Source organism: Thalassotalea psychrophila (assembly GCF_031583595.1).
Classification (GTDB): Bacteria; Pseudomonadota; Gammaproteobacteria; order Enterobacterales; family Alteromonadaceae; genus Thalassotalea_A; species Thalassotalea_A psychrophila.
Genome location: NZ_CP134145.1, coordinates 1,960,826 through 2,076,168 on the forward strand (window position 1 = coordinate 1,960,826; position 115,343 = coordinate 2,076,168).

The following is a 115,343-nucleotide window of genomic DNA, read 5'->3' on the forward strand; positions in this document are numbered from 1 at the left end:
AAAAGCAACATCGCCCGTTCCACATTGTCAAACCATACATCTTCACGCCAGCCTTTTTGTTTTGCTAAACGAATTGCATCATTTACGTGCCCATAGCCAGCATTATATGAGGCGAGTGAAAACCAAATCAGTTGATCTTCGCGTACATCCATCTCTTTCATACGCTCTTGTACCCAATGCATATACTTTACACCCGCATGAATGCCATTTTCTGGGTTAGTCATATCAGATATTTTTAATTCTTTAGCGGTGCGCGGCATCACTTGAAATAAGCCTAAAGCTCCGGCATAAGATCTGGCATTAGGGTTGAAGCGACTTTCTTGATGCATTTGCGCGATAAGTAAATTGCTATCAAAGCCGTACTGTTTGGCATATTTTTTTACTACATCATCATAAGGTGATAATGCACCGCCAGTTTTTTGTTGGGTAAAATCTTGGTGATGTTTATCAATGAGTTTTTGATTTTCAAAGTACTTGTTATGAATTACGTTATAAAACAGACCGCGATAAGTACGTTTAATATAGGTATCAATTTTAGCTAATAATGCATTACTGCCAGTTTGTACCACCCAGCTTTGGGCTTTTTCTTTACCAATATTAATACCCGCATTGATATCGGTACGTAAACTTAGTTCTAAATCAACCAAATGATTATCGGCAATGGTAAGGTCAAATTCACCAGTAGCAACAGCTTCTATGATCCGCTCGGTGTCGTAGGTTTCTGGTGCTGCTGTTAGTACAATTTCAGGCATTAAGGTTTGTAAATCTTTTACAGTGTTCCAGTAAGAGCTAGATTTTCTGACGGTAATGTTACGGTACTTTAAATCTTCAATACGGCTGATTAATGGATCATTTTCTCCACTGACTAGTTGTTCTGTTGCGTAATGATACGGACGAGAGAAGCCCAAACCTTGTTTTATACGCTGCTGATTTGGCGTATAAAAGCCTAAAGCGATATCGGCTTTACCGTCTTTAATGTATTCAAACATCGCTTCATTATCTGGCGCCACTAAAATTTCATAACGTAGGCGGTGTGCTCGGGCAAAATCCTTGGCAAGTTCATAGTGAAACCCCATTAACTCACCTTTCCATAAATAATAGGAAGAGATGTTATTGCGCATAACAAATTTGATCGTACGTCGTTCAGTTATTATGTCCCATTCATCTTTAATCGGGATGGTTTTATTAATGGTAATTTCTTGTTGAACGAGAAAATTATTTAGAGCAGTTTTCAGTAAGTTAGATTGTTTATTTACTGCCCAGGCGATTTCTTTAGCGCTATTAGCTTGCAAACTTATCTTCAGATCTTTTCGATACTCGAGAGTTGAATCAATAATATTTGAATCAACAATTGTTAAGTCATACTCTCCGCTGGCAACTTTATCAAAAATTTTATCGTGGCTCAGGTGTTTTGGTATTTCAATAATTTCAAGGTTTTTATAAACTTTGGCTAATCCAATTGCTGTTAGAGCGTAAGAAGTACCAGGCTGTACAGCAACTTTACGACTGTCTAAATCTTTTGCATTAACCAAGTCTTTTGCGCCGTTTGCCATAATTAAATGTTCAGTGGTTTCAATAAGAGGCAGGGTGAAATCAATTTGTCTTTTTCGTAAAGGGTTAACGGTTAGGTTTGAGGCGATAATATCGCCTTCGCCTTTAACTAGGGCAGGGATTAATTCGGCAAAATCATCTTTAAAAATATACTCAATGCTTAGATTATTTTCTTTGGCAAAATTTTCTAAATAGTCTTTATCTAAATTTGGTGGTGAGCCAGCCCTTGGAAGATAGTTATCTTGTCCTGACCAAGTTAGAACTTTAAGTGTTTTGCTTGCTTCAATTTCACTAAGGTCTCTGCTGTTTGCTTTAGCAAGCTCTGCGAAACATAAGACAAATATTAATGAAAAAATTAAATAAAGCTGCTGCTTAGTCAAAGGCTTGTCCAAATAAAATATTCTTGTTAATAAAACTTTAGCATAAAATGACGAAAACCATATTGTTAACAGGTAGGATTTTTATATTTTTAAAAGATCAGCTACACATTTCTTTATAACTGGTTTACAGCTGCTTAATAGGCAAGCGATAATCAATAAAAATTCACATTCTTACATTTGCTTGTAATAATACCCTTAGCATTTATTTTGAGACGAAATTTTGGCAGAAAAAAAACTCCAGCATTTTTATATTGCTGAAGATCAATCTATTTATCTACTTAGCCATAAAGATGCAGCTAAATTAAAGCAATGGATTGAACTAAGTAAAAGCCAGCTAAAAGACCTTGGCTACAATAATGTTGAAATGATCGGCAAAGGCGCTTATGGCTTTGTTTTTTCAGGTAAAAATGAAAGCGGTGAAGAACAAGTTTTTAAATTCTCGCGTATTAATTTACCTCAGCACGTACAAGATAGATTAGCCGATGAAGCTGAAATGCAGGATATGCTTGAGCATCAACGCATACCTAAACTGTTTGAGTATTTAAAAATAAAACGTCAATCAATCGTTCATATGAGCCGTGCTCCTGGCGATGATCTAGATGTTATTTCTCATAGACTCGGCCCATTGCCGGCAGAGCAAGTTGTTAATATTACCATTCAGTTAATCGAACTTCTACAATTCATCAGGGAGCCAACTAATAATACTCGTACGCTGCCTGTCGTGCATGGCGATATAAAACCTTCAAATATTGTCTTAGATGAAGACACTGATCAAATTCAACTTATTGATTGGGGCTCATCAGTTTGGGCACAATGTGATAAAGACGGGCACAGCACCGCAACTAACATCATGGACTTAATGAGTGGCGATTTACAACAAACCAACTCTCGCATGGGCGATATTTATTTTATTGGTGATGATCAATTGAATGGTGGTTTATCATCGCCTCGTTTTGACGAACAAGGTATGGCTGCAACCATTTACGCTCTGGCTTCAGGCCAGTCATGTCGTTATGGCTATAAAGTAATACCAGCATCATCATTGGGCTTGCCATTAATGTTAGCGAAAGCATTAGATGGTATGTTAGGTGAAGATCCAAAGTTACGACAACAAGCAGGTGATTATTTAATTAATAATTTAAATTTATTAAAAAATACAGTGTTAGCGAGTGTCCCTACAAAATTAAACATTGATGCGATGATCCCTGTTTGGCAAAGAATACATCATGATGAAATAGATACCGTAGTTTATGGCTCACGTAAATCGTTTTTAAGGGCGCAAGCTGATAAAGAAAGTTTGGTTGATATAGACGATGTACAACTAGAAAAATATTATAAAAATTTTCTCGTCGGTATGGGCGATACTGAAAAAGCATTCGTTGCCGCGGTTAGTCGTTTGGCAAAATTTCCTGTAGTTGGCGGCTTGGCAATAAGATGGGAAAAGGATGGTGTTTATGTTGACTCTAACTTAAGTTTATTTGATCCAAAGTTAGAATACTCTTTCAAGTCAGCGGTGAATAACATGGTGACCCTTGCCAGGGGAATTTTTCGAATAGGTATTTTTAAATCCTGTTTATTTAATGCCAGAGATACACTGCATGTAGAACGCAAAAATAATAGCACACCATTTATTGCTAAAGCGCAGCAGAGTATTCCATTTGAAGTAAGTAAACTTGCTGAAGTTGATCATACCAGTAAACTGCACTCATACTTTGAAGATGGTAAAGATCCCGATGAATATTTACGCCTTCCTGATGGAATTATGGCGGTGTTAGCGCGTTTGAATCTAATACATCATACTGGTTGTATTATTTTTGAGGTATTAGAGAAGCATTTAAAAATACACAGCTATTTAATGCTGTTAAATCATGATCAAAAACAAGAATTTAAGCAGTGTTTACAAGACATTTTGGATTTATTGCCAACTATTAAAGGTGTTGGTATTTCCGGCTTTATGAAGCTACCTTATAAAGACACACGGTTTTTTGAACACATTAATCAATTACCTGATAAATTTTACCCAAAAAATCCGAAAGTATTAGATACAAATCATTAAGGTAACTACTATGGCAAATGATAAAATAGGCGATGTAGCCTGGCTTGACTTAACCGTTAAAAATGCAAGCACAGTGAAAGATTTTTACCAAGATGTAGTCGGTTGGAAAAGTGAAGGCTGTGACATGGGCGATTATGAAGACTATGTAATGACTAGCCCTATTGACGGTGAAGCAAAGTCAGGTGTCTGTCACTCAACAGGAGTTAATGCCGATTTACCGCCCGTTTGGATGCCTTATTTTATTGTTGCAGACATCAAGAAGTCAGCTGTAGCCGTACAAGCCAATGGTGGAACCTTGTTGACAGAAATAAAATCGATGGGTGGTGAAGATAAGTATGTTGTAATTAAAGATCCTGCCGGCGCCATTTGTGCGCTTTATTATAAAGCTTAAGGAATAATTAGTGAGTAAAGCGTTAGCTGTATATGCAGGTAAGTCTGCATTAGCGCAAATAAAACAACAGGGTATTACACAAGAGCAATTTAAGTTATTGGTGGGCGCCAGTGGTGGACCTAAGTGGTTTGTATTAGCTGGCTTAGATAGATACTTTTGTGGTGAGTTTTTTAAAAAACGACAAACTCCACTTTATACCCTTGGTTCATCGGCAGGAGCATGGCGCTTTAGTTGTTATGCGCAACAAGACCCACTTGCAGCAATAAATCGTTTAATCGATGGCTATTCAAATTTATCTTATCCAAGTGATGCAAATATTAGTGAGGTAACTCTGCAAAGTGAACAGTTATTAGCTCATATTGTTGGCGGTAATGCTAGAGAAATTGCGAGTAATCCAATAATTAAAAACACCTTAATAGTGGCTAAATCAAAAGGCTTAACACGTTATGAAAATAAGAGTGTTCTGCTATTTGGTTTGCTAGTTTCTGCGCTTGCAAACAGGGTTAATAGAAAATTTTTAGGCAAGTATTATCAACGCATAATACTTAGTAGTGACATTAACCAAATTCCGTTTGATTTTAATGATGGTATTGATTCTAAAGTTGTCCCTTTAACAGAGCATAATGTACTACAAGCTTTGCAGGCGACAGGATCAATCCCTATGGTAATAAATGGTATTAAGAATATCGTTGGCGCTGACAGTGGCATGTTTAGAGATGGTGGCATTATTGATTACCATTTCGATCAGCCATTTTTGCCAAAATCATCTGCAGGACAAGATGGTTTAGTATTGTACCCACATTTTTATAATGAGTTTAAGCCTGGCTGGTTTGATAAGTATATTAAAAATCGATTTGCCAATACTCAGCATTTCGATAAAACCTTGGTATTAGCGCCAACAGATGAATTTGTGGCTAAATTACCTTACGGCAAAATACCGGATAGAAAAGACTTTACCGAAATGTCTGAACAGCAGCGTATTAAGTACTGGCAAACTGTTATCAATGAATCTGAGCGCTTAGCTGATGAGTTTTCTGAGCTTTGTCAAAGTGATGAACCGACTAAAAACATCCTGCTTCTTTAACGTGAATGAGTTGTTCAATAATTATCTTCATTGACACTATTGCCGTTAGCTAGAAACATGCTGTTATAAATTTTAGTGGCAAATTCATCGGTCATACCTGACAAATAATCTGCAATCACCCGTTGTGGGTTATGGCTGTTTTCACAAGCATTTAACCAACGTAGGCAAGTGGCATCAGGAAGTAGTCGTTGTGGATCGCTGGCAAAAGCTTCAAACAACTCCATAACGATTTGTTGTCCCTTATATTCCATACGCTGAATGTTGGTTTGTTTGATCACAAACTTATACACATAATCTTTAAATACATCTAATGCTGCTGCCTGAGTTTCTGGTAGGGCGGCATTATATCTTAATAACGGCTCGGCAAAGCTTGCACCTTTAACCTTATTTAAATCGATGAGCTCAATGGCGGTTATTAAATAATTAACTAAAGAGCCAATGCCATCTTTTTGCTTATGATGTTGTTTAGAAAATAGCTTGTCAGCCAAATCATTGGCGATTTCATTTAGCCAAGACTCACCTAAAGCTTTTAATGGTTTAATGACATGTTCAACAAAACTGTCTTTATTTACTACTCCTGTAACTATGGCATCTTCCATGTCATGTATACCGTAAGCAATATCATCAGCAAGCTCCATCATTGAGCAATCAAATGATTTGAACTGAGTTTTATGATGTTTATTGGTATTAACGCTTATTTTTTGAAATTGCGCTATATCATCATCAGATAGTGGCTCCAAGACCCAGTTGAGAAGCTCAATATCATCAATGTATAAACCTTTTGGCGGATGCCAGTCACTGGCTTTTAACTGTCTAAAATTAACTGGTGCAGCAGGAACTTGATGGTTGGCTAGTTTATCGATGATTTGTGGGTACTTTAATAAACCTAATAACGTTCTTCTGCTCAGATTCATGCCAAAATGTTCGGTATATGGTTCAAGTTTGGTGACAATACGAAACGTTTGGCCATTACCTTCAAATCCGCCAAAGTTATGCATCATGTAATTTAATGCCACTTCTCCACCATGACCAAATGGTGGATGACCAATATCATGGGCCAAGCAAATTGCTTCAATTAATGAATCTTCATTGGGTAACAAAAGGTTGCATTGCTCGGAATATTTAGAACGAAGTTGTGCGGTTATACCTGAGCCAATTTGTGCCGCTTCTAATGAATGGGTGAGGCGAGTACGGTAAAAGTCACTTTGGCCAATGCCCATAACCTGGGTTTTTGCCTGTAAGCGTCTGAATGCGGCAGAGTGTAAAATCCTTGCTCTATCGCGTTGAAACGGAGAACGATGGTCTTGTTGTCGTGAAGAGCCGTTTGATAATCGTCTTTGCAGCCAGTTCTCGTTCATTAAACATCCAGTTTGATAAAGCTATAGCTTTAACATACTGAATTCAAAATAAATATCAACAAAATTAAAGGAATTAAAGGGGGCAGAAGATAAAAGTAGTAAAAGGGGTCAGTACCCTTTACTAAACAAATTATATAGAGACCTCCAGAATAAAGGGTACTGACCCCTTTAACCTAACCGTTTATTCTCGATCCGATTTGTGTTCATCTAAAATGATTTTTTCAAGGAGTAATACGCCCGGGCCAGCGTTATCTCTATCTGGAATAACTAAGGTTACTGGTACTTGAATTTGGGCTGAGCCTTCAAGGTTTATTGCTTTCAAACTACCATCATTCATTTCACTTTCAATTAAGTGACAAGGTAGCCAACAAAAGCCAATGCCTTGTTTCAATATGGTACTTGCTTCATAGAAACTGGACACGGTCCATCGTTTTTCGGCTTTAAGCCAGCCTTTATCGGGTTTTTCTTTACCGGTATCGCTGATCACTATTTGTAAATGTCTGGCGAGCTCTTCACTACTGATAGATTCTTGCTGAAGAATTTCATGACTATTATGGCAAACAGGAATGAGTGTTGTACTACACAGGTGATTACCGCGAAATCCTTCTGCGGTGCTTGGGCTTAAAACAATATCTGCAGTTTTATTTTTAATAGCTTCTGTAGATCCTGAAATCACTTCATCGGTAATTTTTAACCGACTACCATGACTTTGTGGCCAATATTCTTGTAACGCTTTTAACAATCGATGTTTAGGATACAAGACCTCACAAGCGATGGTGATTTCAGCCTCCCAACCGCCATTTAAGGTGTCGGCAAAATCTTCAATTGATTGAATATCTTCTAGTAATTTTTTAGAGCGACGAAGCATTGCTGAACCAGCTTCAGTAAGCTTTGTTTGTCTACCTTCAACTTCTAATAATGCTAAACCCAACTGTGTTTGTAATTTGGCTACCGCATGGTTTAATGACGATTGGCTTTTGTTAAGTGCTTCACTAGCTTTAGCATAGCTACCATATTCAACTACAGCATGAAAAATTCGCCATTGTTCTATGGTAGTTTTGGCACGAAAGATTTTATCCATAGTGAACTCTACTAAATATTTGCAACAATGATTGCTCGAAGAGGAGCAGGGTGGCCTTCGATTGTTTTTGATGAATCGTTAGGATCTAAGAAGTCTTCTAACGATTCTGTATCCATCCAAGGCGTTTGGCGTTGTTCTTCAAAGGCTGTTTGATCAGTATTTACCACACGAACATTTTTGAAACCTAGGCGCTGCATCCAAAACACTAAGGCCTCACAACTTGGTAAAAACCAAACATTACGCATTTTAGCATATCGATCGCCCGGTACTAGTACCGTATGTTTATCGCCTTCAATAACCAGGGTTTCTAAGACTAATTCACCGCCAGGGGCTAATTGTGCTTTAAGTTGTTGTAAGAAATCGATTGGTGATTTGCGATGATATAACACGCCCATGGCAAACACAGTATCAAATGACTTTAGTTCAGGTAAGTGCTCAACACCTATGGGTAACAGGTTAACGTTATCGTCTTTAATGAAGTGCTGCATTGCTCTAAATTGCATCATAAATAACTGAGTGGGATCAACACCGACAACAAATTTTGCCCCTTCACCGCGCATACGCCATAAGTGATAGCCACTACCACAACCAATATCTAACACGTAACGGTCTTTTAAATCGCTGATATGGGGCTTAAGACGGTCCCATTTAAAATCACTACGCCATTCTGTATCTATATGTACGCCATGGATATGATATGGGCCTTTACGCCAAGGTTTAAAGTTCATTAATAAATTGCTAATGCGCTTCTGTTCACCGTCACTGATATCACTGGCTGAGCCAATAGTCACACTGTCTTTTAATTCAACGTGGCTGGGGCTAGTGTCTGGTAGGGCATCAATGGTTTTTTGCCATTTTGAAAATTCACCATGCAAGTCATTTTTTTGCCAATAGCTAAGTTGTTCGGGTAAACATGTTAGCCAATGAGCTAAGCGGTTACCTGCGATTTGTTGATAAAATTTATTAAATAATTTCATAAAAGTATTGAGATCACTATTTGATGGCGATTAAAGAGAAAAAGTTGAAACATTGAAACCATGGCGTGGCATGACTAAAGCCAGCATCGTTTAAATGTTGTAAATGGGTATTTAGCTGATCGGGCTTCATTACATTTTCAATAGCGGCACGCTTTTGCGCAATTTCTAAATCACTGTAGCCGTTTGCTCGTTTAAAGTTGTGATGTAAATCATTGAGCAAATCCATACACACAGGATCTTCATCATAAATTTTTTCTGATAACACTAATATACCACCGGGTACTAAGGCCTTGGCAATGTTGTTTAACAGTGTTTGACGATTTTCTGGAGCAATAAACTGCAAGGTGAAGTTTAAAACAATAACTGACGCGTTATGCATGTCTTCAGCTAAAATGTCGCCTTGTTTAACCATGCATGGCGTTTTTGCTTTAAAAGCGTTTACATGAATTTGACAGCGTTCGACCATTTCTTTCGAGTTATCAATAGAAATAATATTACAACTATCGGCAATAATATTTTGTCGCATAGCTAAACTTGCTGCGCCCAAGGAACAGCCTAAATCATAAATGTTGGTGTTATCTTGTGCATAACGTGCGCTAAGTTCACCAATAGTTTCAATGATAGTGTTGTAACCTGGAACCGAACGCTTGATCATGTCAGGAAACACTTCTACAACTTGCGCATCGAAGCGAAAATCAGCAATTGTTTGCTTTGGGGATGAATATATAAGATCTTTTTCGTGCTTGCTCATCAAAAAAACTACTAAACTTGAATAATTTCATTATTTTAGCTTAAAACTTGGCTTTACAAAACCATTGCAATTTAATATCCCTAAATTTTACGATAATTAAGATAGGTTTTTTACCAATTAAAACTGGAAAACTACTAAAAAATCAGATCGTTGCTATATTTAAATTGTGCTATTTCTATAAAGGTCGAACACGTTGTTAATATGAGTTTATTAAAGGTCAAACCCCTGCTCAAGACTACAATTTTTTTACTGTTATATTGTTTAATGGCTAATGCAAACGGGTTTGCTAACAATAACAATAACAATGAAAATAAAACCAGTTATTCTATAGCAATATCAGACTTTTCCTACCCATTTCATTTTATTGAGAATGAGCAACCTGCCGGCGCCATGGTGGATGTTTGGCGGCTTTGGGCCAAAAAACAAAATGTAAATGTTGAATTTAAAGTGACCGACTTCGAACAGGGCTTAAACTCAGTAGCCAATGGCCACATTGATATTCATGCTGGCTTTACGCAAACCGTTGAGCGGGGCAAACAGTTAGCGTTTTCGCAACAAATAATGCTCAGTGAAAATTATTTGTATTTATCAATGCGATTAAGTGATATCACCACTATGAAGCAAGTGGCCCCATATACTATTGGGGTGTTAAACGGTTCTCTCGAACAAAAGTTGCTCAGCAGTAATCACAATCACTTAAATTTAAAGTCTTTTTCTACCCGAAATGAAATGTATGAAGCTGCATTAAGTCATAAAATCCTTATTTATGCAGATGATAATGAAGGCAATAAAGGTTTTAAGGCATACAAAGACTTGCGTAAGGAATATCCGTTTTCAAAAAGGTTTAAAATTTTTGAAAATCCAGTTGTTGGTGGAGTAAATAAAACTAATACCGAATTACTCGGTTTTGTAAACGATGGATTATCGAAAATAAGCGAACATGAATATCAAAGTTTACTCTCGGTTTGGCGAAAATATGGCATAAATAAAAATGCAATTTCAGTCGCATATCCTCCAGAAAGACCACCTTATTCAGTCATGGATAGAACGGGTCAGGCACGAGGTATGTTTATTGATATCTGGAAATTATGGGCTAAAGAAACAGATAAAACACTGGAATTTATTCCGATTAACCGGGTGGATAGTTATGACATTATCGAAAGCGGCTTGGTTGATGTACATATAGGTATTCCTCTGGATAAGCAGAGCAGTCTTTATGATAAGAACAGTTGGTTGATACATTCAACTTATGCTCAGATATATTTATCTAGCGCAAAACGCAGGATAAATTCAATGAAAGAGCTGGGTGGAAAAGCAGTAGGTATTTTTAAAACTTCGCCATATTTAGGCGAAATTCAAAGTCAATATGAAGATGTGAATTTCGTTAAGTTCAACAGTGTAAAGGCTATGTTGGAGGCCGAGCGTTCGGGTAAAGTCACTGGCTTTATTGCAGCTCGAGAAAGTGTCGAAGCAGAAATTCAAAACATGAATTTAACGGGGGTTTACAAACGTTTAATCACGCCTAGGTATCAAGTTGACTTTAATGTGGTTACCAATCCAGATAATCAAATTTTACAACAGTTATTATTGAAAGGAGCAGCTCAGCTTGGCAATAATCAAACTGCTGCGATTAAAGCCACGTGGCTGAAGGCCGTCGAACAAGAGACTTCAGTAGTGAGTAATTACCTTGCTGATCTAACTCCAGAAGAAGCAATTTTTTTAAGTAGAAAAAATGAATTCACCGTTGGCGTTTTAAATAACTATAAACCGGTTGAATTTACTGGAGAAAATGGTGAGGTAAAAGGCATTAATAGAGATATTCTTGATGTTATATCTAAGCATACAGGTGTTAAGTTTACCTATGTGACCTATGACTATTGGTCTGATTTATTTCACGATTTTTTAAATCAAAAATATGACATCGCATTAGGCATAACGCCTAGTGAAGATCGACGCGACAAAATGCATTTCAGTAAACGTTATTACAGCATTCCATGGGGAGTAATTGGCCAACCTAAGTTTCAAGACAAAGTTTACAGTCTTAATTCACTCGAAGGGTTAACGGTAGCGATTATTCAAGATTATATATCGATAGAATTCATCAAAGATAAATACCCTCTGATAAAACTCAGATTGGTTGAAGATGTTGCCGAAGGTGCTGAATTAGTTAATAACGGTGAAGTAGATGCTTATATTGATTTTTTCCCAATATTAACAAACATGATCCTTGATTATGATATTGAAACATTCAAGATTGAGTATCTAAATGACCTGCCCCCTGAAGAAAACCACATGGCGATAAATTATGATTACCCCGAATTGGCAGGTATTTTAAATAAGGGGATTAATACCATTAGCGAAAGTGATTATGAAAATATTCGTGATTATTGGTTACGAACTATTATCGCAGAAGGGTATGACAAAAATATGGTAATTCGGACCAGTTTACAGGTAGGGATCATTATTTTGTTTGTTGTCGGTAGTGTGTTGTGGTGGAGTTATCGAATGCGCACTGAAATTACCAAACGACGTGAACTTGAAAAGGAATTAAGGTTTTTGGCCAGCCATGACGGCTTAACTTCATTAGCAAATAGACGATTGTTTGAAGAGCATTTACACAGTTCAATAAAACTGCATAAAAGACGCAAAGAAAACCTAGCGATATTATTTATTGATATTGATGGCTTTAAAGCGGTCAATGATAATTATGGTCATGCTATTGGTGATGAGTTATTAATTAAAATCAGTAAGTTGATGCTTGGTTCGGTACGCGATTCAGATATTGTCAGTCGCTTTGGTGGTGATGAGTTTATCGTTTTATTAAACCAAGTAAGCTCAGTAGATGCAGCCAATAAAGTTGCAAAAAAACTCATTGAAATTTTATCCACTCCCATTGATTTAACTGACTGTCAGGTAACTATTGGCGCCAGTGTTGGTATTTCCTTCTACCCAAATGATGAGTCTGATGTTGAAAAGCTTATTTCTTTGGCTGACACAAGGATGTATCAGGTGAAAACTCAAGGGAAAAATAACTACTTGTCGACCACTGCCGATGAGGTGCAATAGGATGAAATATTTACTTCTATTTAAACATAAATTAAAGAAACCGCTATTGTTTATTGGAATACTGTGTTTGAGTTTAATTGCGAGTAATTCTTTACTATTTGCCGCCACTCAATCGCAATCTAAACTTGTGCAGTTATTTGAAGATAAAACCATCCATGTCGCACTTTATAATGACGATATTGCTACTACCATGTTGTTTGATGCCTTATCAAAAGAGCGTAACTTTACTGTTAAATATCAAAAGTATATGTCTTATTCTTCAGCTGTACAGTCTGTAATCAGCGGTAAAAATCACTTTATGGGAAATGTTAGGTATCATCCGATGCTTAAAAATAAGCTTGCTTACTCAGCGCCAACTCACATCAATGAATTGTATTTGATCACTTCCAACCCACGATTAAAACAAGACTTTGATGAACATCGTATTGGTATTCATCAAGAATTAATGACAAAAGATGCTATCAGGCATGTTTTACAAGGTGCGAAATTGGTGGAGTATAAAGATACCAATGAAGCACTTTCCTTATTAGAAGCTGGCGAAGTTGATGGGGTGGTTGACTTTCTATCTAATAATGTTGAGATTTTTACCGAGCAATATTATAAAACTAATCTTGATTTACAATTGTCTTCACAAGTCGTTTCCCTTATTACTCAGCCAGGCGAAATGGAGCCGTTGTTGAAGGTCCTTACTGATTATTTAAACCAGGATGACTTTCAAAAATCAGTTAACGTTAAACGAAATGAGTTAAAAAGAAAAGCGCAGCAGGCGGTAATTAAATATTTGGTGAAACAATCCAATTTAAATTTAGATAAAGAATATATTTTTAACTTAGAGGTGAGAAGACCATTTATATACTTTGATGGCAACCATGAGTTAACAGGGGTTTTCGTTGAGGTGATTAAAAAATCCTGCAAGTTAATCTCAATATCCTGTGTGTTAAAAGCAAATGCACAGACTTCATGGGATAGCCTTTACAATGAATTTCTTGCTAATGAGGTGCAGGGGATTGCTCCCTTAACTATTCTTGATGAACGCAAGAAACAAGTTAATTTCACTAACGAAGCGCATTACAATCAGATGGTTATCTTGAAACGAACTAACTTTAAAGATGATGAATTTGATCATGTATCCGAGCTTTATGCCCAAAGAATGGGGGTAGTCAAAAATGACTTTTCTGAATGGTTATTAAGAAATTATATCCCACAAATGGCATTTGAATATTACGATACGATTGATGATGCATTTCAAGGGTTGATTGATAAAGAAGTTGACTATATTACCAGCTCAAAATCATATATTAATTCTCAGTTAGAAAACAATATTGTTAATGTCACTTTTGATCAACGAATAAATACTTATCATGATATTCCTTTAGGTGTTGGTTTTAACAAAACTGAAGAGGGAAGGAATCTGGCCGCCCTTTTTAATCAGGCTTTTAAAGTTATTAATTTGAAAAGAATTGTTCGAGAAGGGATACCTCAGTTTGATTTTGCAGAGCAAATTAGTAACCAACAAACAAAACAAAGAAGAACCGTAATTTTCGCCATAATTATATTAAGTATACTCATTTATTTAACCTTGAAATTTCGTCGTATATCTTTTCAGGATGATTTAACCGGTTTGATGAATCGTCGGGGCTTCAATCATAATTACCCACAACAGTTTGATGACAAACTAACGATGATATTTCTTGATGTCATTAACCTTAAAGAAAAAAATGATTTTTTTGGGTTAAATGAAGGTGATTTTATTTTGAAGACTTTATCTGCTCATTTTAAAAAGCTGATCCCTAATGGTGAAGTGATTCGTTTTGGTGGTAACGAGTTCATAATTTTGTCAGAGTTTAATAAAGCTCAATGTAGTGATTTTATACAATCCATTAAGAGTGTCGAAGTATATTCAACCAAACAACAAATTAATCATAATGTAAGTTTTAATACCATAGTTGTTGAAAAAGGCACTCATTATCAGCAACTAGAACAGTTATTTTCCATTATTTACATTGCATTGAGAAAACAAAAACAAGATCACGAAAACGACATTTGCTATATCAATAATGATTCTATTGTAATGTACCTAAAGATCAGCGAATTTCGAAAAAGTCTGACTAATGCACTGCAAAACAAAGAGCTAACAGCATTTTTTCAACCTATATTTGATTTATCTGAAGATAAAGTTATTGGAGTTGAAGGATTGTCTAGGTGGTATTGTAACGATAAATTATTAACCCCGTACTTTTACTTCGATGAACTTAAAGCCCTTAATAAAGAAGCCGAGCTTGATTTTTTAATGATTGAAATTATGGATGATTGTTTTATCAAGTTAAAACAAAAAGGGCTCATTGATGAGCAATTTAAAATGAACATCAATATCTCATTTGCTTCATTTCGTAAAGCCAACGAGCTCTATCAAATGTTGGAGAATATGCGTGCACCCAAATCACAGGTATGCCTGGAAATTCTTGAAGATACGGTGCTTGATGAAAATTTACTTGAAAAATTTTCGGTATTAACTCAAATGGGATTTAATGTAGCTATTGATGATTTTGGTGCCGGTTTTATGTCTATTGAACAAATAAAAAGCCATTACATTACTACGGTAAAACTGGACCGTTCGTTATTACCATTAAACATTACTACCTCATCAGCTGACCTAACAGCATTACAAAGCTTGTTCACGTTATTGAAGAATTTTGATAAACGAGTGGTAATGGAAGGTGTTGAAACTAAGGAGCAAGTTGAATTGCTCAAACAAAATAATATAAATATTGTACAGGGCTATTATTTATCTAAACCAATATCATTTGATGAACTATCTGATTTTCTAGAACATAAGAGAAAATAAAGTTAGTTAGACATTAACCGTTGCACAATTCGCAGGTTTATTAAAAGCCAAGGTATTTCATCTATTTTCAGGTGACTTTAGCGTTGTTTGCTTTATAATAACCGCTTTTAAATTTTAGCATCTTTGCAAAGGCAATTAATTCGCATTTGCTTGGCTGAATCGAATTTAGCCAATTGAATAAATTCAAGATGTATAGCAATATAATTTTCAGGATATAACGAAATGCGCAGTTTATTTTGTGGTGAGGTTAATGAATCTCACGTAGGACAAGAAGTAACTCTTTGTGGTTGGGTTAACCGTCGTCGTGACTTAGGTGCCGTGATCTTTGTTGATTTACGCGATCGCGAAGGCATTGTGCAAGTGGTATTTGATCCTGACTTGCAAGACGTATTAGCAACAGCGAACACTTTACGCAATGAATTTTGTGTACAAATTAAAGGTAAAGTTCGTGCCCGTCCTGAATCACAAGTCAATAAAACCATGGCAACTGGTGCTATTGAAGTTCTTGGCTTAGAGCTAAATATTTTAAATAAATCAGCGCCGTTACCACTTGATTCAAACCAAGAGAACAGTGAAGAAAATCGCTTAAAATATCGCTACTTAGATTTACGTCGTCCTGAAATGACTGAGCGTTTACGTTTTCGTGCAAAGGTAACCTCACAGGTTCGTGCTTCATTAGAAGCTCAAGCGTTCATGGATATTGAAACGCCAATCCTTACTGCGGCAACGCCTGAAGGGGCACGCGATTATTTAGTACCATCACGTACACAAAAAGGTAATTTTTTTGCATTGCCACAATCACCACAGTTATTTAAACAGTTACTGATGATGTCGGGCATGGAGCGTTACTACCAAATCGTTAAATGTTTCCGTGATGAAGATTTACGTGCTGATCGTCAACCTGAATTTACTCAAATTGATATTGAAACGTCTTTCATGTCAGCTGAGCAGGTGATGTCAGTTGCAGAGAAGATGATCCGTGAACTGTTCGAAAGTCTATTAAACGTAGATTTAGGCGAGTTCCCGCACATGACTTACGCGGAAGCTATGACTCGTTACGGCTCAGATAAGCCTGATTTACGTAACCCTCTTGAAATTGTAGATGTTGCAGACATTTTAAAAGACGTTGAATTTAAAGTATTCTCAGGTCCTGCTAACGATCCAAAAGGTCGTGTATCGGTAATTAAAGTACCAGGCGCTGCAGCAGAGCTATCACGCAAAAAACTTGATAATTACACTAAGTACGTAGGCATTTACGGTGCTAAAGGTATGCCGTGGTTAAAAGTGAACGACGTAGATGCAGGTCGTGACGGCTTACAATCTCCAATTTTGAAGTTCTTATCAGATGACGAAGTAACTCAATTATTAACACGAGTTAATGCCGCTTCTGGCGATATAATTTTCTTCGGCGCTGACACATACAATGTAGTTACTGAGTCATTAGGCGCACTTCGTCTTAAACTTGGTGAAGACTTGGGCATGGTTAGTGATGAATGGAAACCTCTTTGGGTTGTAGATTTCCCAATGTTTGAAGAAATCAATGGTGGTATGCACGCGTTGCATCACCCATTTACCGCGCCAACAGATATGACTGCTGAAGAATTAGAAGCTAATCCAATTGGCGCATTATCTAATGCTTATGACATGGTTCTAAATGGTTGTGAATTAGGCGGTGGCTCTGTTCGTATTCATAACGAAGATATGCAAGCTGCAGTGTTTAGAATTTTAGGTATCAGTGATGAAGAGGCACAAGAGAAATTTGGTTTCTTATTAGAAGCTCTACGTTACGGTACACCGCCACACGCTGGTTTAGCATTTGGTTTAGATCGCATTGTAATGCTGATGACAGGTGCTACTTCAATTCGTGACGTAATGGCATTCCCGAAAACAACTACCGCGGCTTGTCCGTTAACCAATGCTCCAGGTAAAGCAAACCCTGCACAACTTGTTGAGCTAGGTATTCAAGCTATACCAAAAGAGCCAGAAGAAACTGACGCTGAATAGTTTTAGCGAATTCACGTTAGTTAAGTAAATTATTAAATGGCTGATTATTAGAATCAGCCATTTTTTTTAATTAGAAAATGCCATAAGATAAGGATTAGCTAGAAAGCTTTCAGCTTGTAGCTTATTTCTAACATATGAGAATAATTATAAATCAATGAGCATCATCTTAGGCATTGACCCTGGTTCGCGTTTAACCGGTTACGGCGTTATCGAAAAGCAAGGTCGTAAAATAACCTACCTTGGTAGTGGTTGTATTAAAACCTTAGCTGCTGGCGATAATCATCCTGAACGATTGCAAATTATCTTTGCTGGTGTTTCTGAGCTTATTTTGCAATTTAAACCTGATATGGTTGCCGTTGAGCAAATATTTATGGGTTTAAACCCGGGCGGAGCACTTAAACTGGGACAAGCACGAGGTGCTGCAATAGTTGCGGCTACTAACAATGGCCTAGAAGTATCTGAATATTCAGCCCGACAAATTAAACAAGCCGTGGTTGGTACCGGTGCTGCAGATAAAGCTCAGGTACAACATATGGTTAAATCATTCTTAAACCTTCCTGCTACGCCACAAGAAGATGCCGCTGATGCATTAGCAGTAGCAATTTGTCATGGCCACAGTTACGAGTCGTTAATTAAAATGTCTGGCCGTGCAACCAAAACCGTACGCGGCCGCCTTAGATAAAAACTAGGGTCAGAGTCAGGTAAGATCCCGAATCGAGTTCGGGACGACGCTAGTGCGTCGACTGTAACTTGACTCTGACCCTAGTTATTTTTGTTTACTATATATTTATACAGTGGTATTGTTGGCGTATATAAACGTAAAAATAATAATAGGAAATAGCGGTGATAGGACGTTTACGCGGCATTTTAGTAGAGAAGCAAGCCCCTGAAATATTACTTGAGTGTAGTGGTGTTGGTTACGAAGTTACCTTACCCATGACCAGTTTTTATCATTTACCTAAACTTGAGCAAGAGGCGGTAATTTATACGCATTTTGTTGTACGTGAAGATGCACAGTTACTGTATGGCTTTGCCAATCAAACTGAACGTAAGTTGTTTCGATTATTGATTAAAGTAAATGGTGTAGGTCCGAAACTGGCCTTAGCAATATTATCTAACATGTCTGCTGGCCAGTTTGTTCATTGTGTAAACCTTGATGACGCTGGCACAATAGTTAAAATTCCAGGTGTAGGTAAGAAAACGGCAGAGCGATTACTCATTGAAATGCGTGATAAATTAAAAGATTGGGGTAGTGATCTTGCCACCCCGATAACTGATAATATGCCAATAGACTTGATTACTGCTGATAGCTCTTTGGTTGCTATGGCATCAAATAAAGATGATGCTATTACCGCACTTGTGTCACTAGGATATAAGCCTGTGCAAGCTGACAAAGCCGTTAAAGCTGTTTATGCTGACGATATGAGTTCAGAAGAACTTATCCGTGATGCCCTGAAGTCAATGTTATAAAACACACAAATACAATAAGTAAAATACTATGATTGAAGCAGATCGCCTCATACAACCTGAACGTATTATAGAGCCTAGCGCGACTCGCGAAGAAGAAACCATCGACCGTGCTATTCGTCCTAAAATGCTAGCTGATTACACCGGCCAAGATCACGTTAAAGAACAAATGGAAATCTTCATTCAAGCGGCGAAAAACCGTGGTGAACCGCTCGATCATTTACTTATATTTGGCCCTCCAGGTTTAGGTAAAACCACACTGGCGAACATTGTTGCTAATGAAATGGGTGTTAATATTCGTACTACTTCAGGACCTGTATTAGAAAAAGCGGGCGATTTAGCCGCGCTTTTGACAAACCTCGAAGAAAACGATGTGCTGTTTATTGATGAGATACATCGATTAAGCCCGGTAGTAGAAGAGATATTGTATCCGGCAATGGAAGACTATCAATTAGATATCATGATAGGAGAAGGGCCTGCTGCACGTTCAATTAAGCTGGATTTACCAGCTTTTACACTTATTGGCGCAACTACTCGTGCAGGATCTTTAACTTCACCACTGCGTGATCGGTTTGGCATTGTTCAGCGTTTAGAGTTTTATAAAGTTTCTGATTTAAAAGATATTGTCAGCCGCTCTGCACACTTTTTAAATGTGGATTTAAATGAAGAGGGCGCGTTTGAAGTAGCAAAACGCTCTCGTGGCACTCCACGTATTGCCAATCGCTTACTACGTCGTGTTAGAGATTATGCTGAAGTAAAAACAACAGGTGAAGTAGGCCAAGAAACCGCATCAAAAGCATTAAACATGCTAGAGGTTGATACTGAAGGTTTTGATTTAATGGATAGAAAGCTATTATTAGCCATTATTGATAAGTTTGGTGGTGGTCCTGTTGGTTTAGATAATGTTGCCGCAGCGATTGGTGAAGAACGTGAAACTATTGAAGATGTGATTGAGCCGTATTTGATTCAGCAAGGCTTTTTACAACGCACGCCTAGAGGTCGAATTGTTACTGACAACGCCTACCTGCATTTTGGTTTAGACAAACCAAGTTAACACTAACGGCTAACGTTATTTGTTATCCAGTCACTAGGTTTGTCTATATCAGTGATAATGCCACTGTCGTTTACATCAATTAAATGCAGTTTTTCAGCATTTGTTCGTATCACTTTAACCGCACCCATATCACCCGATAATTGACTCAGTTGCGTTAAAAAGTCAGAGCCAAAACATACAGGATGGCCAGCATCACTTTTATACACTGGCCGCACAATGTTATGACTTGTAGATGCATCCAAAACCATTCTTATGGTTGCAGAATTAATATAGGGCATATCGGCTAAAAAAATACTGACACTGTTAATGTTCTCGACTGTTTGAGTCTTCAAAATTTCTTTAACGCCTGTTGCCAAACTTGTACCTAAGCCAATTGAGTCAGCAGGTGCTGGAGTTAACCTAATCTGTCTATTTTTGATCACGTCCAATAAGCTGTCATCTTGATTACGATGCACAAGGTAGACAGTTGTAAACTGTTGGCATACATGGTCTAGAGTTTGTATAAGTAATGGCTTGTGTTCTCCTTCGAGCCTTTTATCCGCGCCGTAACGCGTTGAAAACCCTGCGGCTAACACTAATGCGATATGACTATTCATAGCAATTCTTTGTTAATCCCGTGTCGCACCCTGATGATGTCAGCCATCGTCGATATAGCTATTTCAAAAGGTGTTTTACTGCCAATATTTAACCCTATAGGGGCAATTAACCGAGTTAATTGAGCATCGCTTAATGAACAAATTCGTTTTAATCGTTCGTGTCTTTTATCCGTTGTACGAATTGAACCCATAGCGCCAATATAAAAGGCAGGGGTATCAAATACACTCATCATGGCAACGTCATCAACTCTGGGATCGTGCGCAAGCGCTAAAACCGCGCTGCGTTTGTTCGCATATCGCTCAATAAATTGATCTGGAGATTGCCAATGTATATCTACACCGCCATTAGCTTTGGTGAAATGCCAACTTGAGGCTAACTCTTTACGCATATCGCATACTTTCACGTCAAACCCAGCCTGTAAGCCCAATTGGGCAATATGTTCAGTAACTTGGCCTATACCAACCAGTAACAATGAATACACCTGGGCATAAGCCAACTGTACACTTTCTCTTGTTTCTACCACTTGCTGAACAGAGTCATCAATGAGTGGTTTGGTCGCACTGGTCTTGTTTGTAAAAAATATTTCTCTTAAAAACGCTTGTTGTGTTTGCGCTAATTCGAGCCAATGGGTAATCGCCGTATGATTAATCTTTGTTGGAGTAAAGTACTCGACTAATAAACGAATTGTGCCACCACAAGGCAATTCCCTGACGATATCCTGTTCAACGGCATGTTCGCCATAAGTGAATAATTCTGCAGGAGTTAAAAACTTATCTTGCTTGATCATATTTACGAATGCGTCTTCCAGGCAGCCACCTGAAATTGAGCCTACTCGTTCATCACCATCGGTTAAAAATATTGAGCCTATGGGGCGAGGAGCCGAACCATAGGTTTTCAATATAGTACAAAGCCAAATAGTTCTATTCTCAGATAACCACTGCTGTGCTTTGGTAATTACATTTATATCGGTAAGTTGCATTAGTTTTTATTAGTAATTTCCTGATGCTTTTAAGTTACTGATAATTTGTAGAAAGTGAAAGGAAAATTTTATTTTATAGCAGATGCAGGCATATGGTGTATCCAAGGTTGGTCTGAATTTATTCGGACGTTAAAAGTTTAGCTGTAAACGACTAGACGCCGACTTAAACTGCCATCCATGGCAATAAATAATAAATGGGGATGATTCTAGAAACACCCTCAATATACATCCATGTACACCGGGTATTAGTACATCCTGTACCCAAAAAAAAAGCCCGCTAAATTAGCGGGCCAACAAAATAAGTTGATAGGAGGAAGTTAAATAAATCCAGAAACATAAATAAAACAAGAGATGTCGCTTAGATGGATGTATTTTATGGGGGATATAAAAAGTTCACAAACTAAAAAAATTAAGTTTTCACATTAGAAAATATAATGGATTGCATTTTGCTTTTGTTGCTCGTGATTGTTTTGCGAGCCTAATGTTAAGGATTACCCTGAAGGAAATTTCTTTATGAGTTAATAAAAGTAATGTTTAAATGTAAAAAGTAACTTGGTTAATGTTATTTGAAATATTTAAATTTTCGTTTTTATAAAATAAATAAAAAAAAACTCTCAGTATTACCGTAATCTGCTTGAGTGTAAGGTTTATATTCGCGTAATATAAGAGGCTGCAACTTAATTGTGCAGCCGACTATTTAGAGCAAATGAATATCTAGAGCTAATGAATAATAACAATAATAATGCTTTTCACTATAACTTAAGAGTTTACTACGAAGACACCGACGCCGGTGGCATAGTTTATTACGCCAATTATTTAAAGTTTGCTGAACGTGCTCGAACTGAATGGCTTAGACACTTAGGAATAAATCAATCATTTTTTCTTGAACAAAATTTAGGTTTTGTGGTCAGAAAAATAGAAATGGATAACAGAGCCTCTGCCAAACTAGATGACTTGCTAACCATAACAACAACAATTTCAACTTTAAAAAAAGCCAGTTTGGTATTTGACCAGGTGATTCAAAATCAACATGGTAACGTTTTATGTAATGTTTCTGTGCTTGTCGCTAGCGTTAATTTACAACGCGCCAAACCTTGTGCAATTCCAGAACAAATATTAGGAGCTTTAACTAGTGCACGCTGAATTATCGTTTTTTGACTTATTTTTACAGGCTAGCCTTTTGGTAAAAGCCGTTATGCTTTGTCTTTTAGGTTTTTCTATTGCTTCATGGACTATGATTATTCAACGCTCTAAAGCGTTAAATAAAGCACAAGTTCAGTCATCAACCTTTGAAGACAAGTTTTGGTCCGGTGCTGATTTAAGTAAATTGTATAAAGAAATTAGTGTGCGTGGTTCAGTCGACGGCATTGAAAGTTTATTTGTAGCGGGTTTTAAAGAGTTTGCCCGTATTAGAAAAAGCCCCGATTCATCTCCACAGGCGGTTGTTGATGGTACTCATCGCGCCATGCGAGTTGCTTTATCAAGAGAAGTAGATGAGTTAGAAACACATTTATCATTTTTAGCAACTGTGGGTTCAATAAGCCCATACATCGGTTTATTTGGTACCGTTTGGGGGATCATGAATTCCTTTATTGCTTTAGGTGCGGTTCAACAAGCAACACTTTCGATGGTAGCACCAGGCATTGCCGAAGCCCTTATTGCAACAGCTATGGGGTTATTTGCCGCAATACCTGCGGTAATGGCGTTTAACCGTTTTTCTCATAGTGTTGAAAAACTTGAAAATAGTTATGGTAATTTTGTGGAAGAGTTTTCGAGTATTTTACAACGCCAATCTATTGCATCTAACAGCACTCAAGCTCAGTAGAGTAGAGGATTTAGTATGTACGTTCGAGTTAAACGTAAACGCGTAGCCGAAATCAATGTAGTTCCATACATTGATGTAATGTTAGTGTTATTGATAATTTTTATGGTAACCGCTCCTTTGGTCACCCAAGGGGTTAAAGTAGAGCTGCCCAAAGCTGACTCTGAAGCACTGTCACAAGATTCGAAAACACCTCTTGTTGCCAGTGTTGATATTGATGGTTTGTTTTATTTGAGTGTAGGCGACTCTAAATCTGAACCTCTTGAGCCTGATGAATTAGCTGTGTTAGTCAGTGCGCGTTTAGAAGTTGAACCTGACACTCCTGTAGTTGTTAATGGAGATGGTAACGTCCCTTATAACTCAATCATTCAATTAATGGTGTTATTACAACAGTCGGGTGTTCCTTCCGTTGGCTTAATGACCGAATCGCCGGAGCAATAATAAGTGTTTGCTGTATTTAAAAATGCTATTGGCAATTTAGTTAAAAAATGCATGTTGGTATTTACTTATTTACCTGATGGCAAAAATGCCAGACAGCAATATATCATTGCTATTTCGGCGGCTGTGGGTATCCATTTAATAATGGCCATTGTGTTAATGCTTAATACAGACTTTAGTCCCAAAGCTAAACCGACCCCTAAACCACAAATGCAGGTTATTGATGCTGTTGTAATTGATCAAAGTAAATTAAAGCAACAAGTTGATAAACTTAAAAAACAAAAACAAGCGATTAAAAAGCGTGAAGATGATCGTATTAAAGAGCTCGAACGTCGCGCTGATGATGCGGCTAAGAAACGCAAAAGAGAAGCTCAAAAAATAAAAGACTTAGAAAAGCAGCGTAAGAAAAAAGAAGCAGAAAAGAAAAAAGCAGATGATGCTGCAAAAACATCAAGAGCGAAAGCAGCAACTGAAGAGAAAAAACGTAAGAAAAAAGAGCAAGAGCGTAAGCAAGCAGAAAAAGCAGCAAGTGACGCAAAAGCTAAACGTTTAAAAGAAGAAAAAGCAGAAAAAGATGCTGCAGAAAAGCGTCGTCGAAAAAAACTAGCTGATGACAAACGCAAAAAAGAAGCCGCCGAACGCGCTGAACAAGAGCGTATGCTAGAACAACAAATGCTTGAAGAGATGGCATCTAGAGACTCAGCCCGTAGCCAACAAGTAATGGGTGAGGTACAAAAGTACAGTGCTCTAATTATAAGCACTGTAAACCGTAATTTGATAAAAGATGAGTCAATGCGTGGCAAAACTTGTACAGTTAAAGTAACTCTGGCTCAAAGTGGATATGTTATCAACGCAAAGGCTGGGAAAGGCGACAGAGGAGTTTGTGACGCTGCTATTAAAGCCGTTTATAAGGCAAGACAACTTCCGATGTCTAAAGACCCTGAAGTATTTAATCAGTTAAAAGATCTTAGTTTAATAATTGAACCTGAATTTAATTAATAGGTAATGAAGTAAATATGTTGAAAAAAATATTGGTTACATTAGCGCTTATATCGCTAATGATGTCAAAAGCAAATGCCGAGCTAGAGTTGGTTATCACAGGCGGTGTTAATACTGCTAGGCCTATAGCCGTATTACCTTTTACCTATGAAGGCACTAGTGCTTTACCGGAAAATATTGCTAAAGTGATCAGTGATGATTTGCTGCGCAGTGGTAAATTTAACCCCATTAGCACGATGAATATGCCACAAATGCCAACAACTGTCGCTGATGTTGATTATCAAGCTTGGGCAAATCTAGGTGTTGAAGCAATTGTGATGGGGAATGTTACTGAATCTTCTCCAAATAACTACCTCATATCTTTTAAACTTGTTGATATTATTCGCGGGCAAATGTCTGATGGAGAAGGGCGCTCATTAAAAAATGGTCAATTAGTACAAAGTAATGATCATGTATTAATTAATTCTAGCCCTAGTCAATATATTCCCGCTAAATTGTTTAGACCAAAAGCACATCAAATATCAGATAGCGTATTTGAAAAGCTTACCGGTGTTCGCGGGGCATTTTTAACAAAAATTGCTTATGTGATTGTGCGCGATAGTGGCGCTAAAAAATATCAATTAGTACTAGCCGATTACGATGGCTATAACGAACAAGTATTATTAAGCTCTTCTGAACCTTTAATGTCACCTACTTGGTCTCCTGACGGTACTAAATTAGCTTATGTCACTTTTGAACAACGCCAAGCACAAATATATATTCAAAATATTTATACTGCTCAGCGTGAGGTGATTTCAACATTTAAGGGAATAAATGGAGCTCCTCGTTGGTCTCCTGATGGTAAAAGTATGGCGATGGTATTATCTAAAGATGGTAATCCTGAAGTTTATGTAATGAATATTGCTACTAAAAAATTACGTCGAATTACCCGTCATCGAGCCATTGATACCGAGCCAAATTGGGCACCTGATGGAAATTCTTTAATATTTACTTCAGAACGGGGTGGTAAACCGCAGTTATATCGCGTAGATTTAGCTAATGGTAGAGTGAAAAGAGTTACCTTTGATGGTGAAATGAATCTTGGTGGTTCTTTTACCCCCGATGGGCGCCATTTGGTTATGGTTAATCGCACACAAGGACAATACCATCTTGCTAAGCAAGAGCTTGATTCGATGAATCCTGTACAAGTATTAACAAAGACAAGATTGGACGAATCACCAAGTATTGCCCCAAATGGTGGCATGATAATTTATAGTACTTTGCATAATAACCGCCAAGTATTAGGTTTGGTTTCTGTTGATGGTCGTTTTAAAGCTCGTTTGCCCGCAAAAAATGGGCAAGTGAAAGCACCAGCATGGTCACCATACTTATAATAAAAATAATTTAATTTTATATTCAAAAAAGGAAAGAAAATGCGTTTAAATAAACTTGTTAAAAGCATTGCTGTAGCACTGCCACTAATGGCAATGGCTGCATGTAGCTCAAATGACACAACTGAAGCTGAAGCAGAAGTTGCTGCTAACCAAGCTGCACAACAAGCACAAGCAGAGCAACAAGCTGCTGAAGCTGCCGCTGCTGCAGAAGTTGCTCGTTTAGAGCAAATTCAACAAGAAGAACAAGATAAGTTACAAGCTTCTAACACTATCTACTTCGACTTCGATACGTCTAAATTAGATTCTTCAGTAACAGACATTTTAAACATGCACGCTGCATTTTTAGTTAGCAACGCTAACGCTCGTGTAGTAATTGAAGGTCACGCTGATGAACGTGGTACTCCAGAGTACAACATCGCTCTTGGTGAACGTCGTGCTCAAGCTGTTCAAAAATATCTAGAAAACTCTGGTGTTTTATCGTCTCAAATTGAAACAGTTAGTTACGGTGAAGAAAAGCCTGCAATTAGTGACCGTACTGAAGGTGCTTTCGCTAAAAACCGTCGCGCTGTTTTAGTATACTAATAGACTGTTTATTTTTGATTAAACCAGAACACACACTGGTTTAAACATAAATATCTTAAAAAGCTTGTAACAGATTAAATTTATTAGAATATCAGTTAAATGAATTCTTAATATTTTAATGTGTTATCAGGCTTTTTTCTTTTTATATAAGTAAATATTTACTATCATAATTTTAGTAAATTAATAATTTTTGGTAATAGGATATTCAATGACATCGTATAAACTCATCTTCAGTTTAGCGGTAATGGCTAGTGCAAACACACTTGCGGCTGAGCCAGCCCCTGTTTTAGACATTAACGAACAATCTGTTCAAACTGCACAGCCAACAGATATGACAACGTTACAGCGTACATTACAGGTGCGTAACAATGCTTTAAACTCTATGCAGCAACAAATAGATGAGCTACAAACAGAATTAAGCGAGCTGAGAGGTGTTACCGAAGAGCAAGCCTATACCATTAGTCAAATTCTGCAACGACAACGTGAACTCTATCAAGAAATTGATAGAAGGCTAGCTGCTGCTGCTCAATCAGCACCGCAAGTGCCCGCTGCTGGAAATAACAACAATGTTAATTACTCATCTAACTTAACCGAAAATGAAGCTTATGATCATGCGGTGAATTTGGTGTTAAAACAGAAAAAATACGATCTGGCCATTACTGAATTTCAATCGTTTAACCAAAAGTTTCCTAATTCTAGTTATTCTGCCAATGCTCATTACTGGTTAGGGCAATTATTATTTAACAAAGGTAAGTTAAAAGAAGCGGGTACTGAGTTTTCAAATGTCATCAATAATTTTGAAAATTCATCCAAGCGCAGTGATGCAATGTTGAAATTAGGCATGGTTGAACAGAAACTAAATAACCCTCAAAAAGCGAAAACGATCTTTAATCAGTTGATAAAAGAGTATGAAGATTCATCTGCTGCGCAATTAGCCAAAGCTAGATTATCTAGTCTATAATTTTTTTAGTTTACTAAGAACAATGTAAGGTTATCGTTGGAGTACATTTTTTGAGCACAAATAATTACATACTTTGACGATAACTTGCTCTATCTGCTCTCTTTTTGCGCATACAAACTTATTTTTACAAAAAACTGAAATTTGTTGTTGCACTAATAATTATTATCAGTATCATATGCCCCGCATTGAGGCACCAACTTCAATGTTAAGAAACTATGGCGGCCGTTAGCTCAGCTGGTAGAGCAGTTGGCTTTTAACCAATTTGTCGAAGGTTCAAATCCTTCACGGCCGACCACTTCTTTTTTATTAAATTTTAATAGGAAAAGATAAATAGTTTTGAAAAGTTTATATCGGCCGTTAGCTCAGCTGGTAGAGCAGTTGGCTTTTAACCAATTTGTCGAAGGTTCAAATCCTTCACGGCCGACCACTTTCAACATAAGAATGTGGTTGCGATATAAACAATACAATATGAAATGAATTCGGCCGTTAGCTCAGCTGGTAGAGCAGTTGGCTTTTAACCAATTTGTCGAAGGTTCAAATCCTTCACGGCCGACCAATTCATTCAAATGTAAAATGAAACAAAATGATAGGTAGTTTGAGTATAAAAGAAAGTCGAGGCTTTTAACGTTTATACCCAAATGGGTCGAAGGTTCAAATCCTTCACGGCCGACCAATTCATTCAAATGTAAATGTAAACCCTTGTATCGGCCGTTAGCTCAGCTGGTAGAGCAGTTGGCTTTTAACCAATTTGTCGAAGGTTCAAATCCTTCACGGCCGACCACTTCTCTTATAGTGGTTATCCAGATACAAGAACTCATATCTCCCAGATTCGACAAACTTAAAGCCAGGGCTAAAAGTGACAGGTTTGTGACAGAGATGTTTAATTTCCAAATTTCAGAGCATACTCAGAAACAATTAACCACGTCATTGCGGCGAAGGCCGCAACCTCCTAAAACATGCTGTGGCTACATCTATATATAGCTAAATTATATCAGGGTATAAATCCCGCCAGTTTGGATTTGTTTTAGTTATCATTTTATTTTTCCACTCTCGATGCCATTGCTTTAATCTCTTCTCCCTTACAATCGCATTTTCCATATCATCAAATAGCTCAAAATGAACAAGTTTAGTTAAGTTGTATTTAGCGCTAAAGCCAGTAATAAGCTTTTCTTTATGTTGATATACTCGTTGAACCAAATTGCTCGTGACACCAATATACAAAACATTATTATACTTATTTGAAATGATATAAATTGCTGGCTGTTTCATTGTTGAATTCCTTTTCAATGATTGAAACTAAAGTGTAGATGAACATTTAATTGCTCGTATCAAAATTGAACAGAAGTGAATAAGGTTGTTTAAATCCACACTTTATCCTGAAGGAGGTTGCGGCCTGCGCCGCAATGACGGTGTGTTTTTTCTGATAATGAGCTCAAGTTCGAGTCAATAGAGCTATGGTTTCATAAAATACTGAAACAATACCCAACCTTAACCCTTAGTCCTTCATTCCTAGCTCCTCGTTTCTTTTTTAAATTTTATCAACTATAGTAATTTCAATGATTTAAATTACCAAACACTGGGGAACATAATGAAAAAAATACATTTAAGTTTATCTTTTATCTGGATTCTTTGTTTATTATCTTTTGGTTTAAAGGCTGCAGAAGAAAACACTACGCCTTTAACTGATGTATGGGTGATAACAATAGATAACGTTAATAAAAAAGCATTTGAACAAGCGTTAAAAGCGCATATGCAATATAGAGTTGATAAAGGAGAAAAACTTAATTGGGATGTATACACACAAGTGATTGGTGATCAATTAAATACCTATGCCTTGCGAGGTTGTTGTACCAACTGGGATAAAATAAGTGATCATAATGATTGGAGTAAAGCCGCGAAAACATCTAAACACTGGCATGAGAATGTCGTTAAATACATTAAACATCGTGAGCATTTTTATAGCAAAGCCGATATCGATAATAGCTCATGGGACACGACTAAAACATTTAAATATTTTTCAGTAGATACGCTTTACCCAAAACCTGGCGAAGGTTTTGAGATGCAAGCGTCTATTAAAGCTATAAGTGATGCTGCTAAACAAATGAAATGGCCTGAAAGTTGGTCTTGGAATAGTCGTATCGGTGGTAAACCCATGTTGCAGTTAGTTGTTGGCCATGAGAGTTATGCCGACATGATGCCGCAAGAGAAATCATTCTTCGTACGCTTGAGTGAGCAAATGGACTCAAAAGAGAAAGCACAAGAATTATTAGAAGAATATGGCGGAAGTTTTAGTGAAACAAACTATAGTGTTTGGGTGCATCGCAGAGGGTTATCGTCTCCGGAGACAATTTCGAAGAAGTAGTTATTCTATTTGGAGTTGAAAGGGGCTGTTGATCACAGCCTTTTATCGCTTTACCTTTTTGACCGCTTTTTAACAAATATTATGAACGGTAATATTAACCCGCCAACCGCGCCCCATAAATGTGCATCTATAGCAACAGAGGCATTAATTAACGCTTCTACATCAGCACTGGCGCCAAACACCTGTTCGTAAATGATTTTACCCCAAACACCAATTAATAAGAGGTAGCCCGATTTCCACCCTTTTTGAATATCACATATTGCGCCCCACACAAAAATACCATGTAGCACGCCGGATAAACCGACATAACGAGCCATATCAGGAACAAGGTAAAATATACCAAGGCTGCAAATAACTGCAGAAAGTAAAAATGACTCGCTATAGCTTTTATTGGTGTAATGATCGCCATGCAAGGCCCAAAGCATTGTTAAACCAGCCAGATTTAACAACAGATGGTTAAAATTTGTATGCAAAAAATGACCTGTTAGATAGCGCCAATATTCGCCATCGATAATCTTATTACGATCATAAATTAAGTACTCTGATATAGCGTCCGGTAGCAGGTAAACAACCACAGCGATAACGAAAATAGACAAAGGGATGGTAAATGCTTGCGAATTAAAAGGTAAAGACAACTTCAACATAGGAGGTATAATACGGTTAATTTTTTTTAGTAAACAAGCTTTTGCTCGCAGGTGTTATACCAGTTTCATTAAGTTTGTGATCTTGTTGTGCGTAGGTAAAATAAATCAGGGCAAGGCGCTCGATTGACCAATAGCTGGCTATTGGGATTGAGAGCAACGCCGACATGGAGTATTTTAACCAGCACAAGTGGGCAATAACTTAATGGAATTGGTATTATGAGCAGACAGTATTGCACAAGGTGTCAACGACCGCTAGTCACATGTATCTGTAAATTGTGCTCTCAGATTGAAAACGATGTGAGGGTGGTTTTTCTACAACACCCTAGTGAAGAGAAACAAGCCAAAGGTACCGCTATGCTAGCGCATTTGAGTTTGCAAAACTCTAGCATAATCATTGGCGAAAACTTTAATGAAGATGAAACATTAAATAACATCATTAATGATGACGAAAATAATGTATTGCTTCTTTATCCAGAAGCAAGCTCACTCGTTGCGAATAAACTAACTGATACTATGATAAGTAAAACTGTCATTCTTATACTTGATGGTACGTGGAAGAAAGCCTATCGCATGTATCAGTTGTCGACTAATTTGCATCGCTTAAACAAGATCACTCTGGCAAATGATATAAAAAGCCAGTATGTTATTCGCAAGCATCATAAAGACAGTGATGTATCTTCTTTAGAGGCCTGTGCTCATGCACTAGGTGCTTTAGAAGGTAACAATGTTAAATACACGGCATTACTAGAAAGTTTTACTAAATTTAATCAATTTCAATTATCACTTGCTAACAAAAATAAAACCTAAAGGAACTCACGTGCTCAATAAGCTTAAACTACTTACTCTTATCCCTTTGTTGCTGGCAACAACAGCTTGTACCTTTGAACAATCAAACAGTACAGAAATTCGTGAAGATAGAGAGCCTGAAGCTGCAACAGGAATTCAAAATTCGAAAGCTGTTGTCGGCAAAAAACACATGGTTGCTGCGGCAAACCCATATGCGAGCGAAGCTGGGTTTAATATTTTAGAACAGGGCGGTAATGCGATTGATGCAGCAATTGCCGTACAATTAGTACTAACCTTAGTTGAACCCCAATCGTCAGGCATTGGCGGTGGCGCATTTATTTTGCATTTTGATAATGCCAATAAACAATTAACCACCTTTGATGGCAGAGAGGTTGCACCTGAACATGCCAGCCAAGATCAATTTTTAAATGAACAGGGTAATCCTGTACGTTGGATTGATGCGGTTGTTGGCGGTCGTAGTGTTGGTGTTCCTGGAGTATTAAAAGCTTTAGAAGATGCCCATAAAAAACATGGAAAATTACCCTGGGAAGTGTTATTTGATGATGCAATTAAGTTAGCAGAGCAAGGGTTTGTAGTATCCCCTCGTATGGCAAAGCTTGTATCAATGGCGTTTAATCCAGGTATTAAAAAATTACCTTCGGCAAGTAGCTATTTTTATCCAAACGGGAAAGCGCTTACTGCCGGAACCTTACTTAAAAATCCAGCATTAGCAAAAGTATATAAAGCCATCGCAGAGCAGGGCACTACCGTATTTTATCAAGGGTGGATTGCACAAAGCATTGTGAATGCTGCTCAAAACTCTGCAATAGCTCCTGGTCGCCTTTCGTTACCAGATATGGCAAATTACCGTGCTACCGAAAGTAAAGCTGTTTGTGGGGCATACAAGGTTTATGACGTATGTGGTATGCCGCCACCAAGTTCCGGCGGAATTGCGGTAATTCAAATATTAAAACAACTTGAACAACATGATTTGGCGCAATACGCAGCTAATGAAATCAATGCCTTGCATTTGTTTACCCAAAGTTCACGCTTAGCTTTTGCTGATAGAGCAAAATACATTGCCGACCCTGATTTTGTAAAAGTACCTGTTGAGCAGTTAACTGATGCAAATTACCTAAACCAACGTGGGCAACTTATTTCACTAGAAACTGATATGGGCAGTGCAGTTGCTGGGGAGTTTGAAAATACGGCAAAACTTGCTAATGATAACGCTATTGAAATGCCATCAACTTCTCATGTATCAATTGTAGATGCTCAAGGTAATGCAATATCAATGACAACCAGTGTTGAAATGGCCTTTGGCTCAGCCGTATTCGTTGAAGGTTTCTTGTTAAATAATCAACTTACTGACTTTTCATTAGCACCTATGATAAACAGTGTTCCCGTTGCTAACCGCCTAGAGCCATTTAAACGCCCTAGAAGCTCAATGGCACCTACTATGGTGTTTAATCAAGATGGCAGTCTTCGATTGGTTGTTGGCTCGCCAGGTGGCAGCCGAATTATTAACTATGTAGCGCAAACTATGATTGGCGTACTAGATTGGCAGCTTGATATACAATCGGCTATCGATTTACCTAAAGTTACTAATCGTAATGATGCAACTACTTTAGAGAAAGGTACTGATATTGCTGCCTACAAATCAAAACTTGAAGCGATGGGGCATAAAGTATCTGTTAGAGACTTAAATAGTGGCATTCATGGTATTGAAGTATTTAACGATAAATTAGTAGGTGGTGCAGATCCGCGTCGTGAAGGTAAAGTTTTAAGTAACTAAAAATTAGAAACGAGAAACGAGAAACGAGAAACCAGAAGCTAAGAGCTAAAACTAGGGTCAGAGTCAGGTTATTATCAAATAACCTGACTCTGACCCTCATATTTTAATTACTGTGAAAGTTCAGCGTCAGTAAATGTATCTGAAAACAGTGGGCTTGTTAAATAACGCTCTGCCGAGCTTGCTAATATAACTACAATATTCTTATCAGCATTTTCCGGTTTTTCAGCTAAACGTTTAGCTGCTACAACTGCAGCGCCTGATGAAATACCGGCTAAAATACCTTCTTCTTTCATTAAACGATGCGCCATAGCCATTGAATCATCATTTGAAACGCGTTCAACTGAGTCGATAATTGAAAGATCTAGGTTACCAGGAATGAAACCTGCACCAATGCCTTGGATTTTATGTGGTCCAGGTGTGAGTTCTTCGCCTGCTAATTTTTGGCCTATTACAGGTGAATCTTCAGGCTCTACCGCAACTGATTGAATTGCTTTACCTTTAGTATTTTTAATATAACGACTAACACCGGTAATAGTGCCGCCTGTACCAACACCAGCAACAAAAATATCTACTTTACCTTCTAAGTCATTCCAAATTTCAGGACCTGTTGTTAGTTCGTGAATTTCAGGGTTTGCCGGGTTATCAAATTGGCCTAAAATTAAATATTTACTTGGATCTTGTGCTTTAATCTCTTCCGCTTTTTCAATTGCGCCCTTCATGCCTTTAGCGCCATCCGTTAATTCTAGCTTTGCGCCTAATGCGACAAGTAATTTGCGACGCTCTAAACTCATGGTATGCGGCATAGTTAATATTAAGTCATAACCTTTAGATGCGGCAACAAACGCTAACGCAATACCCGTATTACCACTTGTTGGCTCTACAATAGTAATACCTTTAGTAAGCGTGCCTTTTTTCTCGGCATCCCAAATCATATTCGCGCCAATACGACATTTCACACTGAAGCTAGGGTTTCTCGCTTCAATTTTGGCGAATACATTACCACCAGTTACATTGTTTAGTTTTACTAATGGTGTTTTACCAATAGTATCTGGATTATTTTGAAATAAGGTTGTCATGGTTAAGTCCTTTGAAATTCGGTTAAATCGCGTTAAGATTCGCTAAATAATTAGTTAATTGTAGTTAAGACTACACCGTTTTCATATTTTCGAAAGTAACAGAACGATATAACTAATAACTGTTTGTTTTATTGTAGTTATTACCATTTGGTATATCACAATTATTAAATTTTCAAGGATCCCATGAGTACATTTAAAGGCACCAAAAATTACATCGCTAGCCAAGACCTACAACTTGCTGTAAACGCAGCTATTGCGCTTGAAAAACCATTATTAATTAAAGGTGAACCAGGTACAGGTAAAACTATGCTTGCAGAAGAGTTGGCTGATGCATTAGGTACCGATTTGATCCAATGGCACATAAAGTCGACAACGCGCGCGCAACAAGGCTTGTATGAATACGATGCCGTTTCTCGTTTGCGCGACAGTCAATTAGGCAGTGAAGGTGTAAAAGACATCAGTAACTATATAGTTAAAGGCAAGCTTTGGCAGGCGTTTACTGCTGAAAAACGTCCTGTATTACTTATCGATGAAATTGACAAAGCCGATATAGAGTTTCCTAATGACTTATTATTAGAACTCGATAAAATGGAGTTTTATGTGTATGAAACTCAAAAGAAAGTTGTTGCTAAACAACGTCCAATTGTAATTATTACCTCTAACAATGAAAAAGAGCTACCAGATGCTTTTTTACGTCGTTGTTTTTTTCATTACATTAAGTTTCCAGAAAAAGCTGAAATGCAAAGTATTGTTGATGTTCATTTTGATGGGTTAAAACAAACTCTATTAGATGAAGCGCTGGCTGTATTTTTTAACCTTAGAGAAATCCCTGGTTTAAAGAAAAAACCATCAACGTCAGAGCTTATTGATTGGTTAAAGCTTTTAGTTGCTGAAGATATTCCTACTGAAGTGCTGCATGAAACCAGTCAGAAGAAATCTATCCCTCCATTACATGGCGCTTTATTAAAGAATGAGCAAGATGTACATTTATTTGAAAAACTCGCCTTTATGCACCGTGGTGAGCGTTAATGCTGTTAGATTTCTTTATCAAGCTGCGTGAGTATCGAGTGCCTTGCACCTTACGTGAGTTGCTTGATTTACTCGGTGCGATGAAAAAACATGTAATATTTTGCTCTATTGATGACTTTTATACTCTCTCACGGGTGATATTAGTTAAAGATGAAAGTCATTTTGATAAATTTGATCGGGCTTTTGCCAACTATTTTGAAGGCGTAGCAAATGTTGAGTTAGATCTATCTGGCATTCCAAAAGATTGGTTAGAAAAACGCTTTGTTAAGCATTTAAGCGAAGAAGATAAAGCCAAAGTAAAAAAACTTGGTGGCTTAGAAGAGCTAATGAAAACGTTGAAAGAGCGTTTAGCTGAACAAGAAAAGCGCCATCAAGGCGGGAATAAGTGGATAGGTACAGGCGGTACCTCACCGTTTGGCGCTGAAGGCTATCATCCCGGAGGTGCTCGTATTGGTCAAGATGGCAATAGAAATTTCAGCGCGGCAAAAGTGTGGGATAAACGAGAATTTAAAAACTTAGATTCAAGTGTCGAATTGGGCACTCGTAATATTAAAATTGCCTTAAGAAAGCTGCGTCAATTTGCTCGAACGGGGGCAGTGGAAGAACTTGACTTAGACCATACCATTCGAGCTACAGCTAAAAATGCTGGCTACCTTGATATTAAAATGCAGTCTGAGCGACATAACGCAATAAAAGTGCTGATGTTTTTTGATGTTGGTGGTTCAATGGATGACTATATTAAAGTGTGTGAAGAGTTGTTTTCAGCGGTTCATACAGAATTTAAGCATCTGGAATACTTCTATTTTCACAACTGTGTGTATGAACACGTCTGGCATGACAATGGCCGCCGTTATCAAGAGACACTCGATGTATGGGATATCATTCATCGTTTCTCAAAAGATTATAAAATTATCTTTGTCGGAGACGCTACTATGGGGCCATATGAAATCGCCTACCCTGGTGGCAGTGTAGAACATTGGAACGCAGAGCCGGGTAGTGTGTGGCTAGAGCGTATGACCACACATTTTGACAATTGTATTTGGTTAAACCCACAACCATTAAAATATTGGAATTACTACCAGTCAATTGGTTTAATGAAACAATTAATGGCTAATCGAATGTATCCGATGACAATTGAAGGTTTATCGGCAGGGATCAAAGAATTACTATAATCTCACTAATAATAAAAATTGCTCTAAACTCTTAATAATAAAGAATTAACAGGAAGTTTGATGAGAAACATCTTTGCGAAAACTAAAAAGAAACTAACGTTAGACGAAACTCAAGAGATCATTACGCCCTTTGCTTTTAAATTTAATGATGATTTATTTGGTACTGCAATAGCTAGCCCTTGGAAGCGTGGCATAGCAATCTCGATTGATTTTTTACTTATTGCAGCATTGAGCGGGGCGGGTGGCGAGTTACTAGCGATAGCATTTGCGATCATGGCATTCAGAGTTGGCAGTAAGAGCAGAGCCGAGCAACAAGGAAAAGTGAAAGGACGTAAACGCCGCGCCATTATGAGATTTTTAGGCGCGATAATAGTATTAGTTTTACTTTTAAACACCTTACCACCGTTAGTACAATCTTTATTTGGTGACGGTACAAATGAATATAGTGAAGAGCAGTTAAAAGAATTAAAAGAAAATGGGGTTATTGCCATAGGCGATAAAAATGTAAATGTTGGCACTGCGATAAAAATGGCTGGGTATGCCATTAAAACCATTAAAGCTGCAGAAGAGCATAACTGTAATGACTTACCATGTTGGCAAGAGGTGTTTAATGAAGTTCCAGATCATGCGGTTGAACTCGATTTAAATGCTACACAAGCAACTGGCTTATTCAAAGATGTAAGTGACTCAACGGAATTACCTGAGACTGAACAAAAACAACTGTTAGCGCACTTTGAGCAAAAGTTTCAAACATTGCTTGCACAAAAGCAAGTATTAAATCAACAAGCCGATGCTGTTAATAATGATGTTGCTCAACAACCTAGAACCGCTAGCGAATATTCTGAAAAGTATGATAAAAATTATTCTGGTTACAATGTTACACCAGAAGTCTCGGCTAAAGAAAAGAAATCAGAACGACCAATTTATTCAATCATTGAACTGATCAAAGGTATCTTTAATGATTTAGGTTTAGGAGTTGGTTGGGCGGCATTTTACTTTACTGTATTTACTGCGCGCTGGAATGGCAAAACCCCTGGTAAACGCTTAATGAATATTCGAGTATTACAGCTAGATGGAACTCCGCTTTCGATGTGGGATAGTTTTGGCCGCTTTGGTGGATATGCTGCGGGCCCTGCAACGGGGTTGCTCGGTTTCTTACAGGTGTATTGGGATCCTAATCGACAAGCTATTCAAGATAAAATATCGGCAACGGTAGTTATTGACGAGAAGAAAAAGGTAGCGCAAGAAATTATTGATGCAGCAAGGGAAAAATATGAGCAAATGGTTTAACTAATTGTAAATTATTGCCTATGCTTTAAATAATTAATTTTATCAATATTTTAAATGGAGATAATTATGAATAAACTGATCATGTTTTGTTTATTTAGCGCATTTTTAACTGGCTGTGCATCATCTGAAAGTAGTTCATCATCTTCTAGTTCAGCTAAAGCAAATAGTGCTCCGACTGATGAATGTGCTACTCTGGAATATCTTGCAAGGCAGCAGTGTTTAACGGAAAAGATGAATGCCGGCTAATTATCTGAAATGCCACTTAGCTAATAAACACCAATTCAGTTCCTGACGACCGTCAGGATCTCGTTTTGAGTTTAGCTCCTGAAACTTTTTGCTGGGTATTTTTCTTTTCAGCTTTATAAAATGCTTGATATTGTAAATTTTGCCCTAACTATATAAACGTTCATCAACAGCTAATTAAGTAGTAAACATGGCTAAAGTACGTACAAGAATCTCTTTAAAAGTTGGCTCAAACAGTCACATTCCTGCAGAAATGATTTCATTTAACCAGCTTGCTTCTGATAAAGAGCATGTTGCCTTGGTGTTTGAACAAGCTGATCAATCTCAACAAGTACCATTGGTTAGAATTCACTCTGAATGTTTAACTGGTGATGTATTTCACTCTTCCCGTTGTGATTGTGGTGAGCAGCTTGATGAAGCTATTAACCAAATGGCGACAGAAGGGGGAATTATCCTTTATCTTCGCCAAGAGGGGCGTGGTATTGGATTATATAATAAGATTGATGCATATAAGCTTCAGTCTGAAGGTATGAATACTTATCAAGCCAATAATCACTTAGGTTTCGGTGATGACCTTAGAGACTTTACTGAAGCTGGACAAATGCTTGAAGCATTAAATATCAGTCGATTAAAGCTAATGACCAATAACCCGAAAAAAGTAAAAGCTTTGAATGATTATGGTCTAACCGTTGAACAAGAAGTCAATACTTCAACTCATATTAAAGACGGTAACGAAGATTACTTAAAGGCAAAGATAGACAATGCCGGACATAAGTTAACCCTTAAATAGCAAATGTCGCTTACCACTTAAGGTTAGTTGTTTATACCAAGTCCATTAATTATCTAATAAACTGCTGTAGAAAATTAAAAATTTGGTCTCGTGATTAGAGGCCATTTCAATTAAATGGTCTCTTCTTCAACTACATCCAAGCATAACTAAGCTTTAAAAATGCGGTACGTTGATTCTGTTTTATCTCTTTCTTTTCGCCAATAAAATCATTATCAATTGAGTTATCGGAATAACCTAAAAAGAATACCGTTTGCGGGTTTAACTTATAGGAATAAAGCAGTTGAGTGGAAAGGTTATCATGATAATCTGAATCAATAATAATGTCAGGGTTATTATTTTGGTTGTAATCAGTTGCATTGTAAACCATGGTTAAGCGCAAAAAACTATTTACATTAAATGCATAAGTTAACCTGAAGTCAGTAATGTTTTCACGATAAACAAAATCGCTTTCAGCTTCTAATTCTGCATACACATGCATTAATTCTAGCTCTAAATGAGTGGTAATATTCCAAGTAAGCTTAGGAGCAAACTCAATTAACTCACCTTTACGATCATTGGTATAATCAATAGCATCACCTATTCGACTTGAAAAACCCAACATAAGATCAGCTCTTGGCTGCATATCCATAAACAAGTCTAAATAATCTAGCTCAAATAAAGTGGTATTATTATCAATTGCCGTTTGGTTGGTGTCATAACGAAGACCCACCTGCTCCTCGTGCGAGTAGACTGCATCAAAGATAGATTGCCATGGCCCCCACACTGTATAGCTTACGGATGAACGTTCATTAATTAAGTCACCATCATCATTGTGACTTGTTTGAAATTCGCCGCCAAAAATCATTTCAGACCAAAGCGTGTCATCGAAATAGACCGTTCGATTAACTGTGGTGGTAAATTCGTTATAGTCAACTTGTGGTAAATAGCCTAAGTCAGCTCTAAAGTCTTCACCTATGGCTTTATATTGGGTTCTTAGCGTCCAATCTTCACTGCTGTGTTCAAATTCAAGTTTAAATGCTTGATCTGTGAATGCGCCTTCATTTTTGTTGATCATTGAAGATAAATAACATTCATCCTGTGCACCCGAATTAGGGCACCATTTATCATAAAGCTCTATTGGGTATTCAGTATCAGACGTTAGTACTTGAGCAATTAGCGTATTACTTACTGACATTTTATACTTCACATCAATCGCATTTACATAATTGTGATAATCATCAGCACTTCTTAACGTTGAAGTTAAACCAAATGATAAATCTTCGTTTACATCATATCGGTAACGTAAGGCACCAGAATAACTTTCATCAGAAATATCATCAGGTAAAGAATATAAGTTCCCCGGCAAAATTAGGCTGGTGTAATTGTCTTTGGTCATGAAAAAACCAAAGGTCTGTTTACCAAGTTTTCCTGTTACTTTAGCGCCGTAGTCTGGATCGGTAACATTTCGGGTATAAACTAAATTCAGTGGGCTTGAAAAGTATTCTGAATTATCTAAAAAGAAGGTTCTTTTTTCATCAAAAAATAATGCCGAGGTCTTATTAACGGCCAATTGACCTGCATCAGCCTCTACGTTAGAGAAGTCAGGGTTGATAGTCGCATTTAACATAACGTCAGGCGTTATTCCCCAACGCAGGTTTAGGCCTACTTCAGCGTCATTATCTGACTGCCAATCCTCATCAGCATATACGTCACGCTCTTCATCTACTTTGGCCACGATTGATGGTGTAATTAACAGGTTTTCACCTATTTTAGCTTGTTCAAAGCCTTGCATCTCTGCCATTTGACAAGTCCAGCAAGGGTTATCACGATCTAAGGGAATGTTTGAAATTCGTAATACTTTGTCTCTTGGGTAAAGCCTTAATAACTCGATGCCCCAAGTTTTAATATCACTACCTTCTTCAAAATTAAGCTCTCGATAAGGAATGGCAAATTCTACTTGATAACCATCAGTAGTAACTTTGCCTGCAGCATCCCAAATACCATCCCAAAGATCGCTATTTTGCGAAGTCATCGCATTATCAATACCATCATTTTGCACGCCATAAGGATTTACGAAAAACTTATAAGCTAAACGATGATTGTTAAATGTATCTAGTTTTATGCCAACAATATCATCAGAAAAAGCATCGTCACGATCGCGAATAAATGCTTGAATATTTTCAGGGTTAGGATCTTGAGCTTTAAATGCAAAGTAAATGTGGCTGCCATCTTCAAAGATATAGGCATCAGTTTTTACTGGGCTGGGAGTATTTTCATAAGGGTAGTTTACAATGTTAACTTCAACATGTTTTGCTTGCTGCCATACAGGTTCATTAAGTTCGCCATCAAAAGTAATGACTGCTTTAATGTTTGGTATGTTAATGGGCTCAGCTAGAGATGGGAAAGCAGCACTGCAAAGTAACATTAGCATGGCTAATGCTTTTGCGCTCTCCCTGGGCAAAATCATGACTACTTCCTATGTTTGCATTTATTTTTATTTTTTTAGGGCTAAATATATTTATAACCCTGCATTGTTAACAACCATTAACACTCTTTTTATAGCGTATTTAAAGACTTACTGTCAATGATATTAAGTGATTAACGCTAAATTAACGTAAGGTATATGCATCGTTGTGGTTAAATTAATTTTATCTAAATAGTGATTAATTTATGGATAATATAAATTGAATAGGCATAATAAAATTATCTAATTACCCATCTACAAAAATTTGGATAAATTTTGTCATTAACCTTTGTTGATTTTATTGCATTAGCACTATTTTTTATCTGTTGGATTGGTTACACCCAATTTGCTCGGGTTAAAGCAAAAAACACTCCTTGTTTATCAAGAGTATTACATCAACATAGAATTCTTTGGATGCGTCAAATTCTTGATAATGATGTTCGTGTTTCGCATGCCGCATTACTGTCTAATTTAGACCGCCATGTTGCTTTTTTCGCTTCTACCACATTACTGATATTGGCAGGTGTATTAACACTGTTTACCCAAGTAGAAAATGTAAATGAAGTGTTATCATCAATTCCTATTGCAACAGAGCGCAATAATGTAGCGATTCAAGTCAAACTTAGTTTATTAGGTATGATATTTGTTATGGCATTTTTTCAGTTTACTTGGTCTATGCGCCAATACGGTTTTTTAAACATATTAATAGGAGCAGCTCCTGTTGCTGAGAAAACCACAAATCCAGCGTTACTAGACTACGCAAAACAAATGGGTGTAGTACAAGACCAAGCAGGGCACGCTTATAATTATGGTTTACGATCATATTACTTTTCACTCGCCGCCCTAAGTTGGTTTTTTCATCCTTTATTGTTTATTACTTCCAGCCTTGCGGTTGTCTACGTATTGTTTTACCGCGAGTTTAAGTCAAGGGCATTAAAGGCAATAAAGTTAGCAATTCAAGACTTGGGCTCTGAGGATATATGATGAGAAAACTACAAGGTGGCTGTCATTGTAAAAAGGTTCGCTTTGAAATTTTAGTGGAACAAACCCCGTTTATAACAAACTGTAATTGCTCAATATGTTCGATGACCGGCTTTATCCATTTAATTGTACCGGGCAATAAATTTACTCTGCTCAGTGATGAAGATGAATTAAGTTGTTATCAGTTTAATAGCAAAATTGCTAAGCACTTCTTTTGTAAAACCTGTGGGATAAAACCTTTTTATGTACCGCGCTCAAACCCAGACGGCTATAGCGTTAATGCTAAATGCTTAGATACAAATGACTGGCAACAATGGCCGATAGAAGATTTTGACGGTCAAAACTGGGAAGATAATGCCGCCTCACTTGCGCACTTATCCAAATCGTAAAAGTATGAAGCTTGCAGCCATACAGCTTTAACATTAACCAAAAGTAGATTTCGCCGTGCACCCTTTAGCTAACTATTCAATCAACGATTTTGACAAACATAATTGCTTGAAACTTTCTTTCATTTTTTATTTTATTTTGGCTTTTTTACTCAGAGGATATGCCATTGGTATAATGTCGTTAAGTAATTTACGCGACAAATTAAGTTTGATCCAATGGGTATACTCAGATTCAAGTCTGTTTTATTTAAGTTTAGCCACAGGTATTCCAGGCCTTATTTTGCTAATTGTAATTTTTGCTCGAAAGCCTAAAGCTAGTCATTGGATACAAACGTTATGGCCAAAATTTTTACTGTTAAGCAGCATAGCTATTTGCGTGGATTTAAGTTTTTATTGGGGCCAGAAGCTTTTATTTGGTCAAGGGAAATTGAACTGGTTAATAGTACAAACAATTATTGGTATAGGTTTATTGGTGCTAGCGAAAAAAAGCAAACGGGCGCAAATTAACTTAGAGGAATTTCCGCAAGAAATAGATGACACACCAAGAAAAGTAAGGCCAGAACAAGCTAAGTAGTAATATTAACTTAGAAGCAACATTTCAAAGTGTTTGCTATTAATTATGACCTAAACTTGAATATATAAGACCAGTATATGTTGGTTGATTTTGACATCATCTAGTCGTTTTTACCCATTTAGTGAGTTTTATGTCTTCATACCTAATGCGCGTTATTCTAATTCCATCATCGGTATTTTTGTCGGTAATGTTTGGTGGTGCGTTTGGCTCTGGCCAAGAAGTGGTGCAGTTTATGTCAGGCCACGGCCCTTATGGTGGTATTGTTTCAATGATCACCATAGGCTTAGTTTATGCCGTTTGTTTATTTCTCTGTTTTGAATTTGCACGCAAGTTTAAAGCTTATGACTACCGAAGCTTTTTTAAGGTTTTATTAAATAAAGGCTGGTTTTGTTACGAGATTTTGATCATGCTTGGTTTAGTTGTTGCTTTGGCTATATGTGCTACTGCCGCAGGAACCATTGCTAAAGACCATTTTGGCTATGAGACTATTTATGGTAGTGCTGTATTATTAGTTATTGTGGTCGTACTGAATTATTTAGGCCGAAAATACGTAGAAAGCTCGATGATTTATTCGGTTGTTGCCTTAGCTATTATACTCATATACCTATTTTTCGATGTGATGTTAGATGATAATTATCGTAATATCATAGTTACTAAATTTGCTGAAGACACATTAACCCAGCAAACATTTCTAGATTCTGTTTTTACAGGCTTAAAATACGGATTCTCTAATGCTGGTTTTATTCCTCTGGTACTTTACTGTGCCATTCAGCTAAAAACACGAAAAGAGGCATTTATAGCAGCTTGTATCGCTGGCTATGTAGCAATATCACCAGCAATATCTTTTCATACTATTTTTATGATTGGCTACCCAGAGATAGTTGGCCAGGAACTACCTAGTTACTGGATATTAGAGCAAATAGAATCTGCCTTATTCATCGATCTTTATGTAAGTGTCGTATTTATCATGATTGCACAAACTGGTGTAGGCTTATTACAGGGCTTCGTCGAGCGAATTGATTCATATAACATAGAGAAACGTGGTAAAAAATTATCTGGTTTCGGGCATGCACTTGTATCAACGGTGTTATTTTTTGCCAGTATTTGGCTTGCCAGTATCGGTTTGATGGAATTAGTCGCTAAAGGCTACACATTTTTCTCAGCGTCCTTTTTTATATTCTTCTTTATTCCTTTATTTACTTATGGCTTATATTTGATTTTTTGTAAAAAACATCAAGTAAGTGAAGAGCTTGTTACTAATAAAATATAGACTGACTTATTTTAACGGTTGCTTTAATTTCAATTTATAGGCTAGTATTTAACTTAACTTAACATTTTATATACTAGCTTTAGGTCCCTTTTATCAATGGCAAACATATCTCCAAGCAGTTTTTATGGTAATGCCGCAACGATTTGCCTAGCATTAAAATCATCCAATATAGACGCTAACGCAATATTGGCGCAAGCAGGTATAAATCTTAGCGAATATAAATCTGGTATGAATCGGGTACCACACGAATTAATGAATAATTTGATTCGTTTGAGTGTTCAGGCAACAGATCCTACGTTAAGCTTTAAATGTGTAGAGTTCTTAAGTCCGGCTAGTTACCATGCTCTTGGCGTTGGACTACTATACAGCGATACGCTTCGTTCTTTTTGTCAACGCTATCAACGTTACTTTGGTCTAATTTCGACACTTCTTAAAGTCGAATACACAGAGACCATGGGCTCCGCATGCTTAACAAGTGTAGAGTACGATAGTAATTGCCAAACAGTGAAAAACTTTGATTCAGATACATTTGCCGCAATCACCTTAAAATTTGCCCGAATGATCAGCGGCCCTGAGTATAATTTAAAGAAAATATCATTGATTTGGACACCTCCTGAAGAGATCAGACAACAATATTATGATCACTTTAATTGTGATATTGAATTTGGCGCTGAAAAAACCAAAGTATGTTTTGATGTTGCCGACCTTGATAAAGAGCTACCGGCTTCTAATTTAGAACTTGCCCGAGAAAGTGATAAAACAGTAACTGAGTTTTTAGAAAAAACTGCAAAAGTTGATTTAAAATCACGTGTTGTTGCTAAACTTATCGAATTTTTGCCATCTGGTGACTGCTCACGCGAACGTGTTGCCATGTCATTACATATGACGGCGAGTACCTTTCACAACAAGTTAAAGCAAGAAGGTACGAACTATCAAGACTTACTCGACCAAATTCGCCAGGAATTAGCCGAACAATATATTGGGAAAGACGGTTTGTCTATGGCTGAAGCCACGTACTTACTTGGTTTTACCGATTGTAGTAACTTTTCCCGCGCTTTCAAACGCTGGGTGGGCATGTCGCCAAGAGATTATCGAAATTCGTTGGAAAACAATTAATAAACTGTCGACCTATCAGCCGAATCAACATAATTGATTCGGCTTTTTTTGTTCGAGCGCATAATAAATCAATAAATTAACTCTAGATTAAACTTTATTGACTGGAAATTTGTTTAGTATTCTGTAAATATTCGCTATTGCCTAAATAAAAACTTGCCTTAGATAAAGTTGTTTCCTATATGAAAATGTTTTTAGCTTATACAGCTGCGCTGTTAATTACCGCTATCATTCCTGTTAATGCACAAACTGCATTTCAGTCACCGGTTTGGACTGATATAGATAAAAATGATTCTCATATACAGGCAAAAACCAGTCAACTATCTAGCACTAAGAATTTAAAGGCAAAATATTACCGATCTATAAACGTTGATTTTTATGCATTAACTCAACAAATGTCGAACCAAAAATTAATTATTGAAGTACCGATACCTGATGGCGAAATTGTTAAATTTGAACTATCAGAGAACAGTGTTTTACCGACCGAATTATCAAAAAAATATCCATCTATACGAGCCTTTAATGGCGTTCAAGTTGATAATCCAAATCACACCGGTCGTTTTGATATTACCCCACAAGGTTTTCATGGCTTAATAACTTATAAAGGCAAAACCATATATATAGATCCTCAATATCAGGGTAATCCATTTGAATATGCAAGCTATTATAAACAAGATGCGCAAAAGCTAGCATCTATACCTGCTGATTTGGTTAAGGCAGTTAAGAACAATACAAACGTTTTAGCTGCGAAAAGCGTAGCCAATAGTCCTATCAATAAAACCTATCGTATAGCGTTTTCTGCAACGGGTGAATATAGCGAATTTCATGGTGGCACAAAGGAGTTAGTGTTAGCTGCATTAACCACGTTAACAAATCGAATGAATCAAGTGTTCGAACGAGACTTAGCCGTAAGCTTACAACTAGTCGCTGAGACTGATGCCGTGATCTTCCTTGACCCAGTAACAGATCCATTCTTAAATAACGATGATGATGTGTATAAAAATGCAGTGGTTTTGCAGCAATATTTGGGTAATGATAAGTTTGATCTAGGCCATGTTGTAACAACCGGAGCAGGTGGTTTAGCCGGTGTTGGGGTTGCTTGTGATAACGATTTAGTCGATGAAAACGATCCCAATTCAGGTGTTTGGAAGGCGTTAGGAGTTACCGGCAGTTTAGCGCCCACCAACGACAGTTTTTATATCGACTTTGTTGCCCATGAACTTGGTCATCAGTTTGGTGCTGAACATAGCTTCAATTCTTTAAGTGAGGCATGTTCAGGCAACCGTTGGGAAACATCAGCATTTGAGCCGGGCAGTGGCTCTACCATAATGGCCTACACAGGAATTTGTGCCCCTACAAATTTACAAGAAAACTCCGATGATTATTTTCACGTTGAATCAATACGTGAAATTACTACATATTTAACTAATGACCCGTGGGGAATCGGACAAACTTGTGGTCAGACATTAACTAATAATAACAATGCACCAACAGTAGATGCAGGCAATAATTATACAATACCCGCAAATACGCCGTTTAAACTAACTGCTCAAGCGAATGATATTGATGGCGATGATGTTACTTATACATGGGAGCAGGTTGATTTAGGCACTGCATCATTTGACCCTGAAACTATGGTTGATGATGGCAGCAGACCTATTTTCAGATCATATAAACCTAGCCTAATCAATTACCGAGTGTTACCGCAATTAGAAAGTATTTTATCCGGTGAATTAGTCATGGGTGAAAATTACCCAACTACAAACCGAGCGTTAAATTTTAAAGTCACCGCCAGAGACGGAGTCGGCGGTGTAGCATCTGATAGCATGATTGTTAATGTTGAAGCCAGTAGTGATGCATTTATTATTACGCAACCAAGTGTAGGTGAGTTTTGGCAAAACGAAACTCAGAGCCAAATCCGCTGGAACGTAAGTAATACAAATAGTGCTCCAATAAACTGCATGTTTGTTGATATTGAATTTTCAGCTAATGGCGGCGAGTCCTTTAATACAATGCTTGCGACCAATACAGCTAATGATGGTGAACATATAGTGAGTACGCCAAGTGGAGATAGTAAAAGCGCGAGGTTGAAAGTGTCATGCGTTGATAATATCTTTTTTAATATTTCTGACGAATTTGAAGTGTTTAATCCACCTGTAGCAAATGATGATGCTTATGATGTTGCTTTTGAAAGCAAAAATAATATTTTTGATGTTTTAGTTAATGATTCAGATCTTACCCCAGGTGATAACTTATCCTTGATTTCTGTTACCTATAATGGGGAAGGGGCCGTAAGCATTATCAATAATACCCTAAGCTATACTGCTCCTAATAATTATACTGGCTCTGAAACATTAACTTATCAAATAGCCGATAAGTCAGGTTATAGAGCTCGCGCTACGGTAACAATAACTGTTAACGAAAAAACCACGTCAAAATCAAGCAGTGGAGCATTGTTATGGCTGAATTTAATGCTTTTACTTTTCCTCATCAAGCGCAGTAATTAGTTAATTAAATAGTTAAATACAACTCAAACAAACTACTGAAATACCAAAGCCGCTATTATTTAGAATTAAGCGATATCATCAATCTTGTACATTTACATTTACAGATTTGCAGCCAAACTGTAAAAGCTAATAAAAAGCATCAGCATACCTTTGCTTATAAAAGCCATTTTGCTAATTGTAAATATTCACAATTAGGCATGCATTTAGATGACCAAACTATAAGTGCTTAAATTAATTTATAATATTTTTACAATCTATATTTTTATTTCTTATAAAACAGATGGTTAGTGTAATTGTGAAATAAATGTAAGTTTTTAAAGGTTAAGTAGGATTGATTTTTTTACATTTTTAGCCATGTCTTTGAAACGTTTAGATATCTTGTTTGTTGTAATTTCTTGTTATTTTAGGTTAATGAAAGTTTAATGATTTTATTAATTTAAAAGGCTTAGAGATCAAATGATTGAAGTAGCATCACGTAAATATAATATTGGCCGCTGGCAAATTGACTGCACTAAAATGACCATTACAAATGAGCATGAGTCTGTCCAATTATCAGCCAAAGTGTTTGAATTACTTAAATTATTTATAGTTAGCTCCGATCATATTGTAAGCAAAGATGAGGCTATTGAAAAAGTTTGGTTGAATAATAAAGGTGTTGCCAAAACGGGCTTTCCTAATGCGCTTTGTGTTTTAAGAAAAATATTTACCGACTTAGGTGCTGAGCCCAACGAAGTATTTATAACGATACCTAAAGTTGGCTATCAACTTATTACAACTGCAGAAGCTATTCAAATTGAATCAGATCAAACAGCACCAGATATAACAAACAGTAAACAAAAGTATTTGTGGGCAGCGGTGATAAGTGTTGCGATAGCATTTGTAGCAACTTATTTGATGATTAACCATTCAAAGCAAGATAAAACAGCCATTCAAACCGTAAAAACTCAAACTAAAGCGAAACGAATCACTAACTTTGAAGGTATTGAGGAACAACCTACGATAAGCCCCAATGGACAGTTAATGGCTTTTCAATGGCGCCAAACAAGAAAACATAGCCAAATTTATATCAAGGATTTATCAGATGATAGCGCCGAACTACGCTTAGTTTCTCAAAGTGATGCAGAGGAGGTAACGCCAGTATGGTCTTCAGATGGTTTATCTTTAGCCTACATTCGTATTTATACAAATGGCGAATGCCAAGTGAGAATCTATCACTTAATTTCAAATAAAGATAAATTAGTCGATACTGGTTGCGGACAAGATAAATTTAACCATGGTCTTGATTGGAGCAGTGATGGTCGTTATTTAGTATATCCGAAAGTTTTACAAGGTCGAGTTGCTATATTTCGTCATGATTTAACAGATAATTCGACTAAGCAACTAACAAAACCAAACCTTAACCAAAGTGATTCTCTAGTAGTATTTATTGAAGAAGATCAAAAGATTGCAGTGATCCGTAAGAACAACTTTCAATCACAACTTTTTATCACCAATGCCAATAGTATGGATGATTATGTCGAAGAAGTTTTATTAAAAAATGATAATACTATGCTTGGCCTAGCTTGGGATGCGAGAAACAGACAAATTATTGTCACAAAACCGAAACAAGGTCAGTTTGTTATTGAAGCTTATGATTTAGATGATAAAAAGTGGTTTTTTATTGATGACTCTCCAACACCAGGTAGTGTGTCAATTAACCCTGCTTCTGGGGAACTGGTATTTTCTCGTCATAGTGCCAGTGAATTCATTGAAGAAAGATCATTACAAACAGGTGAAACACTTCGTCGAATCGCATCTTCATCGAGAGATCTTTACGGGCAGTATAGTAACAATGCTGACAGTATATTATTTAATTCTAATCGTTCTGGAAGTTGGGAGCTTTGGCTTAAAAATAAATCTGGAAGCAAACAGTTGACTAATAATATTGGTTTACCATTTGTGCCAACAGTTTCACCATCAGGTGAGAAGTTTGCTGTGGTATTTAAACAACCAGATGAAGATAAAAGTCAGTTTTTTATAGGAACTTTACCTACTGGTGAGCTAACAAAAGTAGCTGAGTTCGATTTAAATGTGACTAACCCTTTTTGGTCACAACAAGAAGATACCTTATTTTTTTCAGCTAGTGTTAACTCAAAACAAGGGATCTACAGTTACAACATAGAAACCAAAATGGTTAAAAATATCACTAGTAGCGATGAGATTTTTGCTGTTCAAGGCAGTGATGGTTATTTATATATGAGTCGTACTAATCAATCAGGTATTTGGCAGTATAATATTGAAAGTGACAAATTTATCAAGGTAGTATCAGAATTAACTGCAAGTGATTATGGTAACTATTTTTGGATGAATGATGCTTTGTATTATATTCAGCGCAGTGATGAATATGATCAAATCAAAAAATTAAAAACTAGCAGTGAAGATGAAGTTGTACTTACCCTTCCTGCGAGCTCTATACGAAATTATCGTGGTTTATCCCCTACAGCAAATCAATCTATTCTAATCAGCTTACATGGCATTAATGATGCTGATATATATGCCATGCTGCTAAATTAGCCATACCAAGCTGTAAATTTAATACATAAAATGACAACAATACTGTTGTCATTTTTTACATCAGGGATGATGGAATGCCAACTCAACATGGATGTTTTTTAGAGTTGGCTCAAATCAGGGATGATGGAATGCTAATCTAACACCCTAACTCCCTAGCTCCGCGCCTAACTTCCTGAAACCTCTCCATAACTTCCTGAACTCGTTTCAAGATCTGATGTATCACGATGCTTGTAAAATTAACGAAACAGAATTCACTACCTATTGTAAACAGATTGTAATGTATTGTTTTTAATATGGTTAATAGGTTTTCGTTGTCAACTTTAAGACATAACAATTAAAGCAAATGACAATGTTTAAATGTTAAAAAGTGTTAATTTGTAGCTGAGAATGTAATTAAGGCAAAACTCTCTAAAACCCTCTATTTAAAAGGGTTGTATGAAAAAAGTAAGTTAATTTTAAAGTAATTGTAACCTTTTGCCGTTGAAGTTGCCTTTAGTGCCTTGTATTTATATTGCCCATTAAAAACGCCGAAATAATTCAAATTCATTTTTACACCATGACATTTGAATTTAAACAACATAGTTAAATAAAGAGGACACTATGATTTTTAAATCATCCGCTGTCGCAATACTAGTTTCAACGCTGTTATCAAATAGTGCTAATGCCACAATTAATGGTGGTCAACTAGATAATGCAAATACCGATGGGGCTAGTTCTTACCTAGCTAACACAGAGCAAGAGGTAGGTGTTTACACCATTACTCTTGCGCACGCAGGCGCCATAGACAGCAAATACGCTGAGTATGGTTCAGGCCGTAGCACTGTTATCAACGAAATCACTAAAAAACAAAGTCAGTTAATTGCGCGCATCCAAGCCGAAGAGCCTACAGCGATTGTTACTAGACAGCTACGTATCGTTGCCAGCATGCTTACCATTCAAATGAGTAAAGCAACGGCTGAAAAAGCTCGTCAGTTTGCCGACGTAGTTTCGGTAACGAAAGACGATAATGCTATTCTGGTTGACGCTAATACTTTAGCCGCGAAAGAATCTCCTTACCGATACTTAAAAGTGAATGATGCAGAAGGTGACCCGGTAGTTGCTCTTGTTGGTCAAGGGGTTGATTATACCCATGCTCAATTAGGTGGCAGTGGTAAACAAGCTGATTATGTTACTGCGTATTATGATCGTGATGCGGTGTCTGATTTATTTCCAAATAGCACCGTTATTGGCGGTTTTGATTTCTCCTCTTCACGTGGTGGCTTTGACTATAATCCGATTGAATTCTACGCAGACATTGAAATGGAATTTGATGGCGTACAATACGGCTATAAAGCCGGTGTTGGTACCATATCAGCGTCAATGATTTTAAATGCAGCACCATCAGCAAAAATTCTCAGTTATAAAATACATGGTGTAAATAACTCAGCATCTGGTCTATTGAGAGAATCAAAAGAAAGTTTATACGCCGCACTTGAAATGGTGATGGACCCAAACCTTGATGGTGATATGTCTGATGCTGCCGATATCTTACTACTAGATGTTAACCCTATGGGCTGGTTAGGCTATTGGGATGAGAATCATTATGGCGGTAGTTTAGACATCAAAATATTACGTTCTGTTGCCGCTGCGGGTACTTTAGTGGTAACGCCTGCAGGGGACAATGGTCAATTTGATACTTACTATAGTGTTGCTCCGCGCGGTATGGTTCCTGAAGGGATTTCTGTCGGTTTTGTTGATAAAGACGTTGATAATGTTGGTGAATATATAATCAATAAAAACAGCCCGATAGGGCCAAATCGTGGCCAATCAAATATTAAACCGGAAGTTGTTGCACTTTCATCTGACGCTTATGGTGCAATTATCAATTCTGGTAACTACAGCGATAAAGTTGAACCTAACAATTTATACGGTGCAGCCAGAGTAGCAGGCGTTGCCGCTAATTTAATGAAGCGCTACCCGCACCTTAACGCCCATGAGATAAAAGCGATGATCACCAACACTGGTGAGTATGATGTTGCTAATGCTTGGGGAATTGCCCAGTTAGGCGGTGGTCGCTTAAACCCTGTGGCTGCTACTGGTACTCCTGTATTGATGTACGACAAAGCAACGCTGCAACCAACCATTAATTTAGGTCAGGTTGCTGTGCAAGGCGAAGCCGGCTTTACTAAAGAATTAGTGATCAAAAATGTTTCTGACAAAGAAGAAACTTATTACCTGTCAAATGTTATCAATGATGCGAAAAATATAGAAGATTCGTATCGTCCTAATAATGCCGCCATCAGTGTGGTTATGCCATCACACGTAACGATACCAGCGAATTCAGAAATCACCGTTGGCGTTACTTTTAATATTGACGGCAGCAAGTTAAGCCCTATATCTATCCAGAAAAGTGCAGATTACAGCCTTGAAAGCTGGGACCTATATGCATTAGATGGCTACATTCAATTTACCCACGAACGTAGTAAAACTAAAAACATTCAAATGCCCTGGTTAGCCATGCCAAATCAAACTAGTCCATTTAGTGTTGATATGGAAACCTATGTTTTTGATACTTTCTATAAAAAAGAAACCTACGACAGAATTGGTGTAGATGAAAGGCTGCCGCCGTTTAGAAGTGATTGGAAAAATGCCACTTATTTTGACATTACCCAATCTTATAATCAGGTTGATATCAAAAATGAATCAAGTGTTGCTCAAGATCTTTACGCTATGCCAACCATTTACTATTCAGCCAGTAAACCCGCAGATAAAGTAAATTCAGGCGGTAACATTATTAAAGCGGTTTCTGGTGGTGTTTATCCGCAAGAGCAATGTAGCGTTTCAAACAAGCAATTAAGTGTTGCCGTTACTATGTTTGAACCAATGCAAGTGCCTGTCTCAAAGTATATGGACCGTATTGGCGAGAAGTTACTGGTGTTAAAGCTTTATAACCAACAAGCGTTGCTTGCTGCCGATAATGTATATCCGCAAGAAGACTCAATTGTGAATAGTCAATTACGTTATAAAACCCCGGTTGAATTATCAAAAGTTAAAAATGAACAGCAAAGGATCACCGAACTTTCTGTGTCTTTTGATTCTATTGATGAAGGCGAAGATGGCTTACGCGATGGTATCGATGACACTTTAAAGCCAATCACGCTGGAAACGTTTTACCTTGACTATAAATATGCTTTTGATTTAGATGCACGACAAAAGCGTATAAAAACCTCGAGCTTACCTACCATAGTATCTCCAAGTGGTGATACGGTGATCATGAATATTTGTCTTGAAGAGTTATATCATGGGCCGCACATTAGCTACGATATTGAGCCAATCGAATCAGATTTCACCATTAATGAACAAACCTTTAATGAAAACATTGGTTTCCAGTTTATAACCGACAGACAAAGCTTACCAACTATCGGCGATAACTTACTTATTCATAACTTTAAATACGGTGGTTTATTAGAGCAAGAGCTTGATACCGCCCTTGACGAAGAAATTATTGAAGATATCTGTGAAGAAGAAGACTACAGCGAAGACTTTATTGAAATACACGACTCTAACGGTAACTGTATTAGGGAGTTCACTGAAAATCAACCGATAGTAAGTTTACCTGTTTACTTTAACCTTAGTGGCACTAGCTTCACTAATTTTTGTGAAGTCAAAACATTAAGTCCTTTACGCTATACCTGCACGATAACGCACCCTCGTTTTGTTGAAGATATCACATTTACTTCACCTGTAGGTGCGCCGTGGCCTGGTGGTGAAGGCCCTACTACGGCTAACTTAATGTGTAACCTGCCAAAAGAGAGTACCTACGCAACGTGTTACCCGGATAACTTAAAAGGTGAGCATAGCCAAACCGATTATATCAAAATGATTGAGTTGGCTGATGTACTAAAAGCGCCAATTAAGCAAACTACCTTTGGCGAAGGCAACTACTCATTATTAACCGGCTCTGTTATTAAAATTGCTCATTCTGATGATAGCAAAGACGCTGAAGAGCTAATTTGGCAAGATAAACTTACCGTTGCTCCTGGTGAAAAAGCCACTGTTGCGCAGCTTGTGCAAGAAGAGTGTGGTGGACAACTTGTTGATTTAGGCTTAGATAACTGTATTGGCAAGTCGTCAGTGTTCAGCCCTGCAAGCGGTTACTTCAGATTTTTGGATTGGAATTCGCCATTACCAACCATTAAAGACAACCAAAGTTTTACCATTAGTGAAGCTGCTCAAAATGGTGACTTTGTTGGTCAGGTTCAATTTGCTGGTGACCGATTACAACAAAGTAAAAACTCACGCATGCGCTTAATGAGTAGTGATGTTGGCGCACCATTTCAAATGGACGAATTTGGCGTTATCACTGTTCGTGACGCGTCAATTTTGAATTATGAAGCAAAAACCCAATACCAAATCAAAATTCAAGCGTACATGTATTACCTGAATGGCGATATAACCACGGTAAATATCGGTTTATCCAACGCCAATGATAATGCCCCGCAGCAAGTGTCTGGTTTACCAGTTATTTCAGCCAAAGTAGGCAGTGAAATTGAAAACGTTTCTTTAGCGCCGCATTTTACCGACCTTGATGGTGGCAAAGTGAACTTTATCTCAGCTGATCTACCCGACGGCATAAGCATTAGCCAGGCAGGTACGTTATCAGGTACTCCAAATGTGGCTGGGGAGTTCTTCTCTACATTATTGGTTTCTGACGATATTCACACTTATCAAGCATCACTAGAGCTGAATATTACTGGTGAAAATTCTCAAGCTGAAGAAGAGGCAAACGAGTCATCGTCTTCAGGCGGTAGTATCTCATTTACTTTCATCTTGTTAATGATTTTGGCTAGCCAACGTCGTTTAGCCCAAAGATTACAGAAAAGTGCCTAGGCACTTTTCAAAAAGGACATTAAAGTGAAATTACATTTAAACAAATTAATGCTGACCTTGTCTATTGTTGCTACGGGTGCGAATGCTGCACCTAATAGCTTAATAGACAACGATGGGCAAACCTATATTCCACTGAATCAAACGGTATTTACCGCTGATTTAATAACGCAAAGAAAATCTCTCGCTGGTATCGACAACTACATGGTCTTATTAGAAGACGATGCTCTGGCTATGTATAAAGGTGGTCTAAGCGGATTATCAGCAACGAATATATTAGCCAGTAAAGGGGCTAACGTTAATGCACGTGGCAAGCTTAATACTAAGAGCCTGGCGTCAAAGCAATACAAAAGCTTTTTATCTGCTAAACAGGCTGAAATGCAATTACATATTAGTTTGCGCTTAAAGCGCGAGCTGAATGTTGAATTTGAATTTACCTCAGTATTGAACGGTTTTACTACAGAGCTAAATGCAACTGAGGCATTACTGGTAAAAGGCATGCCAGGTATACGCTCAATCGAAAAGCTTGAAATGCAAGCTATGGATACCGATTCAGGCCCTGCATTTACTGGTGCTAATAATGTCTGGCAGCAGTCCAACGTTTATGTAGACGCTAATGGCGACAGTATTAGCATGGGCGAGGGCGCAGTTGTCGCGGTTATAGATTCGGGTATTTCGTCTTATAAAGAAATGGTAATAGATATTAAGGATACTGAAAACCTACCGCCATTTAACCCGTCTTTTGCCGGCGAAGTTGAAGAATTCGAATTTGACGCCGAAGGTAACTTTGTTGTTGATGAGCAAGGCAATAACGTAAGTACTACATACACATTTACCAACCCAATCCCAAACCCTGATAGTGCATCAGGTTACTACGGAGATTGTGCTAGCGAGCCAAACTGGTGTAGTGAAAAATTGATCGGGGTTATGGGCATAGGTGTTTATGGTGCGGACTCTGTATCTCAAGATCACATTGTTGAAGAAAATGGTGACATTACTTTCATTTACTCAAGATGGGCAACTGGTCAGGATTTCACCGGCCATGGTACTCACGTAGGCTCAACCGCAGCAGGTAACTTTGTTTATAACGTACACGCCGAAGTTGAAACTGGGCAACGCGATCACGTTACCTTAATGGACAATTTTGAAGAAGAAGTGGAACAGCGAAGAATTGAAGGCAGAGCAAATCACGAAAATAAAAACAGCTACAATGACTTTAAAGAATCTTTTGTTTACGACCGTATCGGTGGTGTTGCACCACATGCCAATATAATCTCGTATCAGGTGTGTGGCGGAACAAGTGGTGGATGTCAGCCTGGTTATGCCGCAGTGGCGCTTGAGCATGCCTTTAATATAGGTGTTGACGCGGTTAACTATTCGGTCAGTGGCCCGGCAACTTCACCTTGGTATAGCTGGCAGGCATTAGCGTTTTTAGGAGCGCGCCAAAATGGTATGCATATATCTGCTTCTGCTGGTAATACCGGTGCATATGGCTGGGGAACGGTACGTACGCCGGCAAATGCTCCTTGGCTTACCAGCGTTGGCTCTGCGTCATCTGATCGCGGCTTTGATAAAAAAGTTGCCACATTATCTGGTGGTAAGTCTTCGGTTGTTAACCATGTTGCTAAAGATGATTTAGATAAGCCAGAATGGCAGCAATACATCGATTTATCAGGTGTATTAGTTGGTGAGGCAGGTACATTAGGACTTGCTGAAACTGAGCTTGTACTGGCTAGCAATGCAGAAGTGACTAATGCTGAAGATGATTGGGGCTTAGCTGGCAGCTGTGGACCTAGAACGCTAAAACCAGAATTAGTTGCGGGTAAAGTTGTTGTTTGTAAACGTGGTGGCGGTAATGGTGAAGGTCCTATTGCTCGTTTAACCAAAGGTGTTGAAGCGTATTTTGCCGGTGCTGCCGGGATGATTTTAATTAATACCAAAACCGGTAGTGAAAGCGTTATCGCCGATCAACATGTATTGCCGGCGCTACACTTAAACTATAAAAATGGTAAACAGCTGTTAGAGTGGTTAGCCGAAGGCGAAGAGCATAAAGTTGCCCTTAGTGACTCTAAGGCACAAGCAAATCCAACCAGAGCAAACTTTCCAAGTGTATTCTCTTCACGTGGTCCCGATATTTTCTCTAAAGATTACTTGATCCCATCTATTACCGGTCCAGGTCAAAGCATCATAGCCTCTGGTTTAGGGCAAAATATGATGCGTTATAAACCTGATTCAGTAACCTCGGGATCTAACTGGGAATATAAGAGTGGCACATCAATGTCTACGCCACATATGACCGGTATATACGCCATTATTGCCGGTGTGCAAAATGCTAAACCGCTTGAAGAAGAACGCTGGACGCCAGCTGAGGCGCAGTCGGCAGTTATGTTAACTGCGGCAACAACCGTACGTGTTTGGAATGGTGAATTTGACCAGGACAACAATGAAGTATTCGATCCCGCATCATTTCATATGCAAGGCTCGGGTTTAATGCGTGTGGATTATGCGCTTAAATCTGGATTTGTTATGCCAATCACTCGCGACGAATATTTAGCTGCAGATCCATACGGTGATGCAAGCTATCAGGAATTGCCAGACGATCAAGGCTTGCCAGATGAAAGTATCAAAGATGATGAGATGGACCTTCCTTACCCGGTAGATGAGTACGGCGATAAAATACTTGCTCCACAGGGGTGGCACGGGAAAACTCATCGATTAAACCTGGCAAGCTTATCAAAAGGTGATTGTTTAGCCGCTTGTGGTTGGGTTCGTACCTTTAAAGCAGTAAAAGATGCTACCTACAATATATCTTATTCTTACGGCACTAAGGGCATGGTATTAAACACTTACGTTGTTGATGAAAGTGTTGAAGGTCTTGTCCTTACGCCAAGAGAAGAAGATGAAATCACCTCGGTAGAGCTTGCTGGTACTGAAATTATTACTTTGTCAGTAACGGCTGGGCAAACGTATAAATTATACTTTACCGCTACAGTTAATGATGAACTTGATGCAATTTGGTCAAATGGTCGTATACATTTTAAATCAGCAGATAGTTCCATTGCTGATATGAGCCTTGCCGCAGCGGTTGAATTTGTTGCAGGTACTGCGCCAGAAGAAGTGAACATTATTGCCCATCGCGATACCGGCACGGTACAAGTAAACGATATCGTCACTATTGGCAGTAGCGATTTAACCATCACTGAAAGCAGTATTACTGAAGCGTTTACCGACAAAGTATATATCTCAAGAGATAAATTCCCAACAGAAGTTTACCGCGATTTAGAAGATGGCACTTACGCCTATCCATTTTATGTACCATCAACTGCAGCGCGTTTAGTGATTGAAGTACTGGATACCTCATCACCAGATATTGACATGTATGCCATGGTTGACAGCGATGCCGACAGTGTGGTCGATCAGCGCGAACTTAGAGCTGTTACCTTTTGGGATGGCTATCGTGGCGCCGACGCCAAGATAGACGTGCAAAACCCAACACCAGGTATTTATATGTTACTTATTCATAACTACGGTGACGTTTTTAATGCGGTTGAAATTGGTGAAGGTGAAGCCAACCCATTACATGACCCGGCAACATTAGAAGAGCCAGACTTTGTTGAGTTCTCTATTTCTGTGGTGCGCAATGCTGACGAAGACGATGAGTCGTTAAAGGTACGTGGTCCAAGAAATGTAGCCGCTGATGATGAAGTTACTCTGGATTTAACCTGGAACAAAGCCATGAGAAAAGGCGAGCGTTACTACGGGCAATTCCACTTAGGCACTGATGATCACTTAAGTCAAAATATCGGTACGGTTAATGTCAACATTCAGCGTGGTCTGGATGATGTACAGCTAAATCTGTTATCAAACAATGAAGCAACGTCAGAAGCCGCTTTTGAAATCATGTTTACTGCTAATAGCACCGAAAAAGACATCACTTACAACATGACAGTTGATTTAGCAGCAGGTACTGAACTGGTGCAATTTACCCATGAAAATGTACAAAAGGGTATTGCGCTTAAATCAGCCGGTGAAGAAGTTGACTATAGCATCAACGGCAGTGAAATCACCTTTGAACATGTGATGGCTGCGGGTGGTAACGCCGAAGCCGTAGCGTTAGTAATTAATTATGACCATGTTGAAGGCCAAACTGATATTGCGCCGGTAGTCACCTCAATTATTAATGAACAACAGCATCCAAGCTATTCATACGTTGATGAAGCTATAGATGTTGTTGGTCGTCCGGTGTTTACAACGTCTGTATCTGATCGTAGCCCTGCAAAAGGCGATACGGTTGTTATCAGCGCTAGTCTAGTTGATGCGGTTATCGAAAACCCTTCAATTTCATACGCATGGACGCAAGTATCTGGCCCTAATGTTGAGGTTACACAATCTGCTAATGAAATTAGCTTTGTGATTCCAGGTGCAAAAAATGAAGGGATCATCATCTTCGAGCTTACCGGACACAATGGCGATAAACAGTCGATGCCAGTTGAAGCAAGCGTAAATGTTGAGGCAACCGATTTTGGTGGCAGTACTAATGAAGCATTCATGTTACTGGCATTAACGGCTCTGTTTACTCGTAGAACAATGCTACGTCAATCGAAAGCTTAGAAAAACAAAATACTAATAAATAAAGGATGCTGTCGTCAGGTAACCCTGGCGGCAAGCGTTGAAACAAAGATAAAAATATTATTCAGGTTGGAAACTATCGTGAAAAAATTAAGTATATTAACTACCAGTATTCGTAGCGCTCTTATTGTCGGTATGATCGGCAGTGTCAATGCCTACGCCGTACAGGAAGAAGACGTTGCAGTAACAACGGTTGCGCAAGTTGAAATTGAAGAAGTTGTTGAAGAAGAGAGTGACGTTGAACGCATTGAAGTTACTGGATCTCGTATTAAACAAATCGACTTTGAAGGACCAAGCCCAGTAACGGTAATTAGCGCTGCAGAATTGCAAGCCAAAGGTTTTGCTACGGCGTTTGATGCATTAAAAGATTTAACCTCAAATACCGGTACCACCCAAGGTGCTGAATCGGCTGCTACTGGTGGTTTTACACCAAACGCACAAACGGTAAGTTTACGTGGTTTAGGCAATAATCAGGTGCTAATTCTAGTGAATGGTCGCCGTATGGCTGATTACCCAAGCCCTTATAATGGCCAGGGTAACTTTGTTAACTTGTCGGCAATTCCTGCGGTAGCCATTGAACGCATTGAAGTGTTAACCGCTGGTGCATCGGCTATATATGGTTCAGATGCGGTTGCTGGTGTTATGAACATTATCACTAAAAAAGATGTTGAAGATACGACCGTAGCTATTAAAGGTGGTGTTACCACTGAAGGCGGCGGTGAAGAAGGGCGTTTTCAAATTGTTTCTGGCATAAGTGATAACAATTACAGCTTAACCGGCGCACTTGAATTTCAAACCCAAAAGAAAATTTTAGCTTCCGATCGTAAATGGATGGACAGTGTCGAAGATGGTCCTGCAGGTCATACCTATTTAGACCGTGGTATCGTAGTTGTTGACGAATTAGCTCGCTATGAAGGTTTTTACCGCAATGATGAAGAGTATTTTGATGATGAAGATGAGTTTCTTCGTCCAGCTCGTTACATTTCACCAGCAAATAGTGCTTGTCAAAACTCTGGCACCGGCTATATCCCAACCGATCGAATAGATAACGAAGGTGAAGATGATGAATACAACTGGGGCGATTACTGTGGTACAGACAACACAGGTACGCGCACCATTCGTAATAACCGTGACACAGTGTCGGCTTATTTAAGTGGTATTTATGACTTAACCGACGATGTTTCAGTATTCGCCGATGTACTTTACTCATACCAGGAAGCAGAGTATCGAAGCGGTTTTCATTACTTCAATGAAGAAATGATGATTGATGTTAGTGAAGACGGTACTGGCGAAAATGACAGCAATTTATTGCCTCTAGAAAATGACGGCTTTGCCGGCACCGGTGTTGAAGACTGGAAGTGGGTGACTCATCAACGTTTCTTTTCTGAAGATGAAATTGGCTTTAAAGACGGTAATGTTGAAGATACCTCGTTAATGGTGAATGTTGGCCTTAAAGGTGTTGTTCTTGATGAGTATGACTGGGAACTAACTTTCAGCCGCAGTGATAACCAAAGTGACAGTTATTCAACCCAGTTAAAAGAAGAGCAAGTTAAAAAGTATTTCTTAGGTACACAGCATGACATCAGTTTTGGTGATGCCGTATTTCGTGGTTACGATGGCGTAAATACTATCGGTTTGTATGATCCTTTATCAGAGCAAGCGAAAGCAGATTTAGCCGGTACTCAATGGCAAGCGTCTGAGTCATATTCAAACGCGGTAAGCGCTGTTATTTCAGGCGTAGCCTGGGAGATGGATCATGGTGATGCGATGTTTGCTGCAGTGCTTGAATGGAATGAGCAAGGCTATGACATGATGTTGGACGACCGTACATTAGCCAAAGAAGATGAAAATGGCTACCGTGAAGGTTGGTATAACTTAACCGGCAGTATTGGTGGCGGTGATCGTTCTCGCTACGCCGTTGGTCTTGAATTACAAATTCCGGTTACCGAGCAAATTTTAGCGTCTTTAGCGGGCCGTTATGATGAATATGAAGATGGCACTACTGATATTGGTGGTCGTTTTACCCCGCAAGTAGGGCTTAGCTATACACCGATAGATAGCCTGTTATTACGTGGTACGTGGGGAACAAGTTTTAAAGCGCCAGATATGCACCGTGTGTTTGCTGAAGAAGGTGGTTACTACACCAACGCTGCCGATATTGTTGGTTGTGAGGTTGCTTACTATGAAGGTCTTAAAGACGAAGACGGTGAATTCCCTGATGACCTTGATCCGGTAGATGATAAGTTTGACTTGGACAATTCACAATGTGGCGCGCAATCTATTAAAGGTAGTACCGCTGGCTCTAAAACCTTAAAAGAAGAAGAAGGTACTTCTTATGGTTTAGGGTTGGTTTGGGAAGCAACTGAAGATCTAAACATTACTGTTGACTGGTATAAAATTGAAATTGAACAACTTGTTATCAGCGAAAGCTTACAAGGCGTACTAGTCAATGAGTTTTACTGTCAGGACCGTAGCGATGAAGATTTATACCCTGATTTTGCCGACCAAAACGATCGTCCAGATATCGAACCTGGCTCTGCATTTTGTCAAAACAACAGTGATAAAATCATTGATGATGTAGACGATTGGGCTAATGTTGGACCATTTGGTCGTGAAATTAGCTCTGTATTTACTTCACATGAAAATGCCGCCAAGCAAATGGTTGAAGGCATCGATGCTAAGGTTAACTATAAACTAGAAACCAGCTCTGGTGATTTCTTCCTAAACCTTGGCTGGACTCACACTCTAGACTCTAGCTATCAGGCGACTGAAGATGGCGAAGAAGTTCACACTCGTGACCTTTGGTGGAACTCAGCAGCACGCTCGGTAATGAATGGTTCATTAACTTGGATGCAAAATGACTATTCATTAACACTAAGTGGTCGTCGTGTTGGCTCTACGCCAATTATGAATCCGCCGAAGGAGTTTGGTGATGAAAACAGTTACTTTTATGAAAGAGTACAACGAGTTGATCCTTACTACACCTTTAACTTAACTGGCGGTTGGGCTGTTTATAACAACTTATTTGTTTCTGCCCAAGTGGTTAACCTATTTAATCCACGTCCACCAAAAGATCAAACAGCATACAGCTGGCCATATTTCAATGGTGGTGCCTATGGTGGTGCAGCAGTAGGACGTACTGTATCTGCTGAATTGAGTTATAAATTCTAATCATAGAGTAAGCCAAATAGAGCAGGCAAAATGTTTGCCTGCTCAAATAAGTTACTGTGAATAAATTAATAGTGAGAAGCCTAATGGCCAATTATAAAAACATGTTTAAGAGTTCAAGCTTAAGCTTGCTAGTTGCATCGGTATTACTGACCGGTTGTGGCGGCGATGACGCGGCAGAGTTAAGCGTTGAAAAGTTTGACCCAACCGTTTCAATAGAAACAAAAGCGTTGTCTATTTTTGAACGCGAAGAAGTGGTATTAAATGCCGATGCATTTGATAAAAATGGCACAATTGTAAGTTATGAATGGACAATTACCAATCCTAACCAAGCACCGATCACCTTAGCAGGTGCTGATACTAAACAAGTGAGTTTTACTACACCTGAAGTTACTTATGGTGATGAAAATCTTGAATATAAAATTAAAGTAACTGTTACCGATGATGAAGGTAATACCGTACAAGACAGTGTTAACGTTACAAATAAGCCGATCGTTGAAGAAGTTAAACTTTACGGCCAAGTAAAATATATTATTCAACCTATCATTACCGCCTATGTAGGTGATCAGGTAATCACCATTGAAGATAGTAAAAGTTATTCCGATGGTATTTATGATTTTGATCTAATTGTTGATGAAAACAACGTTGATGAGATGATCAAATTAGTGGTTAATGGCCGTGAATCGATTACTTCAAGTACCGGTATAGTGGTACATGTTGGTCAGCAAAATGTTGAGTATGTATCGTTATTGCCAAACATCAAAACCTTGCAAAGTCGTCATGGCGCGAACGAAGCCCTAGAAAGTTTCGAAGAATTTGGTCTTAATATCAATGCTATGACTACGGCACAATTTGTGTTGGCAACTGAGCTAGCTAAATCGCAACTAAGCGCTGAAGTTGAGCCAAGCTTAGCCGATATTTTCGCATTACTACCAATATTCAATGGTGAAGTAGCAGTAGTTGATGGCGGTCGTCATTATGATGCATTAACGCTTGCGGCGATAATTCATAGCTTGATCTCCCTAGAAGGTGAAGAAACGTTAGCCACTATTCCTGAGGAAATGAAAACTACGCTTGAGTATGTATCGCAATCAATGTCAACATCTTCAGTAGCAGCATTAAAAGCTAAGATTGTTAACGCCATTGGTTTAGAACGTTTTACTGAAATCGGTATACAAATTGGTGAAGATGGCAACTACGTTAAAGTGCGTGATACCGATTTTGATGGCAAACTTGATAATGTAGACGACGATATCGACGGTGATGGTGTTTATAATTTACCTGACTCTTTACCCAAAGATTTTGCCCCATATGACAGCGAACGTTCAAGCCCTGTATTTGCTGACCTATTCTGGGGAAAAGATGGTCATGATGGTCACTTACTACATTGTATTTTCAAAAGTCAAAGTGAGAAGGTTACCTGGAATTTTAGTGATTCTGAGTCGAGCCTAAGTAGAGATTATTTCGAGAGTAAATTGCTTAATGAAATTGAGGTTATTGACTGCACGGGTGAACCTGCTACAACAGACCTTGAACATCTACAGTATTTCACCAGTCTTAAATTTCTTGCTTTACCTGACACCGATATATCTGTTATCCCTGATATTACAGTTTGGTCACAAATGACCGAATTAGAATATCTCGATTTATCAAATGCTAAAATTACTGACTTTTCAGTTATTGCTAATTTCACTAAGTTAACAACGTTGAAATTAGCCAGAAATGCTTTAATTGACTTAGGCTTTTTGCAAAATTTAGCCAATGTTGAAGTGTTAGATTTATCGGGTAATTTACTTTCTAACATTGAAAAACTGGCAAGCTTTAACCAGTTAACTGAGCTTACGTTATCAAATAATGATATTACTACTGTCGCAGGTGTCGAATCATTTACCGGCTTAACTCAGTTAAAATTAGACAATAATAACTTATCAGATTTGCCAAGCTTGGCAGGTTTAAATGAGTTAAGTGTTTTTAAAGTTGATAACAATCAAATTGGCGTACTACCTGAGTTTTCAACAAGTGCGGTATTGACGGAATTAGCAATTCATAATAATGAAATTGTTGATTTAACTCCAATCGCCGGATTCAATACACTAACGACACTGAATTTAGATCACAATAAAATTGTCTCGCTTGACTCGTTGACCAGCTTTACTGAATTAACGCAATTAACAGCAAATAACAATGCAATAAATGACATTAGTGAGTTAGTTAACTTAACTCTGTTAAGTACTCTTTCTCTAAATAATAACCAAATAACTGATCTTAGTTCCTTAGCAGGACTAGAAGATCTGACTACATTAAATTTAACCAATAACAACATTGCTGATATTAGCTCATTAGCTAATGTAAGCATTAAAGATAAGTTGCTATTAGATACTAATTTATTAATTGATATTACTGCCATTTTAGCTTGGGCAGAACTGCCTGAATATATGGATTTACGTGCCAATAGCATTAGTTGTGAAGACGATGCTAGTCTAAAAGAGTTAGCAGATGTTGATACTTACGTGAAAGATGCTGAGGGTAATATTATTAAAATTATCACGCACACTTACTTTGGTGACTGTATCGAGAAATTGATTCCTACACATAAGCCGTTTTCAAATACTTCTCTATTAGATGTTTTTGATGCAGGAGCAGTGCAAGAAGGTGGTGATTATGAGTATTTAAATGGTGGAATGAAAGAGTCATTCAATGAGCACGTTAGTTGTTTGTACTATGAATTAACTATGTATGCGCCAATCTGTGTGAATAGTCCAATGAACCAAGGTGGAGGTTTACTCTGTTATGCGGTTAACAATGACGAGTTAGATGCTTATCGCTTAGATCCTGATACTCATGTTAAAGATAAAGATGCTACACAAATGTTTTGTGTAAACCCATTTATTGAAGAGTTTTCTATTGCCTTTGACATACATAGAGAGTCGGCTGCCGCGTATCAACCTGGCCAGCCATTTGTAGATGACTTCAGTAAACGCCATATTATGAACTTGCTTAACAGCCATCATAGGGAAGTTAATATTAATGCAGAAGGTTATTCAGACCTTAATTCGTGTGCATTACAAGAAAGCGGTGACTATGTGTGTACCATGACCAGTAAGCGCTTTTCTCAGCCGGTGACCTGGTTACAAGATAATGAACATGGCGGCTTTCCTGAATGTTCTGGTTTAGCTGAAACCACTATTGCTACCTGTCGTCCAAGGTTTTTGGCACCTGAGAATGTTGATAAATATGACTTCACTTTAGATATCAGTGAAGCGGCAAGAACCTACATTCCACGTGTAGAATTTGTACCTGAATGTGGTACGCAACAATCATCGTGTGAACAATAAATTTAAACATTAATAATGACAAACAAGGCTTGCACTGGAAACAGTGCAAGCCTTTTTGGTTCAGCGATTAAAAGTTTTATGTAAATCTTTTGTGTATTTATTGTATCGATTTCTTTGAAAATTTAATGTTCAGTTTATTGTAAATGTTTTTCTGGTTAGCTATTTATAGTGTTTAACATTGGAAAAATAGTGTTGCATCTATGAATGTCGAGACACTATTTTATTAAATTCAATGGTTTATGTAGATGGATTTAACGGGAAAACTATGTCTAACAATGTAAATTTCAACAGGATTGCTTTAACTTTAATTACCTCTTTAATGCTTACCGCCTGTGGCGGAGGCGGAGGAGGGGGCTCTGAACCAACTCCTGAGCCTCCAGCTCAGCAAGCTCCGGTGGACTCAGATGGTGACGGCTTTAGCAATGATGATGAAACGGCCGCGGGCTCTGATCCTGAAAATGCTAACAGCACACCGAATGATATTGATGGCGATAGCTTTAACAATGACGATGAAACGGCCGCAGGCTCTGACCCGTCAAATGCTAATAGCACACCGAATGATATTGATGGCGATAGCTTTAACAACGACGATGAAACGGCTGCAGGCTCTGATCTAACAAATACTAGCAGCATTCCAAATGACATTGATGGTGACGGCTTTAGCAATGATGATGAAACAGCAGCAGGCTCTGAATCTACAAATATAAATAGTACACCTGAAGATATTGATGGAGATGGCTCACCAAATAAAGAGGACTTAGATGATGATAATGATGGTGTAACTGACATTGATGAGTTATCAGCTAATACTAATCCTTTTGATGCTAGTGATTTTCCAACTGATATAGACAATGATGGCACCTTCGATTACAAAGATGATGATATTGATGGTGACGGCTTTGCTAATTCTGATGAAAGTAACAATGAAACAGACCCATACGATCCACAATCAGAACCGTTAAATGATGTTGACGGCGATAAAATATCTGATCTGAACGATGATGATATTGATGGCGACGGCGTTTATAATTTACCCGATTCTTTACCGAGAGATTTTGCCCCGTATGATAGCGAACGCTCAATGCCGGTACTTGCCGATTTGAACTGGGGCACAAATGGCACGAATGGTACATTGTTAACATGTATTATGAGCAATGTTCCCGATGAGCAAAGGAGCGAGTTTTTTGAACAGCGATTGCTTAACAGCATCGAAACAATTGATTGCTCACTGACAAATGTGACTGAAGATTTTAACAATCTGCAATACTTTACTGGACTTAAAACCTTAATATTACCAAGCAGCGATTTTGTAGATCTTTCCGTATTGGCGTCAATGACAGAATTAGAAAATCTCGATTTATCAAACGCTGGGGCTACAGACTTCACTATTATTGCTAACTTAACGCAGTTAACGTCATTAAATTTGGCCGCAAATGGGTTAACTAACCTAGATTTTTTGGTTAACTTAGCCAATGTAGAACTGCTGAATTTATCGAATAACGATATTTCAAGTATTGAAGCATTAGCTAATTTTACTGGTTTAACCGAGTTAAGTTTGTCTAACAATAACTTAGAAAGTGTCTCTGGAATTGAATCGTTTACCGGTTTAACCAAGCTAGAGCTAGACAGCAATAACTTAATAACCTTACCAAGCTTAGCCGGGCTAACAGAGTTATCTGCTGACAATAACGAAATAAGTGACCTTGGTAACTTAGGAAGTTCTGATAAATTAATCACACTTTCGTTAAGCAATAATCAAATAACTGATATTTCAGCGCTGGCACAATTATCATCGTTAACAACATTAACTTTAACCAACAATAATATTGCTGATATTAGTGCTTTAGCCAATTTAAGGATAGCGGATAAACTCCTACTAGATGCTAATTTATTAACTGATATCTCCAGTATTCTAGCCTGGACCGAGCTACCTAAATTTATTGACCTTCGCGAGAACCAAATCAGTTGCCAAGATGGGGCCAGTTTAAAAGCGTTAGCAGATATTGACACTGTTGTTAAAGATCAAGATGGCAATACGATTGAAGTTATAACGCACACTTATTTTGGTGATTGTGTTGAAGTATTAATAGCTACCCACAGTCCATTTTCAAGCATCGCACTCCTAGATTTTTTTGAAGCAGCAAGTGTTGTTGAAGGGGGCGAGTATGAGTATTTAAATGGCGCAATGAAAGAGTCAAATGGTGAACATGTTAATTGTTTATATTATGAATTAACCATGCATGCGCCGGTATGTTGGAATAGTCCTATGAATCAAGGCGGTGGAGCAGAGTGTTTTGCCGTTAATAATGACGAATTAAGCGCTTATTTACTCAACCCTGATACTTATGTAGCACAGGCTAACTCCACGCAAATGTTTTGCGATAATCAAATCATCGATGAGTTTTCGATTGGTTTTGATTTGCATAAAGAATCAGCCCCTTCATATCAACCAGGGCAGCCTTTTGTTGATGATTTTACTAAACGACATATTATGACTTTGCTTAACAGCCACCATAGAGAAGTCAATTTTGATGGCCGCTATGCTCAGCTTAATAGTTGTGCTCCAATAGCAGATGGTGAATTTGAATGTACGATGACCAGTCTTCGTTTTTCTCAACCTGTTACTTGGACTCAAGATAATGATTATGGTGCATTTCCTGAGTGCTCAGGTCTAGCTGGTACAACTACTGCGACTTGTCGACCAAGGCTTTTAGCTCCAGAAAATGAAGAATTGTATGACTTTACATTAGATATAAGTGAAGCAGCAAGAACCTACATACCTCGTGAAGATTTTTAAGAGAACTGTGGGGCTCATTGTAACTAGTAGCTCCGAGAAGGTTAAGTAAAAAGGCTTGAAGTGTATAAACACTTCGAGCCTTTTTTCAAACGATAACTTTATAGATATATGCGAAAAGTGACGTGTTTTATGTTATATCGCTATCTTGTTTAAAACATATGAACTTTAAATCCAGAACAAGGCAAATTTTTAAACGTACAACATATAGCCCTTAACAAGTATGTGTAGGGTGTTAAATCATCATAGTGCAACTTAGTTAAATTGCTCTTCCATAAAACATTTTTTAAATGACTTACTCAGTTAATGTACATAGTTGGAGCTAATATCCAAACCATTGTTAAATGCTTCTCCTCATTAACGTTATAGCATAACTTTTCCCTTTATTCTAAATAACAGCTCTTCACTTTCTGGTTGTTATCTTTATAAACAAAGAAAAAAATATCAAGCTTAAAAATTCATTTGTTCGCAGGATAAGTTTTGTTTTGAACTAATTAAAGCTGTAAGAGACAAGACTGTTGTTCTGTTAGGTTTAAACGTGAAAACTATTATTTAAATTCAAAAGCTGGTCCTTTTTTTACAAAATACATGCATGTATAAGTGTTTTTATTTTACTTAACTTGTTGTTTTGTAAGGGATTGTATGTTTTTTTAAAGAATGTTGTATGTGGCTGTATTTATAAAGTGAGTTTTTTGTGTTTTGGGGTGGTTGTAAACGACTTTGGTCGCAGGTAATTATAGTTTCGAGCTTTGTTAAAGACATTTGTAAATGAAAACAGACACATTGTTTCTTTCATTTTTACAATGGATTTCAAAGGATACAAACGTACATTAACGGGAAACAACTATGACGACTAATGTGAAATTTAAAAGTTTAGCTACAGCAGTTATCGCTTCAGTTTTACTTACTGCCTGTGGCGGCGGTGGTGGCGGTTCATCTGAACCTAAAACTATCACTCCACCTCCTCCTCCAGCTGAAACTAAGCTAGTTTGGGACAGTGAAAGCGCAAAATGGAATGAAGTTGATTGGCAATAAAATAGCCAAGTATTCATTACCAAAATAAACAACAATAAAATTAATACTTATAAATTAATCTAAATAAAATAATAGATTCAAGGATATAAAACATGAAACTTAAATTAACAGCAGCAGCATTAGCCTTATCAATTGCATTACCAGCAGTAGCTGCAGACTTAGTTACATTTAACGCCGGTGAAGCAGCCGTAGCTGCCGACGTAAACTCAAACTTTACAGCAGTTGAGGCAGCTGCAGCTGCAGCACAAGCTTCAGCTGATGCAGCTACCGCTTCAGCAGCGACTAACGCAACAGCAATTACAGCTAATGCAACAGCAGCAGCAACTAACGCAACTGCAATTACAGATAATGCAACAACAGCAACAACTAATGCTTTAGCAATTACAGCTAACGCTGCAACAGCAGCAACAGCAGCAGTTGATAACACTACATTAATTACTGCTAACACAGACGCGTTAACAGCAGCTAAAGATGCTTTAGAAAGTTCAGTTGGTGCTAACTCTGCTACTGTTACTGCTAACACTGCAGCTATTGCTGCTAACACTGCAGAAATTGCATCAGTGGCATCTATGGCTGCTCCTACTTTTGTTATCACTGATAGCACGGGTGCTGAGTTTGCTACTGTACTTGCTATGCATGAAGATACGGTGACAATTCAACTAAATGACAGCGGTGTAGTAGCTACAGTTAATCTAATGTCTTTCCTTGGTCAAGATAGCAATTATAATGCCATTCTTGGTGCGAAAGTGACTGACATTAAAAGTGTGAGTACATTTACTATGTTTGAAGGTGCGGATTGTGATTCTTCTCAAACATTTACTATTGCATGGAAACAGGGTGCTTACTACCCTACGCCAGTTTGGGCTGAAGTTGGTGCTGGTCAAGTGTTAGGTTACGATGTTATTGAAGGTAAGGCAATAATCGCTACCTCAACTACTCCAAATTTAGTACAAGATTTTGCATCATATAAGAATAATGCCGGTGCAAATTGTGCGGCTTACGACGCGACTGATTATGAAGAAATTAGTTATAACTTTGCCTATGATGAAGATGCTCTTTTTCAATACATTGCACCTGACATGAATGGTGGAGATGAAGTTGCATTGAATACGACTACATTCCCAGCACCTTATTCTATCGTTGCTAAGTAACTACTAATGTAAGTTCCTGACTATTTCATTATTAGTCAGGCTTTACGGTAAAAGACTTCCTTCGGGAAGTCTTTTTTGCATATAATTTAACTGTGATTGTATATTCCACTTAATTTCATGTTGTTAATTACCTTCCGTGTTTGATTAACCTCCAAATCCATTAAACACTCAAAATTAGTATTGTGATCATTCTTGCTATTATGATTTTTATTGTAACGTTCTTTGTGAGTTTTGAGCGCGTTAATTCAGTGCGAAAAGATATAGTGATTTTCCAAACTTTTCTAGCCTCCTATAAGGCACGTTGTAACTTCAATTTCAGGTGTGTATATGCAAAGGAATCCGTATCCTTAAAAGTTCAAAGTCAAAGTAGTTAGCATGCCACACAGAGCACAATTATTCAGTTGCTCAGTTCTGTGATCGCTTAGTCATTGTATAAAAACGTTATATCAGTAGCGTAGCAAATGATTAGATAAGCCTAAATCATCAGAACTATATGGCAACGGTTATTGAGCTTTTCTTTTGGTCGATGGATAAAATATGGACGAGTATTGGCTGTCGGAGTATGCTCATAACTGTTTTACAGTGCCAAGCAAAGTGTAGGGTTGAAAGTATCAATAAAACGATAGTATTAAAATAAAAATGCCATCGTTATGATGGCATTTTTGATAACCTGATGACCGAGTATTTATTCAGTGACAAACTTAAAAGGTGAAGGGTGAGTAGCATGATCAATTTCAATAAATTGAACGCTGCCTCCAGCCTCCAATGAAACAGAACGTTTAACAATACCGGTATCACTCGAAACTTCTTCAACCATCAAATAGTTATTGCCAAGTGTTGATGCATTGTCAGTACAGGTTGAATTTGGAGTCCTGTAGCTGCTGAAACTTACGTTACTTACATAATTTTTATTAGTCATGTAAATGGCAGGGTTTGATTGGTTACCATCGTAACCTTCAACATGAAAAGCTAGTACGCCTTCACCATAAATATGTTCAGCCGATATTGGTGACATTCTATAAAAGTTATCAATGATATTTTGTGAAAGTCGATCTGGTGCAACATATGCTGTTCCTTTACAGCCCTCTTCAGCAAAATAGACTGTGGTTTGTCTAACATTTAAAAGTGTTGGATGAATATTCACTCTCACAGGTGAATCGCCTGCTAGAGGGGCTCTATCACTTACGTTATAAGCTTCTAATGTTGAGCTAACAACTAAACCATTACTTTTTAATACGATGGTATAAGTGCCATCTGTATTGCCTTTTACGATAGTACCGAATTCAACATCGTTAGCGTCGTAGACCTTAACGCGCGGTTGTGAGGCTGCAACTATTGCATCTATTCTATTAACGTTTTGTATGATCTTACTGTCATTGTTTGATATTGCCGTAGAATTAAAACCCACTGCTGATGTTACGTCATCCAAAGCTAACTCTACAGCTGAATTTGTTTCAGTAGCATCAGCAACCATAGCTTTAACACTTTCAGTTGTTGCTGAAACCACTGATAAACTTGCACTGACATCATCAGCCAATGCTTTAGCCGTTTCAGCTATTAATGTTGCTGTTTCAGCTGTTAATTTTGCTGTTTCAGCTGTTGTAGAAACAGCTGAAAAATTTGCATTAACATCAGCAGCCACAGCCTTTTCTCCGGCCTTAAATTGAACCAACTCTGCTTCGGCAAACGCAGGTAAGGCTATTGCCAACGTAAGTGCAGCGGTACTTATTCTTAATTTCATACTAATATCCCTTCTTATTTAGTTTTTATGTTTTTCTTCTCTTATTTGAGTCGTCGGAATGTATAACAACGCAATCAATTTATTTAATCATGTACAAAACGTATATGAACTTTACTGTCCTTTCTATGACGTGAAGATAAGCCTGTCATAAAATCAGTTGCAAATACGCTGCTATAGTCGGCTTTATCATAGACTCCTGGTAATAACGATATCGTTGGTGTAGAGCTCCAATAGGGTTGTTGACTTGATGCTACCGTATTGGGAAATACCTCACTATTAATGGCAGGGAAAGTACAGCCGCCTTCGATAATGGTATTGAGTTCTTTGATGTTTGGAACGCGCCAATGTGTCAAGTTATCAAGATCTTGGGTTGAGGCTGCAGTAAATGCAGCAGACCAAGTAACTAAGGTTGCGTTCCCTTCACATACCTGCGCTTGTGCATCCCATGCTTGGCCGTAGGTGCATCTTGACCATGTCAGACCCGTAATTTTATCCGTTGCGGTTGCGCCAGTATCACTATAGCTATAGCGAAAGCTTGGCGTAGTATGCGGTATAAAAGGGCTACACTCTTGTGATATTGGCGCAGTGCCACGATCCTGATCAGCTGCACTAACACCTAAGCTCGAAAATAAAGCGATCATTAGAAGGCTATTTTTACCTATTTTAATCTTTTTCATTATTTTTCACTCACTGTTCTAACTAATCTAAACTTCATTTTTGCATATCTCTTTTTAATACTTACCAATTCACCTGTTCTGAAGCTAACTAACCAGGTGTATACACCTGAACCATCAGTTGCAAAGCCTGGAATAGGGTTGGTATCAGCTGTTAGGTAAAACATAGATTCTGACGTATATGGGAAGAAGCGAGTATCAATCATAGGTGTTGTTTTGCCGTAATCAACCAATGAATGTAATTCAACCCGAGAGGGTAAGCGCCAGTCGCTAAAACCACATAATTTGCTTTCAGTATTTACTTTATTTACGACCTCTTCGGTGTTTAGGCAGATGTTCTGCGAGGTTGTGCAACTGGCATCATCTTCTATTCCTGCAAATTTTTCAGGATTAATCAGAGTGTCTAAATGTGAACCGCCATTGGTAAAATGATCAGTATTTCGCCAGTTAGCCGTATGCTGCCTGCCGTGTATATCGTCAGTGCTAGTAGAGTTTGTTTTAACTTCCCAAATAAGGCCTGTAACGTTGTCTTGTACACAGCTCCATGCTTGAGCGTTATGTGCTAATTCTTGTCCTTGGGAGTCGAGTTTAGTGAAAGAAAATCCGGCATAACCATCTTCTGCGATGTTTTCAAATTGATCTGCGTCTCTTCCTATATGAGCATCTTGCTCAGCAGGTATTTCATCAATATGCCCTTGATCATCACAAGGAACTTTATTGTTATGAGATCGAGATCCATCAAAGGCATAGTTTGCACATAATGTGATCCCTGTGTCATTGAGAGCCACCGGAGCAAGAGAAAGCTTAGGTAGAATAAATGCTGAAATTAAAGCCGTATTTTTAATGCTTCCCTCATTATTGTCATTACCTGAATCCGTAACTGTTAGTAAGAAAAGTAATTCAGTTGTGAATTCTACATCAGGGGCAGTAAAGGTAGGTGACAAGGTGGTTTCATTACTCAACAGAACTGGGATGTCGCTAGTAGGTGTTAAAGCTTCACCTTCCTTTGGTGATACGAAAACTTGCTGCCAGTGATAACGAGTGTTTTTATTGTCGTAGGTGCTGAGGTCATCTTCAAAATCTTCAACTTTTGCGTATAGTGTTGCAACCTCTGACGCGATAAATATTTGATCGGCAGTTAAACTGATTTCTGGCGGAGTATTTTCACTCGTAAGATTATTTAAAATAGTAAACGTTTGAGTTACCGTATCGGTATAAACAATCCCTGTTGTTGTGGTTAGTGTTGTGGTTAAGTTGATATCAATTAATCTATCTTCATCTACGCTGCCTAGAGTTAATAAAGACGTCGGTTCCGTAGGCGTTGCCAACTCTATATATTCAATATTTTCCGCGTTAGATAACGACCACTCATAGCTTTTATCAGCTACCTCTACCGTTGTATTATTTATACCGTAGCTTTGGATGTCACCAAGTAAATTTATTGTTCTTTTTTCGGTTAACCTGGCTATATGATTAATACTGTTATCATTATATTCGATGCTGACTTTGCTAGCTATACGCTCGTCGTCAGCATAAGGGAAATATTCGCTTACGGTTTCAAGAGAATAACCGTCTTGCTGATTAATAAATTTGGCTACACCATTTAACCAATCATTTAACGAAACGATTGCTAACTCGGATATCACCTTCGTTGTATTAAAGTCATATCTTGCTATTTTGTTCATAAATGGGTCATGACTTAAACTAAACACCCCCAAAGCATCATAAAGACTGTTGATAGTTAATTCTTTGGTAACTTTTGTGGCATTTAAACCATGTTTTATTTTTGCCTTCATTACCTTGGTAATAAGGCTAGTAAGCGGAGAGGCATAACATGATGTTTTGTCTTCACTGAAACATATGTTAGTAAGGTTACTATCAAAAGTTTGTGAATTAACTTTGCCGCTAGTTGACGTTATAGCAAAGCCATTCCTTAACGAGAAGGGGACTTCAATACTAAATTCTCCATCCGCATTGGTTTTATTTTTACCAAGTATTAGCCAGCTCCCCCCTGTAATGGAGTTTACGGCTATTGTAGCTTCTGCCAATGGTAATTTAGCACCTAGTGCTATATAACCACTGATAACAGGATTAACAGTTACGATTATTTTCGTGGTTGTAGTCGAACCTTCGTTATCTGTGGCGGTTACTGAAAATGCAAAAGGAGTTGGAGCTATAACGTCTGGCGCAATAAATGATGCTTTTTGTTGATCAGCGTCCATGATCTCTATGCCGCTTTCATCTAATGCCGACCAAGCATATAGGATACTTTCATCACCATTGCCTAATGTTTCAGCTGATAAGATTGCGGTGGTGTTTTCTGCAACGCTGAAATTATCTACATTTACTTGTGGTGAAATATCTAGTGCGTTAACAGTAATGCTAATATCATCGCTAGTTGATTTTTGTGTCTCTGTGTCGGTAATCGTTGCAGTAAATTTTAGTACGCGTTGGCCTTCAGCTAATAATATATCTGGAGAGGTAAATGATGCATTAAATTTATCTGTGCTTAATGCAATGTTCTGTTCATTCGGCTGAGACCATTCAATAGTTAAGCTATCAGGGTTACTTGGGTATGATACTTGCGCTTTAAGTTGTACTGGTTGTTGTTCGTTGATACTTTGAGAACCAACGATTTCAAACTCAGGTGCTTTAGTAGTTTGTGCTGTCTCAGGTTTGGAGTTACTAGCCCCTCCACCACAGGCAGACAGTAGTAATACTAGAGCCAATGTAACATGATTTCTCATATCTTCCTCTTCATGTAAATCATAGAATTTCTTGCAAGCAACTAATTCATAAGTAAGTTTTAACCCGAACAGGTTGCTATCGCTTTATTTAACAACCTTTAATACGATGGATGTCTATTTTAAGCAATCATGGACGAGTCGATTTGACTTAAAAAAAAACACAATTTTCATACATAAACCTTACATTTGTCGTAAGTTATTGATTGTAAGAGTGTTAATTTTGGTATTTGTTTTGTTGAATTTCTATGATTATTGTGGATGCTGAAATTATAAGTTTTAGTGTTGAGAATAAGAGCTTTTAGAATGACCGCGATAAATGTTTGTATAATTGTTTGTTCTTTAATAGCAGCTTGTTATTGGTTGCCTTTCTAACTGCTTGTATTTTAAGTAATATATTTTAATGTGTGTTTATTTTATAATAAATATGAAGTGCTGTTGTTGTATTGCTTTTATAAATGTTTTATTAAATTGCCATCGAAATATTGGATGGAGAATCCTTTGAAGTTTAATCAAAAATTTATTTCAAGCATTACTGCCTTTTATGCTACTGCAATTTCTGCAGCGGCTAGCGATATCAGTAATGATGTTGTTGTTCCCATAAAGCCAAATGCTTACCAGTTTAATGCTAAAAATATGGCAGATAAAGACCATTCTGTAAGCAATTCAGGTACGGTGAATAGCATAATTACCAGAAACCTGTCAAAAGTTGATAAATTTAACTATCAAGCAGAACTTACTGGCATAAATACTTATCTTGTAATTTTAGTTGATAAAGCAGCACCGCATTTTGAAACATTGAAAGACCAATCGACAGGTATTGCAGGCAAAGGTTCATCGGGCGAAAAGAAATTAAGCGAAAAAGCTCTTAGTTCTAAAATTAACTACGTTAATTATTTGAAAGACTCTCATTTAAACGTAGTAAAATATGCGAAAGAGTTAGGCATTGAGCTTAAGATTAGAAATCAATTCGCTAATGCCGTAAATGGCTTTAGTGTTGAACTTAGCCAAGATGATGCTGCAAGTTTATCAAAACTTGATAGCGTTGCTCGTGTAAGCTTATTAGGTCGATCGCAGCTGCAAAGCTACGCAGGACCAAAAGATATAGGCGCTGACAAAGTTTGGTCTGGTGAAACATATCGGACAACCACCAAATATAAAGGTGAGGGCATTGTAGTCGGTGTACTTGATACTGGTATCAATACCGACCATGTTGCGTTTGACGATTCTGGTGAATACTTCAATAACTTAGACGGTGTACAATTTGTTGGTGAATGTTTAGACAGTGCGCAAGCGAGTCGTTGTAATAATAAATTAATTGGTATTCGTACTTACTCTGAAATTAACGATAAAATTTTCGGTGGTGCTGACGGAACCTCTGGCTTTACAACTTATAATGATCCTAATGGCGAATTTTCTCTGCAAAAGGGGGAAGACTATCACGGCCATGGCTCACATGTTGCCGGCATTATCGCCGGTAATGTGGTAAATGATGTTAAATTTCATTTTCGTGAACCAAAAGTACTAGCCTCTACGGGCATTGCCATTGAAAATTCATCGTTTGATGTTTCTGGTGTTGCCCCGCACGCACAAATTATTTCTTATCAAGTGTGTGACCCAAAACGTAATGAAGATAGCTGTCTAGATGAAGCTATTATTAAAGCAGTAGATGATGCCATTATTGATGGCGTTGATGTTTTAAACTTTTCAATTTCTAAAGTAAGTGGCGCGTTAGCACTACCATGGGTAAACCCAGTTGAAATGGCCTTTTTGAATGCGCATCAAGCAAACATATTTGTTGCAGCATCAGTTGGTCATGGTGACAATTACAAATTAGACTTAGACGAGGATGCCGGGAATGGTGATCATCCATCGCCTTGGTTAATGAGTGTTGGTGCCGTGTTCAAAAGCAGTACCCATACCGTTTCAGCTCACGTTGGTGATATCTCCGGTGGTGATCCAATCACGGTACCTTTATATCGTAATGCCGATGGTTTAATGGAAGCAATCTCTGCCTATGGCGCGGTTACTGCGTATTCTGGCGAGCCAGTTACTGGCAATGTTGTTGTTGCTGAAAGTAAAGTCGATATGACTGCGTTATCAAATGAGCAGCAATATGCGTTAGCTCATTGTTTAGATTTACCGGCAAATATATTTTCTGCCAATGAAATTGCAGTTTGTTTAGCTGATGAATATGGTAACGCACTTGAAACTGGCTTAACCCCAGTGCAAACCTATACCTTAATGGGTGAGCAAGTTGAAAACGCCGGTGCTGGTGCGATGATCATTGTTAATGACAGTGTAACACCAATGAATATTCCTGTGGCATATAGTAATGGTTTTGCCGGTACGTTTATGTACTCTACCTCTTCAGGTGATCCGGAGGATGATAGTAAACGCATTAATTTATTTTACCAATGGGCAAAACGCTCTGCTGAGTTAACGCAAGACATTATCGCCACGATTAACCCGATTACAGTGCCTGAATTACCATCACTTTCAGGAATGGTTTATGAGAAAAATACTTCGATTGGTCCTGGTAAAGGCGTTGACTCAGGTTACTTATTACCGAGTGTTGTTGCACCTGGTGTAAGTGTATTAGCACCTTATGCCGATGAACGCCCGTTTGATGTTTACGGTAATGCCTCGTCTTGGATGACCTTAAGTGGCGCATCAACGGCTACCGCTTATGTTACCGGTGCTGCAGCGCTGGTTAAACAAGCGCAACCAACTTGGTCAGTATCTGAAATTAACTCTGCCTTAATCATGACAGCAAGCCAAGTACTTCATTCTCAAACTTCAAAGAATGGTCTACCTGATGCCTATACCGTAGGTAATGGCTTAATCAATGTTAGCGATGCAATTAATGCAGGTTTTGTTATGCATGAGCAGGTTGCTAATTTTGAAAAGGCCGATCAAAACCACCCTGAAGCAATACCGTTTGCTGATTTAAATTTAGCCGCTGCAATTCATGCGTTATGTTTTAGCTCGTGTGAAATGAAACGTACCATTAAAGCAACCCAAGCAGGAAGTTGGAGAATCGAGTCTAAGCTTAATTACGCATCTGCGCAAATGACTATTACACCAGAAGAGTTTACCTTTGAAAATGCTGGCGATGAAGTTGAATTAACCATTAAGTTCGACGTTATTGAAGAGAGTATGCGTTGGGGTATTGGATATAGCGACTGGTCAGACTTACCAGAAGACTTCACTGACTTTAACAATAACCAAGATTCAATGACCGAAGGTAATGTCCGTTTTATCCCTGATAATCGTGACATACCAGAAGCCAACTGGCAGGTAGTAGTACGCACGAAATTAGATGTTGAAAACGATTATCAAGCCATTACAGTGGATAGCAACCAAGGTAAGAAAAAACTGCCAAATACTAGCACCACTGACTTCGCTAGCACCGAGTTTACTACTTATCAGCCATCTGTAATTGAGGGCACAAAGGTACACTTATCCCCAGTAGTAGAGTCTTATGACAGTGTGACTTGTTATACCTACTATAGAGCCGGTAGTTGTAAAGATGCGAACTTTGATGCCGCTCGTCACCTGCGTAATGGTACCGCACATATAGAATGGTTACGTTTACAAGAGGGCGCGAAACGTATTGTTGCCGACGCTGGACCTTATAGTGGTAAAACCCAATTGTTCAAAACGACGATTGCGATGGCAATTGGCCGAGATTTCAACAATAACGGCTTTATCGACTTTAGAGATGAGGTACTTTGTATTTCAGATGCACAGGGTACGCTGCAAACACTAGATGAAACGCCTGGTACCAATAACTTTTGTTCAATTACAAACCCTATTGCCGGGGATTACTGGGTGATTTATCAAAATTCAGTGGCGCATGGAATTGCTAGCGTTGAATATTATTTTGATCAATTGGCTGTTGATACCACATTATTCACTACTGTAATTGATGATACTGAAGCGACTAATATCAACGTTTCTGCTAGTGGTGATGATGTGGTTGTCGACTGGCAATTACATATGGAACCTGGTGAGCGTGTATATTCAGCCTTTAAAGCTGCGGGTAATAACAAAGTTGTTAATTTAGATATTATTCGCGGTAGAGATGCAGCAGTAGTTAAATTAGCGTCAAAACCTACAGCAGTGCAAGCTGGCGCAATGATTGATTTAGTCGTTGAGTTTAATGCTAATGAAAGCTTAGCTAATCGTAATGTCGATTTAACGGTAAATTTACCTAGCGGCTTAACCTTAGTACCTGGATCTATGAGTGATTTTAGCTCACAGTTTGCTGATCTTAACTCGACTGTTTCAGGTAACACTTTAAGCATTATCGGCTCACTCGATGATGTTGCCAATGAGCCAAGGGGCTATAACTATAGTACCAATGAAACAGATGCCTTATGTAAAACTCCTGAATTTCCTGGAAACGACGGCTCTGGTTTTGCCTATTTAGGCCTAACGCCAATTACCGGTGGTGCCTTGCCAATTGAAGATGGGCAAAAGCCTTACTTAAATGGAGAGCAATTAACTGCAGGCCTTACCGGTTACGGTAGAAAACGAATCGAAGGCGAAGTCTCTTATGAGTCTGACCATGAGTGGGCGGCACGTTTACATAAAGAGCGGTATGGTGAATACCTGTTTATGGCTACAGAAGACAAAGATGGTCAACGGTATCTTGACGATAGGGAGGTACCAATATCGGTTACTGAATTATTTGCCAACAGTGATAACCCAACGCCATGGATTTCATTTTATGAAAACGGTGATTTTCAACGAGGTGATTGGCTCTATGTCTATAATAATGGCCTAATGGCATTAAACGCCCAGTATAGTGCTGCGCCTTTATTACCGACCAATTCTACAGCATCAATGATGCCGTTTGATATGCCTTATTTGAAAAATACCACGGCAATGTTTATATCGCCGCTTTGGCGTGCAAGTGGTGATACCAGCGCCGGATTTGTTACGCCATTTGTACCTGTAGCGACTAAAACCCATGATGTTTCAGGGATTAGTGTTGGTACCATAGGTTCAAAAGTTGTCGTTAACTATGATAATGCTTATACGGGCTGGCGCGGCGGTTGTCGTAACTATGCACTAGAGAAAAATGAACAATATGGTGATAGTAATGGGTGGGCAAGAATGTGTGATGCGAACGATGGTTCTCGTATCCATTGGAATGATATTACTCAAGAAAACACTCAGTTTCGTGGGCAAGACAATTACGATATGCAAGTGTTTATGGAAACAGGTCCGGCAAAACATCGTCCAGGTCAATATGAAATAATTATGGCTTATGATGATATTATTCGTAAAATCACCGATAAAGATGATGTGTTTGGTGATGATGAAATTCCATACAGTAATTGGCAATTTACTGGTAGTGCAGGTTTCCGAGGTGCTCGTGGTTATGGTAATGCCTATTCTGGTTTCTATTACGGTGAGAGTCACTTTGTTGCGGGCCCTAATACCAATACCAAGACTGCTGTATATGACAAAATTAAAAATGATTTAGTCGTCTGCTTCGATTACTTCGGTCCAGAAGCTGGTAAAGCTAGTGTTAGCTTTAAAGCAATAGTTGACCCTTCTGTTGATATTGATGAGCAATTGGAGATTGCCCTGCACAACGATACCACTAATTTTGTTGTTGCCAACACCACTACATTAACCGTTAAGGGTTCATTATCGGTAGAGCAGTTACCAAACATTTTTGTCTATGAAGATGCTGGTGTTAAATCGGTTAGTACGTCACTTTTTTCTCAAACGGTTAACGTAACTGCTACATCAACGGATGAAAACGTAATGGTAGATGTGGATACATCAGGTGAGTTTGTCGTATTACACATTAGCACTACACAAGATTACTTTACTACCGCATCTGCCCTGATCAAATTGTTCGCGGTTGAAATTAATGATAGCCGCAATTCAATCATGTCAAGCTTTGAAGTTGACGTGCGTTCAATTAATGATGCGCCGAACATTAGAACGGATTTTTCTGAAATTACCATCACCACCGAAGAGAATGTGATTTTAGAAAGTTTAGCAAGTGATTTGGAAACTCGAGATCAAAATATTACGTATTTATGGTCGGGTGTACAAATTGATGAGCAACCAGACAACTATCGTAAAACTACCGATGCTTCGCTTAATGTCCACAGCTTGCCTGTAGGTGAGCATGCATTCACCATAACCGTTAACGATGGTGAATTATCGGTAAGCAAAGTGTTTTATGTTACCGCAGTTGAACCCGATGCAATCGCAAATCCTGCAGATAAAAACGAAAATGGTGCAGCAGTTTTGTGGCTGTTTATGTTGATTGGTTGGGGAATTTACTTACGACGTCGTCAATAACGTTAGCTCGCCTTTACGCTTGTTAGGGTAAAGGCGACTCTCGTTTTCTTCTTTTCGTAAGTAGTATTCAATAGGAAAAAAAATGAAAAAATTTAATATTGCCGTTATGGCGGCAGCAGTGAGCTTTTCGTTATCACTTACTGCGCAAGCTACTGAAGTTAAACATAATTTTAGCTCAGCTGTGACTCTTACCGCCAATGGTAGCAGTCATGCGATAAAAACTTATAATACTAATGTGCAAACTCGCTTTGCCGCAGCAAAAAACTCTGCCCGTGTTGCCAATAGGGTAATGGCAAATCAGTACAATGAAGATTTAGGTGTAACCAGCATTAATTGGATGAGTAAGTCGCAAATAACTGCGGCGAAACCAAACCAGGTACTAGCGCGTAAAGCTCAAATTGAAATGGCTGGTAAAAGCTATTTAACACAAGTGGCTAACAAGCACGGCTTTGTTAATAATAAAGCCTCACAGGCGACACTAAAACAAGTTCATGACTTAGGTCGTGGGGCAATTGTTGCGAAGTATCAACAAACCGTGAACGGTGTGGAAGTATTTGGCTCGCAAATAAATGTGGTGATGAACCAAGGTTTAGCAGGCGTTGCCAGTACCGGTCATTTTGCCCCTGTTACTGCGCAAACGGCGAACAAATCAGCCAATAGTCATGCCGTTGATGCTCCAACAGCTATTATTACTTCCTATGCTCAAAAAGGTGTTGAGTTATCGCATAGCCAATTAAATTTTGACACTGAACAAAAACAGTATCAAAAATTTACCATTGCTAATGAAGCCACTACTGATGTTAATCGCGCAGTAAATGCCGCGAGTAATAAAACCCGTGCTAAATTTATTTATTACCCAAATAATAAATCGGTTACCCCCGCATGGATGATAGAAGCGCCATATTATGATGCTGAGCTAGAAACAGAGCAATTGGTCGGTTATATTATTGCCGCCGATTCAGGCAAAGTCTTGTTTGAACAAAAAATGTCGGCAGATCATGCCTATAAATATAACGTTTATGCCGATGACACTATCCCGTATCGTCCGTTTGACTCGCCTTCAGCTGTTGAAACTACACCATTCCCGTATGGTATTGATCCAACAACATTAGCGTTTTCTCGCCTAAAAAGTAACGAAATCATTATTGAGAATGCCGGATTAAGCACTAATGATCCGTGGATGCCTGCAAATGCCGAATTTGCTGAAGGTAATAATGCCTTTGTTTATGCTGATATCAATACCCCTGAAGGTTTTCAGCAACCTGAAGAGGGAAAATTAGGTGATTATAAATTAGACGTATCAGCGCCAGGTTCATTTAATTATCAATACAATTACAATGCAGATTTACTGGATGAGAAAAATGTAAAAGCGGGTTTAACGCAAATGTTTTTCACTTTAAACTTTTTACATGATTGGTTTTACGACAGTGGTTTTGATGAAGCGGCAGGTAATGCGCAAAAAGATAACTATGGTCGTGGTGGTTTAGGTTTAGACCCAATTGAAGCCCGTATCGAATTATCAAGCCAAAACAACGCCAGTATGCGCACCCCTGCAGACGGTGAAAGCCCATTAATGCGTATGTATAGTTGGGGTAAGTTCGAAATGCAATTTCGTGTAAATGGTTTAATTGAACATACCACTGATGAGCAATACCATGAATATGCTGAGTATGGTCGTGCTGTATTTGGTAAAACCAGTTTTGATTTACCGGAAATTGCCGAAGAAGGTGAAGAGCAAGGTGAAGCAATTATTGCCATCGCGCAAGATAACAATGGTGTTTCATTAGATTTGTGTGAAGAAGCGACAAACTCAGCAGAGCTTGCTGGCAAAGTAGCAATATTACAGCGTGGAGCGTGTTCATTTGCGCAAAAAGCTGAAAATGCACTTGATGCTGGCGCAATTGGTTACATTGTTACTAATCATTTGGCCGCAGGTGAACGTAACCTCGAAGGGCTAACTGGCGGTTACTTAAATATGGGCTTAGAGCCTGGTGCCGATGCTTCTCACATTACTATACCTGGTTTGTTTTTATCCAAAGAAAATGGTCAGGAGATCTATGATGCTATTTCTGCCGGTAAAACTGTGAAAGTTGTTGATACCTTTATTCATACTGACCGAGAGCATTCTGCATTAGATAACCACATTGTTTCACATGAGTGGGGACACTATGTTACTAACCGTTTAATTTTTGATGGTTGGGGATTGTTCCAATGGCAATCGGCGGCACTGGGTGAAGGCTGGGGCGACTTTGTTGCGCTAATGATGGCACTACGTGAAGAAGACAGAGCACAATTTGGTAATGAATTCTTAGAAGGTATTTACCCAATTACAACGTATGTTGGTCGTACCCTTATGGGCATGGAAGGAATGGGCTACGGTATTCGTCGTTTTCCTTACAGTACCAATTTAGATGTTAACCCGTTAACTTTAGGTATGGTCTCTAATAGTGCAGTACTACCGATAAAAACGGGGCCTTTCTACGAAGTGCCACCGCCACCTAATGAAATTCATGCCGCAGGTGAAGTTTGGTCTGTAGCGTTATGGGAAGTGTATATTGCTCTTCATAACGAACGTAGTGATTTAACTTTTGATGAAGTAGAAAAACGCATGCGTGATTACTTTATCGCCAGTTTGAAAATCACACCATTTTGGACTAATTTCCTTGAAGCTCGTGACGCGATGCTTATCGTTATGGCAGCAACGGATCCTACTGATTTTGACATAGCGTTACGCGCATTTGCCAAACGTGGTTGGGGTTTAGATGCCAAAGCACCAGAGCGTAGCAGCTATTTCTTTGAAGGTGTGCGCGAAGGTTTTGAAACACAGTACCCAGCGTTTCAGGTCTCTAACATTACTGCAGATTATCAGTATGTAAGTGAAACTGGTGCCTATTGTGATGCTGATGAGTCGTTAGATGTTGGTGAAACTATGCAAGTGTATTTGCACCTTACTGACTACGGTACTCAGCCTATCACTGGCGCAAAAGCTATTGTTAATTCAATCACTGATTTAACCGTAACCGTAAATGGCGAAGCGACTATCAATAATGAAGTTCCGGTTTCTTTTGATGGTAACTTTGGTGAAGTTAAAATATTCCCGTTTGAAATTACCTTAAATGAAGCGTTTGATATGTCGACCATTCGTTTAGATATTTCATTTGATGATGGCGGTGCTGATGCACTGGTACCTTCTTACGGCTCAGCCTGGATTTCATCGCAATACGATACTGCACCACATTCGCGTGCGATTGATAATGTGGAAGATATTTATGCTTCAGCCCATGACTGGCGCATTGAAAATGAAGTTCAAAATGGCTTTGGTGTAGGTACGGTAATTACGCCTTGGTTATTTGATAACTATCAAGCATCTGAAGCGTTAAATGTACCACAAGGGCAAATGTGGTGGGGCTATGCTAACGATGTTCGTGCCTTAACTGCCGTTGTTACTCCTGAAGTGACAGTTGCTGAAGCTGGTGAATTTAGTGTTGAGTTTTTCCACATTTTTGAATTTGAGCAAAGTGAGCAATTATTTGGCCCAACTGAAGCAGAAGCTGAATTAGTGACGGAAAACTGGGATGGCGGCGCTGTTGAAATTAGTATTGATGGCGGCCAGTGGCAAGACATTATGTCGGTAAGTGGTTTAGATATGACGCCCACTTATAACGGTGTGGTATTGCATAAATATAGTGTTGAAGAAGCACAACATTTCAATCCATTAGGTGGTCGTGCTGCGTTTGTTGGTTCAACTGGCGTTGAAGGTCAGCAGGTTAAAATTACTGTACCAGACGGAGTATTAAACGGTAAAACAGTAAAACTGCGCTTTGCTGTGGGCACTGATGATAATACTGCGACATTGGGTTGGTTATTAGATGACGTTGAATTTAGCAATATTGTTAATGACAAAGCGTTCTCAACCGCAATTCCTGAACTAGGTGATGCATGTGTTAACCGTGCACCAATGTTCGATTTTGAGCAAACTCCATATTTTATGGAAGTGAGTGAGAAAAACGAGCAAGGCGAGCAAAATACCGTGGTGATTTCTGCCAAAGCATTTGATATTGATGAAGATGCTGCCGGTAATAAAGAAGCGGTTAGCTATGCATGGAGCCAAGCAAGTGGCCCGAGCGTCAGCTTAACCCAAGCTACTGGCGAGCAAATGCTGTTTACCGTACCTGTTATAAACCGTAATGAAACATTCGAATTTATGGTTAAAGCAACCGACAGCTTTGGTAATAACAAAGAGCACACCATTAAGCTACAAGTGCTTGATGTTAACGAAGCGCCAACGGTAACGGGCAGTGAAATTAGTACTACTGAAGGGGCAAAAGTGCAATTAACAGCATTTACTGAAGATTTAGATAATGATGCGTTAATTTACAACTGGCTGCAAACAGGCGGTGATGGCGTTTCTTTCAACGGTGGAAAAGCCAATACGTTAACTTTTATTGCGCCAAATATTACTGAATCTACACAACTTACTTTTGCTTTAACGGTAAGCGATGGCATTGATAATGCCACTGCTGATTACGTGGTTAATGTTGAACCGTACAAATCAAATGTTGACAGTGGCGGTGGTAGCTTAGGTTGGATTTCTTTATTGACACTAATGGTATTGAGGTTGCGTTCGCGCAGCCCTAACACTGTTAAATAATCCATTAGTGACAAATTATAAGAAATTCAGAGAGAAAATTATGAATAATAAAAATTTAAAACAGACTTTTAGAAAGTCTCTGGCAGCGATCGCCATTACCAGTATATTAGCGACTGCTCCAGTTTATGCCAGCAATACCTCTGGTCAAATTGTTGGTGAGACCATTATTTCAAACGGGGCTATTATTGGCCAGGTAGAAGTGACCATCATCAATTCGGCAACCGGATTAACCAGACAAGTTACTTCAAACGAAGATGGAAAGTTCCGTTTTCCATTATTGCCAAGCGGAACTTATAATATTTACGCCACTAAAGATGGTTACAGCATTGCTGAACAAGAAGGTGTGAATGTTGGGGTTGGTGATAAAACTAACCTAGAAATGATCATGAATATTGAAGGTATTGAAACCATTGAAATTCGTGGCTCATCGGTTGCCTTACTCGATACTACCTCAACGACTTCGAGCCTAGAAATTAACGCCGAAGAAATTGCACGTTTACCTGTATCACGTGATATTTCATCTGTTGCAGCCCTTGCACCAGGGGTAAATAAAGGTGATAACGCTTTTGGTAACTTAGTGTCGTTTGGTGGTTCGTCGGTTGCAGAAAACACGTACTATGTTAATGGTTTAAACGTAACCAATGCTCGTAATGCCGTTGGATTTAGTCGTATTCCATTTGATATGTATGACGATGTGTCGATATTAACGGGTGGTTATTCAGCTGAATTTGGCCGCTCAACCGGTGGTGTTATTTCTGCAACCACCAAAAAAGGTGATAAAGAGTTTAAAGGCGGTCTTAATGTGGTTTATCGACCTGACAGCTTGCGTGAAAATGCGCCAAACGTTTATCGTACCGCAGAAGGTGTCGATAAATTTGTTAACCAATACCTGCAATATAACGAAGGCGTAATTCAAGATAGAACCGATGTTAACCTTTGGGCAAGTGGCGAACTTATTGAAGATAAGGTGTTTTTCTATGGCATGTATAACCCAATTTTTCAAACTCGTGAAAATACCGGTAACTGGACTTATAGTACCAATGAAACAGACGATGCCTTCTATGGCGGTAAGCTTGACTGGTATATTGACGATGATCAAACGCTAGAATTAACCTTTTTCTCTGATGAACGAACAGAGGAGGTGACTATTGAAGCCTACGATCCTATTAATAATGTTAAAGGTCAATACATAAATAATAATATTTTCCATGCCGAATACGGTCGTGTGGTACAGCCAAAATTTGGTAGTAGCACAGGGGTGTATGATGTTGAAAAAGGTGGTTTAAGTTTTGCTGCTAAATACGGTTATATCATTAACGATGATTTAAACGTTAGTGTTATGTACGGACAAACCAATAGTAAGCAAAACACTAAACCGGTGACCAATGCAGATTTATCTGTAATTACCGACCGTTCTACAGGACGACGCTTACAAGGGCCAATTACGACTGGTGTACAAATTCAAGATGATACCCGTGAGCAATTACGTATCGATTTTGACTATTACTTAGGTGATCACGAACTGCGTTTTGGTTTGGATTACGAAATTATTACCGTAGATGACTTAAGCGACCCAAGTGGTGATGGCAGCTACAGTTACTCTTTTGATACTGGTGTGTTATTTGACTATTTAGAAACAGGTGAAGGTTTAGAAGTTGCCGACTCTGATTTAGTTCGACAAACAATTTTTGAAAACAGTGGTGTGTTTGAAACCGAATCTATGGCGCTTTATATTCAAGATAAATGGGAAGTAGCCGATAACGTTACCCTAAACCTTGGTTTGCGTTATGATCAATTCAACAACAAAAATGCCGAAGGCGATTCATATGTGAAAATGACCGACCAAATTGCCCCTCGTTTAGGTATTGCCTGGGATCCAACAGGTAATGGCGACATGAAAGTAACCGCTAGTTACGGTCGTTTCTTCTTACCGATTGCTACCAACACCAACGTGCGTTTAGCGGGTCGTGAGCGTTTTCAAATTATAGATTACACCTTCACTGGAATAGATCCTACGACCTTGGTGCCAGAAGGTTTGGAATTAGACCGTGTTACCACATTTAACGATGGTAGCGTTAAGGATACCAAGCAATTACTCGACTCAAGTATTGAAGCAATGCAACAAGATGAGTTTCAAGTTGCCTTTAGTCAATCATTTTTAGACGATTTTACCTGGGGTGCTAAAGTGACTTACCGTGATTTGATCACCGGTATTGAAGATGTTACTGTCGATCATGCACTGGCAAAAGCTGCTGAAGCACAAGGTATTGAGTGTACCACCTGTTACGGTAATTACTACGTGGTTACTAACCCTGGTAGTGATGTTACCATGTGGGCAGATCCTGACGGAGATGGTCCTGGTGAATTCCAAAAATGGAAATTACCGAGCGAAGACTTAGGCTATCCAGATATGGAGCGTAAGTATATCGCGTGGGATTTCACCATAGAACGCCCATGGCAAGACGACTGGTCATTACGAGCCAGTTATACCTGGTCGCATTCCTGGGGTAACTATGAAGGTTCAGTAAACTCTGATATTGGGCAATTTGATTCGGGCATTACTCAAAGTTTTGACTTTCCAGGCTTGGTTGACAACTCAGCGGGTAATTTACCTAATGATAAGCGCCATCAATTAAAGTTAAGTGGTGCCTATGCCATTACAGATGAGTTAACCGTTGGTTTTAATAGCTCGTTAATGTCTGGTCGTCCGAAAAACTGTATGGGTTTCCATCCAAGTAACACCGTGCCTCCTGGTTATGGACCTACGGCATTTTACTGCCTAGAAGTGGATCCTGAAAGTGACGATATGGAAAACCCGGATTATATCTCGGTGCCAAGTCCTCGTGGTTCACATGGTACAACCAAAAACACCTTCGTGCTTGATTTAAACCTTAAATACAATACCACCATAGCTGGTGTAGAAACTCATGCCAGTATCGACGTATTTAATATCTTAAATAAATCAACACCAAGTCGATATAACCCAACCGGTCAAGCGTTTGATCCTAATACATTACAACCAATTCAAAACCCTGATTTTGGTTTGCCTGTATCGTATCAACGACCTCGTTATGTGCAATTTACCCTTGGTTTGAAATATTAGTAAGCCCAACCAAGCTAACAACTGAATAAAACGGAGCCTAACGGCTCCGTTTCTATTTCACCGTACCGGAATCTTAATGATTCAGCAAAGATGGGTATTCAGGTACTGTTCTATCTAGTTTGAATAACATAAATGTACTTTTTATGGGCAAAAGTGCTTAAGTTGTAGTTGCTGATAATATTCAACATTAATAATAATTTCTTTATGTAACAACGGGTTATTTTTAATTCATGATTGGTAAGATGCTTGCAACAGTGTAGTTATGGCACACAGCAAGCGGGAATGAATTATGTTATTAGCAATTCTTTATCAGTTACTGTTCAATAGGAAGCGTGGTTTTTTAGTGTTTCGTAACTATTTACAATCATTTAAAGCCCTAATTTGCCAATTAACACCAGCGAAATTATCCAACCATCAACTCACTATGCTGATATTTATGATGTTTTACGCCACAGTTGTAATCACCGCAAAGGCACAGACTAGTGAAACAGTAGAGCAAACATTTGAGCTGAAACCCTATATAGGTATTGGTTTAGGCAATTGGGATACAGGTGTGAGCGAGTTGGATGATGATTTGGGTATGGAGTTCTACATTGGCGCTAAATTTAATACCATTTTTGCCGTTGAGTTTGGCGGGTTTTATGGATATTCCGAACAAGTTGACTCGAACAGTCAATTTGAACTGGACTCTTATTCTCTGGCTGGAGTTGCTCACTATCCATTAAACCAGCATGTTGATCTGGTAGGAAAGTTAGGAATATATTACTGGGATACTGAACTTAGAAAACCAGATGTCTGCTTTATTTTGTGCTCTGATGGTGAAAAGCTTAATTCTGACAGTGGTTTAGATATGTTTTTCAGTTACGGTATCAACGTCCATATTTCTAGATCATTATCATTAGGCCTGGCCCAAAGCCATTACTCGTTCGACAGCCTTGGCTATGACGCCGATTCAACAATGACATCTGTACGTTTAACATGGTGGTTTTAGGCACGGCATAAAAGGTACGGGCACCTTTGTGATGCAATGATCCCCATTGTATCAAATCATAGTCACTAGCTTGCTAATGTACCGGCTATTGCTACTAGTGTTCAATAAATGTATAGCGATGGCTAAATTGACGTGTAAATTGTAAATAACGACCACCTTTACTAAGTAAATTGTAAAACAAATGCTGTAAGTTAAATAAGTGTAATGAAAACAACAAAAATGCACTTAATGCCAAATGAAGAGTAAATCAGTTGGTGTAAGTTAAATTAGTAATATAAAAACAATAAAAATATGATCAGCCATATATCGGCTTAAATATCATTAATTAAAGCTAGGGGATAAAATGAATACAGCAACAGGAGCGCTTGATCAGCTTCAAAACGAACCGATGAAAATTAGACAATGGTATGTTGTCGCGATTTGTATCGGCATATTAGCTCTGGATGGCTACGATGTATTAGCGATTGCGTTTGCAGCGCCAGGTATGACGGCGGAGTGGGGGCTTTCTAAAACGGTTTTAGGGATCATTTTACCGCTTGAATTAGTTGGGATGGCACTAGGTTCAATATTTATGGGGGCATTGGCCGACACTTATGGTAGAAGGCCCATAATGTTATCTGGTCTTGTCATTTTAACCGTTGGTATGGCCGTTGCGGGTATGTCGCCTAATGTCTGGGTGTTAGGTATTTCCCGAGTATTCACTGGTATTGGTATCGGTGGTTTGTTGGCAGCAGCAACAGCAACTTCGAGTGATTATTGTAATAACAAAAACCGAGCACTGGCAGTAACATTAGTTGCTGGTGGCTTTGCTTTCGGTGTTTATTTAGGGGCAACATTCTTAGCACCATTATTAAAGCAATACGACTGGCGCATTACTTTTTATTTAGGTGCAGTGTTAAGTCTAGTTTTTATTCCTTTGGTGTATGCATTAGTACCAGAAACGGTATCGTTTTTAGAGCGTAAGCAGCCAAAAGGCGCATTAGCGCACATTCAAAAAATTATGCAGCGCTTAGGGCATTCAGCGCCAGCAGCCTTAAAGCCAATAGAAGCACATAATGCAGAACCCGTTGGTGTTAAAAACCTGTTCAAAGGTGGCATGTTGGCGACGACTATTATTCTTATTTTTGCTTATTTTGGTAACATCGGAACCTATTACTACTTTGTTAAATGGTTACCAACGATTGTTTCTGATCTTGGTCATAGTGCCTCTGAGGCGACTACAGTGTTAGGTGTTATCAGCCTAGGCGGCGTAGTTGGTTCAATTGGTATGGGCGTTATTTCACGGTTTGTGCCGATTAAAATGCTAATGATTGTTTGTCTTATTTGCGCTGCTATCGGAGTTGCATCATTCCCTTATTTCACTGATACATTGGCAAGCATGAAACAAATAGGCTTTTTCACGGGTACATTTATTTTTGCTGCTATTTCAGGGTTCTTTGGGTTGTTTGCTACGTCTTTTCCATCGTCATTACTTGGCTCAGGCTCTGGATTAGTGCTTGGCCTTGGTCGTGGTGGTGCGGTACTTGGACCTATGATCCCTGGTTTCTTATTTGCTGCCGGTTTACCTTTAACTAATGTGGCACTGTTCATGGCATCAGGGTCATTTCTAGCAGGCGTGACCATTATGTTTGTGCATCAACAAAGGTTTGCGCAAAGGTAATCGTGGTTAAATAACACAAAAACGGAGCCAATGGCTCCGTTTTTGACTATCGTAACTTTACGGTTATTTTTATAACGTTGTATCGTTATCTAGCATTTTTTTCGTTTTAATCAAAGCTTTAGTCATTTGCTCAGACGGCATTAACTCTACAACTTTATACGAATTTAATAATCCAGACGGTAAGCGCATTAAATAAATTGCTTGGATTAACTCATTATCATTAGGAATAGTCACGGTAATGTAGTTTTTACCATCGCCTAAACCAAAGTAATAGCTTATAACCTCTCCACCAAGGGCCTTAAACGCACCCTCAACAGATGATTTACGGTCGGCAGGGTTATCTATTAAATATTTCCATGCAGCGGCATTAGGCTCGCCAATAAACATAAAGTGACGGTTGTCTTCTTTGTCTGCTGCAAAAGCAGAGCCCGAAAATACTAATACAAGGGCTAGTACTGTAAAAAATTGTTTGATCATAAAAACTCCAAAACGTTGAGGTTACACAGTTGTCTTTAAATTAATTATAACGGCATGAAGGAATAATTAATTACCATTTAACGCCATTTAAAAAGATATTATTGGAACAATAATGAACGAATCCCATCGGCTTTGCTCATTAGTGCAAGAAAGAATAATTTATTTCCAGTTGGCTTTATATACGCGTAGTAGGTTTTCGCCTAAGAAGCCACGGATTTCAACTTCACTCCAACCATGATCTTGCTCAAGAATGGCTACGATATCCCAAATGTGTTCAGAAGCGATATTAGTTGCTGGTGCGCCAAAGCCTTTTTCTGGAGGAAATACTTCATATTGACGTACACCTTTCATAAAGAAGTCACTGGCGTTGTGCATATAATCGGTGGCATAGCAGGTTTTATCTTTACCGATTAAATTGGCCGTATAAACAATTTGTTCAACCAATCGTTCTGGCGAAGAGTCTAAGTCTTCATTCATAAATATACCAACCCCAACACTACAAATAGCGCCACCAGTAGAAGCAACTGCTTTCATTGCTTCATCTGACATATTACGACCCATAACTTGTAACTTGTCAGGGTTAGAGTGTGATGCAACAATTGGTTTGGTACTTGTTTTTGCCACATCCAGACAGGTTTGGTTAGATGAATGCGAACAATCCATTACCATGCCGAGTTTATTCGCTCTTTGCACCATCTCTTTACCTAAGTTGGTTAAGCCAGATGCTTGTTTAGAACCACCGCCAGCAAGGGCGTTGTCGTTGTTATAGATCATGTTGGTAACACGTACGCCGCGTTTATACGCTTCATCTAATTGCGATGGGTCATCAATGGCATAGTCGGTGCCCTGAGTGTTGAAGATAACCGCAATTTTTCCGTCTTTTTTTGCTTGTAAAATTGAATCAACCCCATCAATCAACACAAAGTCATCGTTACTATCAATAATTTTTCGAGAGCGATCTAATCGTTCCATCACTGGCATTTCACCATCACCTGGGTAAGCAAAGGCCGTAACTGAAACGGCAGACGCACCGGAATCTAAATTACGCTGTATGCCATCGGCAAATGTTACCTCTGGCATCCACACCATACCAACCGAGCCAATCATTACTGAGTTTATATAGATGGCATCTTGGTATTTTGTTTGTGCTTTTTTAGCACGTGTTTGTTGCTCTTTACTGCGGCTTAAATCATAGGCTTCTCCTAAAAATTTACCACGTTCTTGTAGTTGCTGTTCGGTTTTACCGCGCGGGTTCCATAACGTTGCTTTAGTATCAACATTACTTATTACCTTGCCATCTACTTCATATTGGTCGGCAGTAGCACTGTAACCTTGATGAACGCCTGTATTTTGGACCTTTGCTTCGTCGCCCGCATTATAACTAAATGAACTGAATGCAACAGACATGGTTAACGCTAGTATGGTTATTTGGGTTTTCATAAAAACACCTTAGGGTTTATTTCAAGATTAAATTGTGTAATTCAATGACTGATTTATTACTTCCAGTTAGCTTCATAAACACGCATTAGGTTTTCACCTAGGAAACCAGTTATTTCTTTTTCAGACCAGTCATACTTACTTTCTAGTATTGCAGCCACATCCCAAATGTTTTCTGGTGCAATGTTGCTAATTGGTGCGCCAAACCCAAGCTCAGGTGGGTATACATCGGTATTACTTACATCACGTTTGTAGAAATCTAAAATGTTGTGAACATAATCAGTTGCGAAACATACGCGTTCTTTACCAATCAATTCAGCAATATAGACAACATGTTCTACATATCGCTCTGGTGATGCATCGGCTTCTTCATTCAAGAACATACCAACACCTGTAGGGCAAACGACACCGCCCGTTGATGCAACCGCTTTAATCGCTTCATCTGACATGTTACGAGATACATCGTATAACGCTTGTGAATTTGAATGCGTGGCAATAATTGGCTTAGTTGCTATTTTTGCAGCATCAATTGCGGCTTGATTTGATGAGTGAGATACATCAATTAAAATACCGGATTTTTGCGCTTCAACAACCCACTGTTTACCTAAGTCAGTTAAACCTAAATCTTGTGTTGAACCACCACCTGCTAACATATTGTTGTTGTTGTAGGTAAAGTTCATTGAACGTATGCCGTGCTCGTATGATTTATGCGCATGGCCCGCTAAATCGTCAGCAACGTAATCTGCCCCTTGAGTGTTGTACATAACCGCCATATTACCTTCAGCTTTTGCTCTGCGGATATCGGCAACGCCGTTAACTTTGATCATTCCTTGATCTTCAATTACTTTATCAGATGCTTTTGTAACGCTATAAGCACTACCACCTTCAGGAATTGCCGCAGGGAAGGCGTAAACAGTACCTCCAGTCAATGACATGCCCGCATCTTGGTTGCGTTTTACACCCTTAGTAAATGATTCATAAGTGTTACCAATAATACCGACAGACGAAGGCAACATAGAATTAATTGCAATGGCATCTTTGTATTTAGCTCGAGAGTTATCAGCGCGAGCTTGCTGCTCTGAGGTACGGACTAGGTCGTATTTTTCGGCTAACCAAACAGCTCGTTTGATTAGTTCTTCTTTGGACTTTCCGCGAGGGCTCCAAAGGTTCGATTTGTAGTCTACATCAGATACAAAACCAGCTTTAGCGTTCCAACCATTCTTAACGTGTTCGTGTTTTTGACCTATGTCATGCGCATTTACTGAAAAAGCTATTACTACTGATAATCCTAATGCGATTTTACTTAATTTCATAAACGTACCTCGTTGTTGATAGTAATGTTAATCTTGGTAAGCAAAGAACATGGCGTTTGTCCTTGTACCGTTGATGATTTCATTCTACAGTTACAACAGATTAAAAATTACCATTAGATGCCGCTTGTCTAAAGGTTACAAAATTTTTACATGTTAAATACGTTTAACAACACATTTACATTCGTCAGTTTAGGGAATTGGCATGAAACGTTCGTTGCATTTGATTGACTCTACAGTAGCTATGCCGGTAATTCGTTATCTGCAGCACATAAATGCACCTGTTATAGATTTGATGGAACAAGCAGAAATTCCATTGTCGTTATTAGAAAATAAAGCACAAAAGCTGCCAGCGTATCCCTGGTGGAAGTTAATGCAACTTGCTTATGATCAAACTCAAGATAGGGCGTTTGGATTTCATATCGATGAGCAGCAAAAATTATCGATACTTGATCCAATAATGCAACAAATAAGCCATCAATCGAATAGCGTTTATGATGCACTGGTAAATTTTATTTATATGCGTAATAGCGTTTCGTCACATGGTAAGTTTTGGTTGACTAAACAAAGTAAGGGCGCTTGGTTTATCCGTGGACGAAGTGAATTTGACCCGAAATACGGTGTGGTTCCAATGGAGCAGGTTGTATTTGCCAATATGCTGCGCTTGCTTAGAGTGTTCACTTTGAAGAAGTGGTCACCTAAATTGATCACCTTAGTTCAGCAAGATAAGCATAAAATATTTAAGCAATATTACCCTCATGCAATGATTTCTGAAAATAACTTATATACCGGATTCTATATTCCTGATTCAATTTTAGGCAAATTGAACCCACAATTGCTAGGGAAACAAATTGTCACTCAAGGCGAAGCAATTTTGCCGGAAACCTTTGCTGAAACATTATATCAGGCACTGTTGCCTTATCGACGGGTTAAGTTACCCGAACTAAAAGAAGTACCCGAAAAAATAGGCTTGTCGTTAAGACAAATACAGCGACGACTCGCAAAAGAGGGCACCAACTATAAAGAAATTATTGCGCGAATTCGTTTTGAGTTCGCTAAAGAATGGTTACTTAATTTTGACTATAAAATTACCGACATTGCTACTGCGTTAAATTACAGCTCTCCTGGGCATTTTACTCGCGCATTTAAGCAATGGAGTGGGATAACGCCAAAAGATTATCGTAATTTACCCAGCGTAAAGAAACGATAAATCAATTTAGAGCTCACTTATTTTAATGTATCCGCAATGTTGAAATATTAGTTGAAGTCTATTTACAATAAAATAAAGTAAAACGCCGCTAAGAAATTTAGCGGCGTTTTATTTTTAAGTTTGATAACTAAGGGCTTTTATCGCCTTCGATCATTATCTTAGCTATCAATTGAATTGTCAGTGAATTAATTTGGTTATTAACTTTTTGACCAAACTTGTTTGTATACACGTAACACGTTTTCACCAAGTACGCCGCGAATATCTTGCTCAGACCAACCGTATTTTTGCTCTAATACTGGTACCGCACCCCAAATGTCAGAAGCAAAAGCTTGTTCAGCCGGTGTTGCATAACCAGACTCTGGTGGGTAACGCTCAGGGCTACGTACGATTACTTCAAAGGCATCGGCTAGGGTGTGAGTAAAGTCTGCAGCAAAACCTACGTGTTTACGACCGTCTAAGTCAGTGTTTTCACTGATAACTGTTGCCACATAATTAATCGCGATAGCAATGTCTTCTGATGAGGCTGTACCTTCATCATTCATAAATGGGCCTAAGAATGTCGGTGAAATAGTTCCACCAGTTTTGGCTATGGCAATAATCGCTTCATCTGAAATATTACGTGATACATCGTGCACACCTTGTGCGTTAGAATGCGATGCTATCATCGGCAATGTAGTAATTTTAGCGGCATCTAAACAGGTTTTATCTGATGAATGAGAACAATCAACAATAATATTATGTTTGTTGTACATTTTAACCAGGGCTTTACCCGTATTTGTTAAGCCTTTATCGGCCTCTGTACGGCTTTTGTTACCACCGGTAGCTAAGTGGTTGTCAACGTTATAGGCAAAGTTGGCGGTTAAAATACCCGCGTTCTTCATCTCAATAACCTGATCTTCCATAGTCAGTGGGTCAATAAAATCTGAGCCTTGAATATTGTACACTACGCCTAATTGTTCATTTTTCTTGGCGCTATAAATATCTTCGACTGAATCGACATGCATAGTGTGATCCAATGAGTCAACAACAGCTTTTGCACGTATTGCATTGTCCACTGGAGAGGCACCAACTAACTTAGCATCACCGTTAGATACGGTTGCTGATTCTAGAGTAATGTTGTGCTCATAAGAGTTCCAAAGTGCTTGTTCATAAGAGGCTTCATCGGCGCCAGCAAAGCCTGCGGTAGTTACGTGCAATGTGTTTATCACTATCGCATCTTTATAACGTTTAATAGTGGCATTATCTTTTGCGCGGTCTTCTTCAGTGCGTGGATTTGATACATCAACCAAGAATTTAATACGCTCGGTAATTTGTGCATCAGTTTTACCGTAAGAGTTGTAGTACTTACCATGTACATCATCGGTAAGTTCGATTTTTGCAGCCATTGCACCGGCAGAAAATACGGCTGCTACTGTTAACGCTAATATTGATTTATTCATGGTAAATATTCCTATTTAATTTAAGATTTATTACTATTCCAAGTAACCTTGTATTTAGTCCTTGAAAATTTCTGAAGCTATAATAGGATGAAGGTAACGATTTTGGTTTACCATTTTGCGCCATTACGTTTGGTTACAGAATTGTTAATACTTCATCACTGAAGCCGTGTTGATAACGAGCAGGGGTATTATGGCTAGTACACACTTATTGAGAGCGAAATTAATTTACCCGATAATTGAGGTTTTGCGGGAAATTCATGCACCTGTACACAAGGTGCTAGAGCAGGCTCATATCCCCTTTGATATTGAAAATGATGAAGAGTTACTGATTGCTGGTATGGCACTTAGGAAACTGATGGCGATTGTTGAACGTGATTATAAAATGCCCGCACTGGGTTATCGAATTGTTGAATTAGGTGGCTTGGAGCATATTTCCAATATTGTTGAAAAGATGAAAGTTGAGGGCGAAACGCTATTTCATTGCCTGCAAATTTTTTGTGAGTCGGTTAATGCTATTGTTAATGAAGCAAAAAATTGGACCGAGAAGACCAGTGAAGGAGTTTGGCTTTGTCATCAGTCCACTGAGCATTTACCATTAGGTAAGAATGTGATGGAGCAATACGTTATTGCGGTGTTTGTATCTCTAGTTCGCATCTATGCTGGTAACTCCTGGCGGCCACAAATGGTATGGTTTGAGCGGCTCGATGCAACGGCGGATCAAGCGGAAATGATCTTGGGTACACAAGTATTTCGGGGGCAGTCTTGTACTAAGGTTTTTATCGAACACCAGTATGCGTTAAAACCAAACCCATTTAAGCAAAAACAAAGTGAGATCAATCTTGAACAAATAACTCTAGGAAAATTCAAAGACACGCTGCAAGCAATGCTAGCGCCACACTTTAAAAGCTTTGTCCCTTCTATTACTGATGCGGCGCTGATCACCGGTAAAAGCAAACGCAGCATTCAGCGTTACTTGCAAAATGAAGGGTTAAGCTATCGAGATTTAATAGGGAAAATGCGCTTTGATATTGCCAAAAAACGTTTATCAAAGAGTGATGATACCGTTGTAGAAATTGCCGCTGATCTAGGCTATAGCTCTATTGCGCATTTTACCCGTGCGTTTAAACGTTGGCAGGGAATGACGCCAAGCCAATTTCGACAGAAGCAAAGTGTAAAATAAAACGGAAAAAAATCAGAGCAGTGGAAACTGCTCTGCTTGTCATTGTGTTTGTTGATCATTTTATTGCCAGTTAGCTTTATAAACCCGAATGAGGTTACCCCCCAACAAGCCTTTGATTTCATTTTCATTCCAACCGTAAATTTCTTCTAGTGCTCGTACTACGCCCCAAATTTCCCCTGGCATACCCATATGAGATGGAGAGGCGTAACCCATAGATTCAGGGAATGCATCTGGATTGTTTAAAATCCACATTAATGTACCTGCGTAGTTATATACAAAGTCTGAACCTGCGCAAACGTGCTCTCTGCCGGAAATATTACCTACATATTCAATATGTTTGGCAATATCCATAGGGCGCGCCATACCTTGCGGGTTTAAAAAACCGCCGATAAAGTTAATGCAAATCGCACCACCAGTTGCAGCAACAGCTTTCATTGCTTTATCTGAGTTATTACGACCAATGGGTTGTAAAGTAGCGTTATTTGAATGCGACATTATCATTGGGCGCGAGGTAATTGATGCTGCGTCAAAACAGGTTTGATCTGATGAATGAGAACAATCAACCACCATGCCAACCCGGTTCATTTCATTAATGGCCTGCTTGCCTAAGTCGGTCACACCATCATTACTGCCATCTTCATTTGAAACAGTACCACCACCCCAAATATTGTCTTGATTGTAGGTGAAGTTAGCGGTCCTTAAGCCTAAGTTATAGTATTTTTCAATATTGCTAATTTCGCCGCCGAAGGCATTCATACTTTGAAAGTTATAAAATTGCGCTAATTTTCCTGCCTTTAAGGCTATATCAAAATCAGCCACGCTTTTAATTTGATGATACCGGTCACTATTATCACTAATGTATTTGTTAAAGGTTTCAATCCTATCAAATACTTCTTCAACGGATTTATCACTACCATTTGATACCGTTACCGACATTGAAGTGAATTGGTTTTCACGAAAATGCTCCATATATTCTTCGTACTGCTTCATGGTGATGTCTGCTGGAAAACCAGGTGCTGCAATCACAATGGAGTCGATATTATGGACGCCTTTATATTTCGCCATCATTTCTGCATCGCCGACCATTTCGGCTTCTGAGCGAGGATGCATTACTTCTAATAAGTAATCGACAAACTTTGGAAATTCATTTTTATCTTTTGGACGTGGTTTGATTTCAAAATTTACTGGCGGCGTTAGATAGTCTCGTTTACTAAGCTCGGCTTTTTCAATTGCTGAAGGCCCTGTATCTGCTACTGGCTCAGCCTTAGCTGTAGTTTCTGAGCTTGCTGTTGCACAAGCTGTAGCGGTAACTACCAAAGCAACTGTAAGAATATTGTAGTTAAACTTCATCATATTTAGTCTTTCCCATGCTAAATGATATTTATATTTAAGGATTGTTATTAGTGACTTGCCGAATTCACAAATAAATCGACAGTTACCTATAAATATAGTCGGTCAAAATTTTTATACTTATTATTTAGTGTAAATTGTTTAACAACTTACATAAGTTGGTAAGTTATTGAAGCTCTGCTTGAAAATAAATGTGCAAAGTATAAAGCGGCCCGTTATTAACGGGCTGTTTGCTTATTCGTTTCAATTATATGCAACACTTCTTTAGAAATTCCTGTTAGTTCAAATAAATTGAATTGAATCATCAAATCATTGCGTTTTTTTTAATCAATAGATTACATTAATATACCTCCATCGAACGAACACTACACACAAAAAGGCGCATAGCCTTAAGGTAAAACGAAATGTTAAAATCACTTTGGAGAAAATTTATGAACAATCAAACTACATTAATCATTGGTGCAGCAGGTAATAACGGTGTTGCGACTATCGATGCAATAATTAACAAGAAGCAAACAAAAGACACTATCCGTGCAGCGGTTCGTAGCGCTGATAAAGCCGCTGAACTTAAACGCAAGTTTCCAGCAATTGAAACTGTGATCATTGATCTTAATAAGCCAGAAACATTAACTGCCGCATATCAAGGTGTAACTAAGGTATTTATGATACCTGGCAATGTTGAAGAAAGAGAGCAACATGCTAAGAATGCAATTGATGCTGCAGTTCAAGCAGGAAGTGTTGAACAATTTGTATTTTACTCAGTGTTTGGCGCTGAATATGAGTCAATTTTATTTGGACGTCAATTTAGAGCAGGTGAAAAATACCTAGAGCAATCAGGCCTTAACTGGACTCACTTACGCACAATATTCTTCCAAGATAACTTCTTTGGTTGGGCTGATGGAGTTAAACAAGGCGGATTATATTTTGGTATTCGAGAAGGTAGCTTAGCCCCATTAAATGTTGCTGATATTGGTGAAATTGCAGCAAATATTTTAACAACAGTTGGCCATACTAATAAAGCCTATAACATTACCGGTCCAGAATTATTAACTGGTGATGCAATGGCTCAAGTATTTGCTGATGTAACGGGTAAAGAAGTTGCTTATATTTCTCCTTCGCAAGAACAAACGTTAGATTCGCTATTATCAACCGGCTGGCCACAATGGCAAGCAGAAGGTATGTTGGAATTATTTGAAGTGTTTGCAACTAATCAAGCGGCAGTTATCAGCCCTGATGGTGAGACATTACTAGGTCGCCCTTTAACAACTCTTAAAGAGTTTATCTCACAAAACAAAGCGGCGTTTGTGTAAAACAATTTAATAAAAGAGATATAATAAAAGCCAACCTATAGTTAATAGGTTGGCTTTTTTGCTTCATGGATGAAGGAATGCAAACTGCCAAGGGCGGCAATAAGTTTTGTCGCAAAAATTACTATATTAATTTATCCGATATAGCCTGTATTTTTTCAATAAACCAAGCGAGTGCTTTGCCTTGATTATCTTTATTCCATGCCATTATCAACTGGTTAGTTCTGCTCTCATAACTTGCTAGCTGTAAGGAAACAAGTTCCCCAGATTCAAGCTCATCCTGAATGCGGTGAACCGGCAGAAATCCGATCCCTACACCTAGTAGATGAGCTTCTATCTTTTTTTGCACAGTAGGTACAGTTATACGTGATTGTCCATCGAGTAGACCCTCTGAACGACTAGGTAAACCTCGAGAACTATCGGCAACCACAATCGAAGAGTATTGCTTTATTGCTCTGTCTGAGATCGGTACTGGTTCATCAACTAACGGATGATCTTTTGCAACGGCAAAGACAAAGTCAATTTCACCTAACGATTGTACGTTAAAGTCTCTATTATGGGACTCACCTGTAGCACCAATAATGAGATCTGTGCTATCAGCAATTAAAGAGTCCCAAGTGCCGCCTAGTACTTCTTCAGTTACTCGAATATTTATCCACGGGTATTCCTGTTGAAACTGAGCGATTAATGCATAAATAGGTTTGAATAATAAAATACTGTCAATACAAATACGCAACTCTGCCTCCCAACCATTAGCTGATTGTTGAGCCAGCCGTGTAAGTTCATCGGTCGCTTTTAAAATTAACCTGCCTTGATCGATAAGCATTGTTCCAACGGGAGTTAACTGTGCTTTACGCTTTGAACGATCAAATAACTCAACGCCAAGATCTTCTTCTAGTTTATTTACCGTATAAGAAACTGCAGACGGGACACGAAAAAGCTCGTCTGCGGCAGCAGCAAAGCTTTTCTTACGTTCAATTGCGTCTAGTACTTTTAACGCATCAAGTGTAATGGGGGAATTCATACATCAATCCTTTTGAATTAATTGTTCAAATTTGATCGTTATTATTCATTAACTTCTTTAAATATAATAGCTTCATTATTCAGAAACATCGAACTTAGGAAAAATATTATGAACATTTCATTAATCAAAAAATTAGTTTCAACTGACGCAGGATTTTCAACTTTAGCACTTAGATTTCCAATCGCGTTTATTTTTATTGCTCACGGCGCACAAAAACTATTCGGTTTATTTGGTGGTTACGGTCTTGAAGGCACCGGCCAGTGGATGGATTCAATCGGCTTAGAGCCAGGTTATTACATGGCATTATTAGCCGGTAGCGCAGAATTCTTTGGTGGCTTAGCTTTATTAGTTGGTTTGCTGGTTCGCCCTGTGGCGCTGATGCTAAGCATTACTATGCTAGTTGCCATCTTTAGTGTTCATTTTACTAATGGCTTATTTATGGCTGACAACGGTTATGAGTTTGGCCTGGCATTATTCGCAGTATCAATTTCATTAATGATGAGTGGTGCAGGAAAGTTATCGCTTGATAACCTTTTAAAGCAACGCTTAGGTTAGTCACAGTGTCCATCAGCTATATTTAACAGCAGTTGAAGAATAAAATTAAAGAAACCCAGATACTGTAATTGAGCTATCTGGTTTTTTTAAAAGGTAATGGGTGCATGTACATATTCAAAGAAACTAATATTTGAATGCATACAGTAACGTCAATCAAATCATATTAAATAGGCAAGATAATAATGGCTAAGGTACTTAAAGCAACAGAGCATGATATAGGCGGTTTAGATGTTAAGCGCATTTTACCTCATCAACAAAAGCGTATGGTTGGGCCGTTCATTTTCTTTGACCAAATGGGACCGAGTAACTTTCCAGCTGGGCAGGGGATTGACGTTAAACCTCACCCTCATATTGGCTTGTCGACACTTACGTATTTATTTGATGGCAGTATTTTACATCGAGACTCACTTGGTAATAATTTAGAAATATTTCCCGGTGATGTTAACTGGATGACTGCTGGCTCTGGCATTGTACATTCTGAGCGAGAGACATTTGAAGTCCGTGGCAAGCAGCATTCAGTGAGTGGTTTACAGTGCTGGGTGGCGTTACCTGAAAACATGGCAGAGATTGCTCCTTCTTTTACACACGTTAAAAAGCAAAGTTTACCAACAAGCATAGAAGATGGCGTAATGATGAGAGTTGTTGCGGGTGAAGCATATGGCTTAAGCTCGCCAATAAAAACGTATTCAGCAATGTTTTATGTAGATGTGCTCGCAAACAAAGGAAGTGAATTAGCCATCCCCAATCCTGCGCAAGAAACAGCAATATTCATAGTGTATGGCAACATCATCATTGATGGCGAAACATTTGGGCCTAATCAATTTATTCTTTTAGAGCCTGGAGATAGTCACATTACGCTGGCTGAAAACTCTCGCTTTGTTATGTTAGGTGGCGATAAGTTTGAAAAAGTACCTTTCATTTATTGGAATTTTGTATCGTTTAATAAAGAGCGTATTGCGCAAGCCAAAGATGATTGGAAAAAACAGCGCTTTGCCAGCATACCTGGTGACGATAAAGAATTTTTTTCACTTTAAGAAAAGGGTAAGAACATGCGACAAAAAGTTGACTTTATGAGTAACGGCACTCGTTTGTCCGGCTTGTTAGAATTTCCAGCAAATGATGTGAAAGCTTATGCATTATTTGCTCATTGTTTTACTTGTGGTAAAGACATTGCTGCTGCGTCAAGAATTTCTCGTGCCTTAGTTGAAAAAGGTATAGCGGTATTACGTTTTGATTTTACTGGGTTAGGTAATAGTGATGGCGATTTTTCTAACACAAATTTCACTTCTAACCTAGAAGACTTAAGATCCGCAGCCGAATTTTTAAAAGAAAGTTACTTGGCCCCGCAGTTACTTATTGGTCATAGCCTAGGCGGTGCTGCCGTGCTCGCGGTAGCCAATAGCATTGAATCTGTAAAAGCCGTTGTTTCTATAGGTGCTCCAGCAAAAGCTGATCATGTAATACATAATTTTCAGGACAGTCTTGATGAGATAAACCAAAACGGCATTGCTAAGGTAAAGTTGGGCTACAGAGAGTTTGCAATCAAAAAGCAATTTATTGATGACTTAAATGACAATAGTAAAGATGACTTTGCTCTTAAAGGTAAAGCGCTCTTAGTTTTGCATAGTCCTATGGACTCGGTTGTGTCAATTAATCAAGCTGAAAAAATTTACGCCAGTGTAAAGCATCCCAAAAGCTTTATTTCATTAGATAAAGCAGATCACTTTTTGTCGAATAAAGACGATGCAGAGTATGCTGCAACGGTGATCGCCAGTTGGGCTAATAAATATATTGAAGTAGAAAGCTCAGAGCAGCAAAACTTATTAGCTGATACAGGTAGTATTATTGTGTCTGAAAAGAATCATAAATTTACTCTGAACGTGGTTAGCGATAGCCATTATTGGTTAGCTGATGAACCTATAAAAGTGGGTGGAAATAACCTTGGACCAGATCCTTATGAACATTTATTAGCTGCACTAGGTACCTGCACGGTAATGACGTTAAGAATGTATGCGGATCATAAAAAAATTCCGCTTGATGATATTAAAGTGACATTAAACCATAGCAAAAACTATCATGAAGATTCTCAAAACTGTGAAGAGAAAGAGGGCTATACAGAAGTCATTAACCGTCAAATAAGTTTGATAGGAGATATTACTGATGAACAGCGTAGTAAACTTTTAGTCATCGCAGATAAATGCCCTGTGCATAAAACACTTCACAGTAAGTTAAAGGTTCTTACTAAAGTGTTTTAACAAGCTATGCTTGGCTAAATACACGTGTTATCGGTATGCTGAATTGATATGAGTTGTGTATTTAACTGGTTAAGCGCATTGTTCGATAAAATCAGCTATATTGAAGTGCCCCCAACAGTTGGACTATCCAATTGCTGGGGGCTTTTTTTGTCCAAACATAAAAGAACATATCAAATTTCATGTCGTCACCTCCTATATCACCGCTTTATTAATTACTCTTAACACTCAAAAGACGATGCCAGTATAGGTTTAACCTATTGATCCAAAAGACTTTAAATATGGCTAGCTACTATAGGTCAAAACAATTGAACTTAATCATCAAAACGTTGCGTTATTTTTTGTTTCTATTTTATTTTATTATCTCTGCATCAAGTTATTAAGACTTACATGCAGCGGCTTACAGCCTCATTTTAAAATTTTAAATATTGGACAGAATATGAATATTTCATTAATCAAAAAATTAGTTTCAACTGACGCAGGATTTTCAACTTTAGCACTTAGATTTCCAATCGCGTTTATTTTTATTGCTCACGGCGCACAAAAGCTATTCGGTTTATTTGGTGGTTACGGTCTTGAAGGCACCGGCCAGTGGATGGATTCAATTGGTTTAGAGCCAGGTTACTACATGGCATTGTTAGCCGGTAGCGCAGAATTCTTTGGTGGTTTAGCTTTATTAGTTGGTTTGCTGGTTCGCCCTGTGGCACTGATGCTAAGCATTACTATGCTAGTTGCCATCTTTAGTGTTCATTTTACTAATGGTCTATTTATGGCCGACAACGGTTATGAGTTTGGCCTGGCACTATTTGCGGTATCAATTTCATTAATGATGAGTGGCGCAGGAAAGTTATCACTCGATAACGTAATCAAGCAACGATTAGCTTAATCAGTATGAAAGATGTGACCGTTACAAGATAACGGTCGCTAAATCGCAATAACTTTATAGAAGAGACATTATTATGAACGCAGATTATCAAAAGATCAGTGCCTCAGAATTACATTATTTACCTAGTAGTCACATGCACCCAGCAAATACACGTTTTCATTTTTCATTTGCTAATTACTACGATCCTGCTCGCATGGGCTTTGGTGCGTTAAGAGTTTTCAACGATGATGATATTAAGCCTCACGATGGTTTTGGTCGCCATCCTCATAAAGACATGGAAATCATCAGTTATGTGGTTAAAGGAAAATTAACCCATTGGGATAGCGTAACCCAAAAAGAAGAAACAATTGGCCGAGGTCATGTACAAGCAATTTCAGCTGGCTCAGGTGTGTGGCACTCAGAAATGAACAAACAAGGTGACTGGTGTCGTTTTTTACAAATTTGGGTTATGCCACCAAAACGAGGCGGTGCTGTTCGCTATAACCATAAAGGGTTTGAGTTAAAGGACCGAGAAAATAAATTATTACACATTGTTGGTAACCCAAAAAATAAAGATACCTCTCCTTTGTATATCAATGCAGATGTTAATTTATATGCTTCTGAGCTAACAGACTCTTACGCAACCGTTGAGTTTGAATTAAAGCCAGGTCGTCAGGCTTATATTAATTGTGCTGAAGGCAGTATGCATATTGAAGGTTACCCCGCGCTTAATGAAAGAGATTCATTAGAGTTAAAAGAGCCAGGAAAACTAAAGTTTTCTTTAAAAGGCAATAATGCACATTTCATAATTATTGAAATGAAAAAAAACAAATAATATTAATTTATTATTCACAGTAACTTACTTTGTAGGAAATCAACATGTCTAAATCTGTTAGCAACAACGCATTAGAACAAGCGTTTATAAACGCACGTACTTTTAATTCTTTTAGTAAAACACCCGTACCAGATGAAATATTAAAACAACTTTATGAACTGATGAAGTGGGGGCCAACGTCAATGAACAGCCAGCCCGGGCATTTTGTTTTTGTTAAAACAGATGACGCTAAACAACGTTTAAATTCAACACTTTTACCGGGCAATAAAGAAAAAAGTTTGGCCGCACCGGTAACCGTTATTATTGCTAGTGACACTCAGTTTTATAATCATTTGCCAGAGCAGTTTCCGGCAATACCTAACGCAAAAGAAATGTTTGAAAATAACGCAGAATTTAGTCAAGCAACAGCAGAAAGGAATAGTTCAATGCAGGGCGCATATTTAATTATTGCATCTCGCATGTTGGGTTTAGATTGTGGTCCTATGAGCGGCTTTGATAATAACGCTGTTGATGCCGAATTTTTCCCTGAAGGTAGATACAAATCTAACTTCTTAATTAACTTAGGTTACGGCGATAAATCTGGTAACTATCCGCGTGGACCTAGACTTAGCTTTGATCAAGTAACCCGAATTATTTAATCGATTGTTAAGAACGAACATACATACAGAGTAGACAAAGAGAATCCTTATGACATCAGTAAAAAGCAACTGGAATAGCAGTATAAAAGACGGTGAATATCAACGTAAAGAATCACAATTTAGAAATTGGATAACACCAGATGGTAGTGCAGGTATATCAGGACGTGGTGGTTTTCAAGCAGAAGCTGACCGCTATCATTTATACGTGTCATTAGCGTGTCCATGGGCGCATCGCACATTGGTTTTTCGTCAACTAAAAGGGCTGGAAAATTTAATCTCTGTAAGTGTGGTTAATCCTGATATGCATGACAAAGGCTGGAGCTTTAAGCATGATGCAGAGTCTGCAAAACTTTACGGCACAACAGGTGATGATTTATACGGTGATGAATATATTTTTGAAAAGTATTTAGCACAAGACCCACAGTACACTGGAGTTAATAGTGTACCGGTACTATGGGACAAGAAGAATAAGGTGATTGTAAATAACGAATCATCTGAAATTATTCGCATGTTCAATAGTGCGTTTAACGACATTACTGGCAATACCTTAGACTTTTATCCTGAACGTTTACGCACTAAAATTGAAGAAGTAAACGAATTGGTTTATCACAAAATCAATAATGGTGTATATAAAAGTGGTTTTGCTACCACGCAAGAAGCGTACGATAAAAATGTAACAGAGCTATTTGTTGCGCTCGACGAAGTGGAACAAATATTGGCTAACAATCGTTATTTAACCGGCGATGAATTAACTGAAGCTGATTGGCGACTATGGGTGACATTAGTTCGTTTTGATTCCGTTTATCATACACACTTTAAGTGTAACTTGAGATTGATTGAACAATACAACAACATTTATAACTTTATGTTGGAGTTATACCAAATGCCAAATATTGCTAAAACGGTAAATGAAGCGCATATCAAACGCCATTATTATGCAAGCCACTTGTCGTTTAACCCTTACGGTATTGTACCTATTACACATAAGCAAGATTGGACAGAGCAGCACAATAGGAATAAGGCGTTCAAATAATTTGCAGCTATTCAATCCAAACAGTCCTGCCTACGGGCTGTTTGTATTTAAACACCTACTATTTAATAGTACTAAAAAAAGCGCTGAACGATAAATCGTTCAGTGCTTTTTATTCATGGAAAAATTATATGCAGAAATGCCATGGATGGCGTACTTTCTGCTTTATTCATGGAAGAATTATATGCAGAAATGCCATGGATGGCGTACTTTCTGCTTTCTTTGATTAGCCATCATTTCGATAGGCTAATATAAGTTTTAATGAAGGATTTCTGCAACAGTGGTTAAAACTAACTATTACACTTACTTGAGCCATTCCTAACTATATCTGTTTGATAAAGTTGCAAAGTTTTAGCTTTAATTGTTTATTTATTGAAGTATAAAAATAGATCTTTCCGTAGAAATTTTACAATGTCTTAAATTGCATTTAAAAAGTCTGTAATTGATAGGTGGATAATATTTAAATCTGTAAAAATGCACCAGTAATTATACTGTAGGTATAAAGTTATATAATACAACGTATAACTTTAGGTTTTTTCAATAACTTCACCAAATAAGTAATAGCATAGTTATAATGAAATTATCCTCAGTAGGCTTTAACCGAAAGGAACGTGATGTATACAACAGCATATAACAATATAAAACTGGTTCAACGTGCACTGAAACGAATTGATTTTGATTTAAACAAAATGTTATCTGAATATAAGTTTGATTTTACCCCATATAATTCTGGTATGGACAGGGTACCTTGTTCACTTGCTCATGAGTTTTATTTAAAGGTATTGCAATCTATTCACTGTCCTAATTTTCCTTTTGAAATATCAAAAGAAATTAATCCATCGGCACTTGAATCACTTGGTGTGTCATTACTTTTTAGTGAGTCTTTAACCGCATTTATTCAGCGTTTAGAAAAGTTCTCTTTGATCAGTTCTGATAACTCCAGCTTTCAATTTGAACAAGAACTCAAACGTTTGACCTTCACTATTTTTCAAGTCAAAAATCCTACCGTCGAAGCGTTTTTACAAATTACGTCTGTAGTCGCTCTAGATAAACTCATTAAACTTGCTTATAAAAGCGATTTTAGTTTTGCAAAGATTCAATTGCAGGGCAATGTATTGTCCGAGCATAGGAGTTTATATTTAGACTATTTTCAATGTGATATTGAATTTGATGCTGAACAAACTAGGGTGTATTTTCAGCAAGAAGATTTAAGTTCCGGCTTTATGTTGAGTAACGAATTAATTGCCCATGAGCAAGATTTGAAATCATTGGAATTAGTGTCTTTGTTAAATCAAGGAGATTTAATTTCACAAATAAAATTATTAATTACAAAACTACTGCCTACAGGTGAATGTTCACGCGAGAAAATTTCAAGTTTACTCAATATGAGTTCAAGACTTGTTCATCGTAGGCTAGAGAAACTAGGTATAACCTACAAACAAGTTCTTGAAGACGTCAGAAAAGAGCAGGCGTGTATTTATTTAAAACAAAATAAATCCATCAATGAAATATCCTATCTTTTAGGTTATACCGATGCGAGTAATTTTACCCGCTCCTTTAGAGGTTGGTATGGCGTACCACCTAAAGAGTACAAAAGTTAATGTGCTTTGGGGAAGTCATTTTGGTACTCATCAGGGAGCTTTCTAGCTCTGTTATTTTTATTCAAATTTTATAAAATCCTATTCAAATTAATCTGAAAAACAATTATTAATCATTCCTGTCTTAAAATGACAAACCCTGTTCCTACATTGATAGGCATGAATTGTGATTTTTTGTAACTATGCGATGGCATAAATACAAAAACATAATAAAAGCGAATGGGAACTAAGATGAAAATAAATAAAATTACAGCAGCGCTAAGTGTTGCTTTACTAGGTACAGCTATTTCAGCTCCTACCTATGCTGCAGAAGGTGAGAAAATTAGTGGTCTTGAAGTCATTCAGGTTACCGCAACAAAACGTACAACCACCACGCAGCAAACTCCGTTAACTATTGAGGCTATGACAGGGGAAGAGTTAGCGAGAGAAAATATTGCCGGTTTGTCTGAACTTTCTGCTCGTATTCCAAGTGTTCAAATTGGTGAAGGGTTAACTGCTGGTAGTATCAACGTACGTGGTATGGGCTCAGGTCAAGAACGTGGTTTTGAACAATCGGTTGCTATGTTTATTGATGAAGTTTACATGCCGCGTTCTCGTCAGTACCGCGCACCATTTTTTGATGCCGAACGTGTTGAAGTAATGCGAGGGCCACAAGCTGTTTTATTCGGTCTAAATGCTACCGCTGGTACTATTCAAGTACATTCAGCATCAACGGCTCCTGGCGATGACAGCTTTGTAAAACTAACAGGCACTTATGAAGCCGAATATGAAAAAGTACGCACAGATGTTGTTGCGGGTACTACCATTGGTGACTTTGGTGTTCGTATCGCCTACCGTCATTCCGATCAAGACAAAGGCTATTACGAAAATGAAGGATTAATGTCAAAAGAAGATGGCTACGGCGCATATGGCAACGAAAATACTAATACTGAAGATTTAGTACGTGCTACAGTCGTTTGGGATGCTAGCTCTGACTTTACTCTAACCGCTAAAGTGAATTACATTGATGCAGAAGAGTCAGGTGAACAAGGTGAATTTATCGCCTACCCAGATATGGTAAATGGTGGCTATATTGAGGAAGACGCTGATTGGACTCGATCATTTAGTGGTGTATCTTTAGATAAAACAGGACGCTCACCTGGCCTTGTGCAAGAAGCATTAAACTTTTCACTAAAAGGCGATTACCAATTAGGTAATGACAGCTTAAGTTTTGTGATTGGTCAAAGCTCTTTTGAAATGGACCAAGCAGTAACAACATTGCCTATCGCCGTTCCTACCAGTACGGTATTTCCAATATTAGTAGGGGTACCTTATCCAGACGTATTACCTGATGCTGGTTTATTAGCAAGCAGCTTTGTTAAAGAAACTTACGACCAATCATCAGTAGAAGTTAAGTATTCATCAGACTATACCAAAGATTTCTCTTATATCGTCGGTTTATATGTAGCATCTTCTGAGTTAACCAGTGAATTTGGCACAATTTCTGGCACGCTATTTAATGCTGCAGTCGATCCTTCACCTGCAACTTGGTACGGTGAGTCAGTACTAGAGTCACAACTTGATTCAACCACATTATCTCCTTTCTTCTCTGGTACTTATAACATCAATGATGATTTGAGGGTGATTGCTGGAGTGCGTTACTCAAGTGAAGATAAAGAGTTTGAATACGCTCGTCAATACTGTAATGACTACACCTTTGATGGTTCACTATTGAGCACTGTAGAAGACCGTGGCCTAATGCCAGATATGCCTGGTGGTCCAGTTTGTGGTGGTCCTGATGTTAAGCTAGGTGATACGTTTACCAACGTTATGCCTGAGCTAATTGTACAGTGGGATATGAATAACGATAACTCTATTGGTTATGCAAAAATTGGTCAAAGCGTTAAAGCTGGTGGTTACTCAATGTCTCGTCCTGCGAGTGGTAATGATGACGACCGTAAGCTTGATGAAGAAGTTGCTACTGCAGTTGAACTAGGTTTAAAATCTCGTTTATTTGATGGTAATTTAGAAATCAACGTAGCAGCGTTCCGTACTGAGTTTGAAGATTTACAATTAAACGCCTTTGTAACGGTTGAAGGTAACGATATACCACAAGCTCAAGCAACTAATGCTGGTGAAGCGGTATCTCAAGGTGTTGAAATTGAATTAAATTACCTAATGACTGATTGGTTAGTCGTTGGTGGTAGTATTGGTTTACTGGACTCTACATTTGAGAACTTCGCTAATGGCCCTTGTAACAGTCTATCAACTCCACAAGAAGACGGTACTTGTGATTTATCAGGTGAAAGTACACCATTTGCCCCAGAGTATTCAGGTTCCATTTACGCGGACTTAGAAATTGCTGTTGGTGATAACCTAATGTTTAGCAGTGGTGTCACTATGTCATTTAGTGATTCATACTTTACTGATGGCACATTAAATCCTCTTGGTGAGCAAGACTCTTACCAGCGTTTTGATGCACGAATTGCACTATCTGATGACGATGATGTTTGGTCGGTAGCAATTATTGGTAATAATTTATCCGATGAAGCGGTAATTAACTTATCACAAGAGCTACCTGTTGGTGGTCCAACAATTGTTGGTGGTGGTACAACAGCTTACATTAGTGCTCCTAAAACGGTTACCTTACAAGGTACTTATAACTTTTAATATCTAACTTAAAAATTAGATAGTGGAAGGGCTGCGTTGCAGCCCTTTTTGTACCTGCCGCAATTTTTTCTATCAATTTAGGAATGTAAACCTGTCAACGCAGGACGTTTTAGTGTATTTCGGTAACTCATTGTATTGATTTGTTTATTTCTATAAAAATAAGGTGCAACATCTTAATCTTCGATTAATATATAAGCAGATGTTAGCAATTTTGATACCTGTTTTATAAACATAGTTAGCATTTTAAAAGGTATTAGGTCCTTTGATTAATAACGGAGTAAGTTATGAGTAAGTTTAAATTATCGTTAATCGCGTCAGCGCTTATCACTTTAGTAGCTTGTGCTGATTCAACTAATAACAGTAGTTTAGTTGCAGATGTCAACCAAGGTAATAATTGTAAATTCGAAAGTTCACCGTCAAACATTCAATTTGATAGTGTGATTGTAAACGGTCGGGTTATGGATCCTGGTTGTGGGTTTGAT

The 115,343-nt window shown here is 38.3% G+C and carries 76 protein-coding genes and 4 tRNA genes (2 of these 80 running past the window's edge); 60 read left to right on the forward strand and 20 right to left on the reverse strand.

Translation table 11 applies throughout. The features are described from left to right. Positions 1–1,931, reverse strand: partial view of an MltF family protein gene (locus tag RGQ13_RS07880; protein WP_348393010.1) — the 5' portion only. Its footprint begins 130 nt before the window's first position; only the first 1,931 of its 2,061 coding nucleotides appear in the window; the start codon lies at positions 1,929–1,931; its stop codon lies beyond the left edge, outside the window. A 217-nt stretch (positions 1,932–2,148) separates the two neighbouring features. On the opposite strand from RGQ13_RS07880, the gene RGQ13_RS07885 reads away from it, so the two are divergent. Genes RGQ13_RS07885 through RGQ13_RS07895 form a run of 3 tightly spaced genes read left to right on the forward strand, consistent with a single transcriptional unit; the run spans position 2,149 to position 5,462 of the window. Next, entirely contained in the window at positions 2,149–3,987 is a 1,839-nt protein-coding gene (locus RGQ13_RS07885; protein WP_348393389.1) for a protein kinase domain-containing protein, read from the forward strand. A gap of 10 nt (positions 3,988–3,997) precedes the next feature. Continuing rightward, entirely contained in the window at positions 3,998–4,378 is a 381-nt protein-coding gene (locus RGQ13_RS07890; protein ID WP_348393011.1) for a VOC family protein, read from the forward strand. Positions 4,379–4,388: 10 nt separating this feature from the next. Next, positions 4,389–5,462, forward strand: coding sequence for a patatin-like phospholipase family protein (locus tag RGQ13_RS07895; protein WP_348393012.1), 1,074 nt, complete (start codon positions 4,389–4,391; stop codon positions 5,460–5,462). Positions 5,463–5,476: 14 nt separating this feature from the next. Here RGQ13_RS07895 and RGQ13_RS07900 read toward each other — a convergent pair whose 3' ends face one another. From RGQ13_RS07900 to cmoA, 4 genes are all read right to left on the reverse strand, one after another. Then, positions 5,477–6,820 carry an anti-phage deoxyguanosine triphosphatase gene (locus tag RGQ13_RS07900; protein ID WP_348393013.1) on the reverse strand — a complete coding sequence of 448 codons (1,344 nt, stop codon included), beginning with the start codon at positions 6,818–6,820 and terminating at the stop codon, positions 5,477–5,479. 181 nt (positions 6,821–7,001) lie between these two features. Continuing rightward, positions 7,002–7,901 carry a LysR family transcriptional regulator gene (locus tag RGQ13_RS07905; protein ID WP_348393014.1) on the reverse strand — a complete coding sequence of 300 codons (900 nt, stop codon included), beginning with the start codon at positions 7,899–7,901 and terminating at the stop codon, positions 7,002–7,004. An 11-nt stretch (positions 7,902–7,912) separates the two neighbouring features. Further along, positions 7,913–8,878, reverse strand: a complete 966-nt coding sequence (gene cmoB / locus RGQ13_RS07910) for a tRNA 5-methoxyuridine(34)/uridine 5-oxyacetic acid(34) synthase CmoB (RefSeq protein ID WP_348393015.1) — start codon at positions 8,876–8,878, stop codon at positions 7,913–7,915. 16 nt (positions 8,879–8,894) lie between these two features. Continuing rightward, the gene (gene cmoA, locus RGQ13_RS07915; RefSeq protein WP_348393016.1) at positions 8,895–9,629 is read right to left on the reverse strand and encodes a carboxy-S-adenosyl-L-methionine synthase CmoA; all 735 of its coding nucleotides are present in this window, start codon (positions 9,627–9,629) and stop codon (positions 8,895–8,897) included. Between the two features lie 264 nt (positions 9,630–9,893). Here cmoA and RGQ13_RS07920 point away from each other — a divergent pair, with 264 nt between their 5' ends. The 6 genes from RGQ13_RS07920 to ruvB all read left to right on the forward strand — a co-directional run bounded on the left by RGQ13_RS07920 (position 9,894) and on the right by ruvB (position 20,065). Further along, positions 9,894–12,695 carry a transporter substrate-binding domain-containing protein gene (locus RGQ13_RS07920; RefSeq protein WP_348393017.1) on the forward strand — a complete coding sequence of 934 codons (2,802 nt, stop codon included), beginning with the start codon at positions 9,894–9,896 and terminating at the stop codon, positions 12,693–12,695. Positions 12,696–12,762: 67 nt separating this feature from the next. Continuing rightward, the gene (locus tag RGQ13_RS07925) at positions 12,763–15,540 is read left to right on the forward strand and encodes an EAL domain-containing protein (protein WP_348393018.1); all 2,778 of its coding nucleotides are present in this window, start codon (positions 12,763–12,765) and stop codon (positions 15,538–15,540) included. A 222-nt stretch (positions 15,541–15,762) separates the two neighbouring features. Next, on the forward strand, positions 15,763–17,544 hold the full coding sequence (gene aspS / locus RGQ13_RS07930; protein ID WP_348393019.1) for an aspartate--tRNA ligase: 1,782 nt from the start codon (positions 15,763–15,765) through the stop codon (positions 17,542–17,544). A gap of 154 nt (positions 17,545–17,698) precedes the next feature. Further along, positions 17,699–18,226, forward strand: coding sequence for a crossover junction endodeoxyribonuclease RuvC (gene ruvC, locus RGQ13_RS07935; protein WP_348393020.1), 528 nt, complete (start codon positions 17,699–17,701; stop codon positions 18,224–18,226). A 161-nt stretch (positions 18,227–18,387) separates the two neighbouring features. Beyond that, the gene (gene ruvA, locus RGQ13_RS07940; RefSeq protein WP_348393021.1) at positions 18,388–19,014 is read left to right on the forward strand and encodes a Holliday junction branch migration protein RuvA; all 627 of its coding nucleotides are present in this window, start codon (positions 18,388–18,390) and stop codon (positions 19,012–19,014) included. A 28-nt stretch (positions 19,015–19,042) separates the two neighbouring features. Continuing rightward, positions 19,043–20,065 carry a Holliday junction branch migration DNA helicase RuvB gene (gene ruvB, locus RGQ13_RS07945; protein WP_348393022.1) on the forward strand — a complete coding sequence of 341 codons (1,023 nt, stop codon included), beginning with the start codon at positions 19,043–19,045 and terminating at the stop codon, positions 20,063–20,065. A gap of 2 nt (positions 20,066–20,067) precedes the next feature. Here the strand turns inward: ruvB and RGQ13_RS07950 are convergent, their stop codons facing one another. Continuing rightward, positions 20,068–20,661 (reverse strand): nucleotidyltransferase family protein, encoded by a 594-nt coding sequence (locus RGQ13_RS07950; protein WP_348393023.1) that lies wholly within the window; start codon positions 20,659–20,661, stop codon positions 20,068–20,070. Beyond that, positions 20,658–21,641, reverse strand: a complete 984-nt coding sequence (locus RGQ13_RS07955) for an XdhC family protein (RefSeq protein ID WP_348393024.1) — start codon at positions 21,639–21,641, stop codon at positions 20,658–20,660. Before RGQ13_RS07955 ends, RGQ13_RS07950 begins: the two co-directional genes overlap by 4 nt. 723 nt (positions 21,642–22,364) lie before the next feature. Here RGQ13_RS07955 and ybgC point away from each other — a divergent pair. The 11 genes from ybgC (at position 22,365) to RGQ13_RS08010 (ending at position 28,597) form a co-directional block, all read left to right on the forward strand. Further along, on the forward strand, positions 22,365–22,784 hold the full coding sequence (ybgC, locus tag RGQ13_RS07960) for a tol-pal system-associated acyl-CoA thioesterase (RefSeq protein WP_348393025.1): 420 nt from the start codon (positions 22,365–22,367) through the stop codon (positions 22,782–22,784). Then, entirely contained in the window at positions 22,774–23,466 is a 693-nt protein-coding gene (gene tolQ / locus RGQ13_RS07965; protein ID WP_348393026.1) for a protein TolQ, read from the forward strand. The genes ybgC and tolQ overlap by 11 nt, the downstream gene beginning before the upstream one ends. Before the next feature lie 15 nt (positions 23,467–23,481). Next, the gene (gene tolR, locus RGQ13_RS07970; protein WP_348393027.1) at positions 23,482–23,904 is read left to right on the forward strand and encodes a protein TolR; all 423 of its coding nucleotides are present in this window, start codon (positions 23,482–23,484) and stop codon (positions 23,902–23,904) included. Positions 23,905–23,907: 3 nt separating this feature from the next. Then, a complete protein-coding gene (gene tolA / locus RGQ13_RS07975; RefSeq protein WP_348393028.1) occupies positions 23,908–24,900 on the forward strand; it encodes a cell envelope integrity protein TolA in 993 nt (330 codons plus the stop codon). Between the two features lie 17 nt (positions 24,901–24,917). Beyond that, the gene (gene tolB, locus RGQ13_RS07980; protein ID WP_348393029.1) at positions 24,918–26,273 is read left to right on the forward strand and encodes a Tol-Pal system beta propeller repeat protein TolB; all 1,356 of its coding nucleotides are present in this window, start codon (positions 24,918–24,920) and stop codon (positions 26,271–26,273) included. Positions 26,274–26,312: 39 nt separating this feature from the next. Next, the gene (pal, locus tag RGQ13_RS07985) at positions 26,313–26,855 is read left to right on the forward strand and encodes a peptidoglycan-associated lipoprotein Pal (RefSeq protein ID WP_348393030.1); all 543 of its coding nucleotides are present in this window, start codon (positions 26,313–26,315) and stop codon (positions 26,853–26,855) included. Positions 26,856–27,063: 208 nt separating this feature from the next. Beyond that, positions 27,064–27,816 carry a tol-pal system protein YbgF gene (gene ybgF, locus RGQ13_RS07990; protein WP_348393031.1) on the forward strand — a complete coding sequence of 251 codons (753 nt, stop codon included), beginning with the start codon at positions 27,064–27,066 and terminating at the stop codon, positions 27,814–27,816. Between the two features lie 219 nt (positions 27,817–28,035). Then, positions 28,036–28,111, forward strand: a tRNA-Lys gene (locus RGQ13_RS07995). Between the two features lie 56 nt (positions 28,112–28,167). Further along, positions 28,168–28,243: transfer RNA gene (locus RGQ13_RS08000), tRNA-Lys, on the forward strand. Between the two features lie 53 nt (positions 28,244–28,296). After that, positions 28,297–28,372 (forward strand) — tRNA-Lys (locus RGQ13_RS08005). Between the two features lie 149 nt (positions 28,373–28,521). Further along, a tRNA-Lys gene (locus RGQ13_RS08010) sits at positions 28,522–28,597 on the forward strand. Positions 28,598–28,797: 200 nt separating this feature from the next. Here the strand turns inward: RGQ13_RS08010 and RGQ13_RS08015 are convergent. Then, positions 28,798–29,085: a GIY-YIG nuclease family protein gene (locus RGQ13_RS08015; RefSeq protein ID WP_348393032.1), complete on the reverse strand. Its 288-nt coding sequence runs from the start codon at positions 29,083–29,085 to the stop codon at positions 28,798–28,800. 319 nt (positions 29,086–29,404) lie between these two features. Here RGQ13_RS08015 and RGQ13_RS08020 point away from each other — a divergent pair, with 319 nt between their 5' ends. After that, positions 29,405–30,178 carry a hypothetical protein gene (locus tag RGQ13_RS08020; protein WP_348393033.1) on the forward strand — a complete coding sequence of 258 codons (774 nt, stop codon included), beginning with the start codon at positions 29,405–29,407 and terminating at the stop codon, positions 30,176–30,178. Positions 30,179–30,228: 50 nt separating this feature from the next. Here RGQ13_RS08020 and rrtA read toward each other — a convergent pair whose 3' ends face one another. After that, a complete protein-coding gene (gene rrtA / locus RGQ13_RS08025) occupies positions 30,229–30,822 on the reverse strand; it encodes a rhombosortase (protein WP_348393034.1) in 594 nt (197 codons plus the stop codon). Between the two features lie 216 nt (positions 30,823–31,038). On the opposite strand from rrtA, the gene RGQ13_RS08030 reads away from it, so the two are divergent. Continuing rightward, entirely contained in the window at positions 31,039–31,629 is a 591-nt protein-coding gene (locus RGQ13_RS08030; protein ID WP_348393035.1) for a tRNA-uridine aminocarboxypropyltransferase, read from the forward strand. Positions 31,630–31,639: 10 nt separating this feature from the next. After that, complete coding sequence (gene ggt, locus RGQ13_RS08035; RefSeq protein WP_405054179.1) at positions 31,640–33,403, forward strand: gamma-glutamyltransferase; 1,764 nt, start codon at positions 31,640–31,642, stop codon at positions 33,401–33,403. Between the two features lie 107 nt (positions 33,404–33,510). Here ggt and cysK read toward each other — a convergent pair whose 3' ends face one another. Then, complete coding sequence (gene cysK, locus RGQ13_RS08040; protein ID WP_348393036.1) at positions 33,511–34,479, reverse strand: cysteine synthase A; 969 nt, start codon at positions 34,477–34,479, stop codon at positions 33,511–33,513. Between the two features lie 183 nt (positions 34,480–34,662). Between cysK and RGQ13_RS08045 the strand changes: the two genes are divergently transcribed. From RGQ13_RS08045 to ribA, 5 genes are all read left to right on the forward strand, one after another. Next, positions 34,663–35,508 carry an AAA family ATPase gene (locus RGQ13_RS08045; protein ID WP_348393037.1) on the forward strand — a complete coding sequence of 282 codons (846 nt, stop codon included), beginning with the start codon at positions 34,663–34,665 and terminating at the stop codon, positions 35,506–35,508. After that, positions 35,508–36,680: a vWA domain-containing protein gene (locus RGQ13_RS08050; RefSeq protein WP_348393038.1), complete on the forward strand. Its 1,173-nt coding sequence runs from the start codon at positions 35,508–35,510 to the stop codon at positions 36,678–36,680. Before RGQ13_RS08045 ends, RGQ13_RS08050 begins: the two co-directional genes overlap by 1 nt. A 60-nt stretch (positions 36,681–36,740) precedes the next feature. Further along, a complete protein-coding gene (locus RGQ13_RS08055) occupies positions 36,741–37,970 on the forward strand; it encodes an RDD family protein (protein ID WP_348393039.1) in 1,230 nt (409 codons plus the stop codon). A 66-nt stretch (positions 37,971–38,036) separates the two neighbouring features. Further along, positions 38,037–38,216 carry a hypothetical protein gene (locus RGQ13_RS08060; protein WP_348393040.1) on the forward strand — a complete coding sequence of 60 codons (180 nt, stop codon included), beginning with the start codon at positions 38,037–38,039 and terminating at the stop codon, positions 38,214–38,216. A 187-nt stretch (positions 38,217–38,403) separates the two neighbouring features. Further along, positions 38,404–39,003: a GTP cyclohydrolase II gene (gene ribA / locus RGQ13_RS08065; RefSeq protein ID WP_348393041.1), complete on the forward strand. Its 600-nt coding sequence runs from the start codon at positions 38,404–38,406 to the stop codon at positions 39,001–39,003. 130 nt (positions 39,004–39,133) lie between these two features. Here ribA and RGQ13_RS08070 read toward each other — a convergent pair whose 3' ends face one another. Further along, entirely contained in the window at positions 39,134–41,449 is a 2,316-nt protein-coding gene (locus RGQ13_RS08070; RefSeq protein WP_348393042.1) for a DUF5916 domain-containing protein, read from the reverse strand. Between the two features lie 273 nt (positions 41,450–41,722). Here RGQ13_RS08070 and RGQ13_RS08075 point away from each other — a divergent pair, with 273 nt between their 5' ends. The 14 genes from RGQ13_RS08075 to RGQ13_RS08140 all read left to right on the forward strand — a co-directional run bounded on the left by RGQ13_RS08075 (position 41,723) and on the right by RGQ13_RS08140 (position 71,808). Further along, positions 41,723–42,430 carry a DUF599 domain-containing protein gene (locus tag RGQ13_RS08075; RefSeq protein ID WP_348393043.1) on the forward strand — a complete coding sequence of 236 codons (708 nt, stop codon included), beginning with the start codon at positions 41,723–41,725 and terminating at the stop codon, positions 42,428–42,430. Then, positions 42,430–42,816, forward strand: coding sequence for a GFA family protein (locus RGQ13_RS08080; RefSeq protein WP_348393044.1), 387 nt, complete (start codon positions 42,430–42,432; stop codon positions 42,814–42,816). Before RGQ13_RS08075 ends, RGQ13_RS08080 begins: the two co-directional genes overlap by 1 nt. Before the next feature lie 55 nt (positions 42,817–42,871). Continuing rightward, positions 42,872–43,387, forward strand: a complete 516-nt coding sequence (locus RGQ13_RS08085) for a DUF2919 family protein (RefSeq protein WP_348393045.1) — start codon at positions 42,872–42,874, stop codon at positions 43,385–43,387. A 130-nt stretch (positions 43,388–43,517) separates the two neighbouring features. Further along, the gene (locus tag RGQ13_RS08090) at positions 43,518–44,657 is read left to right on the forward strand and encodes a hypothetical protein (RefSeq protein WP_348393046.1); all 1,140 of its coding nucleotides are present in this window, start codon (positions 43,518–43,520) and stop codon (positions 44,655–44,657) included. A gap of 96 nt (positions 44,658–44,753) precedes the next feature. Then, a complete protein-coding gene (locus RGQ13_RS08095; RefSeq protein WP_348393047.1) occupies positions 44,754–45,773 on the forward strand; it encodes an AraC family transcriptional regulator in 1,020 nt (339 codons plus the stop codon). A gap of 179 nt (positions 45,774–45,952) precedes the next feature. Then, positions 45,953–48,277, forward strand: coding sequence for a reprolysin-like metallopeptidase (locus RGQ13_RS08100; RefSeq protein WP_348393048.1), 2,325 nt, complete (start codon positions 45,953–45,955; stop codon positions 48,275–48,277). Between the two features lie 456 nt (positions 48,278–48,733). Continuing rightward, positions 48,734–50,830 carry a winged helix-turn-helix domain-containing protein gene (locus tag RGQ13_RS08105; protein ID WP_348393049.1) on the forward strand — a complete coding sequence of 699 codons (2,097 nt, stop codon included), beginning with the start codon at positions 48,734–48,736 and terminating at the stop codon, positions 50,828–50,830. A gap of 600 nt (positions 50,831–51,430) precedes the next feature. Next, positions 51,431–55,699, forward strand: a complete 4,269-nt coding sequence (locus RGQ13_RS08110) for an Fn3-like domain-containing protein (protein ID WP_348393050.1) — start codon at positions 51,431–51,433, stop codon at positions 55,697–55,699. 24 nt (positions 55,700–55,723) lie between these two features. Further along, positions 55,724–60,307 carry a S8 family serine peptidase gene (locus tag RGQ13_RS08115; protein ID WP_348393051.1) on the forward strand — a complete coding sequence of 1,528 codons (4,584 nt, stop codon included), beginning with the start codon at positions 55,724–55,726 and terminating at the stop codon, positions 60,305–60,307. A gap of 99 nt (positions 60,308–60,406) precedes the next feature. Continuing rightward, positions 60,407–63,496: a TonB-dependent receptor plug domain-containing protein gene (locus RGQ13_RS08120; protein WP_348393052.1), complete on the forward strand. Its 3,090-nt coding sequence runs from the start codon at positions 60,407–60,409 to the stop codon at positions 63,494–63,496. Positions 63,497–63,579: 83 nt separating this feature from the next. Then, entirely contained in the window at positions 63,580–66,828 is a 3,249-nt protein-coding gene (locus tag RGQ13_RS08125) for a leucine-rich repeat domain-containing protein (protein WP_348393053.1), read from the forward strand. A gap of 265 nt (positions 66,829–67,093) precedes the next feature. Continuing rightward, positions 67,094–69,625: a leucine-rich repeat domain-containing protein gene (locus RGQ13_RS08130; RefSeq protein WP_348393054.1), complete on the forward strand. Its 2,532-nt coding sequence runs from the start codon at positions 67,094–67,096 to the stop codon at positions 69,623–69,625. A gap of 843 nt (positions 69,626–70,468) precedes the next feature. Beyond that, positions 70,469–70,657: a hypothetical protein gene (locus tag RGQ13_RS08135; protein ID WP_348393055.1), complete on the forward strand. Its 189-nt coding sequence runs from the start codon at positions 70,469–70,471 to the stop codon at positions 70,655–70,657. Positions 70,658–70,749: 92 nt separating this feature from the next. After that, on the forward strand, positions 70,750–71,808 hold the full coding sequence (locus RGQ13_RS08140) for a hypothetical protein (RefSeq protein ID WP_348393056.1): 1,059 nt from the start codon (positions 70,750–70,752) through the stop codon (positions 71,806–71,808). 685 nt (positions 71,809–72,493) lie between these two features. Here RGQ13_RS08140 and RGQ13_RS08145 read toward each other — a convergent pair. The 3 genes from RGQ13_RS08145 to RGQ13_RS08155 form a co-directional block, all read right to left on the reverse strand. Beyond that, on the reverse strand, positions 72,494–73,549 hold the full coding sequence (locus tag RGQ13_RS08145; RefSeq protein ID WP_348393057.1) for a hypothetical protein: 1,056 nt from the start codon (positions 73,547–73,549) through the stop codon (positions 72,494–72,496). 83 nt (positions 73,550–73,632) lie between these two features. Continuing rightward, on the reverse strand, positions 73,633–74,226 hold the full coding sequence (locus tag RGQ13_RS08150; RefSeq protein ID WP_348393058.1) for an Lcl C-terminal domain-containing protein: 594 nt from the start codon (positions 74,224–74,226) through the stop codon (positions 73,633–73,635). Next, positions 74,226–76,970 (reverse strand): Lcl C-terminal domain-containing protein, encoded by a 2,745-nt coding sequence (locus RGQ13_RS08155; RefSeq protein ID WP_348393059.1) that lies wholly within the window; start codon positions 76,968–76,970, stop codon positions 74,226–74,228. Before RGQ13_RS08155 ends, RGQ13_RS08150 begins: the two co-directional genes overlap by 1 nt. Positions 76,971–77,468: 498 nt before the next feature. Between RGQ13_RS08155 and RGQ13_RS08160 the strand changes: the two genes are divergently transcribed. From RGQ13_RS08160 to RGQ13_RS08180, 5 genes are all read left to right on the forward strand, one after another. Then, a complete protein-coding gene (locus RGQ13_RS08160) occupies positions 77,469–83,300 on the forward strand; it encodes a S8 family serine peptidase (RefSeq protein ID WP_348393060.1) in 5,832 nt (1,943 codons plus the stop codon). Positions 83,301–83,382: 82 nt separating this feature from the next. Further along, on the forward strand, positions 83,383–87,951 hold the full coding sequence (locus RGQ13_RS08165; protein WP_348393061.1) for a M36 family metallopeptidase: 4,569 nt from the start codon (positions 83,383–83,385) through the stop codon (positions 87,949–87,951). A gap of 40 nt (positions 87,952–87,991) precedes the next feature. Continuing rightward, positions 87,992–91,054 carry a TonB-dependent receptor gene (locus RGQ13_RS08170; RefSeq protein WP_348393062.1) on the forward strand — a complete coding sequence of 1,021 codons (3,063 nt, stop codon included), beginning with the start codon at positions 87,992–87,994 and terminating at the stop codon, positions 91,052–91,054. Between the two features lie 289 nt (positions 91,055–91,343). Further along, a complete protein-coding gene (locus RGQ13_RS08175; protein ID WP_348393063.1) occupies positions 91,344–92,045 on the forward strand; it encodes an outer membrane beta-barrel protein in 702 nt (233 codons plus the stop codon). Positions 92,046–92,388: 343 nt separating this feature from the next. After that, complete coding sequence (locus RGQ13_RS08180; RefSeq protein WP_348393064.1) at positions 92,389–93,705, forward strand: MFS transporter; 1,317 nt, start codon at positions 92,389–92,391, stop codon at positions 93,703–93,705. Between the two features lie 69 nt (positions 93,706–93,774). On the opposite strand, the gene RGQ13_RS08185 is transcribed toward RGQ13_RS08180, so the two are convergent. From RGQ13_RS08185 to RGQ13_RS08195, 3 genes are all read right to left on the reverse strand, one after another. After that, positions 93,775–94,182, reverse strand: a complete 408-nt coding sequence (locus RGQ13_RS08185) for a hypothetical protein (protein ID WP_348393065.1) — start codon at positions 94,180–94,182, stop codon at positions 93,775–93,777. Between the two features lie 159 nt (positions 94,183–94,341). Beyond that, positions 94,342–95,622 carry a dipeptidase gene (locus RGQ13_RS08190; protein WP_348393066.1) on the reverse strand — a complete coding sequence of 427 codons (1,281 nt, stop codon included), beginning with the start codon at positions 95,620–95,622 and terminating at the stop codon, positions 94,342–94,344. A 56-nt stretch (positions 95,623–95,678) separates the two neighbouring features. After that, positions 95,679–96,932 (reverse strand): dipeptidase, encoded by a 1,254-nt coding sequence (locus RGQ13_RS08195; protein ID WP_348393067.1) that lies wholly within the window; start codon positions 96,930–96,932, stop codon positions 95,679–95,681. 202 nt (positions 96,933–97,134) lie between these two features. Here RGQ13_RS08195 and RGQ13_RS08200 point away from each other — a divergent pair, with 202 nt between their 5' ends. Further along, positions 97,135–98,139: a helix-turn-helix transcriptional regulator gene (locus tag RGQ13_RS08200; RefSeq protein WP_348393068.1), complete on the forward strand. Its 1,005-nt coding sequence runs from the start codon at positions 97,135–97,137 to the stop codon at positions 98,137–98,139. 197 nt (positions 98,140–98,336) lie between these two features. Here the strand turns inward: RGQ13_RS08200 and RGQ13_RS08205 are convergent, their stop codons facing one another. Continuing rightward, a complete protein-coding gene (locus RGQ13_RS08205; protein ID WP_348393069.1) occupies positions 98,337–99,578 on the reverse strand; it encodes a dipeptidase in 1,242 nt (413 codons plus the stop codon). Between the two features lie 190 nt (positions 99,579–99,768). On the opposite strand from RGQ13_RS08205, the gene RGQ13_RS08210 reads away from it, so the two are divergent. Next, positions 99,769–100,758, forward strand: a complete 990-nt coding sequence (locus tag RGQ13_RS08210; RefSeq protein ID WP_348393070.1) for a helix-turn-helix domain-containing protein — start codon at positions 99,769–99,771, stop codon at positions 100,756–100,758. A 60-nt stretch (positions 100,759–100,818) separates the two neighbouring features. On the opposite strand, the gene RGQ13_RS08215 is transcribed toward RGQ13_RS08210, so the two are convergent. After that, a complete protein-coding gene (locus RGQ13_RS08215; protein WP_348393071.1) occupies positions 100,819–102,111 on the reverse strand; it encodes a dipeptidase in 1,293 nt (430 codons plus the stop codon). A gap of 428 nt (positions 102,112–102,539) precedes the next feature. Here RGQ13_RS08215 and RGQ13_RS08220 point away from each other — a divergent pair, with 428 nt between their 5' ends. Then, positions 102,540–103,418, forward strand: coding sequence for an SDR family oxidoreductase (locus RGQ13_RS08220; protein ID WP_348393072.1), 879 nt, complete (start codon positions 102,540–102,542; stop codon positions 103,416–103,418). Between the two features lie 121 nt (positions 103,419–103,539). On the opposite strand, the gene RGQ13_RS08225 is transcribed toward RGQ13_RS08220, so the two are convergent. Further along, positions 103,540–104,439, reverse strand: coding sequence for a LysR substrate-binding domain-containing protein (locus RGQ13_RS08225; RefSeq protein WP_348393073.1), 900 nt, complete (start codon positions 104,437–104,439; stop codon positions 103,540–103,542). Between the two features lie 108 nt (positions 104,440–104,547). Here RGQ13_RS08225 and RGQ13_RS08230 point away from each other — a divergent pair, with 108 nt between their 5' ends. The 10 genes from RGQ13_RS08230 to RGQ13_RS08275 form a co-directional block, all read left to right on the forward strand. Beyond that, positions 104,548–104,994: a DoxX family protein gene (locus tag RGQ13_RS08230; RefSeq protein ID WP_348393074.1), complete on the forward strand. Its 447-nt coding sequence runs from the start codon at positions 104,548–104,550 to the stop codon at positions 104,992–104,994. Between the two features lie 182 nt (positions 104,995–105,176). Next, positions 105,177–106,028 (forward strand): pirin family protein, encoded by an 852-nt coding sequence (locus RGQ13_RS08235; RefSeq protein WP_348393075.1) that lies wholly within the window; start codon positions 105,177–105,179, stop codon positions 106,026–106,028. Positions 106,029–106,043: 15 nt separating this feature from the next. Continuing rightward, positions 106,044–107,249, forward strand: a complete 1,206-nt coding sequence (locus RGQ13_RS08240) for a bifunctional alpha/beta hydrolase/OsmC family protein (protein ID WP_348393076.1) — start codon at positions 106,044–106,046, stop codon at positions 107,247–107,249. Positions 107,250–107,685: 436 nt separating this feature from the next. Then, the gene (locus tag RGQ13_RS08245) at positions 107,686–108,132 is read left to right on the forward strand and encodes a DoxX family protein (protein WP_348393077.1); all 447 of its coding nucleotides are present in this window, start codon (positions 107,686–107,688) and stop codon (positions 108,130–108,132) included. A 73-nt stretch (positions 108,133–108,205) separates the two neighbouring features. Continuing rightward, positions 108,206–108,946, forward strand: a complete 741-nt coding sequence (locus RGQ13_RS08250; RefSeq protein ID WP_348393078.1) for a pirin family protein — start codon at positions 108,206–108,208, stop codon at positions 108,944–108,946. A 44-nt stretch (positions 108,947–108,990) separates the two neighbouring features. Further along, positions 108,991–109,584: a malonic semialdehyde reductase gene (locus RGQ13_RS08255; RefSeq protein WP_348393079.1), complete on the forward strand. Its 594-nt coding sequence runs from the start codon at positions 108,991–108,993 to the stop codon at positions 109,582–109,584. 49 nt (positions 109,585–109,633) lie between these two features. Next, positions 109,634–110,617 carry a glutathione S-transferase family protein gene (locus RGQ13_RS08260; protein WP_348393080.1) on the forward strand — a complete coding sequence of 328 codons (984 nt, stop codon included), beginning with the start codon at positions 109,634–109,636 and terminating at the stop codon, positions 110,615–110,617. Positions 110,618–111,228: 611 nt separating this feature from the next. After that, entirely contained in the window at positions 111,229–112,215 is a 987-nt protein-coding gene (locus tag RGQ13_RS08265) for an AraC family transcriptional regulator (RefSeq protein WP_348393081.1), read from the forward strand. A 228-nt stretch (positions 112,216–112,443) separates the two neighbouring features. Continuing rightward, positions 112,444–114,861 (forward strand): TonB-dependent receptor, encoded by a 2,418-nt coding sequence (locus tag RGQ13_RS08270; RefSeq protein ID WP_348393082.1) that lies wholly within the window; start codon positions 112,444–112,446, stop codon positions 114,859–114,861. Positions 114,862–115,145: 284 nt separating this feature from the next. After that, positions 115,146–115,343, forward strand: partial view of an amidohydrolase family protein gene (locus tag RGQ13_RS08275; RefSeq protein WP_348393083.1) — the 5' end (the start) only. It continues 1,413 nt past the right edge of the window; only the first 198 of its 1,611 coding nucleotides appear in the window; the start codon lies at positions 115,146–115,148; its stop codon lies beyond the right edge, outside the window.

Bases quoted from the DNA above. Each gene is read 5' to 3' on its own strand.
- RGQ13_RS08140 (WP_348393056.1), top strand. From the start codon at position 70,750: ATGAAACTTAAATTAACAGCAGCAGCATTAGCCTTATCAATTGCATTA.
- RGQ13_RS08125 (WP_348393053.1), top strand. From the start codon at position 63,580: ATGGCCAATTATAAAAACATGTTTAAGAGTTCAAGCTTAAGCTTGCTA.
- RGQ13_RS08130 (WP_348393054.1), top strand. From the start codon at position 67,094: ATGTCTAACAATGTAAATTTCAACAGGATTGCTTTAACTTTAATTACC.
- RGQ13_RS08190 (WP_348393066.1), bottom strand. From the start codon at position 95,622: ATGAAAACCCAAATAACCATACTAGCGTTAACCATGTCTGTTGCATTC.
- RGQ13_RS07905 (WP_348393014.1), bottom strand. From the start codon at position 7,901: ATGGATAAAATCTTTCGTGCCAAAACTACCATAGAACAATGGCGAATT.
- RGQ13_RS08175 (WP_348393063.1), top strand. From the start codon at position 91,344: ATGTTATTAGCAATTCTTTATCAGTTACTGTTCAATAGGAAGCGTGGT.
- aspS (WP_348393019.1), top strand. From the start codon at position 15,763: ATGCGCAGTTTATTTTGTGGTGAGGTTAATGAATCTCACGTAGGACAA.
- cmoB (WP_348393015.1), bottom strand. From the start codon at position 8,878: ATGAAATTATTTAATAAATTTTATCAACAAATCGCAGGTAACCGCTTA.
- pal (WP_348393030.1), top strand. From the start codon at position 26,313: ATGCGTTTAAATAAACTTGTTAAAAGCATTGCTGTAGCACTGCCACTA.
- ruvC (WP_348393020.1), top strand. From the start codon at position 17,699: ATGAGCATCATCTTAGGCATTGACCCTGGTTCGCGTTTAACCGGTTAC.
- RGQ13_RS08050 (WP_348393038.1), top strand. From the start codon at position 35,508: ATGCTGTTAGATTTCTTTATCAAGCTGCGTGAGTATCGAGTGCCTTGC.
- RGQ13_RS08055 (WP_348393039.1), top strand. From the start codon at position 36,741: ATGAGAAACATCTTTGCGAAAACTAAAAAGAAACTAACGTTAGACGAA.
- RGQ13_RS08110 (WP_348393050.1), top strand. From the start codon at position 51,431: ATGATTTTTAAATCATCCGCTGTCGCAATACTAGTTTCAACGCTGTTA.
- rrtA (WP_348393034.1), bottom strand. From the start codon at position 30,822: ATGTTGAAGTTGTCTTTACCTTTTAATTCGCAAGCATTTACCATCCCT.
- ybgF (WP_348393031.1), top strand. From the start codon at position 27,064: ATGACATCGTATAAACTCATCTTCAGTTTAGCGGTAATGGCTAGTGCA.
- cysK (WP_348393036.1), bottom strand. From the start codon at position 34,479: ATGACAACCTTATTTCAAAATAATCCAGATACTATTGGTAAAACACCA.
- RGQ13_RS08135 (WP_348393055.1), top strand. From the start codon at position 70,469: ATGACGACTAATGTGAAATTTAAAAGTTTAGCTACAGCAGTTATCGCT.
- RGQ13_RS07900 (WP_348393013.1), bottom strand. From the start codon at position 6,820: ATGAACGAGAACTGGCTGCAAAGACGATTATCAAACGGCTCTTCACGA.
- RGQ13_RS08170 (WP_348393062.1), top strand. From the start codon at position 87,992: ATGAATAATAAAAATTTAAAACAGACTTTTAGAAAGTCTCTGGCAGCG.
- RGQ13_RS08030 (WP_348393035.1), top strand. From the start codon at position 31,039: ATGAGCAGACAGTATTGCACAAGGTGTCAACGACCGCTAGTCACATGT.
- RGQ13_RS08210 (WP_348393070.1), top strand. From the start codon at position 99,769: ATGGCTAGTACACACTTATTGAGAGCGAAATTAATTTACCCGATAATT.
- RGQ13_RS08250 (WP_348393078.1), top strand. From the start codon at position 108,206: ATGAACGCAGATTATCAAAAGATCAGTGCCTCAGAATTACATTATTTA.
- RGQ13_RS08150 (WP_348393058.1), bottom strand. From the start codon at position 74,226: ATGAAAAAGATTAAAATAGGTAAAAATAGCCTTCTAATGATCGCTTTA.
- RGQ13_RS08245 (WP_348393077.1), top strand. From the start codon at position 107,686: ATGAATATTTCATTAATCAAAAAATTAGTTTCAACTGACGCAGGATTT.
- RGQ13_RS08205 (WP_348393069.1), bottom strand. From the start codon at position 99,578: ATGAATAAATCAATATTAGCGTTAACAGTAGCAGCCGTATTTTCTGCC.
- RGQ13_RS08270 (WP_348393082.1), top strand. From the start codon at position 112,444: ATGAAAATAAATAAAATTACAGCAGCGCTAAGTGTTGCTTTACTAGGT.
- RGQ13_RS08095 (WP_348393047.1), top strand. From the start codon at position 44,754: ATGGCAAACATATCTCCAAGCAGTTTTTATGGTAATGCCGCAACGATT.
- tolR (WP_348393027.1), top strand. From the start codon at position 23,482: ATGTACGTTCGAGTTAAACGTAAACGCGTAGCCGAAATCAATGTAGTT.
- RGQ13_RS08155 (WP_348393059.1), bottom strand. From the start codon at position 76,970: ATGAGAAATCATGTTACATTGGCTCTAGTATTACTACTGTCTGCCTGT.
- RGQ13_RS07920 (WP_348393017.1), top strand. From the start codon at position 9,894: ATGGCTAATGCAAACGGGTTTGCTAACAATAACAATAACAATGAAAAT.
- RGQ13_RS08260 (WP_348393080.1), top strand. From the start codon at position 109,634: ATGACATCAGTAAAAAGCAACTGGAATAGCAGTATAAAAGACGGTGAA.
- RGQ13_RS08185 (WP_348393065.1), bottom strand. From the start codon at position 94,182: ATGATCAAACAATTTTTTACAGTACTAGCCCTTGTATTAGTATTTTCG.
- RGQ13_RS08015 (WP_348393032.1), bottom strand. From the start codon at position 29,085: ATGAAACAGCCAGCAATTTATATCATTTCAAATAAGTATAATAATGTT.
- RGQ13_RS08225 (WP_348393073.1), bottom strand. From the start codon at position 104,439: ATGAATTCCCCCATTACACTTGATGCGTTAAAAGTACTAGACGCAATT.
- RGQ13_RS08255 (WP_348393079.1), top strand. From the start codon at position 108,991: ATGTCTAAATCTGTTAGCAACAACGCATTAGAACAAGCGTTTATAAAC.
- RGQ13_RS08105 (WP_348393049.1), top strand. From the start codon at position 48,734: ATGATTGAAGTAGCATCACGTAAATATAATATTGGCCGCTGGCAAATT.
- RGQ13_RS08230 (WP_348393074.1), top strand. From the start codon at position 104,548: ATGAACATTTCATTAATCAAAAAATTAGTTTCAACTGACGCAGGATTT.
- RGQ13_RS08070 (WP_348393042.1), bottom strand. From the start codon at position 41,449: ATGATTTTGCCCAGGGAGAGCGCAAAAGCATTAGCCATGCTAATGTTA.
- RGQ13_RS08090 (WP_348393046.1), top strand. From the start codon at position 43,518: ATGTCTTCATACCTAATGCGCGTTATTCTAATTCCATCATCGGTATTT.
- RGQ13_RS08145 (WP_348393057.1), bottom strand. From the start codon at position 73,549: ATGAAATTAAGAATAAGTACCGCTGCACTTACGTTGGCAATAGCCTTA.
- RGQ13_RS08100 (WP_348393048.1), top strand. From the start codon at position 45,953: ATGAAAATGTTTTTAGCTTATACAGCTGCGCTGTTAATTACCGCTATC.
- RGQ13_RS08240 (WP_348393076.1), top strand. From the start codon at position 106,044: ATGCGACAAAAAGTTGACTTTATGAGTAACGGCACTCGTTTGTCCGGC.
- tolB (WP_348393029.1), top strand. From the start codon at position 24,918: ATGTTGAAAAAAATATTGGTTACATTAGCGCTTATATCGCTAATGATG.
- RGQ13_RS07955 (WP_348393024.1), bottom strand. From the start codon at position 21,641: ATGCAACTTACCGATATAAATGTAATTACCAAAGCACAGCAGTGGTTA.
- RGQ13_RS08235 (WP_348393075.1), top strand. From the start codon at position 105,177: ATGGCTAAGGTACTTAAAGCAACAGAGCATGATATAGGCGGTTTAGAT.
- RGQ13_RS08265 (WP_348393081.1), top strand. From the start codon at position 111,229: ATGTATACAACAGCATATAACAATATAAAACTGGTTCAACGTGCACTG.
- RGQ13_RS08220 (WP_348393072.1), top strand. From the start codon at position 102,540: ATGAACAATCAAACTACATTAATCATTGGTGCAGCAGGTAATAACGGT.
- RGQ13_RS08060 (WP_348393040.1), top strand. From the start codon at position 38,037: ATGAATAAACTGATCATGTTTTGTTTATTTAGCGCATTTTTAACTGGC.
- RGQ13_RS08165 (WP_348393061.1), top strand. From the start codon at position 83,383: ATGAAAAAATTTAATATTGCCGTTATGGCGGCAGCAGTGAGCTTTTCG.
- ruvB (WP_348393022.1), top strand. From the start codon at position 19,043: ATGATTGAAGCAGATCGCCTCATACAACCTGAACGTATTATAGAGCCT.
- RGQ13_RS08080 (WP_348393044.1), top strand. From the start codon at position 42,430: ATGAGAAAACTACAAGGTGGCTGTCATTGTAAAAAGGTTCGCTTTGAA.
- RGQ13_RS08180 (WP_348393064.1), top strand. From the start codon at position 92,389: ATGAATACAGCAACAGGAGCGCTTGATCAGCTTCAAAACGAACCGATG.
- RGQ13_RS08045 (WP_348393037.1), top strand. From the start codon at position 34,663: ATGAGTACATTTAAAGGCACCAAAAATTACATCGCTAGCCAAGACCTA.
- RGQ13_RS08215 (WP_348393071.1), bottom strand. From the start codon at position 102,111: ATGATGAAGTTTAACTACAATATTCTTACAGTTGCTTTGGTAGTTACC.
- RGQ13_RS08195 (WP_348393067.1), bottom strand. From the start codon at position 96,932: ATGAAATTAAGTAAAATCGCATTAGGATTATCAGTAGTAATAGCTTTT.
- RGQ13_RS07950 (WP_348393023.1), bottom strand. From the start codon at position 20,661: ATGAATAGTCATATCGCATTAGTGTTAGCCGCAGGGTTTTCAACGCGT.
- ribA (WP_348393041.1), top strand. From the start codon at position 38,404: ATGGCTAAAGTACGTACAAGAATCTCTTTAAAAGTTGGCTCAAACAGT.
- cmoA (WP_348393016.1), bottom strand. From the start codon at position 9,629: ATGAGCAAGCACGAAAAAGATCTTATATATTCATCCCCAAAGCAAACA.
- RGQ13_RS08020 (WP_348393033.1), top strand. From the start codon at position 29,405: ATGAAAAAAATACATTTAAGTTTATCTTTTATCTGGATTCTTTGTTTA.
- RGQ13_RS07890 (WP_348393011.1), top strand. From the start codon at position 3,998: ATGGCAAATGATAAAATAGGCGATGTAGCCTGGCTTGACTTAACCGTT.
- ybgC (WP_348393025.1), top strand. From the start codon at position 22,365: ATGAATAATAACAATAATAATGCTTTTCACTATAACTTAAGAGTTTAC.
- RGQ13_RS08200 (WP_348393068.1), top strand. From the start codon at position 97,135: ATGAAACGTTCGTTGCATTTGATTGACTCTACAGTAGCTATGCCGGTA.